Origin of the sequence: Trichocoleus sp. FACHB-46, assembly GCF_014695385.1 — a bacterium.
Lineage (GTDB): Bacteria > Cyanobacteriota > Cyanobacteriia > FACHB-46 > FACHB-46 > Trichocoleus.
The window spans coordinates 57672-173014 of the sequence record NZ_JACJOD010000034.1 but is presented as its reverse complement, the minus strand read 5'-3'; the positions used below and the strand labels follow the sequence as shown (position 1 = coordinate 173014).

Genomic DNA, 115343 nt, shown 5'->3' with positions numbered 1-115343 from the left:
CAAGCTCAGCGGCAATCTACGCCAACCTGCGATAGTTTTATGCATCTCCATCTCGGTATTGATGCTACTGGTCTCCGTCCCGATTTGGCTTGTCACTACATTGTGGTGAATGATTGGGAGATGGGAGTCACCGCTCCTCAAAATGTAGTTCTTGTTTCCATTCCCTCTCTGCTTGATCCTTCCCTGGCTCCTGCTGGAAAACATACGATTCATGTCTATATTCCTGGGAATGAACCTTATGATTTGTGGCAAGACTTGGATCGACGCAGTGAAGCCTATGCCCAACAAAAGGAGCAACGAGCAGAGGTGATGTGGCAAGCGTTGGAACGTATCATTCCTGATATCCGCTCCCGCTGCCAAGTCTCCTTGGTGGGCACCCCGCTCACTCACGAGCGCTATCTGCGTCGCCATCAAGGTTCCTATGGTCCCGCCATCTCCGCCGGGGACAGCTTATTTCCAGGACCGACTACACCTTTGCCAGGACTATTGTGCTGTGGAGATTCTACTTTTCCTGGCATTGGCTTACCCGCCGTTGCAGCCAGTGGCATGATCGCTGCTAATACGCTCGCTCCTGTCCAGCAGCAGTTAGCCATGCTGAAGGATATTGGTTGTCTAAAGTAGTGAGCGATCGCCCTAGCAAGAATTAGTGTCTAATGCAGCCAAAAAATAGATTGAAGTTCAGAATTCAGTTAATCCAGCGGCGAGAAATGTGGCTGCCAACTCTGCAAGGTTGGGCTGTTATTTTCTTGAGCTTGCTGATGATGCTTGGCTTGGCGATCGCTAATATCCATCCTTTCCTTGCTGTCACCGCTCCAATCCCAGCTAATATCCTAGTTGTAGAAGGTTGGTTGCCAGATTACGCCGTAGAAGAGGCGATCGCGGAATATCAGCGTGGTTCCTACGAAAAACTCATTACTACAGGCACCCCGTTATCCAGAGGTTACTACCTGGCTGAGTACAAAAACTTTGCAGATCTGACAGCCGCCACATTTCTAGCTTTAGGGTTCGATCCCAAGCAATTGGTTGCTGTCCCAACTCCCAAGGTTGAGAAGGACCGCACCTACACCTCAGCCATTGCCTTGCGGCAGTGGTTATCAAAATCAGGGCTAGAGGTGACAGGGATAAATCTCTTTACTTTAGGCACTCATACTCGTCGTAGTTGGCTGGTTTTTCGACAAGCATTGGCCCCAACTGTGCATGTGGGTGCGATCGCCGTTCAGCCACGAGCTTATGACGTAGAACATTGGTGGCGATCGAGCGAGGGAGTTCGCACCGTTATTTCTGAGGTCATCGCCTATTTGTATGCTCGGCTTGTGAGCTGGAAAACATAGAACGTAGACCCAGCTTAAAATTGAGGGGATTGGCGCTAGGCAGAGTCAGCATTAAGCCAAAATTGGGGCATACTGAGATCCGCCGACTTGAGGGTGAATGATTGTTTTCAGAACGCGCACTGTGGTTAGCTTGGTCCCGCATTCCAGGTATTGGCCCTATTTTGCTTAAACGGCTCCAACAGCACTTCCAAACTTTAGAAGCTGCTTGGGAAGCAAGCCCAAAAGAGCTGGGGGCTGTGGACGGCATTGGACCCCAAACCCTCGAAGTGATGGTGGCAGCGCGAGCCAAAATTCATCCAGAGCAGTTGCTAAAAACTCATGAGCGGGAAAACCCCTGTTTCTGGACCCCAGCCGATCCGGGCTATCCTCAGTTGCTGCTAGAAATCCCAGATCCTCCGCCTGCTCTGTATTACAAAGGTCAAGTCCAGCCTCAGGAGCAACAAGCAACCACCCCGGCGATCGCGATCGTGGGTACCCGTGACCCTTCGGACTATGGGCGGCGTTGGGCACGCAAACTCAGCTCCTCTTTAGCTCACCAAAACTTTACAGTGGTTTCGGGCTTGGCTTACGGCATCGACACTGAAGCCCATCAAAGTTGTCTAGATGTAAGCGGCTACACGATCGCAGTCTTGGGGACTGGGGTAGATATGGTCTATCCCTGGAAGAACCAAAAGCTTTACGACCAAATTGCCGAGCAGGGTTTGCTAGTGAGCGAATATCCCGCTGGGACGCAACCCGATCGCAGCCATTTTCCCCGGCGCAATCGCATCATTGCAGGGTTAAGTCGCGCAGTTTTGGTAATGGAAGCACCCGGCAAATCTGGCGCTTTAATTACGGCTCATCTGGCGAATGATTATGGTCGCGATGTCTACGTGCTGCCTGGTTCGCTAGACAATCCCCGCTCGATGGGTTGCTTGAAATTGCTAAGCGTGGGAGCCCAAGCGATTTTAAGCGAAATCCATCTGCTAGAGATGCTCGGTACAATGCCACGTCTACAGGTGGTAGCGTCAGCAGCCCCAAGCGCCAAGGCTGCCCCTAGCCATTCGAGCCACGCTTTAATTCCAAACTTAGCGCCAGAGTTGCAAACCGTTTTGCAGTCGTTAACGGCTGAGCCTACAGCCTTTGATGTGATTGTCCAGCAGGTAGGGCTAGCAGCGGCAGCAGTTTCCAGTGCGCTGCTGCAGTTGGAATTACTGGGTTTGGTGTCGCAAGCGCCTGGGATGCGTTACCAACTTTCCTAGAGTGAACCCAAGCTCAACTTGCTAAGAATTGCTCTAAATCGGGCACTTCTACCCAAGTTCCTGCGGTGTGGGATTGCTGGGTTAAGTCCATCAGCAATTGTGAGTAGACACCTTCACGCAAGGAAGGGGCGATCGCGGCTCGTTGATCAATTCCTTGCACCCAGCGATCGACCACCCCCATAAACGGTGCAATCCGACCATCCAGGTAGGTTTTAGGAAACTCTAAGCGCTTGGGAATTTCTACCAAGCTCAGGGGTTGTCCGCCTTGGCTGGCCCAAAGCTGAAACCCATGCACGTAATCTTTTTGGTTGTTGCTGCCTAAAACCAAAGTGCCGCGATCGCCATACACTTCTATCCAGTGACCACGACCTTGATAGGTAACGGAGCTGAGGCAAACTTGGCAAGGTGTACCGTTGGCTAGCTCTAGCATCAGCATGCAGGTGTCGTCGGCATCGACCGTTTTCTGCTCGCCCGTTCTGGGGTCGGGACGTGCCGGGATAGAAGTACTCAGCCGAGCCGATAGGCGTTGGATGGGGCCGAACAGCCAAGCAATGTAGTCAAAGGCATGGGAACCGATCGCGCCTAAAGCACCGCCTCCTTTTTCTCGCTGAGCATACCAATTCCAAGGACGGGTGGCATCGGCTCGGCTGGAAACCAGCCAGTCAATTTTGATCAAGCGAGTTTCACCGACATAACCTTCGGCTAGCAGCTCAGCCAAGCGTTGCCAAGCAGGGACACAGCGAAATTCAAAATCGAGGGCTGCGATCGCTTGCTGGTTGGCTGCAAAATGATACAAGTTTTTGGCTTCTGTGGCGGAGAGGGTTGTCGGCTTTTCTAGCAAGATGTGTTTGCCTGCTTGCAATACGGTTTGGGCCATGTCGTAGTGCAGAAACGGGGGTGTAGAAATACTGACGGCCTGCACTTCTGGCAAAGCGGCAATTTCTGCGACGCTGCTGCAAGCATGGGGGATTTGGTGGGCTTCGGCGATCGCTCTGGCTTGGGCTAGATCCCGGTGATACACTGCCACTACTTGGGTGCGATCGTGGGCTTGAAACCCTGGAAGGTGAACTTTTTGCCCAAAACCTGTGCCAATCATTGCAACACCTATTTGCGATCGCGAGCGAGGTTTTGCGGAGGTGGGGTTCACGTTGGTGGAAACCATAGACAAGTAGGTGCTGAAGGGTGCAGGGCTTTCTGAAGCAAGGGCTAGTTATTTATAGTACTGGTTGCCGGCGCAGGTCTCTGGGGCGATCACATCTCTCGGATGGTTTTGGTGACACTTGGCGAATCCGAGCCTTGAGGGCACCTGCCCTCAAACTCCCGCTGAAGGACGGCTGCGTCCTCCAGACCTCCTTCAGACGAGTTTAATTGTATGAGGCTCGAAGTGATTGCTGGAAGTTGGTGCTGGAAGTGAATCGATTTTTGATTCAATCGACTTGCATGACAAATATTTCTGTGCCTGCGGCGATCGCGGTTTGACCTACAGGTAACATCGCTAAGCCATTGGTTTGGGCCAGGTTGATCAGGTTGCCAGAGCTATGGCTGCCTCCTGCTAGACGAAATTCGTAGTCACCATCCACCAATTGCAGATGTCCCCAAAGATAGCCCTCTCGCTTGCCATCGGAGCGTAAATCTTGCTGGGTGCAGGCTTTAATAAACGTCGGTTCCCAGCCTTGAGCTAATCCTGATAGTTTGCGGAGCGTGGGTTGAACGAAGCGCCAGAAAGTAACCAAAGCTGAAACGGGATTCCCAGGTAGCCCGAAGTACAAAACCGAACGCGCTTGGGGTGCCGCAAAAGTTGCCACTGTCAAAGGTTTGCCTGGTTTGATGGCTACGGCTCGAATGTGGATTTCGGCTCCCAGTGTTGCCAAGATCTCATCCACGTAGTCATAGTCACCAACGGAAACACCGCCGGAGGAAAGCACGACATCGGCAGTAGTGATTGCTTGGGCGATCGCTGACTTTAAGGCTTCCGGTTCATCTGGAATCCCCCCTAGCAGCAAGGGTTCTGCTCCTAGCTGCTGCACCAACGCGGCTAAAGCGTACTGGTTCGAGTCCACAATTTGCCCAGGTTGCAAAGGTTGGTCTGGGGCAACTAACTCACTACCAGTCGAGAGGATGGCAACCCGAGGACGGCGGTAAACGCTGACTTGCGCGCACTGGGCTGCTGCTAATACTGCGATTTCGGGCGCGTTTAGTTCAATGCCTGGTTTCAGGAGGGGGGTGCCCGCTTGGTAAAAGGCTGCTCGCTGCCGCACAAAAGCTTGAAATTCTGGGGCTTCTAGAATGGTGACGCGATCGCCTTGACGCTGGGTGCGCTCTTGCATCACAACAGTATCGGCTCCCGCTGGCATCATGGCCCCAGTCAGAATCCGGGCGGCTTGCCCAGGCTGAATCGTTTGCTGCGGTTGATACCCTGCGGGAATTTCCTCCACAATTTCTAGCGTTGCAGGTTGCTCAGCCTTGCAGGACTGCACATCGGCAAAGCGCACTGCATAGCCATCCATCGCTGAATTGTCCCAGTGAGGAAAATCAAGCGCACTCGTAACCGCTGCTGTCAAAATCCGCCGAGACGCAGACAGTAAGTCTAAAACTTCTGTATCTTGAGCGGGCGATAAGGGGTTAACTAAGCTGAGAATTAGCGCTTCTGCTTGCTTAACGGGCAGCATGGTCCGGATTTTCTCTTGGAACTTGTTTGTTAGTTTACCGCTCGTTAGCAATCAGCAGAATGATACGTTTTAAGTAGCTGCGCCCAGCTGGACATCACCCCTATAGGACGGTGAGGTTTCAGCAGTTCGTACTCATGATTTAGACAGAATCCGCCCAACTTCACGCTTTATCCCGGAACGCTCACAATATATGCGCAGTGACCTTGTAGCAGCTCGCCTTCCTAAAGCGCCAATTTGGCGACGTGCCGTGGCTTTCACGTTGGACTTTTTCTGTGCTTGGTTCGCTGGTTCTTTGGTGCTTGGTAGTGGTGGCATGGTGCAATTACTGCGATCGCTGCTTTTCTTAATCGCCTGGTTGACTCTCCGGGTTTTCCTTCCCTATCGCAACCAGGGTCAAAGCCTGGGGCGATGGGTTTTCGATATTAAGGTGATTGATCCTAAAGCGCTGCGCTCGGCTGATTTATTAGCCTTGCTGAAACGAGAAGCTTATTTGGGGGCTAGTGCTCTGTTTGTCGCCCTGGGGTTGAGTAGCTGGCGCTTGATTCGAGAAGGGTGGATTGTGTTGCTAGTCCTGCCTTTAGCCTTGGACTTGGGGCTGGCGATCGCCGACTCCCTCAACCAACAATCTCTGCACGATCGCTTGGCAAAGACTAGCGTGATCCAAACCAGTCGAGGTTACTCTTTAGACTTAAAGGTGAAGCGATTACTTGCCGAAGTGAGTCGTCGTGTGAAAAAATAAGAGATTGTGTCTAATTCGCATTTTTGAACGGCTGGAACTATGGCTAAGGGCGTCCGTATCATCATTACGCTGGAGTGCACTGAGTGCCGTACCAACGCTGCAAAGCGTTCGGCAGGAGTCTCTCGGTACACCACCACCAAGAACCGTCGCAACACCACTGCTCGGTTGGAACTCAACAAGTTCTGCACCCACTGCAACAAGCACACGTCTCATAAAGAAATTAAATAGATTGCTGTCTGAAAATCCTTGAAAGGTTATTTTTCTGGATTCAAGGCTCTATTAGTTTCTGGTCCGCTGTTTTTCTGAAGATTTTTGACTCACAAACAATTGCTATGACTTACTTCCGCCGTCGCGTTTCCCCCATCAAGCCCGAAGAACCCATTGATTACAAAGATGTGGATTTGCTCCGCAAGTTCATCACTGAGCGTGGCAAGATTTTGCCTCGGCGGATCACTGGTTTGACTGCCAAGCAACAGCGCGATCTAACCGTGGCGATCAAACGAGCTCGCCTCATCGCTCTGCTGCCTTTCGTAAACCAAGAAGGTTAAATTTACCTCTCCCCTCGGAGGGGTTTTTCGACAAAATTGGGTCTAAAGTTTCTGCCAGGTGATACCAACCCGCCTTACTATAGACGTGGGTGCAATTTCGCATGGACAGAATAAAGACACTCCGACTCAATCGGCTAAGGCTCCATAGTTAGCTGAATAGAGCGCGCTGATCAGTAAACCGCAAAAGCCATACTGGGGTTAGCAAAAGCTGGTGGAGAAGGGAACTCTCGTTGAATTTCGACTGCATAGCGATCGTCGGCTGGCAGTTCTAGAACGTCCAGAGGGTAAAAAGCACTGGATCGTGTTGGATGAACGTGGCCAGTCTTACACCCTTCATCCTCGGCAAGTCACCTACACCGTTACAGGCCAAAGTTACAAGCCGTCGGAAATCCCTCAATTTCTGAAGGAAGTGGAGGCTTATCTCGACCCCTCTAGTCTAGAGGTGGCTTGGGAACTGTTGGTGGAAGACAGTGAGACGGTTGATCCCGCGGGCATGGCTTTGTTACTGTTCTCAGACCAGAGTCCGCCTCTGTGCTATGCCGCTCATTATTTACTCTCAGAAGACAAGCTCTACTTTAAGCAGAAGGGAGACCACTACGAGCCTCGCTCAGCGACTCAGGTTGCGGAGTTGAAGCACCAGCTAACAGTGGCGGGTCAAAAGCAGCGGGAATGGCAAGAATTTTTGACTCGAATCCAGCAAGCCTTAACGGATCAAGCCGTAGAATGGCAGAACAGCGATCGCGGTCGCCTCGAAGCCCTAGAGCGGTTTGCTACCTTAGGAGAAGAAGCTTCTCACCGGACGCCAGCCTTAGAAACTTTGGCTGCTCTCGGAAGACCTGAAACTCCTCAAGCTGGTTTCCAACTCTTGGTGGATTTAGGGTTGTGGAGCGTCCACGAGAATCTGTTTGTACGCCGCAGTCAAATCCCCACTCAATTTTCTACCAAAGTGCTGGAAGTCGCAAAACGTTGCTTAGAGTCTCCACCCCCCGATCTCGATGTCGAGGGACGGCTTGATCTGACGGGTCTAAAAGTCTACACCATTGACGATGAGAGTACGCGAGAGATTGACGATGGCGTCAGCTTGGAGTACCTAGAAGATGGCCGTCAAAAGCTCTGGATTCACATTGCTGATCCAACGCGCTGGATTGTGCCAGGAGACGATCTAGATCTAGAAGCACGCCGACGCAGCACCACCATTTATCTGCCAACTGGCATCATCCCCATGTTTCCGCCGGAACTGGCGACAGGCCCCATGAGCTTGATTCAGGGGAAAATCTGTTACGCCCTGAGTTTTGGAGTGATTCTGGATGAATCTGGGGCGATCGCAGACTACCAAATTCAAACTAGCCTGATTAAGCCCACTTATCGCCTCACCTACGAAGATGTCGACGAGATGTTGGAGTTGGGAGTTCTAGGTGAATCTGAACTCCAGGCGATCGCAAGCTGGGCCAAGCGGCGGCAGACCTGGCGGCACTCTCAAGGTGCCATCAGCATCAACATGCCAGAATCTTCCATCAAGGTCCACGATGACGAGATTACGATTGAAGTCTTAGAAGTTTCTCAATCTCGCCAACTTGTGGCTGAAATGATGATTTTGGCTGGAGAAGTGGCGGCCCGCTACGGTCAGGCGCATAACTTAGCAATTCCCTTCCGCAACCAAACTCAGCCAGAGCTACCACCCGAAGAAGAGTTATTGCAACTGCCTGCTGGCCCTGTGCGCTCCTGCGCGATTCGTCGCTGTATGCCCCGCAGTGAAATGAGCATTACCCCTGCGCGACATGCCAGCCTCGGCCTAGACACTTATACTCAAGTCACTTCACCCATTCGGCGCTATACAGATTTGCTGGCGCATTTCCAAATCAAGGCTCATCTACGAGGCACACCGCTACCATTCTCGGTAGAAGAGATGAAAGAGTTGTTGATGAGCGTGGGTGCTGTAGCTCAAGAAGCAACTTCGGTAGAGCGACAAACCAACCGCTATTGGGGCTTGGAATACCTGCGTCGTCATACCCATGAAGTATGGCAAGCTTTGGTGTTGCGCTGGCTGCGAGAGCACGAAAACTTAGCGCTGATCTTGCTAGAGGACTTAGGGCTGGAATTGGCGATTCGGCTGACCAAAGCAGCATCTCCAGGCGATCGCATGGAAGTTAAGGTTACTTACGCTGATCCGCGCCAAGACACAATCCAGTTTCAACAACTGCTCGATCGCGAAGCACAGCCTGCTGCTTCCTAGCTTTTCCTGAGCTGAGCGCTTGCTAGGTTGGCCAAAGCCCAACGAAAAACCCTCCTTTCAATTTAGAAGAGGAGGGCGTGATGGAGTTGGAAACGTATCTCAAGAAAAACAGGTAGACCCGGTTGGCTAAACAAAGCTTAGTCCGAATCTTTAATGATGGGTAGCTGTGGCTTCATTGCCTTCAGGCGCTAAGCGATCGCCCGTAGCTACAAAAAACTCTACACAAAGAGAGCCTAGCTGAATCAAGTCGCCATCTTGCAATAGGTGGCGTTCTAGGTGGGCTAAGCGACGACGATTTACCCAAGTGCCGTTACTACTGCCTACATCCGCAATATAAAAATCGCGGCTGGGATAGTAGCCAATCACGGCATGACAGCGGGAGACTGAGCGGTGAGCAACTGTAATGGCACAGGTAGCATTGCGCCCAATCAACCAATTAGCAGCCTTTTCAGTCACCTGAAGTTCTTGGGGGGAACCAAGATTTGTCGCCAAAATGGTGGTTTCCGCAGTCGCGATCGCCTGAATGTATAGCGGAGTAATACTACAACGTTGGGGAGCTTGCAGAATAGGTTCAATAATCGTTGCCATCTGCTCCGCACTCGTGGGTTGAGTCGTAAACATCAAACGAGAGAGAGCAGGGTTTTGTTTCAAAGCATTCAGGGTTACATAACCAGAACTGCTATTTGGCTTCAGGTTCGACATGATACCTATTAGAAAAACGACTGTTGGTTTGCGCTAGACACAATCAGCTGAATCGCTAGATCTCCGAGCCACAGTCACTCAACTGTCAGCGTCCTACCGTTATCTGTTTAGAGGCGCTGCATTCAAAAAGAATCAACGGCTATATTCTAAACACCAACTTCTCAACTATTTCTAGATCACCCTATTCTGAGTAGCTGGACCCGCTACCCAACCATTGCTTCCTGTAGCTTGTTTAAGTATTTGTACGGGAATAAAACTTTAGCAAAGTCTCGATTTAGTAAATCCTACAGATGGAATGATTGACAATCGTACAAGTGAGAAAGTTTGCTTGAACTTTACGAAGCTGTGGCTATTCATCCCTTATATAAATTTTCGCTAAAGCTTTTTCTGATTTCACTCCTTTACGCTTACGCACCTACACAGGCAGAATCGCTATAAGCTGTGAAGAAATCTGTAGAACCTTTAGAGAGAGCCGTATGACTTGTAAGCGCCTAGTGATTGAGATGGGAATGGGAGTAGACCAGCACGGGCAAGAGCCAACCGTTGCAGCCGCTAGAGCTGTACGCAATGCGATCGCTCACAATGCCTTACCTGGAGTGTGGGAAGTGGCAGGACTGAGCGACCCAAACGAGATGATTGTTGAGGTCCAGGTAGCTGTGCCTTATCCAGAGCAAGTGCGGGAAGCGGAAGTGTTGGCAGTGCTACCCTTTGGCCGCAAAAGCCTAAAAGTTGAGTCCGGCGGTATGGTGGTTCAAGGTCGTGCCATTCCTCAATTCAACGACAAAAATGACGATATGTTTGTCGCGATCGCTGCCGTGACTGTTTTGATTGAAACCCAGTAAAAGCAGGTCTAAATAGATACATCACTATATAACTATCATTTCTCACTCCGTCTACTGAAGTTTGCTCAATGCCTGCTAGCAAGTTCAGCAGAATGACAAAGAACGATCGCTAGGCTCCAACTCTAGGCGATCGCTCTCTTCACTAATATTCCACAGTTGAATTGCTGCTCTGTGATAGAATCCGCCCATACCTGAAGCAGACGCTATTTCAAGAGATAAATGATGGGTGAACATGAGCCGCTTGCAGACCATAGTGTTTTAAGCTGGGCCAGTCACCGCAGCATCTTAAGCATTGCCAGCAGCGGTAGCATCTTGAGCATTGGCAGTGCGGGCAGCATTTTAAGTATTGGCAGCACTGGCAGTATTTTGAGTGTAGGGAGTGCAGGCAGTATTCTGGGCTGCTTCAGCGCCGGAAGCATTCTCTCAGTTCTCAGCGTCACCAGCATTTTGAGTGTATTGCAATTTAACTTTGGTGCTTTCTTTAAGTAATGAAGAGTAAGGGCGATCGCAACTTGCTGGATTGCCTAGGATAAACTGAGAGCAAATAGCCCTGAGCAACACTAACAAATCATGACTGTTGCGAAGCCGACATCAATCACGCTGGAAGAGTTTTTGGTTTTGCCAGAAACAAACCCTGCCAGTCAATATATTGATGGCGAAATTATTCAGAAGCCAATGCCGAAGACGCGCCATTCTCGACTTCAGGGAAAACTGACCGATGCCATTAATCGAGTCACTGAAGAATTGCGAATTGCTTATGCCTTTCCGGAATTACGCTGTACTTTTGCAGGTAGATCGATTGTCCCGGATATAGCGGTTTTACGTTGGGAGCAAATCAAGTTTGATGAGAATGGAGAACCTGTTGATGATGTTTTAGTAGCTCCCGCTTGGACGATTGAAATTCTTTCCCCTGAGCAAAGCCCTAACCGAGTGACGGGCAATATCTTGCACTGCTTGAAACAGGGTTGTGAGTTAGGTTGGTTGGTTGATCCAGGCGATCGCTCGGTTCTAGTCTTTTTACCTCAGCAACAACCAGAACTACGCCACGGCCATGATGCTTTAACTGTTTTGGATGGCATCGATTTGCAATTAACCACAGATCAAGTATTTAGCTGGTTAAAGATGAGATAGGGCGATCGCCAACTAACTGATCATGCTAACAAGTAAGCTTGCTGCGCCATCTCTATTGAGAAGCTGTGCCATAACGTTCCCGTCCACCTACCGCCGGGACGGTTGAGTTCCCCCAATCGCCCCGCCCCGGTCGGGTGCAACAGGGTTGTTAGGCATCACTTTTCTCACCTCGTTTATTTCGCCATTTATATTTTTTCTGATACTCACGACGTTGCTTCGTAATTTCGTACAAAACTATTCCTGATGTTGTGCCTAGATTCAGGCTCTCAATCATGCCAAACATAGGGATGCTTACACACATTTCACTCCGCTTTACTGCTTCGTCACTGATGCCTTTAGCTTCATTGCCGAACCATACTGCTAACTTGGTATAGATGGTGTAATCCGCCTCATCCAAGACTTCATTCTTCATTCCCTTCACGTGTGGAGACGTAACAATGGACACAAAGCGGTTTTCTTCTAGATGTGCCAAGCAAGCCTCAGTGCTGTCGAAGCGCTTAACGAAACTCCACTTGATTGCCGACACGGAAGTCTTGGATAGTGAATTTCTTTCCCTCATGTCCTGCCAGTCATCCGGTAACGCACCTTTAGGATCTACCACGTAAGCCTTTTCTACACCCAAGGCGTTTACGTTCCTTATGACCGTCCCAATGTTTTTTATGTCATGGGGATTTTCTAAGACTGCAATCAGGTTCTTGCACAGGTACGGTTTGATTGCGTCTGCACGCTCCCGCACCTTGTTTCTGTGTTTCGGTTTGTCTGGTTCTTCTGTCATGTTTCCCCCTGCCACCTAGCTATTTATTAGGTGTACTCTTTCTACCTAAGCTCCTCTACGGGGTGATTACATAGAGAGCTAATTAAGCTGACTCAAGGGGTATTTGTAGAGCGGCGATCGCAGGCGGTTTCTCAACTAGTCCTAAATCAGAAGGCAGAGCGACATAAATGACATGATCTACCCATTGATCAGCCTCATAATAAAAACCTCGACGAACGCACTCCTTTTGCAAACCAACACTTTGAGCTAGAGAAATAGAGGAATAGTTATCAAGATTGATCGCTGCCTCAATGCGATGATACCCAAAATCTTCAAACCCAGACCTCAAAGCTGCTCTTACGGCTTCCTTGCCGAAACCTTGTTTCCAGTATTGATTATGAATGCCATAGCCTAAATTAGCCCACTGTTTCTCTTCTCGTTGAATTGTTGAAATATCAATGTTGCCAAGATGCTGATTCGTTTTCTTGGAAAACACACCAACTATATAAGCATAGTCACTTGAAGCTTGTTCTTGATGGCGCTTGCATAAATCTGAAAACCAATTTAGGTCACAGCCATCCAAGCTAACTTGTCCTTCATCATATTTGTGCTGCTGGGGCAAGCGGCCTGAATAACCTGCATACCAAGATTTATAATCATCAGGCTCTTGCGGACGAAGAATAAGTCGCTCAGTCTCAATTGTCAGCGCCCAAGATGTTCCACTCATTAATGGAGTTATCAGCAAAAATAAGCAACTTAAATTTAGCACCTAGCAGCTAACGGGTAAGCCTTCGCTCGAACCAAAAGTTTGAGTTACATAAGTTCTGTAACGTCTCATTAGGCTGATGCAAGGGGTATTTATAGAGTAGCGATCGCAGAAATTACTAGACATAAGTACGAGACGCAGTTCGAGTTAAGCCTTATTCTTACCGAACCGAGCAATCATACTTACGGCAGATACAGATTAAAAAATTTTCTAATGTCCAAAAGCTAGACTTAACAGTAGTAGTGTACGCTTTCGGGATGGGGGTCGTGGCGTGGATAGAACCACGATGAACGGACAGGATATGCAAGGACAACCAATTGAGACAAGCAATCCGAAAGACTGGACGTGGCGGTTTTGGCCCGCCGTACCACTCTACCCATTTGGCAAACGGCGCACACTCCGCCAAGAAGTGGTTAAAGACACTATTTGGACCTTCGACCAGATCCAAGGCGTTTTTTACGTGATCGTGCCCATCCGCATGACCGTTGTGAGACTCGAAGCAGGAGGACTGCTGGTTTATGCGCCAGTTGCCCCCACTCCAGAATGTATCCGCCTAGTTGAGGAACTGGTGGCAGCACATGGTGAAGTGAAATACATCATCCTGCCCACGAGTTCTGGTCTAGAGCACAAAGTTTTTGTTGGGCCTTTCGCCAGACGCTTTCCCAATGCACAAGTTTTCGTCGCGCCTCACCAGTGGAGCTTCCCGATCAATTTGCCGCTGAGCTGGCTGGGATTCCCGATGAAGCGCACCCACGTCATTCCCGAAGACAGCAGCCAAGCACCTTTTGCCAAAGAGATAGATTATGCGGTCTTAGACATCGATCTGGGGGCTGGGTCATTTGGGGAGATTGCCTGTTTCCACAAGCGATCGCGCACCCTGCTCGTGACCGATTCGGTGATGTCTGTCCCCGAAGAACCACCCGCGATCGTGCAGCTAGACCCCTATGCCTTGCTCTTTCATGCTAAAGATAGCGGCTCCGAAGTAGTGGAGGACAATGCAGAGAATCGACATAAAGGATGGAAGCGGATTGCCCTCTTCGCGTTCTATTTCCGTCCTAGCGCTTTAGAACCCGTGAAGCTAGGAGATGCATGGAGAGAAGCCCGCAACGCTCCCGATCGCTCAAAAAAGGCATATTTTGGGTTATTTCCTTTTCAGTGGCAAGAAGATTGGCAGCGATCGTTTGAAGCGTTGCGAGGAGGAGGCCGTTTATTTGTGGCTCCGGTGCTACAAACTTTGATTCTCAACCGTGCCCCTGAGATTACTCTTAAGTGGGCCGACCAAGTTGCAAAATGGGACTTTCATCAGGTTATCCCCTGCCACTTAGATGCCCCAGTCGCAGCAGGTCCGCGTCAGTTCCGCCAAGCCTTCTCTTTCCTAGAGAAATATCCTGCTATAGGTGAGAACTTCTCGGAAGGGCGACCTTTACCCAAAGAAGATTTTGGCCTCCTGCGAGAAATCGATGAGTTGCTGAATCGGGGGAGCATCACACCACCACCCAAGGAAAAGGTATAAGGTTTGGAGCGTACCGCTCAGTAGAAAGACTTCCATGAGACAGCCCCAGACAGTCAAAGCTTTAGAAGAGTTGGGTCGAGTTCGACTCTCTAAAAGTTTTTTTATGCGGGAGTTTCTTTACTCGGAAATTTCTCAAATTGAGGGCATTCCCAATATCCCTAATGATCCAGAACTGGCGATCGCCGCTGGCAAGAATTTGTGCGAGAAAGTGCTGGAACCCCTCCAGGATCAGCTAGGCAGAATTGGGATCCGCTCTGCTTACCGTTCCGCTGATGTCAATGCTAAAGGAGCCGAGAACAAGAACCAATATAGCTGCGCGAGTAATGAAAAAAACTATGCAGGTCATATTTGGGATGTCAGAGACAGCAGGGGGTATATGGGTGCGACCACCTGTATTGTCGTGACTTCCTTTATCCCTTACTACGAACGCACAGGAGATTGGACAGCTTTAGCTTGGTGGATACATGACCACATCCCAGCTTATGCTTCTATGACTTTTTTCCCAAAATCTGCAGCTTTCAACATTAGCTGGCATGAGAATCCTAACTATTCCAAATACATCTACAGTTATGTGAAAAATCCTCACACTGACAAAACAGGCTATTTGACCAATCAGGAGATGGATAATTTTTTAGGTTCCCATCTGCAAGCATATGAGGAGTTTATTCAAGATCTGCGGAGCTAGCAACTGAGGTTTCTGTCCTTTGGGTATCTCTAGAGCCACATTACTGCGTGAGTAAATTGTGATGCGCGAATTGTGTTGTATGAACTGCGTCTGAGATTCGGTTGTGCAATTTTGAGAGGCCACAGACAATTGGCGTGAATGGTTTCTCAAAGGCAGCAGCATTAGTCATGAGGCAGCTAACAATCTTCCGGAATTGGCGAACGAAGCGGCGATCGCAACCGCAACCCGTCGTACACATCAAGATTCGAGACGGACAGTTCCACATCTTAGGCAACGGAGTTTGGCACTCTTACTGGCGAGAGCCTTACCATCTGCTGCTAACCATTCCTTGGACTGGCTTTTTAGCCCTGACTGTTCTCTGCTATGTGGTTACTAATGCCGTCTTTGCACTGCTGTATCTGGCTCAACCCGCTAGCATCGCTAACGCCAAACCTGGGTCTTTTCTAGATGCCTTTTTCTTTAGTGTGCAAACTCTCGCCTCTATTGGCTATGGAGCCCTGTATCCCCAGACAGTGTATGCCAACATATTAGTCACCATTGAGGCGATGGTCAGTTTAGTTGGGATTGCCCTCCTGACAGGGTTAGCGTTTGCTCGTTTTTCACGGCCGACGGCGCGGGTTTCTTTTAGTCATGTTGCTGTGATTGGTCCCTACGAAGGAATACCCACCTTCATATTTAGGGCTGCTAATCAACGACGCAACCAAATTTTGGAAGCCCAAATCCGACTGTACTTAATGCGCGATGAAACGAGCGCTGAGGGACACGCCATGCGCCGTTTTTATGAGCTCAAGCTGCTGAGAAGTCGTACTCCCAGCTTTACCCTCAGTTGGACGGTGCTCCATCCCATTGATGAATACAGTCCTTTTTATGGAGCCACACCAGAGTCTCTAGCTCAAATGCGAGCCTCAGTGGTGGTTTCCCTCAGCGGCATTGATGAAACGGTATCTCAAGTCATCCATGCGCGCCACACCTACAGCGCTCAAGATATTTTATGGAATTACTGCTTTGTTGATATCTTTCATGAGACAGCCGATGGGCATCGCTACATCGACTACAACCACTTTCATGATGTACTGCCATTACCGTAATGGCTTGACCACAACTCGGCCATTTTCGACGACTGTGCAACGCTGAGACAAATTTTTGCAGCGATCGCCAGTGGTCTCTTCGTCACACTGTTCTGCCTGTTGGATTTGTTGCTGTTGCTGATCTAAAGCAGCGGCACAACTACTAGAAGGAACGACGGACATATTTAGCCTTACTTAGCTCTACTTCTATTATCACTTCACCTGGAGCGACTCAATCTACGGATTACCCGCTCGCCAAGGCGTAGCTTTCCTCAGGGCATCAGTGCAACTTACTGTTGCCTAAACCGCCTCTAGGCCATCAGTTCTCCAGCTCCCTCCTCGACAAAGATTGCAAAGGATTCATATTTGTAAAATTTGATATCCCACTTAGCAACTCTAGTATTTTTTGATACTTCGCCAGGGGATGATAAAGCTGGAATCTAGAGTTGCCAAAACGGTAGAACTCTAGAGGTAATGATGAATTTGTTAGGGTGATGATGAAGCTACACAACGATGCTTATGCCTCTCTGCCCGGATTGCACCTCTGAGCGAACCGTCAAGAATGGCCATATTCACACCGGCAAGCAACGTTACCTGTGCCGCACCTGTGGTCGTCAGTTTGTTGAAAACCCGACCAACAAGACCATCGACACCCCAACACGGGAACTGATCGACCGGCTCTTGCTGGAACGCCTCTCGATGGCTGGAATTGCCCGAGCGGTTCAGGTTTCCGAGCAATGGTTGCAAGACTATGTCACCTGCAAAGCCGCCCAAACGCCAACTCAAGCTACGGTTCGGCCCAAAAAAAGGGGCCGTTGACGGTGCAATGTGATGAACTCTGGTCGTTTGTCGACCACAAGGGCAACAAACAATGGGTTTGGTTAGCGCTTGATGCCGATACCCGTGAGCTCATCGGGGCTCATGTCGGTGACCGCTCTGCCCAAAGTGCACAACGCCTCTGGGATGTCTTGCCCACAGTCTATCGACAGTGTGCGGTCATCTATACCGACGCTTGGGAGGCCTACCAGCAGGTGCTACCCCGTAAACGGCACCGGGTCGTCAGTAAGTCGAGCGGCAAAACGAGTTACATTGAGCGGTTTAACAATACCCTCAGACAGCGGGTGTCACGCTTTGTCAGACGCAGCTTAGCCTTCTCGAAGAGTCTACGTAATCACATCGGCTTGCTGTGGAATTTTATTCACCACTACAACGCATCATTACCTCTCTAGTACTACCGCCAAAACTATTCCTAATTTGGCTATTTGGTATTACGCCAACCCATCTATTGATTTACGAAGTGATCTTTGCGGCTGAGCTAATTTTCCATCACAGCAATTGGGCTTTGCCTTTGCTCTTAGACCGCGCTTTAAGCTATGTAATTGTGACGCCTAACTATCATCGCGCCCATCACGCTCGTTTGCTGAGTGGGATGCATTCTAACTATGCCAGTTTGTTGACTATCTGGGATATCCTTTTTTGCTCGGTTCAATATCCAGCGGTGCCAGAGGCAATCAAACTAGGAATACCTGGAGTCAACCAGGAATTCACGCTCTTGCGGTTGTTAGTCTTGCCCTTTTAGTTGTCCTAAGAAAAGCGATCGCCCTTTGTTTTGTATGGAGCGATCGCCTTGTTTTATCTACTTTTAGTTGCAGTAGGCAAAACCTACCTCAACTCATCGAGATCTCTAATTAACGGTTGGTGGGGCAATTAGCTAAGTTATTGGTTGTGCCTGTACCACCAGAAATCCAACCGAGACGCTCGCGACCAGACACGCTGGTGTAGAAGACTCGAATCCACTTGCCATTGGTTTGGCTGGGTTTGGTGAGGAAGATTCTGGCTCCCTTGGCAGGCCCGTCAGAGCTGCCTTGATAAGTTTGAGGCGTAGTGCCGGGGTTGTCATATGCTCTTAAACCGAAGCGTAGAGACTCATATCCTGCACCATCCACATCTGGATCGCGCAATCTGCGGCATTCTCCCCGCTGGACATTGCCAGGATTGTCACCTGGGTTGCCGCCTGTACAGTTGGTAACGAGATTGGTAGTTTGAATCCAGCCGACACTGGGGGTTCTGATTTGAGCAATGCCGTTACCCAGTATTCCTGTGAGGGTGACGCTGCTTCTAGCGGCTACAGTCCCTACTCTGCGAGTGAGTTGGGTATCTTCATAGATATTGACCGCTGCGGTGGTGCCACGACAGGTACCAATGTAATCAGTTCTTTCGCTGAGGGTGGTGGTTGCGGCTGGAGCAGCAGGAGCGGGGCTAGGAGTTGGACTCTGAGCTTGGGCTAGAAGTTGAGCAGTCTGCTGGTCTGGGTTTTGGCCTGCGATCGCGCTAGCAGATGCTCCCAGTCCTGTTCCTGTGTTGACGGTAGCGGCAAACAGTAGGGCACAGCTGATTCTTTTTAGGTTTTTGTAATTCATTTTTTATGCTAGACAAAATACTCCTCATGGGAAAGTCTACCAAGAAAAATTTTTCTAGGGCTTAGCTTGAAACACAAGTCATCAAACCTTAACTATTAGTAGACATTGAGAATGCCCTAGCCTCAATAAACACAAGGCATTAAATTCCCAATTTCAGCCAACCGAATAAATCTTCTATAGTGAGGTGCAAGTCAGCAATCCAATTTGGTGTAAGCAGTAAGTCTTGCGGATCTTGCAATAGTTCTGGTTGCTGCCCAGGGGGATAAACCAATACAGAGCGCTCTGCTGGATCAATCAGCCAACCTAGTTGAGTCCCATGATTGAGGCAATGCAGAATGTTGCCCGTCACTCTAGTTTGGCTTTGGTCAGGGGAAAGAATTTCAATGGTCCAGTCGGGATGGGTGTCAAAGGTGTTGGCAATCTCCCCACTAGCATCCAGGGGAATCCTCCCCCAAGTAAAGACGGCGACATCAGGAACAATAGAGCGTCCACCAAAAGTACAACGTAGTTCTGGAAAAGCAAGTGCAGTCTTCTGAGGCTTAGTTACAGCGTTGATTGCATTTACCAATTCGCCCTGAATGGTACTGTGTTTTCTTTGAGGCATTGGCTTTTGAATGACTTGACCGTTGATATACTCACTGGCTGGTTCGGTTTCAGGCTGTTGCAGAAACTCTTCCAGGCTAAGTGCTCTAGTAGGTATCTGAACCATCGCGATCGCCCCTTGCTCCAGCAGTAATGGCTGTTTTTATTGTCTCTTGTCGCTTTAAAATTGGATAAAAAACAAAGCGATCGCCCTCTGCTGCTTCGAGTTTCAGGAGAGCGATCGCTTTCTAATTAATACAACTTGCTACACCAAAACTTCTTCGTTACCGCCGTCATCGGTTGCTACGATCTCGGTTGTGACATTTCCCTTGTCTAGGCGGACCACTCTGTTCTTGAGTTCTGACGCTAACTTGTAAATTCCATTTAAGTTATCAATCGGATAGCTCACTTCCTTTTTGTCTTCGCTAAACAGACTGACGTACTTTTGTTTGGAGTTGAAGCGAAGTCGGCAAATAGTCTTCCAGGTGTTCCCATCCAGCAAGATGCCAGCATAGCTTTTAGTATCTTTTAGCTGAACCCGCTTAGGCTCGATCACCTCGCTCAAAATTGCTTTGACGATCAAGAACCCTTCTAATTCTTCTTCAGTCGTAACAATGCCGTCACTGGGAGCACCGTTAGATGCGCTGGATGGAGTAGATGCAACATCTTCTGCCTTCAGCGCTGTTTGCAATGTTCCTGTTATACGCTCTTTAATAAACTCACTCAGAGATGACTTAACGATATCAGCAAACATGTCAACGACTGACTGCTTGAGCCTGTCTTTATAAATTTGTGCAGCAAAAAATTTAACGAACTCTGGTGAAGGATTCACGAGTTGCTCCGCCATAATTCGCTTGATTTCTCTCGTATACATCAAGCTGATAGCTGTATTTTTGAGCTCATCTGGATTAAAGGAAGAGTTAGAAAACTTCTTTAGTTCATTTAATGGGGCCTCTTGGATGTTCAGCATATTGAACTCCAGAAATGGCTTGGCATCCATAATGTTCTGCCTTTCCAAGTCAGAGTAGAAGCGATAGATAATTCCATTGGTTAAAATACTGAACTTTGCTGCTGTCGCGTTAAAGTACTTGAATAGCTGGGATATATGCTGTGGTCGCTCCAGGCTTTCACCGCATGATTTGCACTCGATTAAAATGATTGGTTTTCCATCCTGGAGAATAGCGTAATCAACCTTATCTCCTTTCACCTCTGGTACATCCGCACCAAACTCTGGATATACTTCACCTGGATTGAAGACGTTATAACCTAGAGCTTGCATAAAAGGCATGATCAAAGCGCTTTTTGTGGCCTGCTCGTTACCCAAAATCTGGTCTCTTAATTTGGGGATCTGGTCACTAATCGCTCTCAGCTGATCGATAAAGTCCATTAAAGTTTCTCCACTTGATAGGTAAGTGTACTGAACAGTTAAAATCAGCGCACTCTCGTTATTGCTAAGATGCCCTATCGAATCTCAACAGCTACGAAGAAACCACAAATAAATGTAGGAATGTCATCAAGAGGTAATAAAGTTTTGGATGAAACTGTGGCAATTACTAGAAAAAGACCAATAGGTTCTTAAGCAAACTCAACAGATTTGCAAGCGATCGCTTCTTTAAAGAGAGCAAACAGAAGGGCGATCGCCCCTCTTCCTATATCCAAAGAGCGATCATAAATTGAGCTGGGAACTCAGAAGAGAATTGTGCTTCTAAGTAAGTGAATGGGTCGCGATCGCTACTAGATGATGGGCAATCGGATGAGCATTCCTGCTGAGAAGGTCAATATTACTCCATCGGATAGTAACGTCTGAGGCGAGAAAAAAGATAACCTTCAGGCAGACATAGCAAAAAAGAATTCATGAGGTGGATGGTGATGACTGGTTTCTCTCGCTGGACTGCAAAAAGTACAGCACTACTGGCTTTGGGATTAACAACGGTTGTAGCTGCGCCTGTAGTGGCACCCATTGTCATGACAGCCCCGGCGAGTGCGGCTGAACTCTCCGATGTACGCGATCATTGGGCTCGTCCATTTATTGAAAAACTGGCAGATGAAAACATCATTACTGGATTCCCTGATGGCACCTACAAGCCAAACCAGGCAGTAACCCGCGCCCAATTTGCTGCGATCGTCCGGAAAGCGTTTAACAAAGATCGAATTCGTAGCTCTCGGGGCTTTGCCGATGTCTCCAGTAACTATTGGGCAGCTAGCGCGATCGATGCGGCTTATGAAACAGGTTTTCTCTCCGGTTATCCCAACAACCAGTTCCGTCCTGACGAGCAGATTCCACGGGTACAGGTCTTAGTTTCCCTATCCAGCGGTCTCACCCTGAAAGCAGACCAAGCCACTGCTAGTACTCTCGGTGTGTATGCAGATGCGCGGCAAATTCCGACCTATGCTACAGAAGGAGTTGCAGCAGCCACCGAAGACAACATTGTGGTCAACTATCCCAATGTCAGCTATCTCAATCCGAATGATGTAGCAACCAGAGCCGAAGTTGCCGCCTTTGTTTATCAGGCTTTAGTTAAATCAGGCCGACTCCAACCATTGGCGACTCAGATCGATGTGAATCGCTATATCGTCAAGAGCAACACCTCTGGTACCAATGCTAACACTGGCGGCCAACCTCCTAGCACTGGCACCCAAACTACCCAAAACCCAGAGTTACGCATCGCTCAAGGCACTAAAGTCAACGTCAAGTATGAAGCCTCAGACAAAGTGGTGGTGGCTCCAGGCGAAAGCATCAATATGACAGTGACCACCGCTAGTGATATTAAAAACTCTCAGGGTAAGGTGCTCGTTCCAGCGAACAGTCGTCTGGAAGGTCAGCTAATTCCTCGTTATAGCGGCTCTACATTCCTAGGTACGCAGTTTGTGGCGCAGCGTTTGTTGGTCGGTACCCAAACCTACAACAATCTCAATGTCACCTCTCCTTTAGTGACTGCTAAAGCACCTGAGGAGGCGAAGCGCCAAAGCTTGGAGGATACCGCAATTACCGCAGCTGCTCGGACGATCGCCGATACCGTCTTAGGGAGATCTGTGAAACCAGCGGATATCCTCACGACAATTTTGACGGGGAGAACTCCTGGTACCACCCCAACAACTAACACTCAAAATCAGTTGGTGATTATTGATCCAGAAACCGATCTGCCACTGACGTTTGGTTCTGACTTTTATCTAAGTGCGATCGCTGGTTCTTAGAACCCTTGGGGGCGCTTGCCCCCAAACCCCCACTGAAGGACGGCTGCGTCCTCCAGTCCTCCTCCAGAAGGAGTTATGTATATGATGTGTCACTTAGTTGTGTCAGATGTTGCATCAAATCAGGTAGGTTACATCTCCTTTAGATATTGTTGATAACCTACTTGATCCAACTTGGCTTGTTTCTCCATCACCATATCCTTGAGAGATTGACGATATTGTTGGACTTGCTCTAGCAGCGTGGGATTGGAAGTGGCGAGGATTTGAACAGCCAACAATCCGGCGTTTTTGGCATTACCGATCGCGACGGTAGCGACAGGAATTCCGGCGGGCATTTGCACAATCGAGTAGAGCGAGTCTACACCTTGGAGATTGCGAGTAGCTACAGGAACCCCAATCACAGGTAAGGGAGTGAGAGAGGCAACCATACCGGGTAAGTGAGCCGCTCCTCCCGCTCCAGCGATGATGACTTTGATGCCGCGCGTGTGGGCTTGCTGGGCGTATTCCACCATGCGTTCTGGGGTGCGGTGCGCCGAGACGATGCCGACTTCACAAGGCACACCGAATTCTTCGCAAACGGCGATCGCGGCTTGCATGGTGGGCAAATCGGAATCACTGCCCATGATGATGCCAACTAAAGGTTGAGTCATTGAGATTTTGGATTTGAGATTTAGGATTTTGGATTAAGTTAGAACTTGCGGTTTCAGTATTGCAACTCTCAATCCAGCACATGGATATTATCAAGGCGCGGGTGCCTGGTCACCTAGGAATCCAACATATTCACATCGAAGACGGCATTATTCAACGAGTCGAACCAATGGGGCAGTCCGTAGCAGGCATCATCCCCATTCATGAACCCTTGCTAGATGCAGGCGAAGACTGGATTTCCCTCGGTGGAGTTGACCTGCAAATTAACGGAGCCTTGGGGTTAGCCTTTCCAGACCTTGCCCCAGAGCATTTCGACAAACTCGCTGAAATTTGCCAGTTTCTTTGGCAGCAGGGCGTAGACGGTTTTCTCCCCACCATCGTCACCACCTCTGTAGAGAACATTCAGCGATCGCTCGACACCATCGCCCAATTCGTCGAGCAGATCCAACCTTCTCAAACGAAAGCCGCCCAAATCCTGGGTGTCCATCTAGAAGGCCCATTCCTCAACCCTGAAAAACGTGGTGCCCACCCTTCCGAATACCTGCTGCCCCTCACCATCGAGCAAGGGAAGCGAGTGTTAGGTGACCACTCCCCCATCGTCAAAGTTATCACCCTCGCCCCCGAACTTGACCCCACCGGAGACGCAATCGCCTACCTGCGCTCCCTCGGCATCACCATCAGCCTCGGTCACTCCCAAGCCACCGTTGTCCAAGCGCAACAAGCCTTTGCCCAGGGAGCCACAATGGTCACCCACGCCTTCAACGCCATGCCCAGCCTGCACCACCGCGAACCCGGACTGCTAGGAGCTGCGATCGCCAACCCACAAGTACAATGCGGCTTCATCGCCGACGGCCAACATGTCTCTCCCATCATGCTTGACCTCCTGCTAAGAGCTAGCCACTACGACCAAGGGCTGTTTTTGGTGAGTGATGCCTTAGCTCCCCTGGGTCTACCGGATGGCATTTACCCCTGGGACACGCGCAAAATCGAGGTAAAGCACGGCACTGCAAGACTTCTAGATGGCACCCTATCTGGAACAACCTTGCCCTTGTTAGTTGGCGTACAAAATTTGGTGAAATGGGGCATTTGCAGTGTAGAACAAGCGATCGCCCTAGCCACCACCGCACCCAGACGTGCGATCGGTTTGTGGCAAGAATCAGCAGGAGAGCATTGTCCCTACCAAGGCCAGCTCGCTAGAAATTTACTGCGCTGGTCATTCGATTCTGAATCTCAAAATTTAGTGTGGCAGCGAGTAGAGACCTAACCCCCAGCCCCTTCCCTCGCAGGGAAGGGGAGATGAAGAGAGAAAACACAATTTCGAAACCCTAACAGGCCAACTCGTCTGGAGGGGGACTGGGGGACGCAGCCGTCCCTCAGCGGGAGTTTGAGGGCAGGTGCCCTCAAGGCTCGGATTCACCAAGTGTCACCAAGAGCATCAGAGACCCGCGATCGCCCTACCAAAACTATCGCGCTAAGAACAAATCATCATAGGATTGAGAACTGTAGTCTGTTGAAACCCAGTAAATAGAACCAAATTTATGAACGTGGTGGATGATAAAACCGTAGTCCGTGAGTACTTCAACGCAACCGGATTTGACCGCTGGCGACGCATTTACGGCGATGGAGAAGTTAACAAAGTCCAGCTCGACATTCGCATTGGGCATCAACAGACCATTGATCACGTCTTGGGCTGGCTCAAAGCCGACGACAACCTTTCCCAAATCACCGTATGCGACGCAGGCTGTGGAGTCGGTAGCCTCAGCATCCCTCTAGCAGAAGCAGGCGCTAAAGTCTTCAGCAGCGACATCTCCGAAAAAATGGTCGAAGAAGCTAAAGAGCGCGCTGCCACCGAACTCGGCCAAGGCACTAACCCTACCTTTAGTGTTCAAGACCTCGAAAGCCTCAGTGGCAGCTATCACACCGTCATTTGCCTAGACGTGTTGATCCACTATCCACAAGACAAAGCCGCTGATATGATCGCGCATCTGAGTTCCCTGGCAGAATCGCGGTTGATTCTCAGCTTTGCCCCCAAGACCCTCGCCTACAGCCTACTCAAGAAAATTGGCGACTTTTTTCCTGGCCCCAGCAAAGCCACTCGCGCCTACCTGCACCGAGAAGCAGACGTAGTGAAAATCCTGGAAGCCAATGGCTGGAAAATTGAGCGCAATGCCATGACCAAAACCCGCTTCTACTTCTCCCGCCTCTTGGAAGCCGTGAAAAAATAAGCTTCAAAATTCGATAAAGTCACAGGCAAGGGCGATCGCGACAGGCTAGAATCTCGGCTAGCTCGATCGCCCAATCAAAACTATGAAGCTGGTTAAAAAAATTGCTGCTGGTATTTTGCTGCCCTTTGGTTTAGCAATCGTTATTCTGGCAACCGCCGACCTCCTCAACAAAAATTCCACTGCCGATAGTAAGGAAGGCTCAGCTGCTATCCTAGTTCTCTTTGGCCTCCCTAGCTTGGGTTTAGGCAGTTGGTTTGTCTGGGATCTAACTCAAAAGAGTCGAGCCGAAAAGCGCGATCGCCTGCAAGATGCTTTCTATCAGCTCGTAGAAGCCAATGGTGGCAAAATTACAGTTCTGCGATTTGCCAAAGAAGCAGATTTATCGGGTGCTGAAGCCAAGCAGTATTTGGAAGAAAAAGCTAAAGAATTTAACGCCAGTTATGATGTCAACGAACAGGGAGACATTACCTATCGCTTCACGTTTTAGCCGATCACCTATAGTTTTGATGCATGGGATGAGGGCAGCGCATTGACATGAAACTGCTCAGGAAATTAGCTTCAGGGTTTCTGCTCACTTGGGGATTTTTGTTTCTGATCGTCCCTATCTCGGTGCTGCCTGACAAAAATGCTTCTCAGGAAGACAGAGATCAGGCGATCGGTTGTTTGGTAGGTGGCATCCCCGTCACTGCCTGGGGTGTTTGGTTAGCTTACGGTCTTTATCGCCAACGAGAAAAAGAACAGCGCGATCGACTACAGGGCATCTTTTATCAGCTACTCAAGCAAGGCAATGGTTCTGTCACTGTTCTGGAGTTGGCAATGGAAGCCAAACTCTCTGGAGCGGATGCGAAACAGTATTTAGATGCCAAAGCGAGAGAATTTGGCGCTACGTTTGATGTCACCGATCGCGGCAGTATTGCTTATGAGTTTGACCTGAAAGCCGTGAATTTGTTCGAGCCTGCCTCAGCTCCACTCAACTCCGAGAACTAGCGATCGCTTCAGTGAGCTAGGCTCGCTAGCATGAAGCGTAGATGTGTTTGAGAGGATGGGCATGGTTCGCATTTTTTTGGCGATCGCGGCAATTTTGGCAGGTTTAGCGGTGGCGGCTGGGGCGTTTGCTTCTCATGCTTTGCGAGATAAGCTGAGCGATCGGGCTTTAGAGATTTTTGAAACTGCTTCGCGTTATCAGATGTATCACGCCTTAGCTTTGTTGTTGGTGGCAGTGTTGCTGACTCAGGTGGCGCTCCCCTCTACTTTGTTGAATACAGCGGGATATGCGTTTTTGGTGGGGATTATGCTGTTTTCGGGCAGTTTGTATGCGTTGAGTCTTTCTGGGGTGAAGTGGCTGGGCGCGATTACTCCCCTTGGTGGTGTGGCGTTTTTGATTGGTTGGGGATGTGTAGCGGCTGCGGCTTGGAGTTTTAAGTTTTAGTTTATTGAAAACCAAGACTTGAGGGCACCTGCCCTCAAACTCCCGCTGAGGGACGGCTGCGTCCCCCAGACCCCCTCCAGACGAATTGGATGGTTGGAGGTTCGAGATTGTCTTATCTCCCCTTTCCTTATAGGAAAGGGGCTGGGGGAGAGGTTCCTCAAGCCATCGTTACTGACATCAAATCCTCTGCCATCTCGAAGTTGGCGGTGACGTTTTGGACATCGTCGGAGTCTTCCAGGGCATCCATGAGTTTCAGGAGCGATCGCGCTTGGTCGGGGTCAGTGACTTCCATTGTGTTGTTGGGAATCCAGCGCAGTTCGGCTTGTTGAACGTGGTAGCCCTTGTCTTTAAGGACTTGACTGAGGTTTTCCAAGTTGGCGACTTCAGTGAATACTTCTGCACCTTCTGCTTCATCGACCTGGGTCAGCTCGTAGAATTCGGCTCCACCTTCTAGGGAGGCTTCTAGCAAGGCATCTTCATCAATTTGGCTACTGGTGGCGTTGCGATTACGTTTCCGTCCTTCCTCAGCGGGGGCAGCAGTAATGGTGACTACCCCTTTTTGGTCAAACATCCAACTGACACATCCGGTTTCACCTAGGTTGCCGCCGTTTTTACTGAAGGCTTCGCGCATATCAGCAGCGGTGCGGTTGCGGTTATCGGTCAAGGCTTCGATCAGCACTGCCACACCACCAGGGCCATAGCCTTCGTAGCGAATGGCTTCTAGGGCAGCATTGTCAGGGCCGAGTTTGCCTGCTCCTTTGGCGATCGCCCGGTCAATGTTGTCGTTGGGGATTCCGGCGGCTTTGGCTTTCTCGATCGCGGTACGGAGCTGGAAATTACCGTTGGGGTCAGGCACGCCGCTTCGGGCTGCTACAATAATCTCTCGCGAGATTTTAGTGAAGACTTTGCCTTTCACTGCATCGACTCTGGCTTTTTGGCGCTTGATATTGGCCCACTTACTATGTCCTGCCATAAAGGTGAGGTCAGACTGAAACCGTTAAAACTGCAATTGAATTGACTAGCATCGATGTTAGCAGAGGCTTTGCATCCACTACATTAGTTAGGTTGAGCGATCGCAACATCAAAAAGCTATGGGTAGAGTGTGGAGGCAGTGCTTACGGGAATGCTGGCAATTGGCATGGATGAGAAATGCCGTCGTGATTGTGCTCCTAGTGCTGAGTGTATTGGGGTGGTTTGACTGGAAACCTACACCTGCGATCGCCGCTCCTACCTCTCCTCAGGTGACACATCTGACGCTGTGGCAAGGCGTGAATCCCCCTCCCAACCGTGATGTGTTGCAGAAATTAGTCGATCGCTTTAATCAAACTCACATGGATATCCAGGTTGATTCGATTTATGTCGGGCAACCAGATGAGCAGATGCCCAAAATCCTTGCGGCTGTGGTAGGGAATTCAGCGCCTGACATGCTCTGGTTTGCACCGATGATTACTGGGCAGTTGGTGGAGTTGGATGCAATTCGGCCTCTAGAGCAGTGGTTGGATCAGTCTCCTCTGCGCGAGCAAATTGCGCCTACTTTATTTGAAACGATGGAACTAGAAAACCATCTCTGGTCGATTCCCTTTGGCACCAACAATGTCGGCATCTTCTATCGCCCCAGTTTGTTTCAAGCCGCTGGTATTACTAAGCTACCTCAAACATGGGAAGAGTTGCGGCAGGTAGCGCAGACTTTAACCCGTGATACCGATGGCGATCGCCGTTTAGACCAACATGGCATTCTGCTCCCTCTGGGCAAAGGTGAGTGGACCGTATTTAACTGGTTGCCGTTTATGTGGAGTGGCGGGGGAGAGCTCACTGAGGCAGGCCAAGCCAATCCTGCAACGGTGAATCTGGCAAACTCAGGCGCGATCGCGGCTCTGCAACTCTGGCGTGACTTGCTAGATGACGGTTCTGCGGTTCTATCCCTACCCGAACGCGGTTATGAACTCGATGGTTTTCTCGCAGGCAAAGTCGCGATGCAACTCTCTGGCCCTTGGACACTAGGACAACTGCAAGCCACTGGAGTTGATTTTGGCGTAATTCCCATTCCCACGGAGGCTAGACGGGCTACGGCGAGTGGTGGGGAGAATCTGTTTTTCTTCAAAAGCACCCCAGAGCGAGAACAAGCTGCGTTGACGTTTGCGGAATATGTGTTGAGCGAGGAATTTCAAACGCAATGGGCTTTAGGAACAGGCTATTTACCCACCAATCTCAAGGCTCGGCAAAATCCTACCTATCAACAGTTTGTCTCGCAACAGCCTGCGGTCAGCGTATTCTTAGAACAAGCTCCCTACGGGCGATCGCGACCAATTTTTTTCGGGTACAATCGCGTCTCTGAACAGTTAGGGCGGGCGATCGAAGCGGTTTTACTAGGGAAGGGTACCCCCGAAACAGCCTTAACCGAAGCTCAGCGTCGTCTCAGTTTAATTTTTCACTAAATCTAACTATTCCAACCCGCCAACATGCCGCCACGGAGTTTTAAATCCCGTCTCGATCGCTTTATCCACGCTCCCCAAACGGAAATCGGCTTGGCGTTGCTGATTTTGCTCTCCGTGCTGTTGATAGTGGCTGGGATTGTCGTAGAAGATCCAGGGCCTAAGTACCATCTAGTACGTTATTTAGAAGAGCTGCTCACGCTGGTTTTTATTGTTGAGCTGGCGATTCGCTACTACATTGCCCGCAACAAGCAACGCTTCTGGCGCAACTACTGGCTCGACATCATTGCAGTGATTCCCTTTCCGCCAACTCTGCGAATCCTACGCCTCTTACGGCTGCTACGTTTGCTACGAGTTGGCATTCTCGTAAACCGCAACTTGTACCGTCTCTCAGCCAGATCAAATGTGAGCTTAGGAGCACAACTGGGTCTGCTGAGCATCGTAGGGCTAATTGTGCTGGTTGGGGCACTGGCGATCTATCTGCTGGAGGGGAACCAAAACCCAGCCTTTAATTCCTTGGAAGATGCACTTTGGTGGAGTTTCTTCACCTTGGTTTCGGGAGAACCGATTGGCGGAGAACCAACCACTAATGCTGGGCGTTTGGTGACTCTAATCGTGATGATTGGCGGGTTAACGCTGTTTGCGGTGCTTACAGGTGTAATCTCAGCCGTTATGGTGCAGCGCTTGAGAAACGTGATAGAGGCAAAATACTTGGAACTCGATGAACTGCGAAAGCATATCGTGATTTGTGGCTGGAATCGTAGTGGTTCTTTGCTGATTGAGGAACTGCAAGCTGATCCAGCCATGCGCCACCGACCAATCGTAGTGGTGGCGGAATTCGGTGAAACACCAGAACGAGATCTCAAACGCATCGATCGCTCCCTCATTCATTTTTATGTGGGCGACTACACCACCATTGATGTCTTGGAAAATGTGGGGATTTATCATGCCTCCCGCGCCATCCTGCTGGCCGATGCCACCCATCCCCGCAGTGACCAAGACCGAGATGCCCGGACGGTATTGGCAGCATTGACAATCGAGAAATTGCAACCAGGGATCTACACCTGTGCTCAACTGCTCGATCGCAAAAACAGTGTGCAACTGCGAGTTGCAGGCGTGGAAGATGTGATTGTAGCCGATGAACTGGCGAGTCACCTGATCGCTACATCCGCCCGTAACAAAGGCTCGGTGGATATGATGTCTGAGCTGTTAACCGTACAGATCGGCAACCAAATCTATAAAATCTCAGCTCCAGAATCCTGGCGAGGAATGACCTTTTGGGCCGCATCAGAACGATTAAAAGATGAGTTTGATGCCATTCTAGTGGCAGTAGAACAAAAGGTAGAGGGACGACGCAAGACTTTGGTAAATCCTCCCAAAACCGAAGCGCTCAAACTCGGAGACAACTTAATTGTGATTGCGCGATCGCAACCCCAACTAGACTAATCCAAAACGTAGACCTCATTTCCTGAGCCAAGCATTCTATTCTTGCAGGCTCTGTCTTTTGTAAATTGTTGGAATTGCGATCGCCATCAACATCACCAGGTTGGCAGTCCAAAACAGGGCAATGCTACCGAAGCCAACCCAGGCCAAACGAGATAAGGATAGCTGGGTGACTCCATTCATTAATTGCCATAACCGAAAAGCAGTGTAACAAAAGCCAATGGGCACTACAACACTCGGAACTAGCCACTGGCTAAACACACGCTCAGAGATTAACTGCACCGCAACGACCAGTAAATAACTCCCCCAGAACATCAGGGAGGCGGGTTGTCCCCAGGACTGAACACATAAGGCGATCGGCAATAAAACCCCAACCACTAAGGCTAACTTGACCCACCACCTCAGAAATGACACTTGCTGTTCACTAAATCCAATTTCTGCTGAGAAGGGAAGACGTTGAGCCTTCACCCCAAATACATAGGCGATCGCTAAGCTGGTTACAACCAGAATAAAAAGCGTAATAACTAGTCCGTTATTAACTGCCACAACCTCTTCTACTCCTCCAAATGCACAGCGGTTGCTTGGTACAAAAATGTGTTTCCATCATGGACTGCGGGATACAACACAGAGGAAAGCACCAACATCTATTATTACCAAACGACCGCCAGCTACTCGTCGGCAGATAGGTCTTCCGCCTACTCGTCGAAACAGAGTAAGCCTTCTTCTTCTTTAGCTCGCAAGAAGTCTCTCGCCCATTCGTAGTCACTATCGGGGGGTATATTGAACATATAGCATTTGAAGGCAGGTTTCTCGTACTGGATACCCCGTTGCCTCAATTCAATAATGATATCAACACAGTCATCCTCTGGTGCTTCATCACTAAAAATGACACGAAGAGTTTGATTGCCACTTCGTCTCACTAACTCCTTAATCAGCGGACGCTCGCCCGGTAATTCCTCACATCGAACAATGTCTTCTACATTCAGATGTCTAGCACAGACAGGAATATTTTGTAACTCATAGAGCTGATCTCCCAGAGCATACGCCCATAATCCTTCTCCTGCCGCACTTTCGTCATCCTCCGGAAGAATGTATACAATTTTGACAAGCTTAGGCTCCTGATTAAAAGTCATTGCTCACTCCAAATGAATACTTGAAGATTGTTCGCTACTCAAAACAGACTTAATGCATTGCTATCCAACTATTAATTAGATTGACCTACTCCGGGTTAATTTTTTATAGAGCGGATATGCCGAAAACAATCGGGCTACTTCCCAATCAGATGAATATGCCGATGCTTTTTCTACACAAGGCTCTTATTGAGCTGATTACACGGAATTGTTCAGTGTTGCTTGGAGTTAATTTTCTACCTATTAGGCCAAAAATAGGATTGGACAGAATGTTAATTAAAGGCGCGATCGCCAGCGTCATGCTGTGATCCAGGTTGGCTTGTTGCTGCAGACTTGGAACGGTAATACCCCTATATGAAGACGTAAACACCGATCCTGCTGGATACGCTGAGTTGCTTACAATGACTGTAACTAGCTGAGTGTATATATTTACTGATTAGAGGGGGATCGTGCAGTATGCAACCAACCAATCCCAATCAATTTACCGAAAAAGCGTGGGAAGCGATCGCTCAGACACCTGAGGTCGTCAAGCAAGCCCAGCAGCAGCAAATCGAGACGGAGCACTTGTTCAAGTCACTGGTAGAACAAGAAGGACTCGCCAGTAGCGTCTTCAGTAAGCTGGGCATCAGCGTGCAGAAGTTGCGCGATCGCACCGAAGAATTTATTAAGCGTCAACCCAAAGTTTCCAATAGCGGTTCTGTGTACTGGGGTCGTAGTGCCGATACCTTGCTCGATCGCTCTGAAGGCTATCGCAAAGAATTTGAAGACGACTTCATTTCGATCGAACACTTGCTCTTGGCCTACACCCAAGACGACCGCTTTGGTAAAGCGCTGTTCCAAGAATTTAAACTAGACACAGCCAAGCTACGCAGCACGATTGAGCAGATTCGAGGAAGCCAGAAAGTGACCGACCAAAACCCAGAAGGGAAGTACGACTCGTTAACTAAATATGGCCGTGATCTGACAGAATTTGCTCGTCAAGGCAAGCTCGACCCTGTGATCGGTCGAGACGACGAAATCCGTCGGACGATTCAGATTTTGTCTCGCCGCACCAAAAACAACCCTGTCCTAATTGGGGAACCCGGTGTGGGTAAAACCGCGATCGCTGAAGGCCTAGCTCAGCGGATTGTGAAAGGGGACGTACCCGAATCATTGCGCGATCGCAAGCTGATTGCTCTGGATATGGGTGCTCTGATTGCGGGTGCCAAATACCGAGGTGAATTTGAAGAACGTCTCAAAGCGGTTCTGAAGGAAGTCACTGACTCCAACGGCACTATCATTCTCTTCATTGACGAAATCCACACTGTAGTGGGTGCAGGGGCGACCCAAGGCGCAATGGATGCGGGTAACTTGTTGAAGCCGATGTTGGCTCGTGGGGAACTGCGTTGTATCGGTGCCACCACCCTGGATGAGTACCGCAAGTACATCGAAAAAGATGCGGCGCTAGAGCGGCGGTTCCAACAGGTCTACATCGACCAACCGACTGTCGAAGATACCATCTCGATTCTGCGCGGCTTGAAAGACCGCTACGAAACGCACCACAACGTCAAAATTTCTGACAGTTCTCTTGTAGCTGCGGCTACACTTTCCACACGCTACATCAGCGATCGCTTCTTGCCCGACAAGGCGATCGACCTGGTAGACGAAGCTGCCGCCAAGCTGAAGATGGAAAGCACCTCCAAGCCAGAAGAACTGGACGAAATCGATCGCAAGATTTTGCAATTGGAGATGGAGCGGTTATCGCTGCAAAAAGAGAGCGATATTGCTTCTCGCGATCGCTTAGATCGACTAGAGAGAGAACTGGGCGACCTTAAAGAAAACCAAAGTCGCCTCAACGCTCAATGGCAAGGAGAAAAGGAGATCCTCGATCGCCGCAAAGCTCTGAAAGAAGAGATCGATCAGGTGAATGTGGAAGTTCAGCAAGCCGAGCGTGAGTACGACCTCAACCGAGCTGCGGAGCTGAAGTACGGCAAATTGACCGAGCTGCAACGACAACTGGATGAGATTGAGGCAAAACTGGCGGATACTCAAACCAGTGGGCGATCGCTGCTGCGTGAGGAAGTGACTGAAGCGGATATCGCGGAGATCATTTCTAAGTGGACGGGTATCCCCCTGAATAAGCTGGTTGAGTCGGAGATGCAAAAGCTTCTCCAATTGGAAGAAGAACTGCATAAGCGAGTGGTAGGTCAACAGGAAGCGGTGACAGCCGTAGCTGATGCGATTCAACGTTCTCGTGCAGGTTTGGCTGACCCCAACCGCCCAACTGCTAGCTTTATCTTCCTCGGCCCTACAGGTGTCGGTAAGACCGAACTCGGCAAAGCACTAGCTTCTTACCTGTTTGACACCGAAGACGCAATGGTGCGGATCGATATGTCGGAGTATATGGAGAAGCACTCTGTGTCTCGTCTGATCGGTGCGCCTCCGGGATATGTGGGCTATGAAGAAGGCGGTCAACTCACGGAAGCGATTCGCCGTCGGCCTTATTCGGTGATTCTGTTTGATGAGATTGAGAAAGCGCATCCGGATGTGTTTAACGTGATGTTGCAAATCCTCGATGATGGCCGTGTCACCGACTCTCAAGGTCGCAAGGTAGACTTCAAAAACACCATCATCATCATGACCAGCAACATTGGCTCCCAGTTTATCCTCGACGTGGCAGGAGATAACTCTCAGTACGAAGAGATGCGGAGCCGTGTGCTGGATGCAATGCGAAGCAACTTCCGTCCAGAGTTCCTCAATCGGATTGATGAGATCATCATCTTCCATCCACTCGATCGCAGCGAACTCCGCGAGATCGTCAAGCTGCAAGTTCAGCGGTTAGAGCAACGCCTGAGCGATCGCAAGATGTCTCTCAAGTTATCCGACAGCGCCCTCGACTTCTTAGCGGAAGTAGGATACGACCCTGTCTATGGTGCTCGTCCCCTCAAGCGAGCTATCCAACGGGAACTAGAAACCCAAATTGCTAAGGCAATTCTCCGCAGCGAGTTCACAACTGGCGACACCATCTTTGTCGATGTCGAAAACGAACGGTTAGCCTTCAAGCGCTTACCTGCCGAGTTACTAGCCGCTCAGCCTTCTAGCTAATGCTCTAGTTAGGCGCTAGATAAGGCGATCGCTATTGAACTCTCATAGTCCTCCCCCTCAGCCTTTCTCAAAGCTGGGGAGGGGACTTTTTTATGGCTCACAATTTGAAATCGGTGGAGCTAGAGGGGCGATCGCTGATTTACTTTCTACCTAACGTTGCCCATCACCCGCCGCAGATGCCCTCTGCATCAAACTAATAATTTTTTGGCAGTCGGTGTGCATGGGCGTCATCAGCCTGCGATCGCTTCATAGCTTTCTACCAACAGCGTCAGAATCACCTCGTTGTACCAGGAACCATCCACCCAAGAACCGTGAACTAATAGGCTACTTTCGATTGTGCCCATAAGTATTTCCACAAACACAGAGTTGGTCACAAAGCATTTTCGATAGAGTCAGCCATAGTGATCCAATGTTGGCCATTACTCACCCCAGTTATGCTTCCGTTTCCAGTAGATCTCCTTTCAGCGATCGAAGTGTATGGGTTTTGTCACGTAGCATTTTGAGCCAACTGCTTCAATATTTTTTCAACTTCTCGTGGATTACGAACCCCTAGAAATCCTATCTCTTCAGTTCTTTGATCTCCATCATTGTCTCTCCAGTGCCGAATCATAATAACTACATCACCCGTTCCATCTGCTCTTTCCTTCCGATATACATCTGTTAATTGCTTAGGCAGATAGCTTCTAATAGTAGTAGACCAACCACCCTGAATTGAAATAGCCCGTTGATCCGTAACCAAGTAAACTGTTTTTCGTACTGCTTGCCATGTCCATAGGGGAGTAGACAGTATTCCAAAACCAATCAGAACGAAAGGTATACCGAAAAGAGCAAACAGATACTCAGGTTGTAAACCTGCTTGTAAATCGGGGAGTTTAAACCCCAATGCCCCCCACATCCAAAATATGGCAAAGCTAGTCCAGGGAATACCAAACAAAACACTCACGATTAGAGATGCTGTGATCAATTGAGGCACAGGCTGATCAACCCATCTTATAAATTCTCCGGGCTGAAGCTCGTCATCTATTTTTCTGCGGACTTCTTTTGGTATACGTAAGTTGCTTAGCATAACGGGTTCTTTGCTTGTGATCAATTGAGGCACAGGCTGATCAACCCATCTTATAAATTCTCCGGGCTGAAGCTCGTCATCTATTTTTCTGCGGACTTCTTTTGGTATACGTAAGTTGCTTAGCATAACGGGTTCTTTGCTTGTTAGGAACCTTTGCGAGAAACTAACTTTTTAACTAACGTTCCCGTTTATCCGCTGCTATTAACTTTTAGAACTCGACTACTATCTCTATACAGTTCGTGTGCAACGGAATTGCGATGCAGCGACCTCGTGCCGATGTTACCGATTTTCGTAATACGATCGTAATCTAATCTCACTCATCACACATAAAGAGCGATTGGAATCTAACCTTACTCGACACATACTCTGAGCGATCGCAATTCAACTCATCCATCATCTATCTTTTGGCGATCGCTCTACATTTATGCTCTTAAATACTTCTGAATAAACCAACCCTTCATTGCAGTTCCAGCAGAAACGAGCAGAAACAACGCAGGCATAAGACGAGTACCAGAGAAGATGAATAAAATGCCTGCAAAACCAATTATCCACGATAAAAAACTAATGGCAAACCATCTAAGCTTCAAGTGCTTGGGGTTGAGACTGGCTCTATAGTGATTTCGGATTAAAAAGAATTGAGCTAACCCCAATGGTAGCCCACCTAAAAATGCCAACAACGGTAGGCTAAATATTAAAATAAGTACTCCTTGGCCACCCGTGTCAACACCAAGCAGGAGCAGGCATAGATCGTGCAATAGCATTATGAAGCAGCCAACTGCACTAGTTATAAAGAACCATCGATACGCAAATCGTCGCCCTTGGAACTTCCAGAATAAGATTGCTCCTTGTAGAGCTCCCAGTAAAAGCCAATAAGCCAGATAAACTGCAAGCGATCGCCAAATATCAAAATAGGCTGGATACCAGTCCAATTGATAAAATCGGAGTACGCTTGCTACTAGGCCCAAGCATGCAGGGCTGGCTAAGCCCCAAAAAACTAAAAATCTATTCATTATTAATTTGCATTCTGAATTTCAGGCTGGGAATTTGCACTTAGCATGGTCGCACAATAATCGGCATTAAATGAATAGGCAGAGTTTTTTCATATAAATTTAGGCTCAGTACATAAATCAAAAAACGATTCACGATCGCAACCTCTATGCCAAAGTTTTTATAATGCGATCGCTGCTATCCAATCTCACTCAACACACACTCTAGGCGATCGCTCTTTAAAGTTCTCATCTCTTTCGTTGAGTATTCTTTAGTCTAGGAATAAGGGTCTTTAAAGACCTACTAAATCAACTGAGTCCTTGAACTTTCAGGAGACCAGATCAGAATGGAGAGTCCTGCGAGTCTGCTGAAAACAGAAGTGACGATCGCCTCTGAATTCAGTCGCGATCGCACACTTTTGGACTCAACGCGCTAGCTCAATAAAGCTGATTTTTCAGTGCAGTTGCCTTCTAGATAAAGGGTTAAATTTTTAGCATCTTCCTAGAGATGTAGCTAATCACCTCACATAATGACCCATTTAAGTGTTGGGCGCTACGCTCGCCTAGACCTAAACACGATCAAGGCCCTACAGACAAGGCTGTGTCTTGGGTCTGATTTTTCTGTTGTTCGGTTGTCATAGCGTGGAAGCAATGGCTCAAGCAGTGTGACATCCTGTGGATTAACCACTTGCGGTAGTGCGGATATCTTTTCTAGGATGCTGTTGCCTTTGCTAATGTAGCGAAAGGAGGGAGACATGAGTGCTGAAGAACTGATGCAGAGATATGCAGCGGGAGAAAGAGACTTTAGTGCGATCGCGCTCAGTGAAGCAATACTAGAAGGTGCAGACCTGAGCGGTGTGTTGCTATCTGGAGCATCTTTGGATGGAGCGAATTTACGCCGAGTTAACCTCAGCCATGCCGATCTCAGTGGCGCAGACCTCAACGGCGCAGATTTGACCCAAGCAGACCTGAGCGGTGCAGATTTGAGAGATGCCATTCTTGACGGAGCTACCTTAGAAGGAGCCATTCTAGATGGCGCGAATTTAAGTCAGGCTGATCTAAAAGTTGCCAATATTGTCCAAGCAGACCTCAGCCATGCGCGGCTCAGTCAGGCAAATTTAAGTGGCGCGAATTTAGAGGGAGCCGATTTGAGTGGCGCAGACTTAGCGATTGCCGATCTTCACCAGGCCAACTTGCATCAGGCTGCTTTAGAAGAAGCCAACCTCAGTGGTGCCAATCTGGCAGACACGAATCTAGAAGGCACGATTTTGGAAGGGGGCGACAGCAATTTAGCCACTTAATCGGATGCTTCAGTTGAGGTGGCTTGTTGTCAGAGGGCGATCGCTCGTACGCTAAGGAACGTCCCGCAAGAGCATAGTTTCATGGCCGCTCAAATTCGTGAACTCTATCCCGCGATCGCCCCCTATCGCACCGGAAGTCTACAAGTTTCTGATCTCCATACCCTGTATTTTGAGGAATCTGGGAACCCAGAAGGTAAGCCTGTTGTATTTCTGCATGGCGGGCCAGGGGGCGGCAGTATTGCCCGCTATCGGCAATATTTTGATGCCACACAGTGGCGAATTGTCGTCTTTGATCAACGCGGATGTGGTCGCAGCACACCTCATGCAGACCTGAGAGAGAATACCACCTGGGATCTGGTGAAGGATATCGAAAAACTGCGATCGCATTTAGGCATCGAGCAATGGGTTGTCTTCGGCGGCAGTTGGGGCAGTACGCTCTCCTTAGCTTATAGTCAAACCTATCCAGAACGCTGTCTGGGTCTAATTTTGCGCGGTATCTTTATGCTGCGCCAAAAAGAGTTGCAATGGTTTTACCAAGAGGGAGCCAGCTATATCTTTCCGGATGCTTGGGAAGCTTATCTGCAACCCATTCCCCCCGAAGAACGCCATGACTTGATTGCGGCTTATCATCGGCGCTTAACTAGTCCAGATCTACAGGTGCGTTTAGAGGCAGCTCGTGCCTGGTCGGTGTGGGAGGCAAGCACAAGTAAGCTATATCCCGATCCGGATTTGCAAGCGAGATTTGCGGAGTCTGACTTTGCGGATGCCTTTGCCCGGATTGAATGTCATTACTTTGTGAATCATGGTTTTTTTGAGCCGGAAGACCAACTCCTACAAAATGTTGATCAGATTCGTCATATCCCGGCGGTGATTGTGCAAGGTCGTTATGATGTGGTTTGCCCGATGATCTCAGCTTGGGAATTGCATCAAGCTTGGCCAGAAGCGGAGTTTATTGTCGTGTCGGACGCGGGACACTCAATGATGGAGCCCGGAATTCGTACAGCATTATTAGAAGCCACTGACAAATTTGCTGCTCAACTTTATTAAAGGGTGTCAATTCAAGCAGCAAAAAAGTGAATGCTAGCTCCAAGCGAACTCAACAGCGATCGCTCAAATTTCTTCATCCGGAAAACTTTGTCTTTCTTGGGCAAAAAATCCGGATTCTTCAATTCTCTCTTGTAAAGATTTTGTGAAGCTTTGGAGAAGTGGAAGAGATTTTTTAGGTTGTCCGTCATTTAGATCGCTGCTGTCATGTAGTCATCCGGGAGAGCACTATGTATCGGACAAAATCGTACGCAGCCTACACGGCCCTCTGTGTAGCTCTAATCTCATCCTTCGCACCGTTGGCTCTGCCAATGTCAGCGATCGCCAATTCAGTTAGACCTCCGGTCAAAGACGGTCCAGGAGGTCGCACTTCCGGCGGTTCTCGCCCTGGAGATTGCTTGGGACGCAACTCTATTACGGCTTTGATTCCAGCTGCCCAGACTAAAAGTCTCACCACCGATCGATATCCCACGCTCTTCTTCCACGTTCCGCCGACGACTGCTAAAACGGCTGAATTTGTTTTGCAGAACGAGAACAAGCAACAGGTGTACAGAACTAAATTACGATTGGCTGCACAACCAGGCATTGCCAGCTTTAAGCTGCCAGCGGTTGTCACATCTGGGCTAACCGCAGGTAAAAACTATCGTTGGTTTTTCTCAGTAGTTTGTAATGAAGCGGCACCTGATAAATCAGGCAATCCCTTTGTGATGGGATGGATTAAACATGTGAATCCTAGTCCTGCTCTGGTGCAGCAGTTGCGGCAAGCTAGCCCACGCGATCGCGTTGCTCTGTATAAACAATCGGGGTTCTGGTACGAAGCGTTGAGCACCTTGGCTCAGTTGCGTCGCTCCTATCCTCGAGATGCGGCTTTAGCTGCCGACTGGGCTAATTTATTGGGATCTGCGGGTCTTAATCGTGTGGCTCGCGAACCCTTAGTGCAGTTCTCCACCCTCGAACCCATTGACATCGCTCAGAAGTAGCAGCAAGTTTAGGGGCTAGGTTCCTCGCTTCTAACAACCCGTAGGGACATAGCATTCAGCCATCAAAGTACAACGTTAGTCCTAAATTTTGATCTGAATGCTATGCCCCGTGCAACGTTCATGCCGCCAACTAGCCACGCTCTACCTTGAAAGGTTTAGCATTTGGAGCAAGCTCTTATGTTTTTGGTATCTCCATTTATGCCCCAATGCTAAACCCCTACGGACCTCTGGAACTTCTCCCTAGGAAAAACGAGTGCGATCGTGGGGGGCATCAAAATCAATAATTGGGCCTTTCGGAACGATGCCTGTAGGATTCACTTTGGGATGGCTTTTGTAGTAGTGCAGCTTGATGTGGTCTAGGTAGCAAGTGGGTTTGACTTCTGGATGCTGATAAATATCTTTGAGGTAGTTCCACAGATTGGGATAGTCTACGATTCGACGCAGATTGCATTTGAAATGGCTATAGTAAACAGCATCAAACCGCAGCAGCGTGGTGAACATACAAATATCCGCTTCCGTCAGGCGATCGCCGCAGAGATATCGTTGCTGGCTCAATACTTGCTCCCAATGATCGAGCGCGTCAAACAACTCGGTAACGGCTTCTTCGTAGGCTGACTGTTGAGTGGCAAACCCGGCTCGATACACCCCGTTGTTAATTGGTTGGTAAATAGCATCAATGGTTTGGTCAATTTGCGATCGCAGATCTTCGGGATAGAAGCTTGTCTCTTTTTGGGCGATCGCGCCAAACTCTGTATCCAACATGCGAATGATTTCGCGAGACTCGTTATTGACGATAGCGTTGGTCTGCTTATCCCACAACACAGGCACTGTAACTCGTCCGGTGTAATCGGGTTCTACCTTGAGATAAATCTCGCGCAAATATTTCGTCTGATTCACCGTGTCAGGGATAGAGCCAGGATAATCTGAAAAAAACCAACCTTCTTCTCCCATCACAGGATCAACAGCGGAGAGAGTGATCACAGACTCTAAGCCTTTCAATTGGCGCATAATAGCAGTGCGGTGCGCCCAAGGACAAGCCCAACAAACATAGAGATGATAGCGATCGGGTTCGGCCTTAAATCCACTCGAACCATCGGCGGTAATTTGGTGGCGGAACGTTGTGGAGGGCCGTAAGAAGCGGCCTTGCGTATCTTCTTGCTCCCGCTCTGTCATCCATTGGCCTTTCACCAACATACCCAAACCCATGCTGACCTCCTGCTGCGTCAATTGTAGTGACTCTGGTTCAAGCCACCTCTGCTTCTCCCTCGATTATGAACCACGGCAAAATTTTTGTTGGGTCTTATCTTGAACTGATGTCGTTAGGAGTGAGAGGCAGTTCTACAGTGAAGCAGGTTTGTCTTGCCGCACTCTCTACCTCAATGCTGCCTCCCAAATATTCGGTAAGTTTTTGGACTAAAGCCAGCCCTAAACCTGTTCCGCCTTGCTTCCAGGGATCTGTGCTGGGCACCCGGTAGAACTTCTCAAAAATGTGAGGTAACTCCGCCGCAGGAATTTCGACCCCAAAGTTAGTCACCTTGAGCTGTATCCGCCCCGACGCTGGATGAGCAGAAACGACAATTTCTTCACCGGGTGGGGTGTACTTACAGGCATTGTTCAACAGTTCTGCCAGAATCCGGGTGAGGCTGGAGGAGTGAGAAAGAATGGGGGGTAGACGAGTGGGTAATTCTAGCCGTAAGCGTTGCTCTCGCCCTCGAGCTCGGTCATAAAAGGGTTGGGCGGCTCCCTGAATCCACTCTTGAAGCTGCACAATTTCTAAAGTTAAGGGTTGACTGCCCACCTCCAAGCGCTGCAAATCCAGCAGGTCATTAACTAAGCTAATCTCTCGATTGCACTCATCCTGCAAGACCTGCAAGTAACGAGCGGTTTTACCAGAGGCTGAGTTCAGACAGTTTTCACGATTCAGGCTCAGCTCCAACATCTGAATTGCCATTTTGATGTTGCAAACGGGAGTTCTCAACTCATGAGAAACGGTGCTGAGAAAGTCGTCTTTGAGCCGATTTAGCTTTTCTAGCTCTCGCACTTGCGCCTGAGCTTCTTGATAGAGTCGGGCTTGACGGATGGCGATCGCGCATTGATTCGTCACTTGCTGCACCAAGCGAATCTCTAACTCACTAAAGGCTGCCTCTCTATCTCGGAACAGCCATAGATCCCCGATCGCGCCTTGGTCATCCAAAATGGGGCAAGCCAACATCGATACTCGATCTCGGCAAGGATTCGGTACGATTTCGCAAAATTGAAAATGTTGTCCTTGCAGGAGTTGGCTGTAGAGTTCGGGAAAATCTGTCATTTTTAACACTCGTCCCCAAGATGCAGGGAGCGAGGTGGTGTACTCATAGCAGATCGTGGAGGTTGTATAGTTAGCGTCGTAGAGGGCGGTATCGCAGCAGGCGACTTGCAACACTAGCGCTAGTTCTTGCACCGCAGTTTGCAAGATCTGGCTTTCGTCCAGGCTATCGCGCACCTTATCTGTAATTCGCTTCAGCATGGCCTCAAAGTTGAGCGCTTGCTGCAATTGGGCGGTACGCTCCATCACTTGAGACTCTAGAGCCGAGTTGAGCCGTTGCACTTGCTGGTAGAGTTCCGATTGCTGGATGGCGATCGCCACTTGAGTCGCTAACTCTTCTAGGAAATTTACTTCTTGAGGCAACCACTGCCGAGGCGCAATACAGTGATGAGCAATTAACAAGCCCCACAACTGGTCTCCCTGCATGATGGGCACGACCAAGCTGGCTTTTACTTGCAGAGCCGCCAACATCTGCACATAGCAAGGGTCAACCTCGGCAGCATCTAGATCGGCAATGGCTCTGATTCGAGGATAGGGGGCAGGGCCACTAGGTGGAGTAAAACAGCGATCGTGAATCACCCGACCGAGGATAGGTTGGCAACCCTCTGTGACGGATTCCACACTCACGCATCCACTACCATCCGGGTTAAACCGAAAAATAATGGCTCGGTCGGTCTGGAGAAATTGCCGCACTTCTGCCACGGTCGTATCGAGAATTTCTGCTAGATCCAGTGACTGATGAATGCGTTGGGCAATGAAGCGCATGAGCCGTTCTCGCTCTGTTTGCTTCTGCAAAGCCCGCTCAGCTCGTTTCCGCTCAGTGATGTCCCGTGAGTTGGTAACAATTCCCAAAACTGAGGGATCAGCGAGCAAATTGGTCCCTGTGGATTGGATAAAGCGCCAAGTTTCATCTTTGTGCTGAAAACGAAACTCAATCGAAAGCGAAGGCAATATGCCTGCAACTAAATCTTGAAAGGCTTGTGCTACATGTTCGACATCTTCGGGGTGAATCAGTTCTAGAGCATTCCTGCCCACTAATTCCTGAGGCGAGTGGCCCATAATTCGCTCCACCGCTGGGCTCTGGTAGCGCACCGTGCCATCAGCTTCCAGAATGGCAATGATGTCAGAACTGTTTTGAATCAGCGATCGCCACTTAGCCTCACTCTGAGCTAAGGCTGCTTCTGCTTGTTGGCGCTGAGTAATGTCCCGGAAGCTCCAAACTCGACCGACAATCTGGTTGCCTAAGCGCTGTGGTTTAGAGTAGCGCTCAACTACTCTGCCATCCTGAAATTCAATCAGGTCATTCACTTCCGCTTCAGGTTGCGTTTGTAAGGCTTGGATCTTTTTTAAGAAGACATTGGGGTCTTTCATTTGAGCGGCCAAGAATTGCAAGCGCTCCTCACCCCGCGAAGCAGCCATCAATTCATCTGAAATTCCCCACATTTCCACCAGTTTGCGGTTGGCACACAGCACTTGACAATCTGCGCCAATGGCCATGATCCCGTCGGCAGTAGACTCCAAGGTGGCACGTAGCAACGCCAAGGATTGCTCTAAGGCTGCCCCTGCTTGCTTATAAGCTGTAACATCATGAACAACCACACACAAAAATGACCAGTAGTGGTTGCTGACGACATGGGCACTCACTTCCACTTCAATCAACGAGCCATCCTTGCGACGATATTGGCGCTCCCCGATGAAATACCGCTTCTGAGCCAGAATGTGTTGAATATTTCGCTCAATGTCCGCGCGATCGTGAGCCACCACATCGTAGAGTGTCAAGGTTGATAGCTCCTCAGCGCTATAACCCAATAAGCTTTGGCAAGCAGCGTTGGTTTCTAACAACCGTTTGGTTTCTACATCGACTAAGAAAATTCCTTCTGCTGCTTGCTCAACTACGGCTCGATAGCGGGCTTCGCTCATTTGCAGCGCAATTTCTGCTTGACGCCGCTCAGTAATATCGAGCATGACGCCCCGCAACTTCATAGGCTGAGCATCAGGTACGACCGTGATCATGTCTCGAAACCAGATGACTCGGCCATCCTGAGCAATCATGCGGTATTCCATCGTGTGGTTGCGTCGAGCTTGGGTTTCTCGTTGGCAAGTTGCCATTACCCAAGCGCGATCGTCTGGATGAATGTGATGGAGCCAAAATTGCGAATCGCTCAGCCACTCAGCCAGCGGATAGCCCAAAATTCGCTCAGCTTTAGGGCTGACAAAGGAGAACTGGAGACTCTCGGCCTCGCCTTCCCAGACAATCCCTTCGACTGAGTCCACGAGGTGTTGGTATTGCTGCTGCTGCGAGCGCTGCAATGCCAATTCTGTCTGTCGCCGCTCTGTAATATCCAGGCCAGTACCAACGACGTATTCGACTTTGCCTTCTTTACCTACAATAGCTGTGTTAGACCAAGCAATTAAGCGAGCGGAGCCTGCTTTTGTGATCCAATAGTTTTCATACTCGTTGGGAAATAATCCTGACCGTAATTGGCTAAATGCAGCTTTGACACCTGCAATCTCCTCTGGCAAAAGCAGAACATCCCAGAAAGGAATGCCTTTGACTTCTGCAAACGTGTATCCAGTCATTTGCTCACAGGCACGATTGAAGCGAACGATACGTCCCTGAGGATCTAAAACCACAATTAAGTTAACGACAGTATCAAGCACAGCCGCCACGAAGTTGCGCTCTTGCTGAAGTCCTGCCTCTGCTTGCTTCCACTCAGTAATGTCTTCACACAATAGCCGTACTGTCGTTACGGGTGAATTGCTAGGGCAGCTATCGTTGAGGTTAGTGGTTGGTTCAAGGCTTGGTTGCATAAAAGCGTCTGGTTGCACAAAAGCTTTCACCCATATCACCCTGCCATCCTTACAAACCTGGCGCAATTCCCAGTATTGACACTGAGTCATTTCTGTCTTTGCCCCTGCTTGCAGAGATATGACATTTTGTAAGTACTCATTTAACTTTATTCGGAGGAAATCTCGGTCGTCCGGATGGAACAAAGTAAAAACTGAGTTGCCGATTAGCTCCTGCACGCTGTAACCCAGACATGCTGCTCCCAGCAGGTTCACCGTTGCAATTGTGCCTGTGGCATCTAAATTAAGCTGAATCGAGCTGCTTTGTTGGTAGAACGAACGATATGGCTGCCCTTCCCCGCGAGTCAGGTGTGAACTGGTTGAAAATACCTGATACTTATCACCTAAGTTCGGCGGTGGCAACTCATCTGAAGCGGCGGATTTAGCCAAAAACTGGTACCAACGCGGTTGTTGATTAGAAGTCATTAGGTCAACTAACAGATGAGGTGCAGACTGAATGAGGATGCAAGATTAGGGCGACAGAGCTCACACCAGCCACTCAGTCGGCTAATCAGGTTCACAAGTTGTGGTTGTCAGTCATATCAGTATGCCGAAATCCCGGAACAGCAAGTCCAAGACCTGAGTTTTTATAAAACAGTTTAACGATATTTTCACGGATACCCTATTGTATCTATTCAACTGCCGACCTTGGTTTGCAGTTAATTAAGTTTTGATCGAGGAAAGCAAAGCTGTTGTAAGCTCGCTTGCTCTGGTGGAGTCAGATCCCGCCATTGGCCTGGCTCTAGCCCTACTAATTGGAGATGGGCGATCGCGACTCGTACTAAGCGTAAAGTTGGATATCCAACAGCAGCAGTCATGCGCCGCACTTGGCGATTTTTTCCCTCGGTTAAAGTGATTTCCAACCAAGCGGTTGGCACATTTTTACGAAACCGAATGGGTGGCTCGCGAGGCGGCAAAGTAGGTTCTGTAGGTAGCAATTGCACCTGAGCCGGACGTGTACGATAGCCTTGAATCACGACACCTTGGCGCAACTGGGCCAGAGCCGCTGCATCGGGAACTCGCTCTACCTGTACCCAGTAAGTCCGGGGGTGCTGAAACTGTGGATCGCTTAAGCGGTGCTGGAGTTGACCGTGGTTGGTGAGTAACAACAAGCCCTCGCTGTCTCGATCCAATCGGCCTACCGGATAAATCTCTGGCACTGGAATGTAATCTTTTAGCGTTGACCGAGGCGCTACAGAGCTATTGTCTGTAAATTGCGTTAATACGTCGTACGGCTTGTAGAACAGAAGGTAGCGATAAGGCACGAAAATTAAGCCCAAAACCCAGACCAACTATTGTGCCTGATCATGTACCCGATCATTTGCCTGCTCAGGCTCGCACTTGTTGCCGTTCTGCTTGCAAAGCTACTTCTACTTTCTGGTATTCTGCCTCCAACTGCGCCAACCATTCATTCTGAATCGCGATCGCTACCTCTGGATTCAGAGATTCTATGGTTTGGCAAATCTGACAGAGCGTGATGGCACCTAAAGTAGTGCTGGTGATTTTGAGGGTGTGGAGGGCATGCTTAAAGGCTGTGGTGTCTTGGATAGTCCAGGCGGAGGCGATCGCTTGCAAGAGTTTTGGAGTATCTTCCAAGTAAGTGTCGATCACCTCTTGCAACAAGGCTTCTGCTTCTTCTCCGCCCAATTCGCGGAGTTCCTCTAGGGCTTTTGGGTCGATCACGACTGTAGATTCTACGGTTGACTCATGTGTTTCTAAGCCTGCCTGAGGTGGACAGCGGAGTAACGCCTGAATTAATTCTTCGGTCCGAATCGGTTTAGTGATATAGTCGTCCATTCCTGCCCGGAGACAGGCTTCGCGATCGCCCTGCATAGCATTAGCGGTCATGGCGACTAGTCGCGGTCGCTGGCTCGGTGACCATAATCGACAGATATGCCGAGTCGCCATCAAACCATCCATTTCGGGCATTTGCACATCCATCAGCACGACATCATAGGTTTGACGATGCAGCGCGTCTAGCACTTCCAAGCCATTGCCAGCGACATCGGCGCGGTAACCCATTTTTTCGAGCAGACGTAAGGCTACTTTCTGGTTAACTACATTGTCCTCAGCCAGTAGGAGGCGGAGGGGATGGCGATCGCCTAAGCCTCGATCAAAAGTAGGAGTTGGCTGAGTACCGCTAATCGGAATCGGTTGGGCTCCCATCACTTGCAAAAGCGCATTGTAAAGCTGTGTTTGTTTTACTGGCTTTGTTAAAAAGGCAGCAAACTTGGCAGCGATCGTCTGAGCATTACCTTCTGGGCGACCCAAAGATGTAAGCATCACCAACGGTAAGTATTGGCATCCGGGTAGCTTGCGAATTTCTCCTGCCAACGTGACCCCATCCATCTCTGGCATCTGCATATCTAGAATGACTAGATCAAATACTTCTTGCCGTAGGCGATCGAGCGTGGCCGCTCCAGACTCAACTGTCTCAGGCAACATCTCCCAAGACTGCGCTTGCAAGGACAAAATCTGGCGATTGGTCGCGTTGTCATCCACAATCAGCAATCGCTTGCCAGCCAACTGATCTGGAGCGGATGCCACTTGGCTGGGAACTAGCTCTGGTACGGCTTGGGCTAAAAAGGTGAAATAGAATGTTGAACCTTGATTTAACTGAGTTTCTACCCACATGCGCCCCCCCATCATCTGGGTGAGCCGTTGACTGATCACGAGACCTAGCCCAGTTCCACCATATTGGCGCGTGGTAGAAGAGTCCGCTTGGCTGAAGGATTTAAACAAACGATCGAGGCGATCGGGTGGAATACCAATGCCTGTATCTTTGACCGCAAAGCAGATCTCATATTTTTTGCTGCTGTCTTTTGGTGTCTGTCGCCGATCAATCCGCTGCAATCGTGAATGGGTGGCTACCCCCGCCTTAACTGAAACCACGACTTCTCCAGCGTGAGTAAACTTGACTGCGTTACTCAGCAAATTAACCAAGATCTGCCGAATACGGGTGATGTCGCCGACCAAGTACTGAGGCACTTCTGGATCAATCCAGTACGCTAGCTCTAAATTTTTCTCCGAAGCTCTGGCAGCAAGCAGATCCAGGCACTCTTCAATGCAGGTGCGTAGTTGGAATGGTTGCTCCTCTAGCTCTAACTTGCCTGACTCAATCTTAGAGAAGTCCAGAATGTCATTAATAATGGTCAGGAGGGCGTCGCCACTGCTGCGGATCGTTTCCACAAAGTCCCGCTGTTGCTCGGTCAATGGTGTATCCAGCAACAACCCTGTCATCCCAATCACGGCATTCATTGGTGTCCGAATTTCGTGGCTCATCGTTGCCAGAAACTCACTTCTTGCTTTTAGCAAGGAGTTAACCCTGAGGCGATCGTGCAGAACGACAGCTCCTGTGGTTACCGTAGCTAGGACCAAAGGAGCTGCCACTGGCACCCAGTAACCTGCTTCAAACAGTAGCAGGCTGACCATACCCCAGCTCAAACAAGCACCGATCCAGATGCCAATTTGCTGACTGGTATTCCCACGACTCAGGATCCAACTGAGGCCAGGTCCAGCAACTAGTAACAACCAACTCCAGCCTTGAGCCGGACGGTATAGCCAATTTTGCTGCAACAGATTACTGACCACAGCAGCATGGAGATGAACACCACTAGCAGAGGGATTGCGATTGAAGGGAGTAGGCAGGGGATCAAAGCCGATCGCAGTCATGCCGACTAAGACAATTTTGCCCTGGAAAGCCGTGTCAGGCACTTGTCCCGCTAAGACGGCTGCATAGGAGTAGTGCTTGAGGCCACGCACTGAACCAGGCCAATTGACCCAAAGTGGTTGGTCTAAAGGTGGGAGGCGGACAGGTTCCTGAACTAAGGAATATACTTGCACCGTCGCTAAACCCAGAGCTAGCACTCCTCTGACTTGGGGTTTAATACTGCGAGTGACACCGTCGGCATCTTCTTGTTTGAGTACATGGCCGACATCAAGTGCAGCAGTCTTTAAGGGGGGACTAATATGCAAGAGAGCGCCAAGATAGTCCCATCCTTGGGCTAACAGAACTTGGCCTTGTTCCTGCATTGCGGCTGCTAATTGGGCATCTTGCGGGCTGGGTTCTGACAAAACCACATCAAAGGCGATCGCGCTGGGTTCGGCTTTCGTTAATCGCTGCAATAACTGCGTGTGGTACTGGCGAGGCCAAGGAAAGAGACCAAATTTTTTGATACTAGGTTCATCGATCGCGACGATGACCACGCGCTCATCCCAGGCTTGGTCCCCCCGCAAGCGAAATAACAACCGATAGGATAATTGCTCTAAAGGCTGCCAAGCTCCTACTTCTAGTAGACCAACCACAAGGAGAGCAGTGATGCCACCAGGTAACAGTCGCAACCCCCATTCACGGAACTGCCAATTCATAAATTTGCTGTTTCCCCAAGGGAGTTCTGACTACGGCCCGAATCCGGCGCTCTCGCGGCAGTGCAACTCTGACATCAAACTGACCTTCGCGATCGAGGCTCAGGGGTTGATCATTCACTAATACCAGATTAACAACATCCACCTGACCAGCAATTTGAGCTTGGTTGTTGCCAACGGCCTCTAGAACTTGGAGTTGCAACCGCGTGTCTTCCCGTAAGGGCGTTGGGGGTAAGGGGGCTTCTCCAGGGATGACTAAACTTTGAAACCCAGCTTGGATCGGCACGCTGGCTCCTTGAGCGATCGCAGCCACTTTACCTTCCAAGGTGGCAACCCCAGTTTTACCGTCTGGTTGCACACTCACCCCGAACTCAGTGCCACGGACTGCGCTTAAACCAGCGGGGGAGAGGATTTCTAGGCGGGACGCTGGATTGGTAAACTTTCTCACTTGGAGGCGGGCTTGTCCTCCGGTCACTTGCAGCTTGGTGACTTGGCCGCCAGTCGCTAGCCGCTCTAGCTGTAGTACGCGGATGTTTGTATTTTCTGCAACTTTAATGAAACCAATGCCAGTATCTACGGCTAAAACTGCACTAGACTTCGCGCCCGTTTGAATGCCCTCTCCTACGGCTTGAATGCGACTGCCATTGCGAGCGGGTTGAGATTTTTGGCCTTGGTAGAGGCTGACTGTCCCTTGAATCTGCCGCACCTCCAACCAACGATTCACCCGCACCTTTAAGGATTGGGCGATCGCCAAGTCAGCAATGGTCAGCAGGCTAATTCCTAATACGAATAGGAGAAGTAATTGCACCCAAGTCCGTTTCAAAGCCCGTTCCTCAGTGTTCAGCTTATTGACGTGATTGACGACATAGACACAAGCAATGGTCCCACAAGCTGTTTAGGTTAGTAATACGCTCAGGCTGGTGTAGCTCAATCTCGCGAGTGCAGAAGTGAGGACTAACCATCTTTTAATCATGCCCAGTCGTTACCGTACGGTTACATTTAAGCTGTTATATTCTTTACTTAATCTGTAAAGAAATACATACATCAAGCGTTTGGATTAGATGTTTTAGTTGGGCGATCGCTACCTAACCTAATCAATCCTGACGCGGAAGCGCACAAAGCCAAAGTTTTGGCCAGGAGTATTAGAAATTTCTCCTAAGTTGACAATGACAGAGCCGTTGGCATTGGCCTGGGCATTAGTCGGGCAAGCATTGCCATTGGGTAAAGGCGCTAAAGGCGTAAAGAAATTTCCCTCATCGGTGTCAGCACTATTCGTCAGCGATTTCTCGGCGCTGGCTCGGTTCAGCTGTAACCCACTACCTGTACCAAAGCGATCGCGGGCAAAGGTGGTTCTAGTAGGAATGGGATCGCAGAGGCTGGCAGCGGTTGCAGGAGCTGTGCCATCAGACAGGAAGTAAAGCGTATATTCAACTGAATCTCCACTACGTAAAGACAGCGAAGTTGGTAGATTGACCTCGCCAACCGGAGACAGTTGAGTCCAGCCAGGAGCCGTATCGGTGGTATCAGCAGGATCATCCACAAAGCGATCGAACGTTTGAGTTCTGCCTCCTTGTTCTACGGCTGTAATTCGTTTGAGTAAGCGCAGTTGGGGCTCTCCTACAGGAAGTGGTTCTGGCTGAACGGGAGTCGGTTGGTCTTCATCGGGATTAGTATCGCCGTTGGGGTCAGGGTTGGTACCATTGGTCGATTCATCCGTGATTAGCGTTCCTCCTGGGCTAGTACCACTACCTGTGACCGTATTGCTAAAGGGGCCAGGCTGACCATTCGTTGTCACCTGAACGCTAAAGGTAACCGTGGCAGTTTGTCCCACCGCTAAATTAGTAGTGCCCGCTAAAAGATTGGAGTCACTGTTGCCGTTAAAAGCAGAGTTAACCGCTAGAGTGGGGCTGGTGGGAGCCGCAGCAATGGTGAAGGTAGTGGGAGGCCCAAACGTGCTGGTGAGGTTTTCGACGAGTTGCAGATTATTGATGGGGACATTGCCCAGGTTGCTGACGGTGACGGTGTAAGGCACAGTAAACACGCCGTTACCGCTGTTAACCACTGCGCCTGCTTGTTTCGCAACACCAAGCTTGGGAGTTTCGCCAAGGCTAACCACAGTTGGTTGTCTTTCCTCGGGGATGGTATCACTATTGGGGTCAGGATTTGTGCCATTGGTGGATTCATCTTGAGCTGGTATCCCTCCTGGCCCAGTACCGGTGCCTACAACTGTGTTGTTGAAAGGACCTAGCTGACCATTCGCTGTAACCTGAACACTAAAAGTCACGGTAGCACTCTGCCCAACTGCCAAAGTTTGATTGGCAGCTAAGAGATTGGAGTCACTGTTGCCGTTAAAAGCAGGGTTGACTGCCAAGGTAGAACTCGTTGGGGCAGCGGCAACCGTGAAAGTGCTAGGAGGTCCAAATGTTTCCGTCAGGTTCTCGGCTAATTGCAGGCTATTGATTGGTACATTGCCCAGGTTACTGACTGTGACGGTATAGGGAACGGTGAAAACCCCATTGCCATTGTCAACTACTGTCCCTGCTTGCTTAGCAACGCCAAGCTTTGGTGCGGCAACAAGAGTCACTGGAGTTGGGTCATTTTCTCCGGGCTCATTTGGGATACCATTGCCATTCGGGTCAGGGTTGGTGCCTGCATCAGACGTATCTTGCACAGTGGTGTTGCCTGCATTCCCAGTGGCGATCGCGCTGTTGTTGAAAGGACCCAATCCTTGGGGACCCGCTCCGGGCGTAATGGTGACGTTGAAGGTAATGGTAGCGGTGTCACCTGGTTGCCCGGTTGCGGCTAGCGTATTGCCAGGCGCGAGGATATTGCGATCGCTACTGCCATTAAAGTTGGGGTTGACGCTTAATGTTGGGCTTTGGGCTCCAGAAACGACAAAGCCAGCCGCGTTGGCAAAAGTTGTAGCTAGGTCGTCTGTAACTTGCAAATTGGTGATAGCATCGGTTCCATAGTTACGGACGGTGAGGCTGTAGGGCACGGTAAAAGTGCCATCGGGATTGCTAACCGCTGTGCCCGCTGCTTTGGCTATGCCGATGTTCGGAAGGCACTGTCGCAGCCCGATCGCGGTATGACCGAAATCATCCCCATTCACGGTATTGGCACGATCGACGATCGCCAAAGTGATGCTGGTATCCGTCGGCAGCGTCGTAAACGAGAATTGCACAGGTAGCCATTCACCCCCTAACCCATTGGGCACGCTGCGAGGCACAGAAATTTGCGGACCCAGGTCAGAGGCAGTGATCCCCCGTTTAATCTGTAATTGAATTTGTGGATTAGCTGCTTCGGCGTTAGCGGTAGCGCTCAGTAGATTATCAAAGTAGGCAATAAAGTTATAGGTCGTGTTGGGAGTAACCGTTACTGTTTGCTGCCAAATAGTCGGATTTATGAATTGTCCCCGTCCCGGTGTACGTTCGATACGGTTTCCCTGTAAATCTTCGTTGGGATTGGAATAAAGAAATGTGTTGGATGGTGGTGCACCATTCTCAGGGTCGCCTGGAAAAACCGGAGTTGCTTGCCTACTGACTACAACGCCATTGGCATAGATAACTGGCCCAGTCTGAATGGAGATGCCGCCTAGGGGCCCCCTTGGTCCCAAAGGACCATTCACTCCTCGGTCGTCGGGATAAACCGCATCGCCTCGATAGGGCAAATCACTCCTAAAGCCTGCGGCGGGGTTAATGTTTGGCTCAGAGCCCCCGCCTAGGATGTTGTAGTTACCATTAAAAACTAAGTTGTCAGAACTCAGAATGGTACCGGCTGGACATTTGGATCCAAGGGAAGTTGCTTGGGCGGAAGCTTTTTCTGTAAAGGGTTCGAGGCTAGCTACAACGAAGGGAATGACGAGGGCTACGCGAGTTAGGCGACGCAGTGCGGGTACGGCAGACATAGCTAAATTAATTCACTCCTCTGACTGGTTGCTAGCGGTGCTATGGGTTGGTGTTTGGCATGGGCGCAACGGGAGCCAAGGCCGTCGGGTTCACTTGGGATTCCTGCTGCTGACGGGGAGTAGTTTTTTGCAGACCAAAGCCATCAAACAGTTCATTTAGTTTTAGGTTTAAGCCCAAGTACAGGCCACCGCGAGAACGAGCGCCGTTGAAGTCGCGATCATCTATATCACCGAAACTATACCCAGCGGCCAGTCGTAGATTTGGGGTGAGATAGTAGCCCGCTTCCACCACCCAACCCAGTTCGCTGTAGTCGGTGGCAGGCTGAGTGAGCCAACGGACTTCTCCAACTACATCCATGCGATAGCCCAAGCGGTAAGTGGTGCGTAATTGCGCCAAAGAAATGGTGTTGGTGTTGGATAAGTCTTGGGCGCGGTAGGAGGTGCTGTTTCGTAGCGCGTACTTACCGTAGAACTCCCAGCGCCAATCGGGAGCGTAAATGGCTTCTGCGGCAAATAAGTGATCAGTGGCGTCATCATCGCGTCGCCCAAACAGAAAGGTTTCTGGGGAAGTAGCAGGGTTAAGGCGGTACTCATAGCGCAGCAGAGCATTAAAGCGATCGCTTCGAGGATCGCGGTAGGCCAGACCCAGCTTGAGATTGGCTGTATCTCCCAAAACTGCTAAAAGTTGGTTGGAAGCGCTGGCTTGTTGGTAACGCGCTAATGCCGTAAGGGCAGGGGAAACTTTCCCAGCGGCAGCGGCGGAAATCACCGTATTGCTTCCCGCTGACGAGGTGCGATGCTCAAAGCGGGCGCTGGCTTTGAGATTGGGGTTGTCGGTGTATTCCAGACCTACACCATAACTATCGCCAGAGAGCAACCCTAATGCCGCAGCCCCTTGCCCTGTAGCAAAGGGTTGGGCAAAGCGTTCTCCGGCGGCAGTACGTCCAAATAAGTTGCTAAAGATATGCTCATAGCTCAAGTTCAGACGCAAGCCAGGAGCGATCGCCCAGCGGTGATTCAATCCAACTGCCCCTTGTCCAGTAAAACCATTGAAGCCGCTTAAAACCGAATAGCGTCCAGTGATGCTGGTGTTTTCTGAGAAGTAATGCTCCAGAATCGTATCGAGACTGGTAATGGAAGTGTCTCCCAACAAGCCACCGGAGGAGAATTGATGCGCTAAGCGAACTGTCACACCCGGATAAGCCGCCCAATCTAAGCCGAAGGTGGTGCGATCGGGATAAAGGGGGTCAATGTCGCCTAGATTCAGTTCATTTTGGGCTTTGAAAGTTAAGCTTTCCGTTAAGGGCAGACCGAAGCGAGAGACCAGTTGGCTAGCGTCACCCTCAAAGAGTTCGGGGGTAGCTCGGTCTTCGCGATCGCGGTTCAGCCATTCCAGGCTTACATCTGCGGAGCCGAGCTTTTGCTGAATGCCTGCACTGAAGGTAGTTAAGGTATTGTTGACCGCGCTCCCTGGAATCGGCTCAGGTGCAGGGTTAAACAAATCTGGAATGGTGGTGCGTACCAGTGGCGCAATCCCGTAGTTGGTTTCGCGATCGAACAAGAAGCTGAGCTTTGTGGTGTCGCTCAGGGCTGTGGCTAATGCCGCACCGTAGCGGGTTTGTCCCGGCGTGAAACTCACCGTGGCGTTGTTATTGAAGCCTTCATCCACCGAGCGATAGTAAGCTTGGCCTGCGATCGCGGAGGTGATCTTGCCGGAAAGTTCTAGGCGATAGGCCGATCCTGTGAGGTTGCCGCGAAATAGCGAGTCATAATTAGAGCGCGCCACCTCACCCACCAGTTGCCCATCAGTGCCGAGGGGAAAGAAGAAATCCAGGCCGTACAGTTCAAAGTCTTGTGCCCCTTGGTCTTCGCGTAGATAGCTAAACCCTGTCCAACTTTCGCGATCGAACTCTCGTGAGAAGTTGTACTGGAGTCGTCCGGCGTAGAGATTGGTATCGCCGTCGCCAGCGGTTTCGTGCTGGTAGGTGACGACAATGCGACGAACTAAGCTTTGGCCTAGAGGGTTCAGCTCCACCGCCAGAATCGGACGACGGAATATCAAAGAGCCGCGATCGTAGTCAATTTCGTAATCAGGGCCGCGATTTAGAGATTTGCGTTCTAGGACGGTGCCCGGACGATTAATTTCTTCGGTTTCGAGAAAAACGTTTTCGCTGCCAGGGATGACTAAGCGCCGAGACAAGAAGTAGTAACCACTGGTCCCATCTGGCACCAAAGTATCTCGCTGAAACCCTTGGATGTTGTTGCCATACAACAGCGTGGCTTGCAGATTGCCCAGGTTGTAGTTGCCCTTAAAGCCATGTAACTGCCGATTCGTCGCCGTGAACAACTGCGAAGTTCGAGCAAACTCTAGGGTGTTGTAATCGCCCCACATGCCGTAGTCTGGCTCTGCTCCTGCCACGGGAGACGTGCGCTCAAAGCGGAGATACACACTATCGGTAGAAGGCGTGAGATAAGTCGAGGTAGAACTGTCGCCGTAAACTGGATAGTTCTGCTCACAAAACTGGATATCTCGGAAGAGTCGATTAGTGCCATCGCAAGTTTCGTTCAGCGATCGCTGGCTGTTATAGGCTCCAGTAAACAACCACTCCCCGACTGCACCAATGCCAAACACCGCCGCATTCACATCAACGCGAGTGTCATCATCCAGCAGTTCTGGGTCTAAAAAGTCGCGAAAACTGTCATAAAAGTCGGTGCCCCCTGGCCCAATTCGCAGATTGACCGAACCCGTGACCAAGGAGGGACGTAGGTTCGTAATGAACTCAACCTGGGTATAGGCTTCGAGTTCTTCTGGTTGCCAAGTAGAAGTGACAAGTCCTCCAGTCGGTTGCAGTAAAGCTTCGGTCTCTGGCGATCGCTCCGACTCGTCTTTTAGGTCTACAGCCGCTCGAACTCTTACTTTCTGGGCTTCTAGCGTTGATTGCAGTTGAGCGGTGAACTGCCCTTGCTGCACCACAACCTGAAAACCAGGGCGATCGCGGTCTTGATCGGCTCCGACAAACTGACCTGCGCTAGCCGTGAGCGTGGCGATCGCGTTGATCGGAAGTAATTCGCCTTGCTCATTTAAGAGGCGACCTTGCAGCGTCACGATAGAACGACCATCAGCAATCACACGAGGGTCATCAACCGAAGCGATTTCTAGGCGAATCGCGCTGGTTTTGTCAGAGCTAACTGCTGGCAGAGTGGGGACCGTAGCGTCAGGGGAGCTGCTGGCTGGACTCGTTGGGCCACTACTAGCTGGGTTTTCTGATGCCTCAGGACTTTGAGATTCTGGGGAATTTTCAGTCGTCTGCGCGGTGAGTGGCGGCAACTCCCCGCTAGGTACAGGAGCAATCAAAGTTGAGGGCTTAGCGTCACCGATGTTTGAGCTAGGTTCGCTTTGAAACTCTGCTAGTTCAGAAGAATTCGCGATCGCAAAACCAGTTTTGTCCGGATCAAACTGGATCGAGTCTGTAGAGATAAATGAAACTCCAGCAGGCTGCCCTGGAGGCTCTGGTAGCTGTAAGGATTGAGATTGTATTGAGGGCTGAAGCACCTCAGTGCCGTGCACAGGAGCCGTAATGCCCAGCGCTCCTACAGCAGTGGTCAATAAACTTAGACGAATGATCGCCTTGCTCGAAAGAGCTGTCCCTCTCATATATTTGGTCCGCCAATAGTAGAGCGAATCGCTAAAAATGCTGCTCCTAAAACCCAGAGCCGAGCATGAAATGAAGGAACACCCGATGGCAATCAGCAAAAACAGTTAAGCAGTCTAGCTAAGACAGCGCTCCTGTTCCAGTACATCCACTGAGAGATGCAGCAAGGGCAATAGACTATCAGTCTCTGTGTACTGCTGTCAAACCTTGTAAGGGTTTGCTCCGCAACTGGGCTGCGAAAGATTTAGGCAAAACTTGGCTACCGAGTGGATTGTTCGCCAAAGGCTGGAGTGACTGCAAAATTCATGCGAGCTAAGCCACCGGGTGACAAGCGAACCAGCCGAGATTGGCTATTGGCCTCAATTCGGTAAAGATTGGGCGCGAGCGTATAGCCTGGTAAGCTGCTCAAATCAATGGCTCCGGTGCGGTTGCCAGCGATCACATTAGCTACTGAAAATAAGCCATTTGGGTCGGTGACAATACGATTGCCATCATCCATAAAGACGACCGCATTGGGAACTCCCGGTTCTCCAGGTTGCTGTTCGCCGTCAAAGTTTTTGTCCACGAAGACTCGTCCCAGAATCGTGCCGCAATCGGACAGGATACCAGGGCGAATCCTGACCAGGAAACTGGCAGTGTTGCTCCGGATCTCACGGGTACCCGTGTTGCCGATCGCGGAAGCTAGGTTGCGACCACTGCCCCGAATTGCGTCAGGGGTCAAGACCACTGAGTAGGTGAGGTTAAGAGTTTGCTGGGGCGCGAGACCATTGGGAACGGCGATCGCGATGGTGCGATTGTTAGTAGTTGGTTCTGGCAGAGCGACTGGGGTCGAAGTTGTGCCGCTGCCCACTGTGCCTTGCAGAGACTTACCTACGAATTGCATACCCAATGGCAACACGTCTTGCACAACTAAATTGTTAACAGCGGCTGTACCTGTATTGCGAACTAGCAATCGGTAGGTGACAGTATCTCCGGGTTCGGCGGCAGAGCGATCGCCTGTTTTCACTACTTCCAAATCTGCGACATCCGTTACAGCGGTGAACGTCGTGGGATTGGACGGCACCGTTCTAGGCGTGTCGCTATTGGGTGCTCTGAAGATGACAGAACCTGTGTTAGATATTTGTAGCGTTTCCTGAGTCACGCCTGGTAGAACCTGAAGTAGCGCTACTCCGGGTAGAAGCATGGTCAAAAGCCAATGCCTGTGTTGCCACAGCGGTATCAACCCTTTCATTCGATTTGTTCTAACTCGTAGATGTTGAAGTGATTTCCCTAGCAGAGTCCCTGATGGCGGGAAGGCGATCGCTACAAATCTCCTCAACCTACCGCAAGATCACAGTAGGTGCAAGCTAGCGCCTCTCTGAGGTCACACTTACCTCAAACCGCTCGCCAAATTAAGGGTTCTGAAGTTATTACTTCTCTAATCAGAACTAATGACTATCTTTAAGCTTCGACAAAATTCCTCAATGGCTCGCAAACCTTGAGCGGGCGTGCCATCGGCTAAACGCTTGACGAAGGCGCTGCCGACAATTACTGCATCTGCGCCCCAATCCATGACTTGCCGCGCATGTTCTGGCTGGGAAATCCCAAACCCCACGCCAATCGGTTTGTCGGTAATGGTGCGCAAATCCATCAAGATGTCTTGAGCGCGAGACTCCAGTTCGGTGCGGATTCCGGTCACACCTGTGACGCTCACCAGATAAATAAAGCCTTGCGCTTGTCGCGCGATCGCCTCAATCCGCTCTCTAGGGCTAGTGGGAGCCACCAACAACACCACCTCAACCCCTAAATTGGCTGCTGTTTGAATCAGTGTCTCCGATTCTTCTAACGGTAAATCTGGCACCACTAAGCCTTTGACCCCAGCATCCGCAATCTGCTTGAGGAAGTTCTCGATCCCTTGGTTCAGGATCGGGTTGTAATAAGTAAACAAAACGATTGGCGATCGCAATTCTGGGCTGACTTGTCGCACCATTTCCAAGACTGCCTCTAGCCGAGTGCCCCGCTGTAAGGCGCGAGTCGCAGCCGCTTGGATGACAGGACCATCCGCCAGAGGATCAGAGTAGGGCACACCCAACTCAATTAAGTCGGCCCCACTACGGTCTAAGACCCGGAGCGCTTCCGCCGTTGTGGCTAAATCAGGGTCTCCGGCTGTGATGAAGGGGATCAGAGCACATTGACCGCGATCGCGGAGGGATTCAAAACACTGAGAAACCGAAGTCATCCGAATAAATCTGCTTACAGGTTAACCAACTATCAAAACTAGCTGATTTTAGGTAAGTTACCTAATTTGATCAGCCAGTAAGTTTCCCAGCGCCTGTGTAAGGTTTAGATCTGCGTTTGGGCTGAATCCTGAGCTGAGGATTGCTGTTCTTGCTCAATCTCTGCCTGGATTTGCGCCAGTTCTTCTGGAGTCAGTTCTTCCAAGCGCTTTTGCAAGACTGCTTCTCGATAGTCCTTGACCTGCTGATTGAACGTCATCTTGTGCGTCAGTGCTCTTGACAGATAAGTCAGCAACCAACCCACCAGTCCAGCCACCAGCACTGCTTGGCTCCAAATGCCTGCCTCTACACTATCTAGCCCGATGAACTGTAGTAACAAGTACACCAGGCCACCCGCCACAAAAATGGCTAGACCAATCCCAAGAACGTCAATGCGCCGCATCTATGCCTGCCAATAAAAACCCATTTATGCTTCAATCTGCCGCTTCTGGGGCCGAAAGTTGAGGAACGGCGCTAAAACCAAAAGGCCAGGAAAGAAGAAGAAAACTAGAAAGTACATAAAAGCCCGCTCAAAAGAGCTTGCGACATGCCAGCGTTTTTGCAGGTAAAAGAACAAAGCTAACGGGGCAACAACCAAGTAAGCGCCGCCTAAAGCTGCGTACAAAGACAAAGTCAGGATGGAGTCCGAAGAAAGTGCACTCAACATAGAGGTTGGAAGCTACTAAACAATAGGGGTCTCGCTAGTCGTCTCAGCTAGTTACCTGACTGAGCGGTGTCAGCTCAACGAAAGCTGCTTGCAATCTTTTTCATTATCCTACGTGGATTTGACGTTTGCTGTCGATCTCATGGCTGATCTGAACTGTTGAGCTGGTTCGGCGATCGCCTCAGTGTTAGTCCGAGTTAGTCCGACGAGTTATGAGTGGTGCGATCGCTCTAACCACCCGTAATTGAAGAAACTTCTGCAATTTTGCTCGTAAATCTTGCATAAATTCCCCATTTGATGTCCAATAAACAAGGTGCCCTGCAAAAACAATTGCAGGTCTGCTGAGGTGGAACATGCTATCCACAACACTTAGCAGTGCTTTACTGACTTTCAGTGAGCTAAAGGCGCATCAAACGGGGGTGTGGCGGAATGGCAGACGCTACGGACTTAAAAAATTGAGCCTTATCAGAGAAATTTGATAAGTGGATGCTCTCAAACTCAGGGAAACCTAAATCTAACCGTGATAACGGTAGACATGGCAATCCTGAGCCAAGCCGATTAAATTGCAGTGAGTGGCAACTTAACCTTGTTCTCATCTGTCAAATCTAATCGGAAGGTGCAGAGGCCCGACGGGAGCTACCCTAACGTTAAGTCGAGGGTAAAGGGAGGGTCCAATTCTCAAAGCCCATCTCTGTAGAAACTTAAGTTTTTATAGAGGGTAGTAGTGAAAACTACAGGAGAATGAAAATCCGTTGACCGCAAGGTCGTGAGGGTTCAAGTCCCTCCACCCCCATCAAAGCAAAGTTGTTCGCGGCCAAGTAGTTACGACTGCTAGAGCGAACCCAGCAGTTTCACCGAACTACGAATTTAAGTGTTCCACTTTTTTGCAGGTGGATTGTAAGGTTGCGATCGTCTTGGAAGAATGGGCTGAACTGCCCGTAATTCTGGTGGCTTGCAGGCATTCGTTGGTATCCTTTAAGCCCTAAATGCTACACCTAAAGTTAGTCAGGCTGAACCTACTGCACTTAGTCCGAAGGGGTGAACTACTTTCAGCAGGCTCTCCTCTATCATGGCTAATGAATTAAATAACTTTACCTCTACTGACAACTGGCTGTTCTAAAAAACACATCATCCAGAGTGAAGCGGGTAGACTGGATTGATAAGGGCTTCACTGCTTACGACTCAAGAGCCACTTTTTTAGGCTCAAACTTACAGGTTGCACTACTTTGGCGGAAATAATGGGCAAACAAAAGACTTTAGAGTAAGCTGATATCTTCTTATACAAGGTGCCAATAGTGCACTCTTAGCAACTATTCTTTCACCTCGAATCGTATTTGAGTTCTGTAATAATGACTGGGGACGTTTTGACAAGCGATCGCCACAATGACTCTTCTGGCAAGCTTCATAAATCCAAGCGCAGCACGCAACAAGCTCAGGAAGTTTTGTTCAACTTTTTGCTGGAAATCGTCAATGCGCGACCCCCGGAAGATGTTCTTTTAGAATTTCAGCGTCTCTTCATTCATCACGCCGATTCCAGTAGTTCTGCGGTTGTTCCTGCTTTATACGAAATTGTTTTTGCCAATAACGAAGAAGAGTTTAGAAATACTCTAAAGCGCTCTTGCTACATTCTGGTTAACAACTGGGGTACGAAGCGGCAGCACAAAGCAATTCAAGATTTAATTCAAGTTTTTTCTGATCCATCAATTACTCGACACACAGTTTCTCCAACTTTAAAGCGGTTGAGAACCTGGACTTTAAACTTTGTTAATAGCCAAGATTTTGAAGAGCTTAAGTTATTTGTCTCTCGGTATGATGATCAGGACGGTCACTGGACACAAAGGTATACCGCGTTTCTCCTAGTGCCTCAATTCGTTGACCTAAAAAATCCTATTGAGCAACGAGAAGCAGCCAGAGCGCTTTCTAGGCAGTTAAAAGACCGCTTCAAGTTTGATCTGGCGATGTATATTGCTAGATCGCAGTCATCTACTTTAGGCAGTAAAGCTCCCAAAAACCCCACCGCTTTAGGGGATGAAGTAATCCGCTTGACGAAGGCGATTGTTGCCAGACGAGGGCCTTTTAATTATGCCAATGTGGCTAACATCTTTCTCAAGCAAACTCAACAATCAACTTATAAAGAATTTAAGGCTAGCTTACAAGAATATTTAGCCTTTGCAGTTGAGAATCAAGACTTTGTGGATACGCTACGAAAAAGGTTATCTGAGAAGTTTGATTCTCTTTATGAAAACTACCACGATGAAGTTTTAAGCAGCGCGCTTTTGCTCAGAACCTGTAATCGAGTCATTGAGTATTTGACAATTGAACAAAAAGGAGAACCCTCTCCCCTATTTGCCTTATTACTATCTCAGGGCAATCCTCTCACATTAGTTATTGTTTTACTAAAGTTGATTTTGATTTGTAGTCACGCTCGGACTCACCTAGAAGCTTGTATTGCTGAGTTGGTACGTTACTACGAGGGTTTCTCGGAAGAAGAGTGCCAGTGGGTGATTACTTTCATGGAAGTATTTAATATCACTTTTGCTATTTATGCCGAGAATGTTGAGTACAACCTGATTAAAATGAACCATAAAAAACAAGATACCTATGAAATATCTCACACCGATTTAGACACTTACAAAATTTTCTCCCAACTCAAGAGTGACAACTCTTTAGAACTAGCTGCTGAGCTTGAATTCCTGCCCGAAGCATCGGAAATCGAAAGCAATAAACTCGATTTGCAAGATGGAAAGTAGAGCGCAGCCTTGAATTGAGCTTAGTCGGAATATGGATTGTTTTTATTTCCGAGGAGTGCTGAACCAAGCAAGCCCAGCGCCAATAGACTCAGCCAGAATGCTAATCAGGCGATACAAGGCAACTACGCTCAAAAGCAAACCTGGAGAAAATTGCCGCCCTAATAAAGCGATCGCCGTGGCTTCAAAAACCCCAATTCCTCCAGGGGCTCCGGGCACGACCAACCCTAACAGCCAAGCTAGAGCAAAGGCGCTGAAGAGGGGAGGAATTTGGCTAGTATTCAAAGGACTAATGGCGAGGAAAGTCAGAAGGAAACCAGCACCTCGGATGCCCACAAAACCCATCTCTCCCAGTAAAGGTCGGATTGGGTAGCGAGCGATGCGAAGGTTGGAGGAATTGCTTGAAGTATCAGTCGCCTTACCCTTCAAGCGGCTGAGCAATTGAATGCCGAGATTAAGAATTCTGGGGTGAACACTCGCCAGCACTACGAATAAGCTGACAATCTGCCAACCCCAACTAGCGCTGCGATTCCCGACCAGAGCAATTAGTAAGGCTGCCGCTGCCATTAATAGAGGTTCTAGTAAAACGCTTAAAGTGGCTGCACCCAGCGAAATACCTACAGCGGTAGCGGCTTGAGTGCGTCCATAAAAGTGCCAGATGTTGCCTGGAAGATATTTGGCAATGTTGGTTCTGAGGTAGACCGCTACTGCCCAGAAGCCGCTGACGGGTTGGTTGAGTTCCTGCAAAATCCAACCCCAAACCCAACCCGACCAAACATGGGCAATCAACGTCACGCCCAGCGCGATCGCCAAATAAAGCCAACCTGTTGCTTCTAGGCGAATGGCAACCACGTCCTCCCAATGATCTTTCAGCGCTTTTGCTAAAAAAATCAGGGTGCCACCCAGGACAACCCATCGTAGATAAGGCTTGAGGCGGGCACCAATTTGCTTCATGATGTATGACTTTGGTGGAGAGGGGCGATCGCCAGATACTGCTAAATGCAATCAGCCATATCTTAATCGTTGCTCCCCTGCCTAGTCACCTTCATCTCTTGCATTTCTTCCCTCATCCTTCTCTGGGATTTCCGATAAATCATAAATTGATCAGTTCTTCAGCGATCGAGGGATGTAGACCCATCGTTTGATTGAGTTGGGGTTTCGTGACACCGAGCCGCATGGCGATCGCTAGGCATTGAATAATTTCGGTCGCATGTTCACCGATTAGATGTGCTCCTACCACCCGTTGCGATTGAGCTTCAACCACTAATTTCAGCAGCCCTGGTTCATGGCGGGGAATTAACTTTTGCGAGAGAGGCCGAATCTCGCTTCGGTAGCACTGCACCGCTTCACCGAATTGCGCACGTGCCTGAGCCTCGCTGAGACCCACCGTGGCCGCTTCAGGCTGAAAACCCACTGAAACCGGAATTAAGTTGTAATCGACTGCATGGGGTTGGGGGCCAAATTCCGTATCTGCCATGGCTCGCCCGGAGGCGATCGCGACAGGTGTGAGACTAGTGCGAGAGGTACAATCTCCGATCGCGAAAATATTGGGTTGGGTCGTGCGGCTATATTCATCCACCGCGACCGTGCCTTGAGCTGTAAGCTGAACTCCAGCTTTTTCTAGCTTCAAACCTTGAGTTTTGGGGTGGCGCTGAGTCGCTGCAACCACAACATCAACGGTTAGAGTCTCATCGCGATCGGAGAGCGTTAGCTCCAAACCTGCCGAACCGCGCTCTACTTTTAATAACTGGCTGTGACAGCGGAAGCTGACCCCGCGTCGAGCTAGACCTGCCTGCACAGCACTGGCTAGCTCATGGTCACAGTCAGCCAAGATAGAGTCGGATGAAATCACTTGAAAAACTTGGGAACCCAAGCTGTTCAAGCTGCTAGCCGATTTCACCCCAATATAATTGTCTCCAATGATCGCAAGGCGTTGAGGCAACTCAGGTAAGTTAAACAGCTCACGGGAAGTTATCAAATGTTCTGCGCCTGGGATGGGCAGTTGATCCCACTCAGCTCCCGCGGAGATCAAAATTTTGGCTGCTGTCACTGATTGCTCTCCCACCTGCAAGGTATGAGCATCTACAAAGACCGCTTGACCTAGAATGACAGCTATTTTGCCAGAGTCAAGATGCCGCTGATGGACTTGGTGCAGCTTTTCAATTTGCTGGTTTTTGGCTTGCACAAACTTGGCCCAACTAAATGAACCGGGTGCGGTGTTCCAGCCATATCCCGCTGCATCCGAGCAAACATCGGCAAAACTAGCAGCGTAGTTCAGTAGCCTTTCTGGAACACAGCCATGATTGACGCAAGTGCCTCCGACTGCGGCTAATTCCGCGATCGCCACTCGCGCTCCGTAAGTCGTTGCCCGCTCAGCCGCTGCCAAGCCACCAGAACCCGCCCCGATGACGAGTAGATCGTAGTCAAAGGCCATGATTCAGAGTTGCTCCGATCCGTTTGCACAATGCTTATTACTGTGACCAGCTTGTGACTGGGACCAGTCACAACAGCATAAAAACCTTCTGTAGCCGAGTCTTCACCCCAGCGAGCCAGGTCTCGAATGTGTTAATCAATACGTTGAATTGCGCTCGCTTCCTAATCGCTCTCTCTAGGGTTAGAGAAAAATAGCTGAGATCGGATGTGGAGAATGTGACCTCGGCTAGAGGATGCGATCGAACCCTCTGCGTAAGCTGAACAGGTATCAGTGAAAAAGTTTCTAGCTCAACTCCTACTGCCCCTGTGATGATCCTACAGCAACAGCCCGTAGGAATTTTGAGCTGTCATTTCTCTGTAAGAGGGCCACTTTTAATTAAGCATGAGCCCTTATGCACTGAGCTAATAAGGAGTCTTCTGTGAAGAATTTAATCGCTTTTCTCGAAAAAGTACGAATACGTCAAATTTTAACTGTCTTTATAGCAGGCGTGCTACTGGTAATCAGTACTGCTTGTAACAGTGGAGATGTAAATGGCGCTCGTCCCCAAAATCCTCCTGTGCAAATGGGTGGTAACAACAACCCGCACAAGGGTGGTGGAGACGGCTATACCAACTACAAAGCCTCTACTGATGCTAAAGCGGTTCGCGGTAATCGGGCGGATCTACAACTCGTTGCTCCTCAATTGATCGCTGCTAGCAATATCGGTGATATCCAGAGCAATTCGGACGATGTACTTTACCCTAGTGCTAATGCTGGTAGTACTAACAATCCCGCGATCGGCACCAGAGCACAAAAAGAACTGCAAGCGCAAGTCAAACAGTTTCCTAAAGAGCGCCAACCTGTGATCGATCGCAGTGATCCGGGCGAAAAGATTATGGAAAGAATTGGCGAGCAGTTCAAAGACGCTTCTGCTTTCGTGAAAGAAACGGGTGATTCTGCTCTAGAGAAGCCAGAATTGGCCCCCGACCCTGCCAAGCGACGCTATTAATTCTTCTTTTAGGACTTCAACTTCAACGCGATAGCAGTGCAGAACTAATTGCAGGAAGCATAATTTTTCCTTAAAAAAAGGCAATGCTTTCGTATCAATAAGGTTGCCCAAGTTGTGCTGAAACGTGACTTTAAGTTCACCTAAAAATTGCTGGGTTGCTAGTTGGAGTCCTTGAAATTTAGTGTCAATTCACTCAAGAAAATACAACGGAGTACTTCATATGAAAAGATTGGTTTCTGCACTTAAAAAGATTCGCCTGAGCCAAGTTCTTGCGGTATTTTTGGCAGGCGTTCTAATGATTTCTACTGCCGCTTGCTCAGGTGGTGCCCAAGCTAGAGAGAGCAGCGGTACTCAAGGCCGAGACAGCAACAGCCCTGCTCAAGGCATCCCTGGACATCGCCAGCAAAACTACCAAGGTGGCATGAACGGCTACAGTGATACGGATGCTCGCTACAACAAGGGTGTGCAATCCAGAACTTCTACTCAAGCCAAAGGTTTGGTAGATAATGCTGAGCGCAATGTGATTGACCAAACTGACGATATTGGCACCAATAGCAAGCGGATTCTTGACAAAAAAGGCGAGAACTTGGAACAGCTAGGTGACAACCTCAAGCGAGATAGCAAATCTTTTGACAAGAAAGCTGACCGGGTCACCAGCAATGTGAAAGACCAAGCAGATAATATCCGCGATGATGCCAAGAGTGCTAGCAAAGGCCTGAGCAAAGTCGCAGATCAGGATCTAGTTGGTAACGCGAAGCAAGCGGTAAACAAGACTTCTAGCTACGTCCAAGACAAAGCTAGCGAAGCGGCTCGTAACACCCAACGAGCGATCGATAAGGCTAGCTAGTGCTGCTAGTCGCCACAATAGGATTTAATTTCCTCTAGCTACCTTTCATTCTTCAATTCAGCGATAAGGTCGGTCAGGTGAGGTATGGATTGTGCCACCTGATGCGGCCTTCTTTTGTTGGAGATACCAAGCTTGCAGCGCGACTCGGTGAACTTCTCGCCAGGGCAGATTCTGCTGTTGAGCAATCTGGGCGCAGTCTTCGTATTCAGGTTGAACATTGGCGATCGCCCCTTCCTTCCCTGGCCCTGCCCACGCAACTTTAACTCGAACTGGCCCGTAATCGGTTTGGATTCGCTGAATTTCACGAGCCAAAATTCGGCGTTGCTGAGTCGAACGGCGAATTCCTAAAGTGCTGGTTTCGCGAAACATCACGGCTTCACAAGCCGCTACTTGCTCTGGATGGCAAATTGCGGTTAATAGCACTCCGGGCCGTGATTTCTTCATCGCGATCGCTTGAGTAAACACATCCAAGGCACCCGCTGCTAACAAAGCATTAAAGACATAACCGATTGCCTGGGGATTTAAGTCGTCAATTTGGGTTTCTAGCACTTCCACAGTTTCTAGCGGAGGCCCTGACCTCTCCCCTCCTGCGGCACCCCTCTCCCTAGGGAGAAGGGTTAGGGGTGAGGTGTTATTTTTATTGAGTTCGGGGTCCTGAGCGAGATGGCTAGGGCGATCGCCAGAATGCCAATGCTGCTGTGCTTCTGTAGAACTTGCTTCCCCTTCTCCTAGCCACAGACGCACCATATTTGGAATAGAGAGATCACGAGAACCAGCGCCTAAGCCCACCCGTTGAAGTGTCATAGTCGGTGGTGGGCCAAAACGAGTAGCTAGAGTCACAGCGATCGCGGCTCCCGTGGGAGTGACCAGTTCGCGATCGATGCCATTATTGTAAATGGGCACTTGGCGCATTTCCCACAACTTCAGTACGGCTGGAGTGGGTACAGGCAAGCGACCATGCGCCGCACGGATAATGCCTCCACCTGTAGGCATGGGTGAGCAGTAAAGGTGGTCAATGCCGAGCCAATCTAGGCCCAGACAAGTGCCAACAATGTCCACAATGGCATCGGTCGCGCCCACTTCGTGAAAATGCACTTGCTCTGGAGCAATTCCATGTACCGCCCCCTCCGCTACGGCCAAGCACTGAAACACGGCTAAACTCCAAGCTTCGGCCCGCGTAGGCAACTGAGCAGCTTTAATCAGGCGTTCAATCTCTGGTAAGTGGCGAGCATGCCTGTGGTGACTTTTTGTTTGAGGTTCGTCACCGTCAGGCTGGCTGGGTTGTGAGTTGGGGTGAGGATGAGGATGCTCAGAGTGACCATGATGAGTGTGAACCTGGTCAGCGTGAGCATAGCCAGAATCAGCGTGATGATGCGTGGCAGCTTGAGCAGGTTCTGTAGCAGAATGGGAATGGACGAACGTAGTGTACGGTTGGTCAACTGGTTCAGAAACAAACTCTGAACTGGAGTTGGGCCTCAAATCGACATGAACTTTGGTTGCTTGCTGTCCATTTCGTTGCACTGACTCTGCCCGCAACCGATATTCATCTGAAATTCCTAAACGGTTAAGTTGCTCGATCAAGTACTCCAAGGATACGCCTGCGTGGATCAGCGCTCCTAAGCACATATCTCCCGCAATTCCGGTCGGGCATTCCAGGTAAGCCAGCTTACTCATACACCAATCCAATTTCCATCGGTTAAGTCAAGCCAAATTAGCAAAATTATTAAAACTCAGTCTTGATTCAGCATCAAGCTGTCTTGAGTGTGGGGTTTGAGGGAGAAAAATTTTTATGGCCACAATCTACAACGTCCATCCGGATACACCTCAAGTGAGGCGAATAGAAGAAATTAGGGAGGCGTTACAACGAGGGGCAGTAGTGCTGTACCCTACCGACACAGTCTATGCAATTGGCTGTGATTTGAACGCAAAATCGGCAGTGGAACGAGTGAGACGCATCAAGCAGTTATCGAACGATAAGCCTTTGACCTTTTTGTGTTCTTCTCTCTCCAATATTGCTGACTATGCGTATGTGAGTGATCCGGCTTACCGCATCATGCGGCATTTGATTCCTGGGCCTTACACCTTCTTGCTTCCGGCGACCAAGTTGGTGCCCCGACTAGTCATGAATCCTAAGCGCAAGACTACAGGAATTCGAGTGCCCGACCATCCGGTTTGTTCTGCGATGCTCAAGGCGCTGGGCAACCCAATTATTTCCACCTCTGCTCACTTGGTTGATGAGGAAACGGACGGTCAGCCTAAAACCAAGACTAACCCAGGGATTTCGCGGTTTGAGCTATTTGATCAACTCGACAAGTTGGTCGATGTCATTGTCGATGATGGGTCGGAACCAGGGTACCAGGTTTCCAGCATTTTGGATTTGACATCAGAGGAACCAATCCTAGTGCGTAAAGGTCTGGGATGGGAAGCGGTAACTGCTTGGGCAGCGGAAGTTAGTTAGAGTTTTCCTTCAGCTTCGGCGAACCAGTTAACGAATTGTCCACTGGATGTAGTAGATAACACTCTTCAGCATCCAACGCGATCGCCACAGCTCAAAATCCCTCTATTGCTGATGGAGTCAGGGCTCGCACGCATGGACTAGATAACCGCTGCTATATCAGGGTGCAAGACGGCAAGCAGTTACTTGAAAGAGTGACACATTCATCTATCTACGGCTCACTGTGACTTCTTAAAGTCAAGGTGTAGACAACGTTGAGGCGCGATTGGGACACAAGCTACCTAGAAGCTATCCCCAGTTGCTCTTAGAGTTGGGCTACATTTCGCTGCTGTGCATCACCAGGGTCAAATCCATGAACGCCGAATCTACAAACTCCTTCAGCCCCTTCAGCCAACCTGCATCTAGAACTTATTACGCTTCAGAAAAATTTACTAACTCTCATCTCCATGCCGACTCGAACGGCTTACAGGCCGAGTCTGATGCTTTGGGTGAGATGGATACTCAAAGCTTGTCTCACTTGCTGCTGAAAGAACTGCGGCCCGAAATTAAGACAGCTAGTACTACAGCCCAAGCGGTAGTGGATCGGATTGTCCGCGAGGCAGAACGCATTTGCCAAAAGAGCGATCGCATCCAAACATCCGGTCGAGTGCAGTCTTGGCAAGTGGCACTGGCTCAACATCGTCTGCGTAAGTGCCTTTCTTACTATCGTTTAGGCTCTCGGCAGGGTCGGGTCGAGCTACATGGAACGCTGAGTGCGATGGTATATCGCCATGTGGCGGCAGCTAGAACTCAGCTAGGCTTTCAAGCCCGCTACAACTTGATTGAAGATTTTCTCCAACAGTTTTATATTGAATCGCTCAAAGCGTTTCGGCGGGAAAACGAGTTGCCAGCAGACTACACTCCCCGCACCCAGCTAGAACTAGCCGAATATATGGCGTTTAGTGAGCAGTATGCCAAGCGGCGGATCACGCTTCCCGGTCGGCGCAACCAACAACTAGTTGTGCTGCGAGCTCAAGGCTTTGCGAAGCGGCAACCCCCTGAAACGGCTCTGGACATTGAGATGGCGGTGGAGTCAGCCAAGGGTGAAGAAGCAGAAGCCTACAGTCGCTCGGCAGCGATGCAGCAGGTGCGCGAGCAAATGGTAGCAGATACCGTAGACCCCTCAGAAGCGGTATTGCGCGATCGCGTAATTGCTGAGCTGGTGGAGTATTTGGATGCTCAAGGTCAATCGGATTGTGTGGATTACCTAGTACTGAAACTGCAAGATATGTCAGTGCCCGAAATTGATGAGGTCCTAGGCCTGACTCCGCGTCAACGTGATTATCTGCAACAGCGCTTCAAGTATCATCTGGAAAAGTTCTCTCGCTCCAACAACTGGCAACTGGTGCATCAGTGGTTAGGTGCTGACCTGGATGCCAACTTGGGTTTGTCCTCGCAACAGTGGGAAGCGTTTACGGCGCAACTCTCAGCTGAGCAACAGCAAATTCTGCAACTCAAGCGCAACCAAGCCAATGATCAAGCGATCGCCCAATCGCTTAAGTGTACGCTCAAGCAAGTGCAAAAGCGCTGGTACCAAATGCTAGAGCTAGCATGGCAGATGCGGAATCGCAATCCAGAGGGCCAAGCTTAAGCCGCGATCGCGATAGGTCGCCCAAGCTAAGGCTTGCAAGATATGACTCAAATCCCAATTATTGGCTGCATGAGTTCCGCAACTCATCTCTTTCGATGCCACCGTCTATGGCAACTCACCCTGACGTAGGAGGCACATGCTCTTGTGCCTTTCTACTTAAACTAAATTTTTATTGCTAATTGCAACAGTTTTAATGAAGCGCTGATGGGCTTTCATGAGAACTGGACATAGAAAAACAACTAAGCATCAATAGTACAAGTATCCTAACTCAACTTGTGGCTACTTGCTGAGCGCACCTCCAACCGTAGACAATGCTTGCTACGATTTGGGAGAGTGCTTGAATGCCTCAGTGAGTCCAGCGCCTTGACTAAACTGATGGCAGTTTAACTTCGTTGCGATTTTACGTTTCTGCGGCTGTATGCTCGACTGTGCTCAAGCGATGCCTCAAACCGATTCACCTCAGCCCGATTCACCTCAGCCCTCTCCCCTGTGTTTGTTAATTATGGAGGATGAGAGGGCAGATCTACAGCTGATCGTCCGTACTTTGAAATCGGCAGGAATTATTTTTACTTACGAGGCCGCTGACACCATTGAGGTTTGTCAGCAGCTGCTGAATACTCAACCCTTTGACGCCTTGCTCTCCGACTATCGCATGCCCGGTTTCACGGCCTATCAGGTGCTGCCGATATGGCAACAAGTTCAGCCAGAAATCCCGTTTATTTTGGTCACAGGCAGCTTGGGTGAAGAAGCTGCGGTGGCCTGCATTAAATCAGGCATGACGGATTATGTGTTGAAGGAGCGTTTGTTTCGCTTACCCACTGTGCTGATGCGATCGCTGCAAGAATTTGCCCTCCGGCGACAGCAGCAAGCCGCAATGGCCCAGATCCAGCAGCAAGCTCAGCAGGAAGCCATGATTAATCGCATTGTGCAGGCGATGCGGGGGACGCTCGTGCTAGAAGAGGTGCTGCAAACCACCGCAGACCAATTGCACACAGCTCTCAAGGCCGATCGTTGCGTGATTGTGCAACCCAAGGCTGACGGTGCCATGACCGCCCAATATGTCAGCGCTGCTACGGTTCATCGAGCAGAAATCCTAGGCTATACCTGTCCGATCTCCACCTCTTATCGGGAGTCTATCGACCAGGGACAAACGCTGCAAGTCGATTGCATGGGTCAAATCTCACGGCCTGAGCCTCGCACTTTAGCGCAACAGTTTGGGATTCAATCGCTGTTGATGATGCCCCTGCTTTACCAAGAGGAATGCTTGGGCGCTATTTCTCTACACCAGTGCGATCGCGAACGATCTTGGACTGTCAATGAAGTGTCTTTGGTGCGAGCGGTTGCAGATCAATGTGCGATCGCCATTCACCAAGCGCAACTCTTCCAACAAATTCAGCAGCAAGCCCAGCGCGAACAGTTGTTGAATCAAATCAGCCGTGACCTCAACTCCAGCCTCGATCCAAACTACATTTTGCAGGAGATTGTGGAATGCACCGGCGAGTGCTTTGGGGTTGATCGCGTCACCATTTTTGCCTTAGATCCAAAATATGTTCATGTGCTCAATGAATGGCGAGCGCATGAACAAATCGTTTCTATGCTAGATTTCAAGGCTCCTCTATCTACTTGGGCCGATCGCTTAGATCCAAACTCGGATGTGTTCTGGGGCAGAGTTTTACATGCGCCTCGCTTTGCCGATACCGTTGAACCGTCTACTTACCGAGATCAAGTAGAGCCAAGCCAAACGCTTTCGGTTTTGCGAGTGCCAATCTTTATTCGCGACCAGTTATTTGGAGGCTTAGTCCTACAAACCACGACCTGCTACCGCACCTTTACAGACGACGAAATCCGCTTGGTTGAACGAATTGCGAATCAAGCCGCGATCGCCCTCTATAACGCCCAGAGCTATGAAAACTTGGAGCAACTGGTGCAAGTACGGACCCAAGAGCTAAAGGAAGAAAAAATAATTTCGGAGGCAGCCAACCATGCTAAAAGTGAGTTCCTCGCGACCATGAGCCACGAACTTCGCACGCCTTTAACCGGAATTCTAGGATTCTCCAATCTCTTAATCAAACAAATTTTTGGCCCCTTAAACGAGAAGCAACAACAGTACGTTATGGGGATTACCTCCTGCGGCGAACATTTGTTAGAGCTGATTAACGATTTGCTAGATCTCTCTAAAATTGAAGCGGGCAAAGAAGAATTAGCCTTAGAAACCATGGTGGTTGAGGATGTTTGTCAGGCTTGTCTGTCGCTGATTCGAGAACGAGCGTACAATCGTCAACTCCAACTAATTTTGGCGATCGCGCCAGATGTCAGCACTTGTGTGGCTGACCATCGTCGCCTAAAGCAAATCTTATTTAATCTGCTCTCCAATGCCGTCAAGTTTACTGAAGTTGGCTCCATTACCTTGCAGGTTCAGAAGCAACTAATGCCAACGGCAGCAGGCGATCGCGTTATGCTCCAATTTTCCGTAATCGATACCGGAATCGGTATTTCCGCCGCAGACCAAGCTTTACTCTTTCAACCCTTCCAACAATTAGACGCAGGGTTAGATCGTAAATACGAAGGCACAGGTCTCGGTCTGGCCTTATCCAGAAAATTGGCACAACTACACGATGGAGATTTGACGCTACAATCCGAAGTCGGCAAGGGCAGCTGCTTTACGCTTTGCCTACCAGAAAAACTGCCTCAAGCGCTAGCTTCCGGGCCAGAGATGGAGTCAGGCAATAAGAGTTGGCAATAGGAGTTAGGAGGAGTACACCCTGATCTCCGCCTTTTAGAGTGCAATGAGCCAAGGCTCAAAAGTTAGGTGAGTCGCAAGTTGGTGATGCGTGCTCCTCTGATACTCGGTTGATAGTGGGTGGCGCTTAAGCACTTCCAGCTTGCTTCTCGGCCAGCGGTGCTTCAAACTTGTAGCCCACGCCCCGCACTGTCTGAATCAAATTAGGTTGGCTCGTGTCCACCTCGATTTTTTTGCGGATCTGACCAATGTGGACATCAACGACCCGCTGATCCCCTACATACTCGTAGTCCCAAACTTCTTGAATCAGTTCTGCCCGTCGCCAAACCCGACCGGGATGAGCGGCTAAAAAATGTAGCAAGTCAAATTCCAGAGCCGTGAGCGGCACAATATCGCTGTTAAGGGTGACTTCGCGCCGTACGGGGTCAATCACTAGTTTGTCGAATACTAGACACTGTTGCTCTGCTGGGGTGCGCTCTCGAATTCGTCGTAAAAGTGCCTCGACTCGTACGCCTAGCTCACCCAAGCTGAAAGGCTTGGTGATGTAGTCATCGGCCCCTTGAGAAAAGCCTCTAATTTTATCGGCCTCATCTGTGCGACTCGTCAGCATCAAGACAAACACATTCGTGCGACCCTGCATTTCCTGGCACAGGTTGTAGCCGTTTGCATCGGGCAGATTGACATCCAGAATTACTAAGTCAGGGTCGAACTGTTCAAAGAGAGTGAGGGCAGTCTTACCATCTTCTGCCGACTCCATTTGGTAGTTCTGTTTGGCTAAGAAGCGGTGAATCAAATTACGAACCGCAGGATCATCATCAACAACCAGAATTTTATTGGCGGGGGCCATGGCCATAACTTTGCACTAAAACTGTAGATCTACAGAGAACAAATTACTGGAACAATTAGGATAGGAAGTGGGGCACTACTCGGGACTTTAGATTGACAATAAAGTCGCACTAGGATGATGCAACTAGCATTTTAGACAATTATCTACAGGGAATGGCTGACTGCCAATCGTTTGGGCGAAATCAGCAGTCGTGGGACACCTCAAATTAACTGATCTTTTTGCCTTCTGGGGTTCATGTTTTAATTTGTGACATTTTTTGGAGATTTTTCTGCTAATTGATTAAGTCTGCGCGTTACTTTGGCCCGATTAATGAAGTTAAAGTGATGAATTGTCAGTGGCCGCTGTGAGACTCTAGCCAGAGAATAGGGATTGGCGGTTACACTTGTTTCTAGAAGTTCCGACGGGGGCGATCGAGGCTTGCACTGGCTGCTCGCTAATTTTATTTTTCCTGTTGCAGATCATAATTGAGTATAGTGGGGGTCTCGGAGGTTTGAGATGAGTGATCACAATCCCTACGAAACGCTTGGGTTGAATGAGAGCGCTTCGTTTGATGAAATCCAAGATGCTCGCAATCGCCTAGTAGAAGAGCATGCTAGCGATCGCAAGCGAGTAGAAATGATTGAGGCATCCTATGATGCGATTTTGATGGATCGCCTACGGATGCGCCAAGAGGGTCGGATCAAGGTGCCCGATCGGATTCGGTTTCCTGAGAAGATTACGCCTGCTCCTCCTGCGGTAGCGCCTGCGCCTGCTTCCAAAGCGCCAGCTTGGTTACAGAATCTTCTAGTTTTAGATACTCCTAGCCGCTCGGATGTGCTCTGGCCTGCCACTTTGTTTGCGGGTTTGGGTGCGTTGAGTTTGTACGCTCCTGGTTTGGCTTTAGCTCTAGGTGTTGGGGTAAGTTTGTACTTTCTGAACCGCAAGGAGCACAAGTTTTTTCGGGTCTTCTTGCTGACGTTGGTTGGTTCTACTTTAGGGATTGTTATAGGTCTACAGCTATTTCCTTTCTTGGCAACGCCACTGGCTGCCCTCAGCATTGATAGCAATGCTTTTGCATCTTGGGTTACTTTGTTGCTGCTCTGGCTGATTAGTAGCTTTTTGCGTTAGGCAATGTTCATTTGCCCCGTTTGTTGCCAAAACTGATCAAGCATCACTTCTACAGCTTCACTCAGGTTGTTGACAATCAAGGTGGGCTGATATAGCTCAAGCTGGGCGCGATCGCGGATACCACTCAGGACAGCAATTACCTTGACTCCATAGGTCTGAGCCGCCACAATATCTGCTTCAGTATCGCCGACCATCCAGGTTTCGCTAGCGGGGGGTAACTCCTGGATCGCTTGGGCCATGAGTAGTGGCTTTTCTTTGACATCGCTGTTCTTGATGTAGTTGTCGCTGAGGCAGTAGCAGCGATCAGCAGGAAAGAATCGCTCTAAGTCGTAGCGCTGAAAGACATACTTCAGCTCCCAAGTGCGGCGCATGGTCATGATGGCAATGTCAGCGCCTGCTTGTTGGATGCGCTCTAAGGCGGCGACAGAACCGGGGATCAAGCTGTCATAAGCTAAGTAGGGCAAGGTGTGAATGGTGGTACGACGCAACCTAGCAAACTCGACGGATTGGGCTGCGTCTAACCCGGAGCGTAAACCAATTTGTGGTTCAGGGACGCGCGATCGCTTGAGCCGCCAAAATTCTGCTTTGGAAAGTGTCTGAACTGTTTGTCCAGAGCGTTTTGCCTGATTTAAGCAATATTGATAAACGAGGTAGTACCGATCGGAAACATCCATGATCGGACCGTCGAAGTCGGTAATGAGCCTTAGCATTGGCAGCGCGAAAAGATTCTGTTAACTTTTTGTACCCAGTACTGCAAATCTCATCACCTGCCTACGGCTGCCTAAGGATGTCCCCCCAAGGAACGATTTAAGGCTAAGAGAGGCGTTTCAGTTGTTCTCGCTCTACTGCTTCAAATAAGGCACGAAAATTGCCTTCGCCAAACCCCTGAGCTTGTTGTACTTGGCCGTTGCGGCTGTAAATTTGTCGCTCAATTAGCTCAAAAAAGAAAGTGGGTTGCCTAAAAATCGGTTGGGTAAAAGTTTGTAGCAGTAGAGCTGGAGAGACTTCCGATTGCCAATCCACCAGAATTTGCTGCTTAGTAATCGCTTGCCAATCCGTGGCAGCTAGATCAAATCCGGGGCGCTGCTGGAGCTGGGTATAGTAAGTTTTGGGCACTGACAGCAGGGATAGCTCCCTTTGTCGTAGTTGAGCGATCGCGGCCACAATATCATCCGTTTGCAAAGCAATGTGTTGGATGCCAGGGCCACGATTCAAGTCGAGAAACTCTTGAATTTGTGAACTGGCAGAGGTGGGTTCATTAATCGGCAGCTGGGCTCCCCCCTCTGGATGCACCAATACTTGGCTGCGTAACCCGGAGTACTCGGTTTGAATGGCAAATTGCTGTTGGGGCTGAAATCCTAAAACTCTTTCATACCAGGCGATCGCGGGTTCTAGCTCACTCATGCCAACGTTCAAAACAGCGTGATCAATTTGGGTGAAAGTTAAAGCGACTGGCTCACAGTTTCCCAATTCGTTTCCTAGCGGCAATAGCGAAGTTAAACCGGATCGCTGCAACAAGGTGTGTCTCAGACTGCCCCAAGCCGCAATTTGGCTCCACTGAAGACAACCTTGTGTTTGCTGCTGCTGTTGCATAGGTTCTAGCACTTGAGCACCCTGGGCGATCGCTCGTGACATGACCTCCGCCAAATCCTGAACCAGAAAGGCGACATCCACGACACCAGGAGGATGCTGCTGTAAAAATTGAGCTACGGGGCTAGTGTCACTCAGGGGAGAAGACAGCACAAAGTAAATCGAACCATGCTGTACAACTTCGGTTAGGGTGTCTGACTGAGCGATCGCAGCTACAGATTGAAATCCTAACGTTTGTTCAAACCAGTCCCGTGAGGCTGTAGCATCTTCCACATAAAAATGGACATGATCGATTTTCATAAACCCTGAAATCCCAGTGCCCAAGCTTGCCTGTAAATTCTCCCTTTGTTTACAGAAATCAGCGTTCTCTCTCAAGAAATAATTCTGTTTGTTGTTTCGGCTAAATACTGGTTTGGGCCAAATACAGTCAAATCCAGTGAGGCCTTAGCAGTTGTGTTTCCTTTAATCCCTCAGACTGGTATCCTGCTGGAGAAAGGTCAGTGATGAGTCGCTAGAATTCTCGATTACCAGCTGTGTGTAGTCCTGGGTAGGAAAATCCGGTGAATCCTTTAGATCCAAATCAGGTTGAAAAGCTGCAAGCCATCAGCACCCAGTTGCGCCAAGCGCGTGAAGCCCAGGGGATTACCCTAGAACAAGTGGCGGCTAAAACTTATATCCCTTTGCGGCTGCTACGGGCATTAGATGCAGGTGAGACGGATCTGTTGCCCGAACCTGTGTTCATTCAAGGATTTATTCGTCGCTATGGCGATCTAGTCGGTTTAGATGGTACCGCTTTAGCTCAGACCTTTCCTTTAGAAGCCGCTCCCCCACCGCCACCAGAAGTTTCGGAACCAGAGCCTCAGACAAAACTATCTGGACAATCTGTGCTCTCTAAGCTGGAAAAGCTGCCCCGCCCCACAGTTTTGGCGGGGAGTGCGGGGTTAGCGATCGCAGTTCTAATCCTAGGTGCAATCTCGCTGCTGAACCGACCCAAACCCACGACACCCAATTTGCCAGCGCAGAAACCAGGACAAGTCCAAAGTCAAAAGCTAGGGCAAAAACCGGAGCAAAAACCAGCAGCCTTGCAGTCAGCCAAAAAAGCAACTCAACCTGCAACAGCAGCTAAGTCACCCACAACTCCGCGCACTGCTGCACCCATTGAGGCTGCTGTGAACCTAACCCAGGAATCTTGGGTGGAAGTGACTGTGGATGGCAAAAGAGCCTTCGAGGGCACTTTACCCCAAGGGACTCAGAAAACTTGGACTGCTCAAAAACAATTCACCTTGCTAGCGGGAAATGCTGGGGGAGTGGTCCTGACAATGAATCGCGGCCCCGCTCAGCCATTGGGCAAAGTGGGTGAAGTCAAGCAGGTAACGGTTACGCCTAATTCTCTAGCTGAACCGACACGGCTTTAAGGTGATCTCAAACCTTGATCGCTAAGGCTTGATCGGCACAGGTAGCTTTGTAGTTACCCGCTACGTATTGATCGAGATGTCGGAAGATAGCCACCGGAGGCACAACTCGACAGGTAAAGAACTCAACGGCGACCCGACCATCTGGGAAGCTTGCCACTTTAGGCATTAGATCTTTGGGAGCTTCCTTACGCCATTGCCATTTGATCTGAGGCGGAATCGTATTGATCAGATGGTGATGGCTCCATTCACAGTATTTTCCGAGGACGCCAAACTCTTGGAGTTCTCGTCTGAGGATGGAAGCCACTAGATAAGACGAAGGCGAGCGATCGCCCTCCACAGCCTCCATAAAATCTACTAGAGCACCGCTAGGTTGAGGTGGCTGAGCGCGATCGCCACTAGCAGCCAAAGCTTGTTCTAGTTGGGCGGTCGTACTAAATTCTTCTGGTAAAGCCCAAATCGATCCAGCTCCCCCTTCTGGGACTCGATACAGATAGCCAGCTAAGCGAAAGTTTGGTTTTAGCTTTAATCCTGGCAGCTTTAGCAAGGTTGAGCCTGGATTGACGGCGCTCACAAACCAATGCCCTTCTGTATTGGGTGAAGGGGTTTCTTCTTCAGGAAGACTGGCAAACTTAAACAAATCGCCCAGCGCGTCTAGAGACTCTGGCTCTGGCGGTTCCTCGCTGGTATCAAACAAAGTTTGAGGCTTGGGGTAGTTCTCTGATTCTGGAAGTGCCAGGTTGCTTTTGATGTACTGCCTGACTTTCTGTACGGCTTCGAGCGGAAGTTTTTGAATGGTCATAACGAACGTCGCACTTGCCAGAGGGGAACCTAAAGCGCTCAATCAGGCGCACGAATCTGGCACTATGCTACCCATCACGCAGTCTGGCACGGCATTAGAGAGACATAATTTATCATTAAACGCTCAATTCCCTCTCTCAGCGAATAGTAGCCAGGTTTCGCCGCATAATGAGAGAGGACGGTTTACACATCTTAATCATGGCGCGAGACCTGCGGGGATTCTTAAAACAGTTAGAGCAGCGAGGGCAACTCAAACGCATTTCTGCCCTGGTTGACCCAGACCTAGAAATTGCTGAAATTTCTAATCGAATGTTGCAGCAAGGCGGGCCAGCCCTACTGTTCGAGAACGTCAAAGGTTCTCCCTATTCGGTCGCTGTCAACACGATGGGGACGGTGGAGCGCATCTGCTGGGCCATGAACATGGAGCAACCCGAAGAACTAGAGGCTTTGGGTAAAAAGCTCAGTATGTTGCAACAACCCAAGCCACCTAAGAAGATTGCACAAGCGGTGGAGTTCGGCAAAGTTCTATTTGATGTGTTGCGGGCCAAACCAGGGCGAGATTTGTTTCCGCCTTGTCAGCAAGTGGTGCTCCACGAAGATGAATTAGACCTCAACCAAATCCCAATGATTCGCCCCTATTGTGGGGATGCAGGCAAGATCATCACGCTGGGCTTGGTAATTACCAAAGACTGCGAAACTGGGACTCCCAATGTCGGCGTCTATCGGCTGCAACTGCAATCGAACAAAACGATGACGGTGCATTGGCTGTCGGTCCGGGGTGGGGCACGTCATTTACGCAAAGCGGCAGAGCGAGGCAAAAAGCTGGAAGTGGCGATCGCCCTAGGTGTCGATCCACTCATCATCATGGCAGCAGCTACGCCAATCCCAGTAGACCTGTCAGAATGGCTGTTTGCAGGGCTGTATGGCGGTTCTGGGGTGAATCTGGCGAAGTGTAAAACTGTGGACCTCGAAGTTCCGGCGGATTCTGAATTTGTCTTAGAAGGTACGATTACCCCCGGTGAAATGCTATCGGATGGGCCTTTTGGGGATCACATGGGTTATTACGGCGGGGTAGAAGATTCGCCTTTGGTTCGCTTCCACTGCGTCACCCAGCGCAAAGACCCGATCTACCTCACCACGTTTAGTGGTCGCCCCCCCAAAGAAGAAGCGATGATGGCGATCGCGCTGAACCGGATTTACACCCCGATTCTGCGACAACAAGTTTCTGAGATTGTCGATTTCTTCTTGCCGATGGAAGCTCTGAGCTACAAAGCGGCCATCATTTCCATTGACAAAGCTTATCCAGGTCAGGCGCGGCGGGCAGCGTTGGCGTTTTGGAGTGCGCTGCCTCAGTTCACCTACACCAAATTTGTGATTGTGGTGGATAAGAGCATCAATATTCGTGATCCGCGCCAAGTGGTCTGGGCGATTACTTCTAAAGTTGATCCGGTGCGGGATGTGTTTATTCTGCCGGAAACGCCTTTCGATACGCTCGATTTTGCTAGCGAAAAGATTGGGCTAGGCGGTCGGATGGGCATTGATGCCACAACCAAGATCCCACCCGAAACCAACCATGAATGGGGCGCGGCTTTGGAGTCTGACCCAGATACCGCAGCCATGGTCGATCGCCGTTGGGCAGAATATGGTCTCGCAAATTTGCAATTGGGCGAGGTGAATCCGAACTTGTTCGGTTACGATATGCGCTAGCTACTCTCTAGTTTTCAGTCTAGATTTGCGATCGCTGAGACCCCTGAGCATGGATTGGAAAACATTGCTGAGATCCCAACAGGCTGACTTTATTAAGCGGTTCAAGTCTGGGACAGAAAATCTGCTATTTTGCGAGGTCGAAAATCAGTTTAGTGAATTAGCGTTTGTCAGTAGTCAAAAGCTTAAGCAACTCCGAGATGCCTCCTGGCTGTTGGCTGAGCGTTATAAAAACACCGCCCCGGTACATGATGTTTTTATTAAGCATTTAACAGGGAAGCTGGGTGAATCTGTCATTAAAAGACAGTTGAGTAATTTAGTTGCGAAAGGTAGCTATCGCGATATCACAGGTAATGATACGAGTGAGGCTTTTGATGCTCGGCAATGGAAGCTATTTATTACCTATATTCGCAGTTATCAATATCTCAGCCGTTATTTGACGGGGGATTTATTTCCCATTGGATATTTGCGTTTAGCCGCCAATCCAGCAATCAGTATTCAGGTCAAAGCTTGCCACACCAAAGCCAACAAAATTCAGTGGGTGGTTAGTAAAGCCGAAGTTGAAAAAAACTCTGTAGTGGTTTGTATTTGGATTCGGGAAGAAGTGAACGAAGCCCAACCCGAATACCATTTGTTTTTAGCGGGTTTCCTGCCAACTGGAATGATCCAATTACAAGATGGACAAGCAGTTTTGGGTTTAGAAGACCTGCTGTATAGTGGGGGACTACGCAGTTTTATCGAGTTTATTCAAGCCCAATCTTTACAGTTCAACTCTTCCAAAGCTCAATTGGATTACACCTCAGAATCCGCTAATTCTTCACTCTCTATTCAAATTGGTTCGTGGCAGTGTCCTCTATCTTGGGAACAACTAACCAGCTTAGAAGCAGCGATTCAAGAGCTAAAAGCTCAGCAACAAGAGCCTCAGATTCCTGTATTACCTCCCCACTCATCAGCAGAACTACCTTTAGATTTAAATCAACTCTGGCAAAAAGTTCTAGGCCAGTTACGGCCTCCTAGTACTCAATCTTTGCTACGTCAGCAGAGCCGCCTCTTATCTTTTGATGGTCATCAAGCCAGAATTGGCATTAGCTCTAGTGCCTTATTTCGGGTGAATCAACGCTGGTTACCCAAAATTGAAGAAGCTTTTAATAAAACTTGCCAGCATCAAGTGAAAGTAAGCTTGGAAGTGATTTCCGATTAAGCTACTTAGTGATTGAATTGTATAAATTAGCCTTAATAGGTACATATAATGGCTTAAACGAATATTTAGAAATACAGGTAACTTATTTCAAGATAATTCAATTTTAAATTACTTTAAGGATAATGATTAATATATTCTATTCCTGGCAATCGGATTTACCAAATTCTACTAATCGAGGATTTATAGAGTCTGCTTTAATGAAGTCCGTTAAATCAATAAATCAAGAAGAGCTAAGTATTGTACGTGTGGATAGAGACACAAAAGACTTGTCAGGAACACCAGATATTGCTAGTTCCATCTTTCAAAAGATATCTAATAGCAATGTTTTTGTTTGTGATATTACACCAATTAATACTTCTTTTTTAACTGGCGATCATAATGATCTTAGAGCTATCCCCAACCCTAATGTTTTAGTAGAATTGGGTTATGCGGCAAGTTGCTTAGGTTGGGATAGAGTTATTTGCATTTTAAATCTTGCTCATTGCTCTATAGAAAAGCTGCCTTTTGATTTACGCAGTCGCAGAATATATACTTATTATTTAAAGGTAGAATCAGAAAATAAGGCTGATACAAGAAATCGCCTTGTTGCTGATATAAAAAATGCCTTAAATCTTATGATCCCTCATATCACGAATAAAAGCCACAAAGAAATCGCCTTCTACTCTTTGAGAAGTGAGATATTGAATCATCTTAAATTACTTGTTGACATGCTTAAGGGTTCTGTGCAAGCTAAGCCGCATGATGAGTATGAAAATGTTAAATCTTTTTTTAATGAATCGTTTTATTCTGAAATAAAATTTTTAGATATTTCTAAAATTGCTATAGATGGAGGTAGCTCATATCGACAGGATTGGGAGTCTTATATCTGCTCAGGCTGCTTAGGGTTAAAGACAGCTTTGGGTCAAATGTCAGATCGATATTCCTCTCATTTGGAACCACTTATTGTGCAACTTATAGAGGAAATAATAAACTCAGAGTTTATTCAATTGATGATTAATATTCAAGCATCCACGAAACAAGTAATTAATGCTCCTAGATTCAGTAACTTATTCTCATTTTCAGAAATAAATAAAACAGTAAAAGAACATGTTGAGCTTTTTTTGGAACTAATTGATGTCTACAATCAGTTAGTGCCTTTGACTAAAACAATTCGAGTACCTCATCAGGATTGGGATTATTGGTGGGATGACCATGTCCAACCATTTATTGGAAGTGCCCGCATAAATATTTGACTGGCTCAAAAACAAGGATTATTTTTATGCGGAAGTACTTGTTTATACCTCAAATTCCATGAGAAATTATTGTTTTCTGTAACTTATGAAGAATAAACAGAGGAGCTCACTCTCTAAATTCCTCAAATAGTTAGAGAAATCAGACTTAGATAATTTCCTGCTTTCACTAAGCTGCTCTCGAAACTATCAGGACTGCCCCTTCAAAAAATCGATATAAATCATTTACTTCTTGAAGTAGTGGCTCTGGTAGTTGAAAACTCTTGTCGTAGACTGTTGGCGCTTCTCTGATTGCTCTTACTGGAAATAATGTATCTTGGATTTTCTCAACGAGTAGCGATCGCCACACTTCAAAGCAATAAGAAAACGATCGCTTTTTCTCAGCCCTTGAAAAAAGCGATCGCAGGGACTTTTAGTTGCTTGGAAGATCAATCTGACCTTTCTTCTAGCTTACTGAGCGAAAAAACGATTGCCCTCCTGCGGCTAGCTCATCCAGTAAGGTGAGGCGAGCGCCACCAGTAGGAGCTCTACTCAAATAAGCCGGCTACTTGGGCTGGGCAAAACATTCTCCAAAAAATCAGCGATCGCCAATTCCGTCAATTAGTGATGGCGAGTATGGCGATCGCTGGGATGCTGATGTTGTGGGAGCAGCGCGATTTAATGACCTTTTGGCAGGCAATCCATTAATCAGCGATTCAATATCAGCGATTAATAGGAGCCGCGATAAATCCGGTGCGCTTGCTCGCGGGGTAGCCAGCTATAAGCAGACAATTCATCTTCTGGAAAATTACGACTAGGCTTGGGCTCTGGAGGCGCAGGCTTTGATTCGGTAACCGCAAAGTTGGGCCAAGTTCTCGACGAGATTTTGCTGTGAGGCGGCAGAAATTCGTGTTCCTCCGGATCGTAAGACAAGACTTCTCCAGTTTCGATGCTGTAGACCCACCCGTGGAGGGCCAGCTTGCCTTCGTGGAGTTTAGAGTGGATTACTGGATAGGTTTTTAGGTTTTCTAGTTGAGTAATCACGTTTTCCGCGATCGCCGATTCTAAAAGTTCTTCCCCTTCGCGATCGCTGTAATGCTCTCTGAGCAGACGGCGAGTGGCTTCGGCATGCTTGAGCCATTCGTATACCAGGGGCATCTCTTCTTCTAAGCTGCTGAGCTTGAGTAAGCCTTTCATAGCTCCGCAGTGCGAGTGACCACACACAATGACCTGCTCGATTCCCAAAGCGTGAATTGCATATTCTACGGCTGCGCCCTCTCCACCATTCGCGGCCCCAAAGGGAGGAATTAAGTTACCTGCATTGCGGATAACAAACAGCTCCCCGAGCTGGGCTTGGGTAATCAAGTTGGGGTCAATCCGGGAATCGGAGCAAGCGATAAACAGCACTCTCGGCTTCTGACCATGCGCGAGTTGTTCAAACAGGTCTTGGTGTTGGCTGAAATATCCGGCCTGAAACTCCCGCAGACCTTTGATCAATTTCTTCATAAAGGCGGCTCGATTCCCATCATAGGTAATTAATTTTAGTTGGTTTCTGCCCCAACTCTGATTAATGTTCCTAATGAAAGGCTTTAGTGAATTAGAACGCTGAGCAGTTTTAGCCAAGGAGGTGTAGTGAGGCGATCGCTCTCGTTCTAAAGTAGCTTTTGAATCAACTATTTACTGAAACTACTACTTAAATACAGATTGACTAATGATTCACCAAAAAACCAGTATAACCAGAAACATAGATGAACCGCAGTGATGGCACAAAAGGTAGATTGATAGGAAACTTTAATACTTTTGTGACGCAACTTCCGCTGAGCAATGAATGCTCCCAACCATCCGCCCATCAATTCACACAGGTGTAAAGTCTTTTCCGGTATTCGCCATCGCCCTTGTTGGGCACGAGATTTGTCATCGGCATATAGAGCAAAGGTAATTCCACTCATGAGTGGGTAAAGAATTAGCGGGATTGGGTTAGCGGTTTTCAGCATGAAGTGAATCGATCCCAGTCCAGGTAGCAAAGATAACAGGAACATCTGTAAGGCCAGGGACGAAGACCAGCGAGTTAGCTTTGGTGTCGTCTTTACCTTTGTCGTAGAAACTGAGGAAGGGGGTGATTGCTTGGGCGCTACTCCTTGAATAGAAGCATGTGAAGCACGGGCTTTTCCGTTTTGCTCAACGCTGAGCTGATAGTAAATGACATCCCCTACTTGAGGTCGGTGGCTGGGGTCTTTCAAGGCAGTGATATGTAGGAAAACCTGCTTGTCACTATCACTTGCTTGGATGAAGCCAAAGCCACGATCATCCTTCCATGTCACTAACTGACCTTTACGCAAAACGGGTTTCATTAATTAACAGCAAATATATAACTGCTTGTAATGTGCCCATCTTTCAGGTGCGATCGCCACCTCAAAATTCCAGACATAAGAGGCGTAGGATGTGTGAGCCTTGAGTCACGCACCAAATCTTTGCAACTCATGCGTTACGGCTGCGCCTAACACACGCTACGTTTTGGCTTGGCTTAAGTTGAGAGTATTTAGTACAATTGAACTGTAGAGCTGATAGTTTTGGCTGGGCTGACAAGGCTATGGAGCAGCGATCGCGGTTTCTGATCTCTCCCAGAATTGCTGCAATTGTTGCCAAACCTGTTCTACTAAATCAGGGGCATCAGAATCGAACCAGGTAATGGCGGGGTCAGCGTGAAACCAAGTGCGTTGGCGCTTGGCAAACTGTCGAGTATGCAACACCGTTAAATCTCGCGCTGCTGAAAGTGAGATATCTCCTGCCAAATACTGCTTGATCTCTTGGTAGCCCAGAGTATTGAGCAAAGGTAGGTCAGGGCCGTATTTATTGCACAAGGTTGCCACCTCATCAACAAAGCCAGCGGCGAGCATTTGATCAGTACGCTGCTCAATCCGTCGAGTCAGGCGATCGCCCTCGGCATCTAGCCCAATCTGCAAGATCGGATAACTGGGCGGATTTTCACCCTGTTGGGCGGATATGGGTCGGCCTGTGGTGTAGAACACTTCTAGCGCCCGCAAAGTCCGCACTTGGTCATTGGCGTGAATTCGGGCTGCTGAAGCAGGATCAACTTGCTGTAAGAAGCTGTAGATCTGGCGCTGACCCAACGCTTGAAGCTGCAATCGCAATTCTGGTTGCGGCGGTACGCGAGGAATAATTAACCCTTGCACCACCGAGCGAATGTAGAGTCCGGTGCCACCGACAAGAAAAGGGATAGGAAGAGATCTGTGAAACTGAGCAATCAAGCCCTGGGCCTGTTCCTGGTAGTCTGCCAGGGTTAAGGTTTCAGTTGGGGCACAAATGTCTATTAAATAGTGGGGAATTTGTTGTTGCTCAGCTATGGTGGGTTTGGCGGTGCCAATGTCGAATTCCCGGTAGACTTGGCGGGAGTCAGCACTGAGGATGGCTGCGGATTCTAGGCGTTGGGCTAGGGCGATCGCCAGCCCCGATTTACCTGAGGCAGTAGGGCCACAAATCACAACTAAACTAGGTGCCTGTATCGCCTTTTGATCCATCCCTACCATAAAGCTCGCTGGAAACGCCTCTAAAATCGCTTATAACCCTTTTGTGCTATAATTTTGATAGATTTTGGTGTCTTGAGGCTTGATCGAGCTTCAGACCTAATTATTGGAGCGCTTCATTCATGACAAGCAATTACGGTGCCGATCAGATTCAAGTCCTTGAGGGTCTTGAGCCAGTCCGTAAACGACCGGGTATGTATATCGGCAGTACGGGACCGCGAGGACTCCATCATTTAGTTTACGAGGTCGTTGATAATTCTGTTGATGAAGCGCTGGCAGGTTACTGTAAGCACATCCGGATTGATATTAATGCTGACGGCTCAGTCACTGTAGAAGACGATGGCCGAGGCATTCCGACCGACGTTCACCCCCGTACGGGCAAGTCGGCTTTAGAGACGGTCATGACCGTGCTGCACGCAGGCGGTAAGTTTGGTGGTGGTGGCTATAAGGTCTCTGGCGGTTTACATGGAGTGGGCATTTCAGTTGTGAATGCTCTGTCAGAGTGGGTAGAGGTGGTAGTTCGGCGAGACAAAAAGGTTCACACCCAGCGCTTTGAACGTGGCGTGGCAATGACAGAATTGACTGTCAAGCCTACATCTGAAGCTCGTACCGGAACAATGGTTAGCTTTAGGCCAGATGAAACCATCTTTACGACTGGCATTGAGTTTGACTACATGACGCTCTCCGGTCGGCTTCGGGAACTGGCCTACCTGAATGCAGGCGTAGAAATTACGTTCACGGACTATCGCTTAGAACTAGTTAAAGGCGACGAGCCTCGCTCTGAAACCTACTTCTATGAAGGCGGCATCCGGGAATACATCAGCTACATGAACCGGGACAAGCAACCGCTGCATGAAGAGATTATCTACGTGCAAGGCGAGCGCAACAATGTGCAGGTAGAGGTTTCTCTGCAATGGTGTACCGATGCTTATACCGACAGTTTGCTAGGCTTTGCGAACAATATCCGCACCATCGACGGGGGAACTCACCTCGAAGGTCTCAAGGCGGTGCTGACTCGCACGCTAAACAACTTGGCGCGTAAGCGTAACAAGCTGAAGGACAATGATCCTAACTTGGCAGGTGAGAACATCCGGGAAGGTTTGACGGCTGTAATCTCTGTTAAGGTGCCAGATCCAGAGTTTGAAGGCCAAACCAAAACTAAGTTGGGTAATACTGAGGTCCGAGGAATTGTGGACTCTCTGGTCGGAGAAGTTCTGACTGAGTATCTAGAGTTTCGTCCGGGGGTCACGGACAGCATTTTAGAGAAGGCGATTCAGGCATTCAACGCTGCGGAAGCGGCTCGTCGGGCTAGGGAACTCGTGCGGCGGAAGTCGGTGCTGGAGTCCTCGACGCTGCCCGGTAAGCTAGCAGATTGCAGTTCGCGTGACCCTAGCGAATCGGAAATCTTTATTGTGGAAGGGGACTCTGCGGGTGGTTCTGCTAAGCAGGGACGCGATCGCCGTTTCCAAGCGATTCTGCCGTTGCGAGGCAAGATCCTCAACATTGAGAAAACCGATGATGCCAAGATCTACAAGAACACTGAGATTCAGGCATTAATTACGGCGCTGGGTCTGGGAATTAAGGGCGAAGAATTTGATTCTTCTCAACTGCGCTACCACCGCATCGTGATTATGACGGACGCGGACGTAGATGGTGCACACATCCGGACGCTGTTGCTCACCTTCTTCTACCGCTATCAGCGATCGCTCGTGGAGCAAGGGTTCATCTATATTGCTTGCCCTCCCCTCTACAAAGTGGAACGGGGCCGCAGCCACTACTACTGCTATAGCGATCGCGAGATGACTAACCTAGTACAGCATGAGTTTCCCGCGAATGCTAATTACACGATCCAGCGGTTTAAGGGTTTAGGCGAAATGATGCCGACCCAGCTTTGGGAAACCACCATGAACCCAGAAAGCCGTACCTTGAAGCGGGTGGAGATCGAAGATGCGGCTGAAGCTGACCGGATATTTACGGTTCTAATGGGCGATCGCGTGGCACCTCGTCGGGAATTTATCGAGACCTATGGGCCAAAGCTCAACCTGATCGACTTAGATATTTAGGTAAGTATTGGTTATCTTTTGGCAGAGGCGGAGAGGCAACTCATTGGCTTACCCCTAATCATTAGTTAGAGGGATTGACTTAACCAACGACAGACGAACAGTCTGACTCAAATGGTCTAACTTGTAAAAGAACCTAAAGGTTCCAAGCTATTAATGTTCATTCTCTTGTAGCTTCTACCGTGCTTTAAGTCGATAGAAGCTACATTTCTTATAAGCCTCTAGACAACAAAAAGCCTCTGGGTTTAACAGAGGCTTTTTGCTTAGAAAGGGTTGAAAGAAATTATTTCGTTTGAAGCTTTACAGCTTAGTGAACACTACGACGGCTGGTAACAGCGTAGTAGATGAACAGAGCGACGATTGCACCCAAGACGGAAACGAGGATACCACCAATGCTTAGGCCAGCCGCACCCAAGGCTAACGTGCCTGTGGTCAAGAAGCTGTAGAGGGTTCCACCCAGAAAAGCACCGATAATTCCTAACAGCATGGTGCCAAGAATACCGCCACCTTGACGACCAGGGTAAATAGCTTTTGCGATAGCACCTGCAATCAAACCTAATACGATCCAAGCCAAAATATTCATTGTTATTTCCTCAAAATCAATAAACTAAATATTCAACAACCGCACAAAGTGTTCTAAATTTCGCGATGCGCGTTCTTTAATGTATATAGATTAGCGAGTTACCCAGGGTTGGAGGCACTACCGGAAGAGGGAAACCCCTTCATGCTTGAGTAATAGTCTTAAATTTTTTAAGCTCTACCCATACATAGAGTGGATTGAAGAATATTTAGGCTTCGCCAGAGATTTGACATAAGACTGTGCGATCGCGAGGACCGTCTAACTCGAACAATAGTATTGATTGGTAAGTTCCTAAAGCTAGTTTGCCGTTGACCACTGGAATCACTTCACTCGTGCTTAAGGTTATAGCCATGAGGTGGGAGTGAGCGTTCATGGGTTCGTCTTCAGGAATGTTGGGTCTGAGGTGCAGATCATTATGTAAGTAGCGATCGCTTTCGGGTGCTAGTTTTTCAAGATATTTTTTGATGTCTTGCAGGAGTCGTTCTTCGTGTTCGTTGATGGCTAAAGCGGTGGTGGTGTGGCGGGAGAACACAAGTACCTGCCCATTTTGAATGGAAGTTGTAGCGAGTACTGCTTCGATTTGTGGGGTAATGTCGTGGATATTGATGCCTTGGCTGGTTTTTATTTCGATTAGTTTGTGGACGATTGGCATTTTTCTAGTTTGGTTTAACTGTTTTGTGGAAGACTCTTGGGGGCACTCGCCCCCAAACCCTCGCTGAAGGATTTGCGTCCTCCAGACCTCCTCCAGCGGTAACCTTGGGTTGCTCAGTTTTGGTTTAGGTGTTGAGACATTTATAGAGGTAGCTATAGAGGCAGCTTAGGACAAAATGCTTTGTAGACCCTTTACTAGCCGCTCGATCCCTGCGGTGGCTGTCTCTTTTTGCAAGGCTCCATAACCTATGCGGAGGTAACATCCCTCTGTCATGCCGAAGGTGTCTCCTGGTAGGACGGCGACTCGATGTTCGCGAATGAGGCGTTCGATTAATTGCAATGCTGGTAGGTCTGTATGAACTTTGAGGAAGCAGTAGAAAGCTCCTTCTGTCGGTGCAACTGTGCACAGGTTATCTAAACGCTGGAGTTCGCTGAGAACTAAGCGGCGGACTTCGGCGATCGCGTGCAAATGCTCTTGGCAGTAAGCAATTCCTGTCTGTAAGGCTCCGACAGCAGCGTACTGGGAGATGACGGGGGGACAAATCAGAATGGTGTCCTGCACCTTTTTTACAGCTACGGAAAGTGATGCTGGAATCACCATGTAGCCGATGCGCCAACTGGCAAAGCCATAAGCCTTAGAAAGGCTGAAGAGAGAAATAGTGTGGGGATCGCTGCCTGCAAAGGAACCTGGAGAGATGTGCGGCACACCGTTGTAGGTGAAGTATTCGTAAGCTTCGTCGCTGATGTGATAAATACCGCGATCGCGACAGAGCTGATTCACTGCTTGTAAAGCCGCTTTGGGGTACACGACACCCGTGGGATTGTTAGGAGAAATGGTGACGACTGCACGAGTGCGTTCTGTAATCGCTTGAGCGATCGCTTCTGGACGCAATTGGTAATTCTCATCGGTGGGTACAAAGACAGGGCGGCACCCAGCGATCGTAATCGCCATGTCGTGGTTGAAGTAGTAGGGCGTTTGCAAAATAACTTCATCGCCTACGGAAGTAATGGCGAGAAGGGCGTGCATAAAGGCCATATTGCTGCCCGCTGTCACTACCACAGCGTTTTGCTCGTTGATCTCAATGCGATTAAAGGTGCGAAGCTTAGCCGCGATCGCCTCTAATAAGGGTGGAATTCCCTCGTTTGCTTTATATAAATGATTCGTCGGGTCAGATAGAAACTGAGGTATCTGCGCGATCGCTTCCGGCGGAGGCCCATAGTAAACCACTCCTTGCCCTAAGGAAATCGTGCCAGGATATTGACGAATCAGTTCCCCCACAATTGGAATGATGGGAGACTGGACTGCCTGCATACGAGAGATCAAATTTTCCATGCGAATATGAGCGGATATGAGCAAATATGGTGCGATCGCTGGCTTCAATTGTCTCCTAAAAAGCTTTTGCAGGGGTCTGGGGGATGCAACCATGCTTTAGCTGGGGTTTGGGGCAGGTGCATCCAAGCTTTTGGTTCTCGTCTCCAAAGTGGCAAGCATCACAACTAGAAGATCTCTCTTTCGGCACTAGCCTCAATAGTTTCCCTCCCAGCACAATTCCTAGTTGAACCGGCTTTATTAATGTTTTTATTCATCTGCGATCGCACAGCTCTAATCAGCAGTGCGCTAGTTTTTTACGTTTTCAGGGAGGACATTTAGGGTGAGACTTGGGGCGCAATATTTAGGAAATGGTCAATGTGAATTTATCTTGTGGGCACCTACTGCCGCTACCGTCTCCTTGCAACTACTGGCTCCTAAACAACAGCAAATTGCGATGGAGCAACAGGAGAGTGGGTATTGGCGTGTAGCAGTCTCTGACGTGCAACCAGGCACTCTTTATCAGTACCAATTAAATGACGGCGAAACTCGCCCTGATCCTGCTTCAAATTTACAACCGCAAGGTGTACATGGTCCTTCGCAAGTTGTTGATCCCCAGTTTAATTGGAGCGATCGCAACTGGAGCGGTGTTCCTCTAGAGGCAATGATCCTCTACGAATTGCATGTCGGCACCTTTACCCAGGAAGGTACGTTTGAAGCTGCCATCTCCCGATTGCCCGATTTGAAAGATCTGGGGATCAACGCGATCGAAATCATGCCAGTGGCACAGTTCCCAGGCGATCGCAACTGGGGGTACGACGGAGTTTATCCTTTTGCCGTCCAAGACTCTTACGGTGGACCAGAAGGCTTAAAAAAACTAGTCGATGCCTGCCATCAGCAAGGAATAGCTGTCGTGCTGGACGTGGTTTACAACCACTTTGGCCCAGAAGGTAACTATCTCAGCCACTTTGGTCCTTACTTTACAAATACCTACCGGACCCCCTGGGGTAGCGCTATTAATTTCGATGACGCTTATAGCCCTGGAGTTCGCAATTATTTCATTGAAAACACCCTATATTGGCTGCGAGACTATCACATTGATGCCCTGCGCCTGGATGCTGTCCATGCCATCTACGATCTTGGTGCCAAGCATTTTCTCCAAGAACTAGGCGAGAATGTGGCAACTCTATCCGAGCAAGTGGGTCGCGAGCTATATCTGATTGCCGAAAGTGACCTTAACGATCCCCGGGTGATTCGTTCGGTGGAGCAGGGAGGATATGGTCTGGATGCTCAGTGGAGTGATGACTTTCACCATGCTCTCCATGCCCTAGTGAGCAACGATCGCCAAGGCTATTACCAAGACTATGGTGAATGTGAGCAACTGGCCAAAGCTTATAGTGATACCTTTGTCTACGACTGGAAGTACTCACCCCATCGCCACCGCTTTCATGGCAATGTCGTCACCGATCGCCCCTGCTCCCAGTTCGTGATTTGCAGCCAAAACCACGACCAGATTGGCAACCGCATGTTGGGTGAGCGGCTCTCCCATATGATCCCCTACGAAGCGGCTAAACTGACGGCAGCTGCGGTTCTACTATCTCCTTACATTCCGTTGCTGTTTATGGGCGAGGAATATGACGAACCAGCGCCTTTTGTTTACTTCGTCAGCCACTCCGATCCTGATTTGATCAAAGCGGTACGGGAAGGCCGTAAGCAGGAATTTGCCGCTTTCCACTGCGAAGGCGAACCCGACGACCCAGAAGCTCCGGAAACTTTTAACAAGTGCAAGCTGAACTGGGAAAAGCGCCACGAAGGCAAAAACAAAACCATGTTGGATTGGTACAAACATTTGATCCAACTGCGGAAAACCATTCCTGCCCTGACTCAGCTCAGCCGCGATCGCCTCAGTGCTACCAGTACTGAAACCTTGGTCGTGCTACGGCGCTGGAGCGAAACTGAGCAAATTGCAACTTTAATGAATTTCAGCGACCAGCCTATTACTTGCCAACCAGAGATCCCAACTGCTGAGTGGCACAAAATCCTCGACTCAGCCGATTCAAAATGGCAAGGCTCTGCTGCCTCTGCCTCCGATGCTTTAGCATCTCAGCAATCCGTGACATTGCAACCGTGGAATTGTGTGGTTTACCAAGCGATCGCTTGATGTAACTGCCTCTCCTGCTTTTGCATTGTTATCCTTCATCCCTCCTCCTTCACTTCTCTCCCACTTCTCCCTCATTCCCCCTGACTCAGGAGCCAAAACTTTCCTATGAGGATTCCTCGCGCTACATATCGCATCCAGTTCAACTCCGCCTTCGGTTTTGAGGATGCTCAAAAGATTGCTTCCTACCTCGCTCACTTGGGTATTTCTGACCTGTATGCTTCTCCTATTTTCAAGGCGAGGGCTGGTAGTACTCACGGCTATGATGTGGTTGATCCCAGCCAACTGAATCCAGAGCTAGGAACCCCTGATGCTTTTGAATCTCTGGTGCAGGAATTGCAATCTCATCAGATGGGTTGGTTGCAAGACATTGTGCCCAACCACATGGCCTATGACAGCGAAAACCAGTACCTGACGGACGTGCTGGAAAATGGTCCTAGTTCTGACTATGTCGAGTATTTTGATATCGCTTGGAATGCTCCCTTTGCCAATAGTGAGGATCGGATTCTTGCACCTTTGTTAGGTGATTTTTATGGACGTTGCTTAGAGAACGGGCAGATTCAACTTGACTACGATGAAACAGGACTGAGTGTTAATTATTACAGCCTGAAGCTACCGCTTAAATTAGAGTCTTATGCACAATTCCTGACTCAAAATTTAGGACAATTAGCTAGAACTTTAGGTAGGCATAATCCTGATTTCGTTAAATTGCTTGGCATTCTTTACTTGGTCAAGAGCGTTCCTTCAGAAGTGACTGGAAAGCAGCGACAAGACCAAATTGCTTTTGTCAAAGGATTACTTTGGGAGTTATACACCAGTAATGAAGAAGTCAAAGCTTTTATTGAACAAAATATTCAGACCTTTAATGGAGAAGCAGGCAATTCAGAGAGCTTTAACCTACTAGATAGTTTGCTGTCTGACCAGTTCTTTCGGCTTTCTTTCTGGAAAGTAGGGGCGGAAGAAATTAATTACCGTCGCTTCTTTACCGTCAATGAATTAATTTCCGTTAAAGTCGAAGAACTGAAGGTTTTTAACAATACTCATAACCTTATTTTCAAGTTAGTAGAATCGGGTAAATTTACTGGATTAAGAATTGACCATATTGATGGTCTCTATAACCCAATCCAGTATTTAGAGCGTCTGCGCGAAAAAACAGGTGATACTTATATCACTGTGGAAAAAATCCTGGAAGCAGGAGAAGATTTACCCAGCAATTGGCCGATTGAGGGTACTTCTGGTTATGACTACTTGAACTATGTTAATGGCATTTTCTGTCGGGTTGATAATGAGCAGCGATTTGATGAGATCTATACGAAACTAACTCGTACTAGAGCGAGCTATGGTGAGTTGGTAAATCAAAATAAACGGCTAATTCTGGAGAAGAATTTAGCTGGGGATATTGAGAACCTAACTTATTTGCTCAAAAACATATCTAGTAAGTATCGCTACGGCAACGATTTTACGATCAATGGTTTGAAGCGGGCGTTGGCGGAAGTGTTGACCATCTTCCCGATTTACCGCACCTACATCACGCAGGAAGGCTTACCTGAGCGCGATCGCGCCTACATCACAGAGGTAATTGATAGCGCCAAGGAACGGGTGCCTCTGCTCCAAAATGAGCTGAACTTCATCGAAAAACTGTTGCTCCTAGAATATGAAGACTCTCTCACTCAAGCCGAGAGAGACTACTGGCTCTACTTCGTCATGCGATTGCAGCAGTACACCGGGCCTCTGATGGCTAAGGGGGTCGAGGACACTACCCTCTATGTTTACAACCGCCTGCTATCCCTCAATGAAGTCGGCGGTGACCCTAGCCACTTTGGGTTATCTCTTGATGCTTTCCATGAGTTCAATCACAAACGGCAGACCGATTGGCCTTACGCTATGAGCGCCACTGCGACTCATGACACCAAGCGTGGGGAAGATGTCCGGGCTCGGCTCAATGTCCTCTCCGAAATCCCAGATGAGTGGGAGAAACAAGTCAGCACTTGGAGCCAAATTAATCGCTCTCAGAAGGTGCGTCGGCAGCGCGAAATCATGCCTGATGAGAATGATGAATACTTCTTTTACCAAACCGTGGTTGGGGCGTTTCCTTTCCAGGATGGTGAATTTGAGCAGTTCGTCGGGCGAGTTAAGGATTATGTGATTAAGGGCGTACGGGAGGCGAAGGTACATACGGCTTGGCTCAGACCGGATGCAGCCTACGAAAACGCCTTTGCTCAGTTTGTGGAATCAGTCTTGCAACCCGGTGGAGATAACCCGTTCCTGAAGGAGTTGCGTCCTTTCCAAGAGCGAGTGGCCTACTATGGCATGTTTAACTCTCTATCACAAACGCTACTGAAGCTGACTTCTCCTGGTATCCCTGACATATACCAAGGCACTGAGTTTTGGGAATTGAGTTTGGTGGACCCTGATAACCGTCGGCCTGTAGATTTTGAGCAGCGTCAGGCTTGTTTAGATGATCTGAAACAGAAGATCGCGAACAATATTCCAGAGCTGATTACTGAACTATTAGAGACGAAGGAAGATGGCAGAATTAAGCTGTTTTTGACTTTCCAAGGGCTGCAAGCTAGAGCTAAACATAGCGAGCTGTTCCAGGATGGTGATTATTTGCCACTCCAAGTGACTGGTAAGTTGCAAGACCATATCATTGCTTTTGCGAGAAGGCAGGGAAATGAAACAGCGATCGCGATCGCGCCTCGGTTCCTCACGAATGTGATTCAACCTGGGGAGTATCCTCTGACTCAACAAGTATGGGAGGACACGGCCATTGAGCTGCCTCAAGGGGCTCCTACTTCTTGGCACAATGCAATTACGGCACAATCCCTGCAAGCTGAGGGAAGGATACTGGTTGGGGAGGCTTTACAGCATTTTCCTGTGGCTTTGTTGTTTGGTTAGAACAGAACCAAGAGCTTGGGGGCACCTGCCCCCAGACCCCCGCTGAGGGACGGTTGCGTCTCCCGGACCCCTTCCAAACGAACTTGAATATAAGTGTTTCGGGTCTTTGGATTCTGGCTGCTAATTTTTGGCTTCTATCTCTTCCCTTTTCATCCTTCATTTTTCCTATTTCATCCCTTCTACTTCCCTGCCGTTCTGCCTGAAAGGATATGTAGCAATGGTTCAGGCTGCTTACATTTATTAATAAATGTAAGTAAAACCTGTGATGTAATGGGTTGAATTCGGGTGAATGTTGGCTTGCTGTGGCTTTTGGTGCTTCTGGCTCAATAGAGCTTCAGAATATTTAACACAAATTCTCATCAAATCGTTTTACTGTAACGATTTAGGTGGCTTTTTAGTTTTTCGTAAGGATTGCCATTCCAGCAAGCAACTTTAGTGTTGGGAAGTTTAGCAGGACATTTAGTATGACCAGTACTGTCGCTACCAATTTAGAGGGCAACGGTAATTTAGCAACAAAACTCCGTGAGGGTACTAAAAAAGCCCATACTATGGCCGAGAATGTCGGCTTTGTGAAGTGCTTTTTGAAGGGAGTGGTTGAGAAAAACTCTTACCGGAAGCTAGTCGCTAACCTCTACTTCGTTTATTCTGCGATCGAAGAAGAGATGGATCGGCTCCAGCACCACCCTATTGTTTCGAAATTTTACTTTCCTCAACTGAATCGCAAGGTCAGTCTAGAGAAGGATCTTTACTACTACTACGGTCCTAACTGGCGTGAGGAAGTGGCTCCTTCGGCTGCGGCTCAAGCTTATGTGCAACGAATTCACGAGATTGCGGCTACTGAGCCTGAGTTGCTAGCAGCCCATTCTTACACCCGTTACCTCGGTGATCTCTCGGGTGGTCAGATCCTCAAGGGCATTGCTCAGCGTGCCATGAATCTTGAGAGCAATGGTACGGCATTCTACGAATTCGAAGATATTGCGGACGAGAAGGCGTTCAAAAACACCTACCGTCAAGCGATGAATGAGTTGCCTGTGGATGAGGCGACTGCGGATCGGATTGTTGAGGAAGCCAATGCAGCTTTCGGCATGAACATGAAGTTGTTCAATGAGCTAGAAGGTAATCTGATCAAGGCGATCGGTGTGATGCTGTTTAACACGCTGACTCGTCGTCGCGGTCGTGGCAGCACCGAAATGGCGACTGCTGAATAAGCTGGCTAAGCTAGAAAGTTAGCTAAGTTTGAGGAACGATCCTCTATCTAAAATTTAGTCTCCCTGGTGAGCAAACTTGTAATCCTGGAGGCTTGGTGGTTGTAAAGCAGTCACTGAGCTTGCAGGATTATTAGCTTGAAGGCATCCTGCTTGCAGTGATAACCTGAGCAAGCGGTATTTGGTAAGCGATCGCCCTTTTCGAGCCTCCCTTTTTCGAGTCTCTTTGAACCGTTTTCAAGCCCTTTTTGAGTTTAGGCATGGCTGCAAAAATTCCTGTTACTGTCATTACTGGCTTCCTTGGCAGTGGTAAAACGACCCTGATTCGCCATGTGTTGCAAAACAACCAAGGTCGGCGAATTGCGGTGTTGGTAAATGAGTTTGGCGAGTTGGGCATTGATGGCGATTTGCTACGCTCTTGCCAAGTGTGTCCAGATGAGTCGGGTGAGGAACAGCCAGTGAGTGCGGTCAACGCCCTTAATATTGTGGAGCTGACGAATGGCTGTCTCTGCTGCACGGTGCAGGAAGAGTTTTTGCCGACGATGCTGGAGCTAATCAAACGGCGAGATGAGCTGGATTGTATTTTGATTGAAACCTCTGGTTTAGCGCTGCCTAAGCCACTGATTCAAGCGTTTCGCTGGCCCGAAATCCGCAATGCTGCGACGGTGGATGGTGTGGTGACGGTGGTGGATTGTGAAGCAGTGACTCAGGGAACGCTGGCGAGTGACTTGCAAGCCCTAGAAGCACAGCGGCAAGCTGACCCCAATCTGGATCATGAAACACCGTTGCAAGAGTTGTTTGAAGATCAACTCGCCTGTGCTGATCTGGTGGTGCTGAACAAAACGGATTTAGTCGATGCTGAGGCCCAAACTCAAGCCCTAGAACTGATTCAGCAAGAATTGCCCAGAGCGGTGAAGATTGTGGCGAGCGATCGCGGGCAACTCAGTCCAGATGTGTTACTAGGCTTCCAAGCAGCGGTGGAAGACAACCTGGAGGAGCGCCCCAGTCACCACGACACCGAGGAAGAGCATGACCATGATGACGATATCAGCTCAACTCACGTTGTTCTACACCAAAGCTTTGACCCAGACCAACTACAACGCCAACTAGAAGCTCTGGTGCAAGAGCAAGAAATTTATCGAATTAAGGGATTTGTGGCAGTACCCAACAAGCCAATGCGGTTGGTGCTGCAAGGTGTGGGTAAACGCTTTGAGCGCTTTTACGATCGCCCCTGGCAAGCCGATGAGACTCCAGAGACGCGCCTGGTATTTATTGGTCGTGCGATCGATGCTGCCAAGATTGAGTCGCAATTACTAGCTGCGGCAAACTAAATCAGCAGGAAACCAACCTGAGAGTTAAGCTGTCAGCTAGAAATAGCTAGTATCTCGTTTATTGGTTGCGCTGTGAAATTTGTTTCTATCAATCAACGCTTAAAAAAGCTACCACAGAGTTTTCTAAGCGTTGGCTTTATTTTGGGCATTGTGTTGGTTGCGGCTGTTACCTTGGCTGCAACGCCAAGTTCCTTAACCAGCTTGTTTCGTCCCACCCCAGTGGTGGTCAATTCCAGCTTTATCAGCCCCTTAGTGGAGCTATTTGGCAATGTTGCTGTGGGCAAGCGGGTGTTTGTGGCTGGCAACACCGTTTTAAGGGCCGATCCTGATACGCACATCTGCATTGGCAATGAAACGAATCTCCAAGACAATATCCTCTTCATCGCCCGTCGCCGCATTCCTGCTCCCACTAGTGCCTGTGGCCGTAGATCGAGTAGCGCTGGAAACCAAGTCAGCATTGCTCACCAAGCCAGTATTGAGAATTCCAAAATTGGTAACTTCACCTTCGTCGGTTTCCATGCTCAGTTGAAAAACACCGTTCTAGAAGATGGAGCCTTTGTGCTGCATGGGGCCAAGCTTGCCAACGTGCGAATTGGCAAAAACCGCCTGGTACCCATTGGTGCAGTCGTTACCACGCAAGCTCAAGCAGATGCTTTACCGCTAAAAACAGCAGACAACGCAGAGTTTCAAAAAGAAGTTTTAGAAGTAAACGAGGAGTTTGCGGAGCACTACGGCGAACTCTATCGAGCGCAAGGATTCGATGCCGTCACGGGCATTAGCGCCGCGCCAAAAACCTCCTGGAATCAGCAACCCGTACGACCCACATTAGGCCAGAACGTCCAAATCGACCAATTTGTGCGGATAGTAGGTGACGTGCGTTTGGGTCGTAATAGTGTGGTGGGCCAGCGTACCTCGATTCGAGCCGACGAAGGTTCACCAATCATCATTGGCGAGAATGCCGCGATCGAGGACCGAGTTACCTTTCATGCCCTCAAAAGCACCAGTATCCGAATTGGCAGAAACTTAAATACAGACGACAACGTTGTCTTCCACGGCCCTCTAGAAGTTGGCGATAACCTGGCGATCGCCGACGACGCAATCTTGTTTCGCTCTCAAGTCGGTAACAACGTCACGATCGGCACGGGAGCCATTGTAGTGGGAGTGACGCTACGGGACGGAACCCAGGTGCCGCCGCAAGCTGTGATCACAGCGCAGAATCAAGCAGATGCGTTGAAAACTAATTAAAACTCCTAGAGCAAAGCTAATCAAAACCCTATTTAGCAATAGGGTCTAAGAATAGGCTTGAATGTCCTGACCACACTCGTCTACTAAGTAGCAGAGGGCACGAAATCGGAGGCCCACCAATTCCTCGTATAGAGGATTGAGTTTGCACAGTGGCGGAATGTGAGCCACCTTGCGGCCAAAGAGAGTAATGTCTCTTTCAAAAGGGCATTGAGCAGGAATTGTCTTAGCGAGAAAATGAGCTAACTCAGGAGTCTTGATTTCGATGCCATCCAGCCACTGCCGTAAAGGCTTGAGAGCATCAAACTGAGCCTTAAACGTAGATGGGCTTTTGGTGGGAGCCACTGCTGCATGGAACAGGTCGAAACTAACTTGATTTGTTGACGCCATAACATGCGTTCCAAGTAAGAGAGAGTTAGGAATGGCGGCGATGCTCTCAGCAATGCTTTGCGCGATCGCGGGTAACAGACGCTCTTAACATTCCCATACATAACGATACAAATGCTAGCGAATTGTTCCGTAAAGTGGCAAATATAAACGGGTGATTTTTGATAAATCTCTGATGAAATCTACAAATTTGTAGCAAAAACTACCAGATTTCTATACTCAGCAACCTCTTCAATTCAGATGTATATTTTTTAATAGGAAAAACTTTCGTTTTACTGCCCTGAAAAACTAGATGTTCAGTTGAAGTTTATGAACAGCAATTTGACTTTAAATTATGAACGTTCGGTTTTGTAGTCTTGCCTTAGCTGGATTAGTCCTTACAGGTCTACTGACAGATCCAGCTAGAGCAGGGCAACCCGTGCTCAACCAAACCCCTCAAACCATCGAGCACACCTTTGGCCCCTATCAGACTCGCCTCACCACCCCAGACGGCGTGACCTACACCTACTCTGCAACTCAACTGCGCCAACTGTTTCCCCAATTTCCCCAGACCGAGTGGTCAATCACCTTCGTCAACGACCGTGCTAAATACGTCAACCTGAACGTAGCCACCAACCCCAACGCTGACGACTTCACATACGACCAAGCAGAAGCCGCCAAATTTTTTCAATTCGTTTTCGGCTACCAACCCCCCACATGGCAGGAACTATCAACCCAATTCACAGGCAACACCACCATCTACGACTATGAGTACTGCCTAGGAGACGGCATCGCCACCAGCTTCACCCGAATGGGCTACAAACAGTTTTCTGACTTCATTCAGCTGTATTACGATTCCCGCTGTGAGAAGGAAGATGGAAGGATGAAGGAGGAGGGAGGAAAAGGGAAAAGCGGGAGGAGAGAGGGGTGAGCAGTTAGAGGGCAAAAGTTGGGAGATTCAGAGCCAAAATTAGCAAACCAAAAACTCGAAGCACCCACAAAAGAACTCGTTTGGAGGGAGTCTGAGGGACGCAACCGTCCTTCAGCGGGGGTTTGGGGGCAAGCGCCCCCAAGCTCTTGGTTTAGCCAAACCTAAACCAAAACAGCCTCTGGTAAAGCCCCCTGCATCCGCCCCAACCAATCAATCAAATTAGACAACTGCTGCTCTACACCCAACACTCCTAAACCCCGCACCGTCACCTTACCCGGCGTATAGACAAACCGAGATTGCAAGTGATCAGGCAGATTCGCCTTCAGCAAATTCCAGGCAGGCTCCTCCATCGGCGTTTCTAGCACCACATGTTGATTGCCCTCTGGCTTGATGCGAGAGAAACCTAGCTTCTTAGCCGTCTGCTTCAGCTCCACAATCCGAATCAGTTGGAGAGCCGCAGGCGGGATCGCACCATAGCGATCGCTCCATTCCGCCGCCGTTTGCGTCAACTCCGCCTTGGTACTAGCTGCAGCGATCGCGCGATAAGCACTCATCTTCTGATCGAGATCGGGAATGTAATCAGCCGGAATAAAGGCAGTCACGCTGAGATCGATTTGCGTATCGTCCACCTTGGGAATCTCTTGGCCACGAATCTCCCGAATCGATTCCTCCAGCATCTCCATATAGAGGTCGAACCCGATCGCATCCATTTGACCCGACTGTTCTGCCCCCAGCAAATTCCCCACACCCCGAATTTCCATATCCCGCATTGCCAGTTGATAGCCAGAACCAAGCTGAGTAAACTCCTGAATCGCCCGCAATCGCTGACGGGCAGTATCCGAGAGCTGGCTTTGCTTGGGATAGAGCAACCAAGCATGAGCTTGAATCCCCGCTCGACCGACGCGGCCCCGCAACTGATAAAGCTGCGACAAGCCAAAGCGCTGAGCATCCTCAATCAAGATGGTGTTAACCCGTGGGATATCCAAACCCGATTCAATAATCGTGGTGCAAAGGAGAATATCCGCGTCCCCATTGCTGAAGGTGAGCATGGTGGATTCCAGCTCGGCCTCTGGCATTTGGCCGTGGGCGATCGCGAGCCTTGCTCCTGGCACCATTTCGCGGATTTTAGCTGAAGTTTCCTCAATCCCCTCTACCCTGGGAACCACATAAAAAATTTGACCGCCGCGATCGAGTTCTTGACGAATCGCCGCTCGCACCGTTTCGGAGTCAAAAGGAGACAAGTGAGTTTTGATCGGACGACGAGAAGGCGGTGGTGTGGTAATCAGGCTCATTTCTCGCACTCCAGACAGCGCCATATAGAGCGTTCGGGGAATCGGGGTGGCGCTGAGGGTCAGCACATCCACTTGGGTTCTAAGGCTTTTGATCTTCTCCTTTTGGTTCACCCCAAACCGCTGTTCTTCATCCACTACCAACAAGCCCAAATCTCGGAAAGCAACGCCTTTACCCAAGAGTTGATGGGTGCCCACGACAATATCTAGCTCTCCGGTGGTTAAGCGTTGCTGAATTTGGCGGCGTTCCTCAGCGGTGCGGAAGCGATTCAGTAGACCCACTTGAATCGGGTAGGGGGCAAAGCGTTCCTTCAGCGTGTGGTAGTGCTGCTGCGTCAGGATCGTGGTGGGAGCTAGTAGCGCGACTTGCTTGCCCGCCGTGACTGCCTTGAAGATGGCTCTAATTGCTACTTCTGTTTTGCCGAAGCCAACATCTCCGCAAACCAAGCGATCCATCGGACGGGAATTTTCCATATCCCGTTTGACATCCTGGGTCGCTTTCAGTTGGTCAGGGGTGGGTTGGTAGGGGAAGGAGTCCTCCATTTCCTGCTGCCAAGGCATGTCTGTGGGGTAGGTGTAGCCTTGCTGTTGCGATCGCTGAGCATACAGTTGCAGCAGATCCACCGCCAACTTTTTGATTGACTTGCGGACCTTGCTCTTAGTTTTCTCCCAAGCCTTGCTGGACATCTTGTTCAGCTCTGGCACCGCATCCCCAGCCCCTCGGAACCGGGACAATGATCCGACTTGGTCTGCGGCCACCCGCAACAAACCATCGGCATACTGCAACACCAGGTATTCGCGAGTTTCGTGGTTGATCGTCAAGCTCTCTAGTTTGAGGAACTTGCCCACGCCATGACTCTTATGAACGACAAAGTCCCCCGGTTGCAGCTTATTCGGATCAACCTGCTTAGAGGCCGCCCGTCGCCGCTTCCGGACATAGCTGGGGGTGGTTAGGGTGTGCTGACCAAAAAATTCTCGGTCTGTGACCACTACCAAGCGGAAGGTCGGTAAAACAAACCCTTCAATCTCTGCGAGGCCCGAATACTTGACTGCTACAGGCACCCGCTGAATCTGAAGTTTCTCGATCGCAGGATAGTCGCGTGAGTTTGGGACAAACTGCGCCGGACAATCGTGCTCCTGCAACAGCGACACCGATCGCGAAGGCTGCGCCGACACCAACCACACCGAGAAACCGCGATCGCGCTCTCCTCGAATCGTCTCCGCCAACTTACCAAACTGGTGCGGAGTGGCATTCACCGGGCGACTGGCAAGATTGAGGGATGGAGCAGCACCTACAACTTCTTCGACCAGTTCTGATAGATAAAGGCGATCGAAACATTCGACTTCGGCGAGTGACTCTTGAAAGGAGCGATGGATCTTAGGCAGAAGAGAACTCTCCCCTTCATCCTTCATCCCTCCTCCTTCATCCTTTCCCTTACCTCCTTCATCCCTCCACTGCTCCTCCACATGCTCAAACCAGCGATCGCCGTGAGCCTGACACTGCTCCGGTTCATCTAAGGCAATCAAGGTATTTTCTGGCAAGTAGTCGAGCAAAGAAGCTGGCTGATCAAAGGCTAATCCCAGAAATCGACGCAGACCTGCTAAGGGTTGGTCTTGCTCAAATTTCTCTTGTTCGGCAGGGTTGAGATAGGTTTTTAGCGCTGTGGCCTTCTCGCCTGTAAAAGCGGCTCTGACAATGGGGCTAAAACTGGTGGGTGTGAGGACAAGATGATTGATCGAGTCGAGCGATCGCTGAGTTGCTGGATCAAACTCCCGCATTTTGTCCAGCTCATCACCAAACCATTCCAGACGAATCGGGAGTTCGGCGGCGACGGGAAACACATCAACAATGTCTCCCCGGCGGCTCCATTGGCCTTCTGTTTCTACGAGGGAAACGCGCTCGTAGCCTAAACGGGTCAGTTCACTGCTAAAAGCATCGAGATCAACTTCGGCTCCTCGTTGCAATCTCAGACAATAGGGGCGGAAGGCATCGATAGGGGGTAAGTGGGGCTGTAAAGCTCTCTCTGTGGCGACGATCGCGGTTCGGCTCGTCTCCCCACCTTGACCATTCCCATTGCTGGTAGCTCCTTGGCTACCTACCAAATCCGCTAAGACTTGCAACTGGCCCCAAGCCATCTCTGACTCCAAGTCAAAGGGTTCGTAGGGAGATCCCTCGGAGGTGGGATAGAAATGAACCGTTTGCCAGCCCATTGCTTCTAGTTGGGCAGTCCAGCGGCCTGCTTCTTCTAGGGTGGCAGTCACTACTAACAAGTTGCGGGGGCCAGCTTGAGCTAGAGCCGATGCTACCAAGCCCTTAGGGATGCGAGACACACCGTTGAGCTTTAGAAGTTGTTGCTGTTTCAGCTTGGCTAATAGCTCGTTAGTGAGGGGCGATCGCCCAAGGGCACGAATAATTGAGGAGAAAGCCATAGATTCTGGAACCGGAGCAGCGAACAGCCAAGAGTGTTTACCTATCTTTATATTGTAGAAGCCTGAGCAGAAGCCGTTGCTTTTCGAGGGCGGAATACCTCTATCAGGGGACATCCGAACTGCTGGATCTCCCCCTCCTGGAGAGGTCAGCTCCTTTTTTAATCGATAAGCTTAGAGGAAATAAGGAAAGTTTATAGAATCGCCAGGGAGTTTTTTATGACTAGTATCAACAACTCACCATTCATGAGTAATGACGACAATCTAGCGCCGATCGACGTGGAAATCGTAGAGACGACCGCTGAGATTCAGCCCCAAGAGTCTGCTTCTGACAAAGGTCAAGCGACTAATCACATCGTCGCCGAAGCTATTGGCGCGGCTAGTGGTGGTATTGCTGGAGCCACAATTGGTAAAATGGTCGGTGGACGCCTAGGTGCAGCCGTCGGTGCTGTAGGTGGTGCGATCGCAGGTGCAGCAATTGGTAACCAGGCCGCAGAAGGCATTGACCAAAAGCTCGATAGTGCAGTCCACACCATGAAGGACGCCGTTGATGGTGTAACTCACCAAGTAGAAGGTGTAGTTGAAACCGTCAAAGAAAAAGTCAACGAGACTGACCTAAAGGGTGCTGTTAATTCTGCCAAACAGAAAATTGAGGAAGCTGATGTTCATGGCATCACGGACTCTGTGAAGCAGAAAATCAGCGAAGCGAATGTTCGCGGTGTCACTGACTCTGTTCAGCACAAAATTGAGGAAGCTGACGTTCAGGGTGTGAGTGCTTCCGTCAAACAGAAAATTGATGAAGCCAACGTGCGTGGCGTGACTGACTCCGTACAGCACAAGATCGAAGAAGCTGATGTGCGTGGTGTCAGCAACTCTGTCAAGAGCAAAATTGATGAAGCCAACGTGCGTGGCGTGACTGACTCTGTGCAGCACAAAATCGAAGAAGCTGACGTGCGTGGCGTCAGCAACTCTGTCAAGAGCAAGGTCGATGAAGCGAATGTTCGCGGGATCAGCGACTCTGTCAAGAGCAAAGTTGATGACGTGAACGTGCGTGGCATGGCTGACTCGGTGAAGGATTCTGTTAAAGGCACCGCAGACAAGGCTAAAGATGCGATCGCAGATAAAGCTAAGCCCGTCTTAGGTAGCCAACCCTCGACTAGCCCAACTTCATCCACCTCGGTTAACCGAGATCTCTACAGAGATCCTCTACTAGGTGTAGATCCCCTGCTTGATGTGAACACCACACCTGTGATCACGCCTCCGCCCGCAACAAATCCAAAGTTGATCACCGATCGCTCCATTGATTCCTTGACTACTGACGAAGAAACCAAGAAGCGTTACCAGTCCTAAGCGACCTATCTCTGGAATGTAAAGTCTAATCTGATTCCCTGAGATACTTAGCTAACGTGCCACAACGCTAGAAACAACTGCCTCCGCTCCCCATCAGAAGGGAGTCGGAGGCTTTAATTATGGACGGTACTTGTAGAAGGCTAAGCCAAAGCAGCTAAGCTAACCGCGATCTGCTTGTATGGTTGAGAGGTGAGGCGATCGCAACAATATTTGCTTCAATCGTGTTGGCTGATACTTGTTAAGCTTGGGCAAAAACTGCACCTTAGAGTCTTGGAATGTTTAGAACCTTTGATTCTGAATATTAAGATACTTAAGACATTAGGCGCGATTCGCCACAATCACAGGCAACTCAGGAATGTCCTCTTTTCTTTTTGATTTCCTCATCCTTATCTTGCTGACCTTTGCCAACGGAGTCTTCGTGCTCTCGGAGATGGCGATTGTTTCGGTGCGCAAAGTGCGACTCCAGCAGATGGCCAATGAGGGGAATGCCAAAGCTCGCACAGCCCTCGACCTAGCAAGTGCTCCAAACCAATTCTTAGCAACCGTCCAGATTGGGATCACGCTGATTGTCATTCTGTCTGGTGCTGTGGGAGAATCCACGCTGGCTAAAAGAATTGGGCCGCTCTTCGCCTTGATCCCCGCCCTAGCTCCATACCGAGAGGCGATCGCTTCGGGTATTGCAATTGTCATTGTCACCTACCTCACCCTAATTATTGGGGAGCTAGTGCCCAAGCAATTGGCGCTCAACAACCCAGAACGAGTGGCTTCCTCCGTGGCTGGCCCCATGCGGATGTTGGCCATGTTCGCCGCGCCAGTGGTCCATCTCCTGAGCGCCTCGACAGATATGGTGATGCGATTGCTCAGCATTCGACCCTCCGATGAGCCAATGGTGACTGAAGAGGAAATCAAAGTCTTACTGCAACAAGGAACTGAAGCGGGCACCTTTGAGGAAGTTGAGCAAGACATGGTGGAGCGGGTGTTTCGCTTGGGCGATCGCCGCGCCAATGGCTTGATGACACCCCGCCCCGATATTGTCTGGCTTGACCTAGAAGACTCCTTAGAAGAAAACCGTCAGAAAATCACGGAAGGAGTGCATTCCCGGTTTCCGGTGTGTCAGGGTGGTATCGATAGCGTCTTAGGGGTCTTGCATGTCAATGACTTGCTAGTACGGAGTCTAGTTGGAGAACCAATCGATTTAGCCACTAACTTGCGCCAGCCGCTGTTTATTCCAGAGAGTACTCGCGCCCTTTCAGTTCTAGAGTTGTTCAAGAAATCCAGTACTCATATTGCGTTTGTCGTGGATGAGTATGGAGTGATTCAAGGACTCGTGACCCTCAATGATATTCTAGAAGCGATCGTCGGTGACATTCCTTCAGTCGAGGACTTAGAAGAACCCTACGCCGTCCAGCGTGAGGATGGTTCTTGGCTACTAGACGGAATGCTATCAGTGGATGAGTTCAAAGACATTCTAGAAATTAATAAAATCCCTGGAGAGGAAAAAGGTAATTATCATACGCTAGGTGGCTTTGTAGTCATGCATCTAGGCCACATCCCCACTGCCGCAGATCACTTTGACTGGCAAGGGCTACGCTTTGAGGTGATGGATATGGATGGAAACCGCGTCGATAAAGTCTTGGTAATGCCTGTTGCCTCAGAGGAGGGTACTAGCTCTAGTGATGAGCCTTCTCAACCTAGAAGCTCTAATTAGAAATTTTTAATGCTGACATAGCCAATCAGCGAGCTGACAAAATCCTCTACCTTCTGGTTCTGGTGTGATGTAAGTCGGTTGCTGCACGAGTTGATCCGCATAGTGTTTAACATTAGCGACCCCCACGGATAGGGGAAATTGGTCGGCATCAAACAAGCTTTCATCATTGGGACTATCGCCCACTGTGACAACCTGCTGAGCCGTATGCTCAGGAAAGTACTGACCTAGAACTTGGCGTAACCCGGTCGATTTGTCCTGCTCAATTGGCTTGATGTGACCTTGGACATTGCTGTAGGTGAAGCCCCAGCCTTGATCTTGGCAGTAGGCATTAATGGCTTGAATGTCCGGTAAGCTCAGTCCCTCGATATCAAATGTCCAATCTGTGACGCGAAAACGATTGTCGGCAGATTCTTGTAGTTGCGGAAAATCGGCTTGTAGGCGCTGAAAAGTTTGGGCCAGCTTTTGGCGATGCAAGGCTAAATCAGGAATCGTCACCAACGCGATTGGAGTCTCAGTTTGGCTAGCGTAAAACATACCGCCGTTTTCCGCGATCGCTCCCCAAATGGGCAAATAGTTGACCAAGCCACCCACCCAACCTGCCGATCGCCCAGTGACAATCAAAACTTGGATTTCCGCCGCAGCTAACTGCTCCAAAGCTTGTAGTAAGGTGGGCGTAAATTTGCCATTCTGCGTCAGTGTGCCGTCCATGTCGGTGGCCACTAGGCAAACATTCTTAAGGGAATTAGCGACTAAAGCCTGAGACAGTAGCGTTAAAGGCATTTTGGTTAGTAACTGTAATGATTAGGTCAATTAAGTGCTGTAGCTTATGGCAAAACTGACACCAGACCAGCGCAACTACCTTTACTTATTAGAGGCAGAACGAGCCGGAATTCATAAACCCATCCTGGCAGCACTTTATCAGGTTCAAGGTAAGCCAACGCTGGAAGATGGCGAAACTGGACTAGGGATTGCACCTGCCAACCGGATTCCCCTCGGGCAAGTCAATACTTTTGCGGCTCAAGTGCAATATGCCGCTAACACGATTCGCAGCATCACCGATAGCCTAGTCGCCCAAGGCTGGAAAGCCACTGACCTATGGAGTAACGAAGCAGGACGCTACGGTAACAGATTTATTCAAGCGGTAGCAGCAGGTTATACACCGCCAGCCAATAACGAAGCCTCCGCCCGCCTAGAATCCTCAAACCCTCAAGCTCTGCTGCAAGCTTACCTGGACGATTTAGCCATTGACTTCAAAGCCGAAGGATTGCCACAAAACCTGGCTTACCTAGACAGTGCACTACTGACTTTAGTCGATCGCCTACCTAGTTATTACAGAAGCTTGCCTTACCAAAGAGATGCTTTTCTAGAAGCCCTACGGATTTGGCGCAAACTCGATTCCCGTGAGGCTGCGATCGCCTCTCTCAACCTGAAAACGCCCGTTAATGCTGACCCTGAATCTGTAGACGAGTCTTACCTAGACAAAGCGCTGATTCAGTTTATGCAAAGCATTTCTCGCAACTATTCAGGCTACCCTCATCAGCGCGAAGCTTTAGTTCGCCTGACTCAACTGTGGCGACAACTCGATTCTCGGGAAGCTGCGATCGCCTCTCTAGAAAAAGACACCTCCCCAGAGCCAGGATTAAAAATCATTGATCCCGCTCTAGTTGCCTTTGCCCAGCGTTTGCCTCAGTACTACCAGGGTAAAGGAGAGCAACGAAATGCTCTAACAGAAGCTTTTCGGCTGTGGCGGGGTCTTGATTCGCGCACCACGGCTCTGGCTGCATTAGGCATTAACCCAAACACATTGTCTGCTAGCACTACCAATAAAACTGCTCTCACCGACGCAGCGACTCAGCTCGATCGCGAACTGCTCGAATTTATTGAGCGGATTCCGGGTGAGTACCAAGAAACTGAAGAGCAACGAGAAGCATTAATTCGTTTGGTGCAGCTTTGGCGCGGGTTGACTACTCGTGACCAAACCATTCGATCGCTGTTTGAAGACGTGAGGCGGATGCAGCAAGCGCGTCGAGATGCCCCAGAAGCCCCCCCCAAACCGAAACCGTTGATCTTGCCCAAGCGTCCTGCCCGCTGGACTCCTGGCAATATTCAGCTTTATGCCTCCATCATTCCCAATGGGACTTTTAGCTGGGCTGAGGCCACTCACGGCGGCACTCGCATGCCCCCTGACCAAACCACAGTCGATGCGATTGTCCGTATTGCTCGTCTAGCGCAACAAGCCCGGGAGCGGATTGGTCGTCCTTTCCAGGTCACTAGTTGGTACCGCCCCCCAGAAATCAATGCTAGAGTCGGTGGTGTGTCTAACAGCCGCCATATTGTTGGGGACGCGATCGACTTTTATTGCGACGGGCTTACAGGCGATCAGCTCTACTGGTTCCTAGATTCCTGGTGGCCAGGGGGGCTAGGCCGATACGCTAGCTTCCCCTATCTCAGCCACATTGATGCTCGCAGCTACCGAGCCCGTTGGCTCCGCTAGTATTTTTAGATACCTGTATTTTCGCTGCGGCTTGTGATGCAACAGCCCCGCTTCGGGGCACTCTGAAAATAGAAGTCACCGTTGGGCCTGGATTTACTATGTCAACCCCTCTTTTTCTCATAGAACCTTGGTTGGCTCAAGCTCCTGTCAAGACTGCGAAACCTGTCAAAACCGTTAAAACCAAAGTGGCTGTGCCTCCCCCTCAGCCTGTGCAGCCTGATGATAGTGCTATGCAGCCGTGGATGATGACCACTGGCGGGTTGTTTCTCCTATTGGTTGGGTTAGGAGTTTATTCTCACTTGCAAGCGAGTAAGTTGCAAAAGCAGGTGCGATTTGCCGACTTGAAGAATAAGGAGATGCAGAAGAAGCTGAAGATGGCTCTGGAAACCATCGGCAAGATGGAAAAGAACCCCGACCTAATTCACTCCAGAGAATTTAACTTAGACTACCTGCGCATGCGGATGGCGGAAGAGGTCTTCCACTTTGCCATCGTCAATCAAATTAAAATTAAAGTTAAAGAAAAAATCTCCCTAGCTCTGCGACCCAGCCAAGCCCAGCAGGGTTCTGTAGGAATTGCCAGTGCAGGTCGGGCTGTAGATGAAGTATTTGATGTGGAATACGAACCGGGCGACCTACCAAAGGGCACGAAGCGGGTGTTGTTCCGGATTCAAATCAAGCTGACGAAACTGCCGACTCAGCCCACCTCGGTCACAATTAGCCAAATTATTGACTGCTTAGAAACCTACCTCAGCCCTGCCCATGAGGAGAACGACACCTGGCAACCTACCATTCAGGGTCGCATTGCTCAAATTCATTGGGATCAGAAAGCGAAGCCTACGCCAATGCTGGTGCTAGAGCAAACGACTGACGGCACGAACGTTACCTTCCGAACTAACCGCACTTTAGCGCATCGCTAAAAGTCATAGAAAGTTATAGCAGTGGCGATCGCGCTCTAGAAGCCCCACCACCTTGACCATCGATCAAGCTTCATCAGCTAACCCAGCCAATATTTTTTAATTGCTGCATATAGGTGGGTTTTATATTTGCTATACCAGTCTCTATAAATCCTTAAAGTCACCTATCAAAGATGACTTTAAGGATTTCAAAATATATTGATTCGTCAGCTACAAGTTAACTAGACGCTTTTCATCCTGCAAAGCATGACGCGCCTTGCAACAACGTAAGAGATTGATAGCAAAGTCATCAATCATCTTCATCTGGGCCTTTCCAAGCTTCAATCACTTCATCAATTGATTGGCCGAGAATCCGCGCCAAAGGTCCCAGTTGTCGTTGTTCTATGTCTTTGCCGACCCAAATATTCTTCAGTTCTCCGTAGGAGAGCCGATAAGAGTCACAAAAGCGAGCGAACTCATCATCGTTCAAATCAAGTTCAGCTTGGCGATGCTTGAGGAGGGTCGCAATGAGTGCTGTTCCTTGCTTAGGTGGCTCGGTTTTATTTAAGTACTTCTGCACCAAGCCGTCAATCTGGCTGTTGTGTCCCCCGGAGCGGCTAACCAAGTCATAGCATGCCAAATACAACGCTTGGCGCAACTTGCGGTCTTGGTTCATAGCTGCGGCAATTTGAGCCGCATAATCAGGCTTGCAAAGCCCAACTACAGCTCCCTCATGGGTGATAGGTACATAGGCGTCCCTGGCATCAAATTGCCAGGCGGTAGGCTGATTGCCCTGTAGCACGATGGCATCTCCTTTTAGCGATCGCAACCCACGCTTATTGCTGTGTTTCGCCAAGCGCTCTCGGAGGTTGCCAGAGTTGCTTAGGCGCAGTCAAACAAGACAGTGGTCATGTAATAGTCTGCCCAATCTACGCCAAAAGCTTTTTCAAGGACGCGGCGGGTTTTGTCGTTTTGTTGCTGTTTGGTGCAGTAGTAACGTTGAGCCTGGAGAATTTCGGTTTCTTGCTCTGAAGTCACCGCAATAGCCGCGATCGCCTGTTGGCAGTGAACTGTTAAAAAACCTTCGACTCGGCTGAGAAATTGTTGTTCTTCTTCAGCGCTGCCAGGGCGAATAAACAGACAAAAATCCGAGAAAATATCTCCCCAGTCTGGCAAAGCCCGAGCTTGGGAAAACTCAGGATTGGGTAGGGCTGACAAGGCGGTGCGATATGCCTCCGAGAGAGTTCGGTCGGCGTTGAGGGGGGATAAATCTGCGATCGCGGCACTAATCTGTCCTCGACCCCCTACCAGGTCGGTGCCGAACATGGGCAGAGCGTAATTGGTGCGAGGAAACATGACGCAATGCAAAATATCAAGATTGCTCCCAACTCGTGCCAATTCTAAGTGCAACTTCCGGAATTGAGGAGTTTGGTAGCAGCGATTTTCAATCACCAGTTTTTCCCCTTCTAGTCGCCCTTCGACATACCCCAACTCAGCCGGGAAAGGATAAGGAGATAAATCCAAATGGCGGTGCCAAACAGACTCGATCGCGTCTGCGAGTTGACGGATTAAAGGATGTTGTTGTTCGCGGAGAGAGGGGGTTGAGGTCGCTGACATGGTAAAAACTGGAAGTTGTTAAAGAATGCTGTTGTAGGTTCAGAATATCAGCTTGCTTTGGGCACGAATTCAAAGCTATAAGAATTTCTAAGGGCAATAACGGCGGAAGAAAATGCCAAATCCAGTTTTAGGCGATCGCTACGAGATCCAAAAGCAACTGGGCAAGAACTCAGGACGGCGAACTCTCCTCGCTCGTGACTTGCAAACTCAGGGGTTTGTGGTGATCAAGTTGCTGTCCTTTGACAATGAAACTGAATGGGACGATTTGAAGTTATTTGAGCGCGAAGCCGACACGCTCAAGAACCTGTCCCATCCGGCGATTCCGCAATACCTTAATTCCTTTGAGCTGAACCTCCGCAATGGTAAAGGCTTTGCTTTAATCCAAACCTATGTGCATGGGAAATCTTTGGAAACCTTGCTCCAAGGCGGCAAAACCTTGACTGAAGCACAAGCAAAGCAAGTTGCCAAAGCACTGCTAGAAATTTTGGTTTACCTCCACGGTCAGCAACCCCCCGTAATCCACCGAGACATCAAGCCGAAAAATATTTTGCTCACCGATACCTCTGGCGATCGCCCGATTCAAGTCTATTTAGTAGATTTTGGCTCAGTCAGGGCTGCAACGCCGGAGGAGAATACCAACTTTACAGTGGTCGGCACCTATGGCTATATGCCGCCAGAACAGTTCAGTGGCAGGGCGATCGCGGCATCTGATCTTTACAGTTTGGGGGCAACCTTAATCACTTTGGTCACAGGCACTCACCCTTCTAGCTTGCCTCGGCGTGGTTCCCGAATTGATTTTGGTCAAGTGGCTGATTTGAGCCCGGCCTTTGCCGATTGGCTTAGTTGGATGACTGAATCTAGCTTAGAGCGGCGGCTCACCTCGGCTCAGGGTGCTTTACAAGCCCTCGAACAAGACCAAACCCGAAATGCAGCAGCGGCAGTGGTAGCTAAACCCACTGATAGCAAAGTAGCGCTGAGCAAAGATGCTAATGCTTTGGAAATCATTATGCCAGCCTTATTAGGCCAAACTCGCTTGCGGATCGATGCCCAAGAAATCTCACTAGCTCAAAAGCGGTTGGGGCTTTCCAAAGGGCGGCCTCAAGTGGGGCGCAGGCAAGAAATTCGCAGCGTGACCTATACAAAATCTGGTGATGCACCCAGGCTGGCGATCGCGGTCGGCTCTCAGCAATATGAACTAGGCGGGCCGCAATCTCTCACAGCGGCAGAATTGGATTGGTTAGCTTATGAACTCAGTACTTGGCTCAAGATTCCGCTTACCAAATCCTAATCCATCTAAATCGGCGAGTTCTGCAAAACCGGACGTTCCTCCCGTCTATAGTTAATGAGTGAAGCATGGTTGACAGGAGAGGGAGAGGGCTATGTTTGGTCTAGGATGGCC

At 49.3% G+C, this 115343-nt stretch carries 96 protein-coding genes and 1 tRNA gene (2 of these 97 cut by a window edge); 53 read left to right on the top strand and 44 right to left on the bottom strand.

Translation table 11 applies throughout. The features are described 5' to 3' along the window. The 3 genes from H6F72_RS22630 to dprA all read left to right on the top strand — a co-directional run. Positions 1-621 carry the end of an FAD-dependent oxidoreductase gene (locus H6F72_RS22630; protein WP_190441148.1) on the top strand. 927 nt of this gene lie to the left of the window's left edge, so only the last 621 of its 1548 coding nucleotides appear in the window; its start codon lies beyond the left edge, outside the window; its stop codon occupies positions 619-621. A gap of 32 nt (positions 622-653) precedes the next feature. Beyond that, the gene (locus H6F72_RS22625) at positions 654-1331 is read left to right on the top strand and encodes an ElyC/SanA/YdcF family protein (protein ID WP_190441146.1); all 678 of its coding nucleotides are present in this window, start codon (positions 654-656) and stop codon (positions 1329-1331) included. Positions 1332-1432: 101 nt separating this feature from the next. After that, positions 1433-2572, top strand: a complete 1140-nt coding sequence (dprA, locus tag H6F72_RS22620) for a DNA-processing protein DprA (RefSeq protein ID WP_190441143.1) — start codon at positions 1433-1435, stop codon at positions 2570-2572. A 13-nt stretch (positions 2573-2585) separates the two neighbouring features. On the opposite strand, the gene H6F72_RS22615 is transcribed toward dprA, so the two are convergent. Continuing rightward, complete coding sequence (locus tag H6F72_RS22615; RefSeq protein WP_190441129.1) at positions 2586-3734, bottom strand: Gfo/Idh/MocA family protein; 1149 nt, start codon at positions 3732-3734, stop codon at positions 2586-2588. A 265-nt stretch (positions 3735-3999) separates the two neighbouring features. Then, positions 4000-5241 carry a gephyrin-like molybdotransferase Glp gene (gene glp, locus H6F72_RS22610; RefSeq protein WP_190441127.1) on the bottom strand — a complete coding sequence of 414 codons (1242 nt, stop codon included), beginning with the start codon at positions 5239-5241 and terminating at the stop codon, positions 4000-4002. Positions 5242-5431: 190 nt separating this feature from the next. Between glp and H6F72_RS22605 the strand changes: the two genes are divergently transcribed. The 4 genes from H6F72_RS22605 to H6F72_RS22590 all read left to right on the top strand — a co-directional run bounded on the left by H6F72_RS22605 (position 5432) and on the right by H6F72_RS22590 (position 8761). Then, the gene (locus tag H6F72_RS22605) at positions 5432-5980 is read left to right on the top strand and encodes an RDD family protein (RefSeq protein WP_190441125.1); all 549 of its coding nucleotides are present in this window, start codon (positions 5432-5434) and stop codon (positions 5978-5980) included. A 39-nt stretch (positions 5981-6019) separates the two neighbouring features. Continuing rightward, on the top strand, positions 6020-6208 hold the full coding sequence (gene rpmG / locus H6F72_RS22600) for a 50S ribosomal protein L33 (RefSeq protein ID WP_190441123.1): 189 nt from the start codon (positions 6020-6022) through the stop codon (positions 6206-6208). 104 nt (positions 6209-6312) lie between these two features. Further along, on the top strand, positions 6313-6528 hold the full coding sequence (gene rpsR, locus H6F72_RS22595; RefSeq protein ID WP_190441120.1) for a 30S ribosomal protein S18: 216 nt from the start codon (positions 6313-6315) through the stop codon (positions 6526-6528). A gap of 211 nt (positions 6529-6739) precedes the next feature. Next, positions 6740-8761, top strand: coding sequence for an RNB domain-containing ribonuclease (locus tag H6F72_RS22590; RefSeq protein ID WP_190441117.1), 2022 nt, complete (start codon positions 6740-6742; stop codon positions 8759-8761). Between the two features lie 150 nt (positions 8762-8911). Here H6F72_RS22590 and H6F72_RS22585 read toward each other — a convergent pair whose 3' ends face one another. Then, positions 8912-9463: an FHA domain-containing protein gene (locus H6F72_RS22585; protein ID WP_190441114.1), complete on the bottom strand. Its 552-nt coding sequence runs from the start codon at positions 9461-9463 to the stop codon at positions 8912-8914. A 476-nt stretch (positions 9464-9939) separates the two neighbouring features. Here H6F72_RS22585 and H6F72_RS22580 point away from each other — a divergent pair, with 476 nt between their 5' ends. The 3 genes from H6F72_RS22580 to H6F72_RS22570 all read left to right on the top strand — a co-directional run bounded on the left by H6F72_RS22580 (position 9940) and on the right by H6F72_RS22570 (position 11436). Further along, positions 9940-10305, top strand: coding sequence for a Lin0512 family protein (locus H6F72_RS22580; protein ID WP_190441111.1), 366 nt, complete (start codon positions 9940-9942; stop codon positions 10303-10305). A gap of 219 nt (positions 10306-10524) precedes the next feature. Further along, complete coding sequence (locus tag H6F72_RS22575; RefSeq protein WP_199299236.1) at positions 10525-10794, top strand: hypothetical protein; 270 nt, start codon at positions 10525-10527, stop codon at positions 10792-10794. 81 nt (positions 10795-10875) lie between these two features. Continuing rightward, complete coding sequence (locus H6F72_RS22570; protein ID WP_190441108.1) at positions 10876-11436, top strand: Uma2 family endonuclease; 561 nt, start codon at positions 10876-10878, stop codon at positions 11434-11436. Positions 11437-11584: 148 nt separating this feature from the next. On the opposite strand, the gene H6F72_RS22565 is transcribed toward H6F72_RS22570, so the two are convergent. Continuing rightward, positions 11585-12211, bottom strand: a complete 627-nt coding sequence (locus H6F72_RS22565) for an RNA methyltransferase (protein WP_190441105.1) — start codon at positions 12209-12211, stop codon at positions 11585-11587. 82 nt (positions 12212-12293) lie between these two features. Beyond that, positions 12294-12959, bottom strand: a complete 666-nt coding sequence (locus H6F72_RS22560) for a GNAT family N-acetyltransferase (RefSeq protein WP_199299235.1) — start codon at positions 12957-12959, stop codon at positions 12294-12296. Between the two features lie 283 nt (positions 12960-13242). Between H6F72_RS22560 and H6F72_RS22555 the strand changes: the two genes are divergently transcribed. The 3 genes from H6F72_RS22555 to H6F72_RS22545 all read left to right on the top strand — a co-directional run bounded on the left by H6F72_RS22555 (position 13243) and on the right by H6F72_RS22545 (position 16242). Beyond that, complete coding sequence (locus H6F72_RS22555; RefSeq protein ID WP_199299234.1) at positions 13243-14469, top strand: DUF4336 domain-containing protein; 1227 nt, start codon at positions 13243-13245, stop codon at positions 14467-14469. Between the two features lie 34 nt (positions 14470-14503). Further along, the gene (locus H6F72_RS22550; RefSeq protein ID WP_190441101.1) at positions 14504-15154 is read left to right on the top strand and encodes a peptidase M15; all 651 of its coding nucleotides are present in this window, start codon (positions 14504-14506) and stop codon (positions 15152-15154) included. A 167-nt stretch (positions 15155-15321) separates the two neighbouring features. Continuing rightward, complete coding sequence (locus H6F72_RS22545) at positions 15322-16242, top strand: ion channel (RefSeq protein ID WP_190441098.1); 921 nt, start codon at positions 15322-15324, stop codon at positions 16240-16242. Here H6F72_RS22545 and H6F72_RS22540 read toward each other — a convergent pair. Next, positions 16234-16404: a hypothetical protein gene (locus H6F72_RS22540; protein WP_190441095.1), complete on the bottom strand. Its 171-nt coding sequence runs from the start codon at positions 16402-16404 to the stop codon at positions 16234-16236. The two genes, H6F72_RS22545 and H6F72_RS22540, sit on opposite strands and share 9 nt — an antisense overlap. Before the next feature lie 336 nt (positions 16405-16740). Between H6F72_RS22540 and H6F72_RS22535 the strand changes: the two genes are divergently transcribed. Both H6F72_RS22535 and H6F72_RS22530 read left to right on the top strand, forming a co-directional pair. After that, positions 16741-17450 (top strand): IS1 family transposase gene (locus H6F72_RS22535; RefSeq protein WP_370527553.1). Its coding sequence is split into 2 segments (ribosomal slippage): positions 16741-17026 and positions 17026-17450, totalling 711 coding nucleotides; the frame shifts between segments, so codons are not numbered across the junction. Beyond that, positions 17408-17800: a sterol desaturase family protein gene (locus tag H6F72_RS22530; RefSeq protein WP_190441092.1), complete on the top strand. Its 393-nt coding sequence runs from the start codon at positions 17408-17410 to the stop codon at positions 17798-17800. Before H6F72_RS22535 ends, H6F72_RS22530 begins: the two co-directional genes overlap by 43 nt. A 109-nt stretch (positions 17801-17909) precedes the next feature. On the opposite strand, the gene H6F72_RS22525 is transcribed toward H6F72_RS22530, so the two are convergent. From H6F72_RS22525 to H6F72_RS22515, 3 genes are all read right to left on the bottom strand, one after another. Then, positions 17910-18641 (bottom strand): hypothetical protein, encoded by a 732-nt coding sequence (locus tag H6F72_RS22525; protein WP_190441089.1) that lies wholly within the window; start codon positions 18639-18641, stop codon positions 17910-17912. A gap of 139 nt (positions 18642-18780) precedes the next feature. Then, complete coding sequence (locus tag H6F72_RS22520) at positions 18781-19350, bottom strand: Uma2 family endonuclease (protein WP_190441086.1); 570 nt, start codon at positions 19348-19350, stop codon at positions 18781-18783. 138 nt (positions 19351-19488) lie between these two features. Then, the gene (locus H6F72_RS22515; protein WP_190441085.1) at positions 19489-20610 is read right to left on the bottom strand and encodes a type I restriction endonuclease; all 1122 of its coding nucleotides are present in this window, start codon (positions 20608-20610) and stop codon (positions 19489-19491) included. Positions 20611-21092: 482 nt separating this feature from the next. Between H6F72_RS22515 and H6F72_RS22510 the strand changes: the two genes are divergently transcribed. Then, positions 21093-22418: an S-layer homology domain-containing protein gene (locus tag H6F72_RS22510; RefSeq protein WP_190441082.1), complete on the top strand. Its 1326-nt coding sequence runs from the start codon at positions 21093-21095 to the stop codon at positions 22416-22418. Between the two features lie 128 nt (positions 22419-22546). Here H6F72_RS22510 and purE read toward each other — a convergent pair whose 3' ends face one another. After that, on the bottom strand, positions 22547-23065 hold the full coding sequence (gene purE / locus H6F72_RS22505) for a 5-(carboxyamino)imidazole ribonucleotide mutase (RefSeq protein ID WP_190441079.1): 519 nt from the start codon (positions 23063-23065) through the stop codon (positions 22547-22549). Positions 23066-23145: 80 nt separating this feature from the next. Between purE and nagA the strand changes: the two genes are divergently transcribed. From nagA to H6F72_RS22480, 5 genes are all read left to right on the top strand, one after another. Continuing rightward, complete coding sequence (gene nagA, locus H6F72_RS22500) at positions 23146-24327, top strand: N-acetylglucosamine-6-phosphate deacetylase (RefSeq protein ID WP_190441077.1); 1182 nt, start codon at positions 23146-23148, stop codon at positions 24325-24327. A gap of 274 nt (positions 24328-24601) precedes the next feature. Then, on the top strand, positions 24602-25288 hold the full coding sequence (gene bchM, locus H6F72_RS22495) for a magnesium protoporphyrin IX methyltransferase (RefSeq protein ID WP_190441076.1): 687 nt from the start codon (positions 24602-24604) through the stop codon (positions 25286-25288). An 82-nt stretch (positions 25289-25370) separates the two neighbouring features. Continuing rightward, positions 25371-25775: a hypothetical protein gene (locus tag H6F72_RS22490; RefSeq protein WP_190441074.1), complete on the top strand. Its 405-nt coding sequence runs from the start codon at positions 25371-25373 to the stop codon at positions 25773-25775. Positions 25776-25822: 47 nt separating this feature from the next. Then, a complete protein-coding gene (locus H6F72_RS22485; RefSeq protein WP_190441073.1) occupies positions 25823-26275 on the top strand; it encodes a hypothetical protein in 453 nt (150 codons plus the stop codon). A 61-nt stretch (positions 26276-26336) separates the two neighbouring features. After that, positions 26337-26717 (top strand): DUF423 domain-containing protein, encoded by a 381-nt coding sequence (locus tag H6F72_RS22480; protein WP_190441072.1) that lies wholly within the window; start codon positions 26337-26339, stop codon positions 26715-26717. Between the two features lie 157 nt (positions 26718-26874). Here the strand turns inward: H6F72_RS22480 and H6F72_RS22475 are convergent, their stop codons facing one another. Next, positions 26875-27690, bottom strand: a complete 816-nt coding sequence (locus H6F72_RS22475) for a YebC/PmpR family DNA-binding transcriptional regulator (protein ID WP_190441071.1) — start codon at positions 27688-27690, stop codon at positions 26875-26877. A 118-nt stretch (positions 27691-27808) separates the two neighbouring features. On the opposite strand from H6F72_RS22475, the gene H6F72_RS22470 reads away from it, so the two are divergent. Beyond that, complete coding sequence (locus H6F72_RS22470) at positions 27809-29152, top strand: ABC transporter substrate-binding protein (protein ID WP_242017075.1); 1344 nt, start codon at positions 27809-27811, stop codon at positions 29150-29152. Between the two features lie 24 nt (positions 29153-29176). Beyond that, positions 29177-30595: an ion transporter gene (locus H6F72_RS22465; RefSeq protein WP_190441070.1), complete on the top strand. Its 1419-nt coding sequence runs from the start codon at positions 29177-29179 to the stop codon at positions 30593-30595. Positions 30596-30631: 36 nt separating this feature from the next. Here H6F72_RS22465 and H6F72_RS22460 read toward each other — a convergent pair whose 3' ends face one another. Both H6F72_RS22460 and H6F72_RS22455 read right to left on the bottom strand, forming a co-directional pair. Continuing rightward, on the bottom strand, positions 30632-31138 hold the full coding sequence (locus tag H6F72_RS22460) for a hypothetical protein (protein ID WP_190441069.1): 507 nt from the start codon (positions 31136-31138) through the stop codon (positions 30632-30634). A gap of 149 nt (positions 31139-31287) precedes the next feature. Next, a complete protein-coding gene (locus H6F72_RS22455) occupies positions 31288-31725 on the bottom strand; it encodes a DUF4265 domain-containing protein (protein ID WP_190441067.1) in 438 nt (145 codons plus the stop codon). Between the two features lie 453 nt (positions 31726-32178). Here H6F72_RS22455 and clpB point away from each other — a divergent pair, with 453 nt between their 5' ends. Beyond that, positions 32179-34806, top strand: coding sequence for an ATP-dependent chaperone ClpB (gene clpB, locus H6F72_RS22450; RefSeq protein WP_190441066.1), 2628 nt, complete (start codon positions 32179-32181; stop codon positions 34804-34806). A gap of 487 nt (positions 34807-35293) precedes the next feature. Here the strand turns inward: clpB and H6F72_RS22445 are convergent, their stop codons facing one another. Together H6F72_RS22445 and H6F72_RS22440 are read right to left on the bottom strand one after the other, a co-directional pair. Continuing rightward, positions 35294-35998 (bottom strand): hypothetical protein, encoded by a 705-nt coding sequence (locus H6F72_RS22445; RefSeq protein WP_242017074.1) that lies wholly within the window; start codon positions 35996-35998, stop codon positions 35294-35296. Between the two features lie 296 nt (positions 35999-36294). Continuing rightward, entirely contained in the window at positions 36295-36882 is a 588-nt protein-coding gene (locus H6F72_RS22440) for a hypothetical protein (RefSeq protein WP_190441064.1), read from the bottom strand. 731 nt (positions 36883-37613) lie between these two features. Here H6F72_RS22440 and H6F72_RS22435 point away from each other — a divergent pair. From H6F72_RS22435 to H6F72_RS22425, 3 genes are all read left to right on the top strand, one after another. Next, the gene (locus H6F72_RS22435; RefSeq protein WP_190441062.1) at positions 37614-38159 is read left to right on the top strand and encodes a pentapeptide repeat-containing protein; all 546 of its coding nucleotides are present in this window, start codon (positions 37614-37616) and stop codon (positions 38157-38159) included. A gap of 81 nt (positions 38160-38240) precedes the next feature. Then, entirely contained in the window at positions 38241-39206 is a 966-nt protein-coding gene (gene pip, locus H6F72_RS22430) for a prolyl aminopeptidase (protein ID WP_199299233.1), read from the top strand. 227 nt (positions 39207-39433) lie between these two features. Next, positions 39434-40183: a DUF928 domain-containing protein gene (locus H6F72_RS22425; protein ID WP_190441060.1), complete on the top strand. Its 750-nt coding sequence runs from the start codon at positions 39434-39436 to the stop codon at positions 40181-40183. A 240-nt stretch (positions 40184-40423) separates the two neighbouring features. On the opposite strand, the gene H6F72_RS22420 is transcribed toward H6F72_RS22425, so the two are convergent. From H6F72_RS22420 to ndhL, 11 genes are all read right to left on the bottom strand, one after another. After that, positions 40424-41389, bottom strand: a complete 966-nt coding sequence (locus tag H6F72_RS22420; protein WP_304940955.1) for a glutathione S-transferase family protein — start codon at positions 41387-41389, stop codon at positions 40424-40426. A 94-nt stretch (positions 41390-41483) separates the two neighbouring features. Next, on the bottom strand, positions 41484-45761 hold the full coding sequence (locus tag H6F72_RS22415) for a PAS domain S-box protein (protein ID WP_190441058.1): 4278 nt from the start codon (positions 45759-45761) through the stop codon (positions 41484-41486). 233 nt (positions 45762-45994) lie between these two features. Next, complete coding sequence (locus H6F72_RS22410) at positions 45995-46600, bottom strand: pseudouridine synthase (protein WP_190441055.1); 606 nt, start codon at positions 46598-46600, stop codon at positions 45995-45997. Positions 46601-46664: 64 nt separating this feature from the next. Then, positions 46665-49703, bottom strand: a complete 3039-nt coding sequence (locus H6F72_RS22405) for a CHASE2 domain-containing protein (RefSeq protein ID WP_190441053.1) — start codon at positions 49701-49703, stop codon at positions 46665-46667. Next, positions 49684-50523: a FecR domain-containing protein gene (locus H6F72_RS22400; protein ID WP_190441050.1), complete on the bottom strand. Its 840-nt coding sequence runs from the start codon at positions 50521-50523 to the stop codon at positions 49684-49686. The genes H6F72_RS22405 and H6F72_RS22400 overlap by 20 nt, the downstream gene beginning before the upstream one ends. A gap of 267 nt (positions 50524-50790) precedes the next feature. Beyond that, the gene (locus H6F72_RS22395) at positions 50791-53607 is read right to left on the bottom strand and encodes a hypothetical protein (RefSeq protein WP_190441047.1); all 2817 of its coding nucleotides are present in this window, start codon (positions 53605-53607) and stop codon (positions 50791-50793) included. A 40-nt stretch (positions 53608-53647) separates the two neighbouring features. Further along, positions 53648-57262, bottom strand: coding sequence for a hypothetical protein (locus tag H6F72_RS22390; RefSeq protein WP_190441042.1), 3615 nt, complete (start codon positions 57260-57262; stop codon positions 53648-53650). Between the two features lie 257 nt (positions 57263-57519). Further along, positions 57520-58443, bottom strand: coding sequence for a DUF11 domain-containing protein (locus tag H6F72_RS22385; protein ID WP_199299232.1), 924 nt, complete (start codon positions 58441-58443; stop codon positions 57520-57522). Between the two features lie 234 nt (positions 58444-58677). Then, the gene (trpA, locus tag H6F72_RS22380) at positions 58678-59478 is read right to left on the bottom strand and encodes a tryptophan synthase subunit alpha (protein ID WP_190441033.1); all 801 of its coding nucleotides are present in this window, start codon (positions 59476-59478) and stop codon (positions 58678-58680) included. Positions 59479-59582: 104 nt separating this feature from the next. Further along, positions 59583-59918, bottom strand: coding sequence for a DUF3007 family protein (locus H6F72_RS22375; protein WP_190441030.1), 336 nt, complete (start codon positions 59916-59918; stop codon positions 59583-59585). 24 nt (positions 59919-59942) lie between these two features. Beyond that, complete coding sequence (gene ndhL, locus H6F72_RS22370; protein ID WP_190441027.1) at positions 59943-60182, bottom strand: NAD(P)H-quinone oxidoreductase subunit L; 240 nt, start codon at positions 60180-60182, stop codon at positions 59943-59945. Between the two features lie 711 nt (positions 60183-60893). On the opposite strand from ndhL, the gene H6F72_RS22365 reads away from it, so the two are divergent. Further along, a tRNA-Phe gene (locus H6F72_RS22365) sits at positions 60894-60972 on the top strand. A 556-nt stretch (positions 60973-61528) separates the two neighbouring features. Next, positions 61529-62929: a hypothetical protein gene (locus H6F72_RS22360; RefSeq protein WP_190441023.1), complete on the top strand. Its 1401-nt coding sequence runs from the start codon at positions 61529-61531 to the stop codon at positions 62927-62929. A gap of 42 nt (positions 62930-62971) precedes the next feature. Here the strand turns inward: H6F72_RS22360 and H6F72_RS22355 are convergent, their stop codons facing one another. Continuing rightward, complete coding sequence (locus tag H6F72_RS22355) at positions 62972-63931, bottom strand: YbhN family protein (protein WP_242017073.1); 960 nt, start codon at positions 63929-63931, stop codon at positions 62972-62974. A gap of 88 nt (positions 63932-64019) precedes the next feature. After that, positions 64020-65360: a glutathione-disulfide reductase gene (gene gorA, locus H6F72_RS22350; protein ID WP_190441020.1), complete on the bottom strand. Its 1341-nt coding sequence runs from the start codon at positions 65358-65360 to the stop codon at positions 64020-64022. 418 nt (positions 65361-65778) lie between these two features. Between gorA and H6F72_RS22345 the strand changes: the two genes are divergently transcribed. Both H6F72_RS22345 and H6F72_RS22340 read left to right on the top strand, forming a co-directional pair. Then, positions 65779-66348: a DUF6658 family protein gene (locus tag H6F72_RS22345; protein ID WP_190441017.1), complete on the top strand. Its 570-nt coding sequence runs from the start codon at positions 65779-65781 to the stop codon at positions 66346-66348. 220 nt (positions 66349-66568) lie between these two features. After that, positions 66569-67195 (top strand): DUF6658 family protein, encoded by a 627-nt coding sequence (locus H6F72_RS22340; protein WP_190441014.1) that lies wholly within the window; start codon positions 66569-66571, stop codon positions 67193-67195. A gap of 57 nt (positions 67196-67252) precedes the next feature. On the opposite strand, the gene larC is transcribed toward H6F72_RS22340, so the two are convergent. Continuing rightward, positions 67253-68869 (bottom strand): nickel pincer cofactor biosynthesis protein LarC, encoded by a 1617-nt coding sequence (larC, locus tag H6F72_RS22335; RefSeq protein ID WP_190441011.1) that lies wholly within the window; start codon positions 68867-68869, stop codon positions 67253-67255. A gap of 115 nt (positions 68870-68984) precedes the next feature. Between larC and H6F72_RS22330 the strand changes: the two genes are divergently transcribed. The 3 genes from H6F72_RS22330 (at position 68985) to H6F72_RS22320 (ending at position 74023) form a co-directional block, all read left to right on the top strand. Next, on the top strand, positions 68985-69653 hold the full coding sequence (locus tag H6F72_RS22330; protein WP_190440998.1) for an L-threonylcarbamoyladenylate synthase: 669 nt from the start codon (positions 68985-68987) through the stop codon (positions 69651-69653). A gap of 349 nt (positions 69654-70002) precedes the next feature. Next, entirely contained in the window at positions 70003-71280 is a 1278-nt protein-coding gene (locus H6F72_RS22325; protein ID WP_190440996.1) for a HetZ-related protein, read from the top strand. Positions 71281-71719: 439 nt separating this feature from the next. Next, positions 71720-74023, top strand: coding sequence for a GAF domain-containing protein (locus H6F72_RS22320; RefSeq protein ID WP_190441230.1), 2304 nt, complete (start codon positions 71720-71722; stop codon positions 74021-74023). Between the two features lie 124 nt (positions 74024-74147). Here H6F72_RS22320 and H6F72_RS22315 read toward each other — a convergent pair whose 3' ends face one another. Then, positions 74148-74867, bottom strand: a complete 720-nt coding sequence (locus H6F72_RS22315) for a response regulator transcription factor (RefSeq protein WP_190440994.1) — start codon at positions 74865-74867, stop codon at positions 74148-74150. A 495-nt stretch (positions 74868-75362) separates the two neighbouring features. On the opposite strand from H6F72_RS22315, the gene H6F72_RS22310 reads away from it, so the two are divergent. Further along, a complete protein-coding gene (locus tag H6F72_RS22310) occupies positions 75363-75974 on the top strand; it encodes a CPP1-like family protein (protein WP_190440993.1) in 612 nt (203 codons plus the stop codon). On the opposite strand, the gene H6F72_RS22305 is transcribed toward H6F72_RS22310, so the two are convergent. Next, positions 75971-76684: an HAD family hydrolase gene (locus H6F72_RS22305; protein ID WP_190440991.1), complete on the bottom strand. Its 714-nt coding sequence runs from the start codon at positions 76682-76684 to the stop codon at positions 75971-75973. The two genes, H6F72_RS22310 and H6F72_RS22305, sit on opposite strands and share 4 nt — an antisense overlap. Positions 76685-76787: 103 nt before the next feature. Beyond that, entirely contained in the window at positions 76788-77864 is a 1077-nt protein-coding gene (gene hppD / locus H6F72_RS22300; RefSeq protein WP_190440989.1) for a 4-hydroxyphenylpyruvate dioxygenase, read from the bottom strand. Between the two features lie 260 nt (positions 77865-78124). Here hppD and H6F72_RS22295 point away from each other — a divergent pair, with 260 nt between their 5' ends. Then, positions 78125-78979, top strand: coding sequence for a RodZ domain-containing protein (locus tag H6F72_RS22295; protein WP_190440987.1), 855 nt, complete (start codon positions 78125-78127; stop codon positions 78977-78979). A 7-nt stretch (positions 78980-78986) separates the two neighbouring features. On the opposite strand, the gene H6F72_RS22290 is transcribed toward H6F72_RS22295, so the two are convergent. Further along, the gene (locus H6F72_RS22290; RefSeq protein WP_190440985.1) at positions 78987-79778 is read right to left on the bottom strand and encodes a hypothetical protein; all 792 of its coding nucleotides are present in this window, start codon (positions 79776-79778) and stop codon (positions 78987-78989) included. Between the two features lie 197 nt (positions 79779-79975). Here H6F72_RS22290 and H6F72_RS22285 point away from each other — a divergent pair, with 197 nt between their 5' ends. The 4 genes from H6F72_RS22285 (at position 79976) to H6F72_RS22270 (ending at position 84415) form a co-directional block, all read left to right on the top strand. After that, positions 79976-81484: a UbiD family decarboxylase gene (locus tag H6F72_RS22285; protein ID WP_190440983.1), complete on the top strand. Its 1509-nt coding sequence runs from the start codon at positions 79976-79978 to the stop codon at positions 81482-81484. 49 nt (positions 81485-81533) lie between these two features. Continuing rightward, the gene (locus H6F72_RS22280; protein WP_190440982.1) at positions 81534-82682 is read left to right on the top strand and encodes a hypothetical protein; all 1149 of its coding nucleotides are present in this window, start codon (positions 81534-81536) and stop codon (positions 82680-82682) included. Positions 82683-82804: 122 nt separating this feature from the next. Then, the gene (locus H6F72_RS22275) at positions 82805-83914 is read left to right on the top strand and encodes a hypothetical protein (RefSeq protein ID WP_190440978.1); all 1110 of its coding nucleotides are present in this window, start codon (positions 82805-82807) and stop codon (positions 83912-83914) included. Between the two features lie 306 nt (positions 83915-84220). After that, entirely contained in the window at positions 84221-84415 is a 195-nt protein-coding gene (locus H6F72_RS22270; protein WP_190440975.1) for a hypothetical protein, read from the top strand. A 204-nt stretch (positions 84416-84619) separates the two neighbouring features. Here the strand turns inward: H6F72_RS22270 and H6F72_RS22265 are convergent, their stop codons facing one another. The 3 genes from H6F72_RS22265 to miaA form a co-directional block, all read right to left on the bottom strand. Beyond that, positions 84620-85396: a carbonic anhydrase gene (locus tag H6F72_RS22265; protein ID WP_190440972.1), complete on the bottom strand. Its 777-nt coding sequence runs from the start codon at positions 85394-85396 to the stop codon at positions 84620-84622. A 167-nt stretch (positions 85397-85563) separates the two neighbouring features. Next, the gene (locus tag H6F72_RS22260) at positions 85564-86211 is read right to left on the bottom strand and encodes a DUF1294 domain-containing protein (protein ID WP_370527552.1); all 648 of its coding nucleotides are present in this window, start codon (positions 86209-86211) and stop codon (positions 85564-85566) included. 267 nt (positions 86212-86478) lie between these two features. Continuing rightward, positions 86479-87438 (bottom strand): tRNA (adenosine(37)-N6)-dimethylallyltransferase MiaA, encoded by a 960-nt coding sequence (gene miaA, locus H6F72_RS22255; protein ID WP_199299231.1) that lies wholly within the window; start codon positions 87436-87438, stop codon positions 86479-86481. Between the two features lie 119 nt (positions 87439-87557). On the opposite strand from miaA, the gene gyrB reads away from it, so the two are divergent. Next, positions 87558-89498: a DNA topoisomerase (ATP-hydrolyzing) subunit B gene (gene gyrB / locus H6F72_RS22250; RefSeq protein WP_190440966.1), complete on the top strand. Its 1941-nt coding sequence runs from the start codon at positions 87558-87560 to the stop codon at positions 89496-89498. A 304-nt stretch (positions 89499-89802) separates the two neighbouring features. On the opposite strand, the gene H6F72_RS22245 is transcribed toward gyrB, so the two are convergent. The 3 genes from H6F72_RS22245 to H6F72_RS22235 form a co-directional block, all read right to left on the bottom strand. Further along, positions 89803-90078 carry a GlsB/YeaQ/YmgE family stress response membrane protein gene (locus tag H6F72_RS22245; protein ID WP_190440964.1) on the bottom strand — a complete coding sequence of 92 codons (276 nt, stop codon included), beginning with the start codon at positions 90076-90078 and terminating at the stop codon, positions 89803-89805. A gap of 205 nt (positions 90079-90283) precedes the next feature. After that, the gene (locus H6F72_RS22240) at positions 90284-90727 is read right to left on the bottom strand and encodes a secondary thiamine-phosphate synthase enzyme YjbQ (RefSeq protein WP_190440960.1); all 444 of its coding nucleotides are present in this window, start codon (positions 90725-90727) and stop codon (positions 90284-90286) included. Between the two features lie 165 nt (positions 90728-90892). After that, on the bottom strand, positions 90893-92152 hold the full coding sequence (locus H6F72_RS22235; RefSeq protein ID WP_242017070.1) for a pyridoxal phosphate-dependent aminotransferase: 1260 nt from the start codon (positions 92150-92152) through the stop codon (positions 90893-90895). Positions 92153-92378: 226 nt separating this feature from the next. Here H6F72_RS22235 and treZ point away from each other — a divergent pair, with 226 nt between their 5' ends. The 5 genes from treZ to H6F72_RS22210 all read left to right on the top strand — a co-directional run bounded on the left by treZ (position 92379) and on the right by H6F72_RS22210 (position 100872). Continuing rightward, the gene (treZ, locus tag H6F72_RS22230) at positions 92379-94196 is read left to right on the top strand and encodes a malto-oligosyltrehalose trehalohydrolase (protein WP_190440958.1); all 1818 of its coding nucleotides are present in this window, start codon (positions 92379-92381) and stop codon (positions 94194-94196) included. Positions 94197-94301: 105 nt separating this feature from the next. Next, positions 94302-97091, top strand: coding sequence for a malto-oligosyltrehalose synthase (gene treY, locus H6F72_RS22225; protein ID WP_190440954.1), 2790 nt, complete (start codon positions 94302-94304; stop codon positions 97089-97091). 464 nt (positions 97092-97555) lie between these two features. Then, complete coding sequence (locus H6F72_RS22220) at positions 97556-98299, top strand: heme oxygenase (biliverdin-producing) (RefSeq protein ID WP_190440951.1); 744 nt, start codon at positions 97556-97558, stop codon at positions 98297-98299. 257 nt (positions 98300-98556) lie between these two features. Continuing rightward, positions 98557-99627 carry a cobalamin biosynthesis protein CobW gene (gene cobW, locus H6F72_RS22215; protein ID WP_190440948.1) on the top strand — a complete coding sequence of 357 codons (1071 nt, stop codon included), beginning with the start codon at positions 98557-98559 and terminating at the stop codon, positions 99625-99627. Between the two features lie 72 nt (positions 99628-99699). Continuing rightward, the gene (locus tag H6F72_RS22210; RefSeq protein ID WP_313930207.1) at positions 99700-100872 is read left to right on the top strand and encodes a carbonate dehydratase; all 1173 of its coding nucleotides are present in this window, start codon (positions 99700-99702) and stop codon (positions 100870-100872) included. Positions 100873-100917: 45 nt separating this feature from the next. On the opposite strand, the gene H6F72_RS22205 is transcribed toward H6F72_RS22210, so the two are convergent. Further along, the gene (locus H6F72_RS22205) at positions 100918-101259 is read right to left on the bottom strand and encodes a Mo-dependent nitrogenase C-terminal domain-containing protein (protein ID WP_190440946.1); all 342 of its coding nucleotides are present in this window, start codon (positions 101257-101259) and stop codon (positions 100918-100920) included. Between the two features lie 331 nt (positions 101260-101590). Here H6F72_RS22205 and H6F72_RS22200 point away from each other — a divergent pair, with 331 nt between their 5' ends. Continuing rightward, positions 101591-102166 carry a hypothetical protein gene (locus tag H6F72_RS22200; protein WP_190440943.1) on the top strand — a complete coding sequence of 192 codons (576 nt, stop codon included), beginning with the start codon at positions 101591-101593 and terminating at the stop codon, positions 102164-102166. 161 nt (positions 102167-102327) lie between these two features. Here the strand turns inward: H6F72_RS22200 and mfd are convergent, their stop codons facing one another. Then, positions 102328-105885 carry a transcription-repair coupling factor gene (gene mfd, locus H6F72_RS22195; protein WP_190440940.1) on the bottom strand — a complete coding sequence of 1186 codons (3558 nt, stop codon included), beginning with the start codon at positions 105883-105885 and terminating at the stop codon, positions 102328-102330. Positions 105886-106101: 216 nt separating this feature from the next. Between mfd and H6F72_RS22190 the strand changes: the two genes are divergently transcribed. Together H6F72_RS22190 and H6F72_RS22185 are read left to right on the top strand one after the other, a co-directional pair. Then, the gene (locus H6F72_RS22190) at positions 106102-107232 is read left to right on the top strand and encodes a glycine zipper domain-containing protein (RefSeq protein WP_242017069.1); all 1131 of its coding nucleotides are present in this window, start codon (positions 106102-106104) and stop codon (positions 107230-107232) included. A 355-nt stretch (positions 107233-107587) separates the two neighbouring features. After that, entirely contained in the window at positions 107588-108940 is a 1353-nt protein-coding gene (locus tag H6F72_RS22185; protein ID WP_190440936.1) for a hemolysin family protein, read from the top strand. Between the two features lie 6 nt (positions 108941-108946). Here the strand turns inward: H6F72_RS22185 and H6F72_RS22180 are convergent, their stop codons facing one another. Further along, positions 108947-109720, bottom strand: a complete 774-nt coding sequence (locus tag H6F72_RS22180; protein ID WP_190440934.1) for an HAD family hydrolase — start codon at positions 109718-109720, stop codon at positions 108947-108949. 46 nt (positions 109721-109766) lie between these two features. Here H6F72_RS22180 and H6F72_RS22175 point away from each other — a divergent pair, with 46 nt between their 5' ends. Both H6F72_RS22175 and H6F72_RS22170 read left to right on the top strand, forming a co-directional pair. Continuing rightward, complete coding sequence (locus H6F72_RS22175; protein ID WP_190440931.1) at positions 109767-111434, top strand: D-Ala-D-Ala carboxypeptidase family metallohydrolase; 1668 nt, start codon at positions 109767-109769, stop codon at positions 111432-111434. A 98-nt stretch (positions 111435-111532) separates the two neighbouring features. Beyond that, the gene (locus tag H6F72_RS22170) at positions 111533-112351 is read left to right on the top strand and encodes a hypothetical protein (RefSeq protein ID WP_190440929.1); all 819 of its coding nucleotides are present in this window, start codon (positions 111533-111535) and stop codon (positions 112349-112351) included. Between the two features lie 286 nt (positions 112352-112637). On the opposite strand, the gene H6F72_RS22165 is transcribed toward H6F72_RS22170, so the two are convergent. Then, a complete protein-coding gene (locus H6F72_RS22165) occupies positions 112638-113183 on the bottom strand; it encodes a hypothetical protein (RefSeq protein ID WP_199299230.1) in 546 nt (181 codons plus the stop codon). A 26-nt stretch (positions 113184-113209) separates the two neighbouring features. Next, entirely contained in the window at positions 113210-113944 is a 735-nt protein-coding gene (locus H6F72_RS22160; RefSeq protein ID WP_190440925.1) for a phycocyanobilin:ferredoxin oxidoreductase, read from the bottom strand. Positions 113945-114056: 112 nt separating this feature from the next. On the opposite strand from H6F72_RS22160, the gene H6F72_RS22155 reads away from it, so the two are divergent. Both H6F72_RS22155 and tatA read left to right on the top strand, forming a co-directional pair. Beyond that, complete coding sequence (locus tag H6F72_RS22155; RefSeq protein ID WP_190440921.1) at positions 114057-115232, top strand: serine/threonine-protein kinase; 1176 nt, start codon at positions 114057-114059, stop codon at positions 115230-115232. 91 nt (positions 115233-115323) lie between these two features. Next, positions 115324-115343, top strand: the start of a protein-coding gene (tatA, locus tag H6F72_RS22150) for a twin-arginine translocase TatA/TatE family subunit (RefSeq protein WP_190440918.1). It continues 157 nt past the right edge of the window; 20 of the gene's 177 nt are visible here — the first part of the coding sequence; the start codon lies at positions 115324-115326; the stop codon falls past the right edge of the window.

Bases quoted from the DNA above. Each gene is read 5' to 3' on its own strand.
- H6F72_RS22625 (WP_190441146.1), top strand. From the start codon at position 654: ATGCAGCCAAAAAATAGATTGAAGTTCAGAATTCAGTTAATCCAGCGG.
- H6F72_RS22615 (WP_190441129.1), bottom strand. From the start codon at position 3,734: ATGGTTTCCACCAACGTGAACCCCACCTCCGCAAAACCTCGCTCGCGA.
- glp (WP_190441127.1), bottom strand. From the start codon at position 5,241: ATGCTGCCCGTTAAGCAAGCAGAAGCGCTAATTCTCAGCTTAGTTAAC.
- H6F72_RS22605 (WP_190441125.1), top strand. From the start codon at position 5,432: ATGCGCAGTGACCTTGTAGCAGCTCGCCTTCCTAAAGCGCCAATTTGG.
- rpmG (WP_190441123.1), top strand. From the start codon at position 6,020: ATGGCTAAGGGCGTCCGTATCATCATTACGCTGGAGTGCACTGAGTGC.
- rpsR (WP_190441120.1), top strand. From the start codon at position 6,313: ATGACTTACTTCCGCCGTCGCGTTTCCCCCATCAAGCCCGAAGAACCC.
- H6F72_RS22585 (WP_190441114.1), bottom strand. From the start codon at position 9,463: ATGTCGAACCTGAAGCCAAATAGCAGTTCTGGTTATGTAACCCTGAAT.
- H6F72_RS22580 (WP_190441111.1), top strand. From the start codon at position 9,940: ATGACTTGTAAGCGCCTAGTGATTGAGATGGGAATGGGAGTAGACCAG.
- H6F72_RS22575 (WP_199299236.1), top strand. From the start codon at position 10,525: ATGATGGGTGAACATGAGCCGCTTGCAGACCATAGTGTTTTAAGCTGG.
- H6F72_RS22570 (WP_190441108.1), top strand. From the start codon at position 10,876: ATGACTGTTGCGAAGCCGACATCAATCACGCTGGAAGAGTTTTTGGTT.
- H6F72_RS22565 (WP_190441105.1), bottom strand. From the start codon at position 12,211: ATGACAGAAGAACCAGACAAACCGAAACACAGAAACAAGGTGCGGGAG.
- H6F72_RS22555 (WP_199299234.1), top strand. From the start codon at position 13,243: ATGAACGGACAGGATATGCAAGGACAACCAATTGAGACAAGCAATCCG.
- H6F72_RS22550 (WP_190441101.1), top strand. From the start codon at position 14,504: ATGAGACAGCCCCAGACAGTCAAAGCTTTAGAAGAGTTGGGTCGAGTT.
- H6F72_RS22545 (WP_190441098.1), top strand. From the start codon at position 15,322: ATGAGGCAGCTAACAATCTTCCGGAATTGGCGAACGAAGCGGCGATCG.
- H6F72_RS22540 (WP_190441095.1), bottom strand. From the start codon at position 16,404: ATGTCCGTCGTTCCTTCTAGTAGTTGTGCCGCTGCTTTAGATCAGCAA.
- H6F72_RS22525 (WP_190441089.1), bottom strand. From the start codon at position 18,641: ATGAATTACAAAAACCTAAAAAGAATCAGCTGTGCCCTACTGTTTGCC.
- H6F72_RS22520 (WP_190441086.1), bottom strand. From the start codon at position 19,350: ATGGTTCAGATACCTACTAGAGCACTTAGCCTGGAAGAGTTTCTGCAA.
- H6F72_RS22515 (WP_190441085.1), bottom strand. From the start codon at position 20,610: ATGGACTTTATCGATCAGCTGAGAGCGATTAGTGACCAGATCCCCAAA.
- H6F72_RS22510 (WP_190441082.1), top strand. From the start codon at position 21,093: ATGACTGGTTTCTCTCGCTGGACTGCAAAAAGTACAGCACTACTGGCT.
- purE (WP_190441079.1), bottom strand. From the start codon at position 23,065: ATGACTCAACCTTTAGTTGGCATCATCATGGGCAGTGATTCCGATTTG.
- nagA (WP_190441077.1), top strand. From the start codon at position 23,146: ATGGATATTATCAAGGCGCGGGTGCCTGGTCACCTAGGAATCCAACAT.
- bchM (WP_190441076.1), top strand. From the start codon at position 24,602: ATGAACGTGGTGGATGATAAAACCGTAGTCCGTGAGTACTTCAACGCA.
- H6F72_RS22490 (WP_190441074.1), top strand. From the start codon at position 25,371: ATGAAGCTGGTTAAAAAAATTGCTGCTGGTATTTTGCTGCCCTTTGGT.
- H6F72_RS22485 (WP_190441073.1), top strand. From the start codon at position 25,823: ATGAAACTGCTCAGGAAATTAGCTTCAGGGTTTCTGCTCACTTGGGGA.
- H6F72_RS22480 (WP_190441072.1), top strand. From the start codon at position 26,337: ATGGTTCGCATTTTTTTGGCGATCGCGGCAATTTTGGCAGGTTTAGCG.
- H6F72_RS22475 (WP_190441071.1), bottom strand. From the start codon at position 27,690: ATGGCAGGACATAGTAAGTGGGCCAATATCAAGCGCCAAAAAGCCAGA.
- H6F72_RS22470 (WP_242017075.1), top strand. From the start codon at position 27,809: ATGGGTAGAGTGTGGAGGCAGTGCTTACGGGAATGCTGGCAATTGGCA.
- H6F72_RS22465 (WP_190441070.1), top strand. From the start codon at position 29,177: ATGCCGCCACGGAGTTTTAAATCCCGTCTCGATCGCTTTATCCACGCT.
- H6F72_RS22455 (WP_190441067.1), bottom strand. From the start codon at position 31,725: ATGACTTTTAATCAGGAGCCTAAGCTTGTCAAAATTGTATACATTCTT.
- clpB (WP_190441066.1), top strand. From the start codon at position 32,179: ATGCAACCAACCAATCCCAATCAATTTACCGAAAAAGCGTGGGAAGCG.
- H6F72_RS22445 (WP_242017074.1), bottom strand. From the start codon at position 35,998: ATGCTAAGCAACTTACGTATACCAAAAGAAGTCCGCAGAAAAATAGAT.
- H6F72_RS22440 (WP_190441064.1), bottom strand. From the start codon at position 36,882: ATGAATAGATTTTTAGTTTTTTGGGGCTTAGCCAGCCCTGCATGCTTG.
- H6F72_RS22435 (WP_190441062.1), top strand. From the start codon at position 37,614: ATGAGTGCTGAAGAACTGATGCAGAGATATGCAGCGGGAGAAAGAGAC.
- pip (WP_199299233.1), top strand. From the start codon at position 38,241: ATGGCCGCTCAAATTCGTGAACTCTATCCCGCGATCGCCCCCTATCGC.
- H6F72_RS22425 (WP_190441060.1), top strand. From the start codon at position 39,434: ATGTATCGGACAAAATCGTACGCAGCCTACACGGCCCTCTGTGTAGCT.
- H6F72_RS22420 (WP_304940955.1), bottom strand. From the start codon at position 41,389: ATGGGTTTGGGTATGTTGGTGAAAGGCCAATGGATGACAGAGCGGGAG.
- H6F72_RS22415 (WP_190441058.1), bottom strand. From the start codon at position 45,761: ATGACTTCTAATCAACAACCGCGTTGGTACCAGTTTTTGGCTAAATCC.
- H6F72_RS22405 (WP_190441053.1), bottom strand. From the start codon at position 49,703: ATGAATTGGCAGTTCCGTGAATGGGGGTTGCGACTGTTACCTGGTGGC.
- H6F72_RS22395 (WP_190441047.1), bottom strand. From the start codon at position 53,607: ATGTCTGCCGTACCCGCACTGCGTCGCCTAACTCGCGTAGCCCTCGTC.
- H6F72_RS22390 (WP_190441042.1), bottom strand. From the start codon at position 57,262: ATGAGAGGGACAGCTCTTTCGAGCAAGGCGATCATTCGTCTAAGTTTA.
- H6F72_RS22385 (WP_199299232.1), bottom strand. From the start codon at position 58,443: ATGCTTCTACCCGGAGTAGCGCTACTTCAGGTTCTACCAGGCGTGACT.
- trpA (WP_190441033.1), bottom strand. From the start codon at position 59,478: ATGACTTCGGTTTCTCAGTGTTTTGAATCCCTCCGCGATCGCGGTCAA.
- H6F72_RS22375 (WP_190441030.1), bottom strand. From the start codon at position 59,918: ATGCGGCGCATTGACGTTCTTGGGATTGGTCTAGCCATTTTTGTGGCG.
- ndhL (WP_190441027.1), bottom strand. From the start codon at position 60,182: ATGTTGAGTGCACTTTCTTCGGACTCCATCCTGACTTTGTCTTTGTAC.
- H6F72_RS22360 (WP_190441023.1), top strand. From the start codon at position 61,529: ATGACTGGGGACGTTTTGACAAGCGATCGCCACAATGACTCTTCTGGC.
- gorA (WP_190441020.1), bottom strand. From the start codon at position 65,360: ATGGCCTTTGACTACGATCTACTCGTCATCGGGGCGGGTTCTGGTGGC.
- H6F72_RS22340 (WP_190441014.1), top strand. From the start codon at position 66,569: ATGAAAAGATTGGTTTCTGCACTTAAAAAGATTCGCCTGAGCCAAGTT.
- larC (WP_190441011.1), bottom strand. From the start codon at position 68,869: ATGAGTAAGCTGGCTTACCTGGAATGCCCGACCGGAATTGCGGGAGAT.
- H6F72_RS22330 (WP_190440998.1), top strand. From the start codon at position 68,985: ATGGCCACAATCTACAACGTCCATCCGGATACACCTCAAGTGAGGCGA.
- H6F72_RS22325 (WP_190440996.1), top strand. From the start codon at position 70,003: ATGAACGCCGAATCTACAAACTCCTTCAGCCCCTTCAGCCAACCTGCA.
- H6F72_RS22320 (WP_190441230.1), top strand. From the start codon at position 71,720: ATGCCTCAAACCGATTCACCTCAGCCCGATTCACCTCAGCCCTCTCCC.
- H6F72_RS22315 (WP_190440994.1), bottom strand. From the start codon at position 74,867: ATGGCCCCCGCCAATAAAATTCTGGTTGTTGATGATGATCCTGCGGTT.
- H6F72_RS22310 (WP_190440993.1), top strand. From the start codon at position 75,363: ATGAGTGATCACAATCCCTACGAAACGCTTGGGTTGAATGAGAGCGCT.
- H6F72_RS22305 (WP_190440991.1), bottom strand. From the start codon at position 76,684: ATGCTAAGGCTCATTACCGACTTCGACGGTCCGATCATGGATGTTTCC.
- hppD (WP_190440989.1), bottom strand. From the start codon at position 77,864: ATGAAAATCGATCATGTCCATTTTTATGTGGAAGATGCTACAGCCTCA.
- H6F72_RS22290 (WP_190440985.1), bottom strand. From the start codon at position 79,778: ATGACCATTCAAAAACTTCCGCTCGAAGCCGTACAGAAAGTCAGGCAG.
- H6F72_RS22285 (WP_190440983.1), top strand. From the start codon at position 79,976: ATGGCGCGAGACCTGCGGGGATTCTTAAAACAGTTAGAGCAGCGAGGG.
- H6F72_RS22280 (WP_190440982.1), top strand. From the start codon at position 81,534: ATGGATTGGAAAACATTGCTGAGATCCCAACAGGCTGACTTTATTAAG.
- H6F72_RS22275 (WP_190440978.1), top strand. From the start codon at position 82,805: ATGATTAATATATTCTATTCCTGGCAATCGGATTTACCAAATTCTACT.
- H6F72_RS22270 (WP_190440975.1), top strand. From the start codon at position 84,221: ATGTATCTTGGATTTTCTCAACGAGTAGCGATCGCCACACTTCAAAGC.
- H6F72_RS22265 (WP_190440972.1), bottom strand. From the start codon at position 85,396: ATGAAGAAATTGATCAAAGGTCTGCGGGAGTTTCAGGCCGGATATTTC.
- miaA (WP_199299231.1), bottom strand. From the start codon at position 87,438: ATGGTAGGGATGGATCAAAAGGCGATACAGGCACCTAGTTTAGTTGTG.
- gyrB (WP_190440966.1), top strand. From the start codon at position 87,558: ATGACAAGCAATTACGGTGCCGATCAGATTCAAGTCCTTGAGGGTCTT.
- H6F72_RS22245 (WP_190440964.1), bottom strand. From the start codon at position 90,078: ATGAATATTTTGGCTTGGATCGTATTAGGTTTGATTGCAGGTGCTATC.
- H6F72_RS22240 (WP_190440960.1), bottom strand. From the start codon at position 90,727: ATGCCAATCGTCCACAAACTAATCGAAATAAAAACCAGCCAAGGCATC.
- H6F72_RS22235 (WP_242017070.1), bottom strand. From the start codon at position 92,152: ATGGTTGCATCCCCCAGACCCCTGCAAAAGCTTTTTAGGAGACAATTG.
- treY (WP_190440954.1), top strand. From the start codon at position 94,302: ATGAGGATTCCTCGCGCTACATATCGCATCCAGTTCAACTCCGCCTTC.
- H6F72_RS22220 (WP_190440951.1), top strand. From the start codon at position 97,556: ATGACCAGTACTGTCGCTACCAATTTAGAGGGCAACGGTAATTTAGCA.
- cobW (WP_190440948.1), top strand. From the start codon at position 98,557: ATGGCTGCAAAAATTCCTGTTACTGTCATTACTGGCTTCCTTGGCAGT.
- H6F72_RS22205 (WP_190440946.1), bottom strand. From the start codon at position 101,259: ATGGCGTCAACAAATCAAGTTAGTTTCGACCTGTTCCATGCAGCAGTG.
- H6F72_RS22200 (WP_190440943.1), top strand. From the start codon at position 101,591: ATGAACGTTCGGTTTTGTAGTCTTGCCTTAGCTGGATTAGTCCTTACA.
- mfd (WP_190440940.1), bottom strand. From the start codon at position 105,885: ATGGCTTTCTCCTCAATTATTCGTGCCCTTGGGCGATCGCCCCTCACT.
- H6F72_RS22190 (WP_242017069.1), top strand. From the start codon at position 106,102: ATGACTAGTATCAACAACTCACCATTCATGAGTAATGACGACAATCTA.
- H6F72_RS22185 (WP_190440936.1), top strand. From the start codon at position 107,588: ATGTCCTCTTTTCTTTTTGATTTCCTCATCCTTATCTTGCTGACCTTT.
- H6F72_RS22180 (WP_190440934.1), bottom strand. From the start codon at position 109,720: ATGCCTTTAACGCTACTGTCTCAGGCTTTAGTCGCTAATTCCCTTAAG.
- H6F72_RS22175 (WP_190440931.1), top strand. From the start codon at position 109,767: ATGGCAAAACTGACACCAGACCAGCGCAACTACCTTTACTTATTAGAG.
- H6F72_RS22170 (WP_190440929.1), top strand. From the start codon at position 111,533: ATGTCAACCCCTCTTTTTCTCATAGAACCTTGGTTGGCTCAAGCTCCT.
- H6F72_RS22160 (WP_190440925.1), bottom strand. From the start codon at position 113,944: ATGTCAGCGACCTCAACCCCCTCTCTCCGCGAACAACAACATCCTTTA.
- H6F72_RS22155 (WP_190440921.1), top strand. From the start codon at position 114,057: ATGCCAAATCCAGTTTTAGGCGATCGCTACGAGATCCAAAAGCAACTG.